The sequence below is a fragment of the Nonomuraea sp. NPDC049607 genome (assembly GCF_040675375.1).
In the GTDB taxonomy this organism is placed as follows: Bacteria; Actinomycetota; Actinomycetes; order Streptosporangiales; family Streptosporangiaceae; genus Nonomuraea.
Genome location: NZ_JBFAOV010000006.1, coordinates 279,650 through 388,638, shown reverse-complemented (window position 1 = coordinate 388,638; position 108,989 = coordinate 279,650). Strand labels below are relative to the sequence as shown.

General features: G+C 72.2%; 122 protein-coding genes and 3 pseudogenes (2 of these 125 running past the window's edge). 72 read left to right on the top strand and 53 right to left on the bottom strand.

Annotated features, from left to right (window positions below; all coding sequences use genetic code 11):
- Window positions 1-433, bottom strand: the 5' portion of a protein-coding gene (locus tag AB0J97_RS15790) for a PPOX class F420-dependent oxidoreductase (protein ID WP_364088765.1). 5 nt of this gene lie to the left of the window's left edge; only the first 433 of its 438 coding nucleotides appear in the window; it begins with the start codon at window positions 431-433; its stop codon lies off the left edge, out of view.
- 219 nt (window positions 434-652) lie between these two features.
- Here AB0J97_RS15790 and AB0J97_RS15785 point away from each other — a divergent pair, with 219 nt between their 5' ends.
- On the top strand, window positions 653-793 hold the full coding sequence (locus AB0J97_RS15785) for a hypothetical protein (protein ID WP_364088762.1): 141 nt from the start codon (window positions 653-655) through the stop codon (window positions 791-793).
- Between the two features lie 200 nt (window positions 794-993).
- On the opposite strand, the gene AB0J97_RS15780 is transcribed toward AB0J97_RS15785, so the two are convergent.
- Complete coding sequence (locus AB0J97_RS15780) at window positions 994-2,397, bottom strand: MFS transporter (protein WP_364088760.1); 1,404 nt, start codon at window positions 2,395-2,397, stop codon at window positions 994-996.
- 49 nt (window positions 2,398-2,446) lie between these two features.
- Here AB0J97_RS15780 and AB0J97_RS15775 point away from each other — a divergent pair, with 49 nt between their 5' ends.
- From AB0J97_RS15775 to AB0J97_RS15765, 3 genes are all read left to right on the top strand, one after another.
- Window positions 2,447-2,944: a MarR family winged helix-turn-helix transcriptional regulator gene (locus AB0J97_RS15775; RefSeq protein WP_364088757.1), complete on the top strand. Its 498-nt coding sequence runs from the start codon at window positions 2,447-2,449 to the stop codon at window positions 2,942-2,944.
- A gap of 228 nt (window positions 2,945-3,172) precedes the next feature.
- On the top strand, window positions 3,173-3,586 hold the full coding sequence (locus AB0J97_RS15770) for a hypothetical protein (protein WP_364088754.1): 414 nt from the start codon (window positions 3,173-3,175) through the stop codon (window positions 3,584-3,586).
- 309 nt (window positions 3,587-3,895) lie between these two features.
- A complete protein-coding gene (locus AB0J97_RS15765; RefSeq protein WP_364088751.1) occupies window positions 3,896-4,966 on the top strand; it encodes a recombinase family protein in 1,071 nt (356 codons plus the stop codon).
- On the opposite strand, the gene AB0J97_RS15760 is transcribed toward AB0J97_RS15765, so the two are convergent.
- From AB0J97_RS15760 to AB0J97_RS15750, 3 genes are all read right to left on the bottom strand, one after another.
- Window positions 4,963-5,358 carry a DUF4158 domain-containing protein gene (locus tag AB0J97_RS15760; RefSeq protein WP_364088748.1) on the bottom strand — a complete coding sequence of 132 codons (396 nt, stop codon included), beginning with the start codon at window positions 5,356-5,358 and terminating at the stop codon, window positions 4,963-4,965. The genes AB0J97_RS15765 and AB0J97_RS15760 overlap by 4 nt on opposite strands.
- A gap of 96 nt (window positions 5,359-5,454) precedes the next feature.
- The gene (locus AB0J97_RS15755) at window positions 5,455-6,081 is read right to left on the bottom strand and encodes a hypothetical protein (RefSeq protein ID WP_364088745.1); all 627 of its coding nucleotides are present in this window, start codon (window positions 6,079-6,081) and stop codon (window positions 5,455-5,457) included.
- Window positions 6,071-6,640 carry a TetR/AcrR family transcriptional regulator gene (locus tag AB0J97_RS15750; protein ID WP_364088742.1) on the bottom strand — a complete coding sequence of 190 codons (570 nt, stop codon included), beginning with the start codon at window positions 6,638-6,640 and terminating at the stop codon, window positions 6,071-6,073. Before AB0J97_RS15750 ends, AB0J97_RS15755 begins: the two co-directional genes overlap by 11 nt.
- A gap of 155 nt (window positions 6,641-6,795) precedes the next feature.
- Between AB0J97_RS15750 and AB0J97_RS15745 the strand changes: the two are divergent.
- A pseudogene (locus tag AB0J97_RS15745) lies at window positions 6,796-6,987 on the top strand (heat-shock protein HtpX); the annotation flags it as partial.
- Window positions 6,988-7,232: 245 nt separating this feature from the next.
- Here the strand turns inward: AB0J97_RS15745 and AB0J97_RS15740 are convergent.
- The 4 genes from AB0J97_RS15740 to AB0J97_RS15725 all read right to left on the bottom strand — a co-directional run bounded on the left by AB0J97_RS15740 (window position 7,233) and on the right by AB0J97_RS15725 (window position 9,890).
- Window positions 7,233-7,796 carry a recombinase family protein gene (locus tag AB0J97_RS15740; RefSeq protein ID WP_364088739.1) on the bottom strand — a complete coding sequence of 188 codons (564 nt, stop codon included), beginning with the start codon at window positions 7,794-7,796 and terminating at the stop codon, window positions 7,233-7,235.
- A gap of 67 nt (window positions 7,797-7,863) precedes the next feature.
- Window positions 7,864-8,085: a hypothetical protein gene (locus AB0J97_RS15735; RefSeq protein WP_364088737.1), complete on the bottom strand. Its 222-nt coding sequence runs from the start codon at window positions 8,083-8,085 to the stop codon at window positions 7,864-7,866.
- 47 nt (window positions 8,086-8,132) lie between these two features.
- Window positions 8,133-9,227 (bottom strand): tyrosine-type recombinase/integrase, encoded by a 1,095-nt coding sequence (locus tag AB0J97_RS15730; RefSeq protein WP_364088734.1) that lies wholly within the window; start codon window positions 9,225-9,227, stop codon window positions 8,133-8,135.
- A gap of 453 nt (window positions 9,228-9,680) precedes the next feature.
- Complete coding sequence (locus AB0J97_RS15725) at window positions 9,681-9,890, bottom strand: hypothetical protein (protein ID WP_364088731.1); 210 nt, start codon at window positions 9,888-9,890, stop codon at window positions 9,681-9,683.
- 110 nt (window positions 9,891-10,000) lie between these two features.
- On the opposite strand from AB0J97_RS15725, the gene AB0J97_RS15720 reads away from it, so the two are divergent.
- Window positions 10,001-10,582 carry a hypothetical protein gene (locus AB0J97_RS15720; protein ID WP_364088728.1) on the top strand — a complete coding sequence of 194 codons (582 nt, stop codon included), beginning with the start codon at window positions 10,001-10,003 and terminating at the stop codon, window positions 10,580-10,582.
- 217 nt (window positions 10,583-10,799) lie between these two features.
- Window positions 10,800-12,620 (top strand): M4 family metallopeptidase, encoded by a 1,821-nt coding sequence (locus tag AB0J97_RS15715; RefSeq protein WP_364088725.1) that lies wholly within the window; start codon window positions 10,800-10,802, stop codon window positions 12,618-12,620.
- 102 nt (window positions 12,621-12,722) lie between these two features.
- Here the strand turns inward: AB0J97_RS15715 and AB0J97_RS15710 are convergent, their stop codons facing one another.
- A complete protein-coding gene (locus AB0J97_RS15710) occupies window positions 12,723-12,920 on the bottom strand; it encodes a hypothetical protein (RefSeq protein ID WP_364088722.1) in 198 nt (65 codons plus the stop codon).
- Window positions 12,921-13,039: 119 nt separating this feature from the next.
- On the bottom strand, window positions 13,040-15,112 hold the full coding sequence (gene ligA / locus AB0J97_RS15705) for an NAD-dependent DNA ligase LigA (protein ID WP_364088719.1): 2,073 nt from the start codon (window positions 15,110-15,112) through the stop codon (window positions 13,040-13,042).
- A 158-nt stretch (window positions 15,113-15,270) separates the two neighbouring features.
- Here ligA and AB0J97_RS15700 point away from each other — a divergent pair, with 158 nt between their 5' ends.
- Window positions 15,271-15,387, top strand: a complete 117-nt coding sequence (locus tag AB0J97_RS15700; RefSeq protein WP_357699642.1) for an alpha/beta hydrolase — start codon at window positions 15,271-15,273, stop codon at window positions 15,385-15,387.
- A gap of 25 nt (window positions 15,388-15,412) precedes the next feature.
- Here AB0J97_RS15700 and AB0J97_RS15695 read toward each other — a convergent pair whose 3' ends face one another.
- From AB0J97_RS15695 to AB0J97_RS15685, 3 genes are all read right to left on the bottom strand, one after another.
- Window positions 15,413-16,309 carry a hypothetical protein gene (locus AB0J97_RS15695; protein WP_357699644.1) on the bottom strand — a complete coding sequence of 299 codons (897 nt, stop codon included), beginning with the start codon at window positions 16,307-16,309 and terminating at the stop codon, window positions 15,413-15,415.
- 202 nt (window positions 16,310-16,511) lie between these two features.
- Complete coding sequence (locus AB0J97_RS15690) at window positions 16,512-17,435, bottom strand: endonuclease/exonuclease/phosphatase family protein (RefSeq protein WP_364088715.1); 924 nt, start codon at window positions 17,433-17,435, stop codon at window positions 16,512-16,514.
- A gap of 79 nt (window positions 17,436-17,514) precedes the next feature.
- Complete coding sequence (locus tag AB0J97_RS15685) at window positions 17,515-18,090, bottom strand: TetR family transcriptional regulator (RefSeq protein WP_364088710.1); 576 nt, start codon at window positions 18,088-18,090, stop codon at window positions 17,515-17,517.
- Between the two features lie 63 nt (window positions 18,091-18,153).
- Here AB0J97_RS15685 and AB0J97_RS15680 point away from each other — a divergent pair, with 63 nt between their 5' ends.
- Together AB0J97_RS15680 and AB0J97_RS15675 are read left to right on the top strand one after the other, a co-directional pair.
- On the top strand, window positions 18,154-19,128 hold the full coding sequence (locus tag AB0J97_RS15680; RefSeq protein WP_364088707.1) for an SDR family NAD(P)-dependent oxidoreductase: 975 nt from the start codon (window positions 18,154-18,156) through the stop codon (window positions 19,126-19,128).
- 139 nt (window positions 19,129-19,267) lie between these two features.
- The gene (locus tag AB0J97_RS15675) at window positions 19,268-19,666 is read left to right on the top strand and encodes an ATP-binding protein (protein WP_364088704.1); all 399 of its coding nucleotides are present in this window, start codon (window positions 19,268-19,270) and stop codon (window positions 19,664-19,666) included.
- Window positions 19,667-19,684: 18 nt separating this feature from the next.
- On the opposite strand, the gene AB0J97_RS15670 is transcribed toward AB0J97_RS15675, so the two are convergent.
- Entirely contained in the window at window positions 19,685-20,050 is a 366-nt protein-coding gene (locus AB0J97_RS15670; RefSeq protein ID WP_364088701.1) for a nuclear transport factor 2 family protein, read from the bottom strand.
- 70 nt (window positions 20,051-20,120) lie between these two features.
- On the opposite strand from AB0J97_RS15670, the gene AB0J97_RS15665 reads away from it, so the two are divergent.
- From AB0J97_RS15665 to AB0J97_RS15580, 18 genes and pseudogenes are all read left to right on the top strand, one after another.
- The gene (locus AB0J97_RS15665) at window positions 20,121-21,008 is read left to right on the top strand and encodes a LysR family transcriptional regulator (RefSeq protein WP_357699656.1); all 888 of its coding nucleotides are present in this window, start codon (window positions 20,121-20,123) and stop codon (window positions 21,006-21,008) included.
- A 52-nt stretch (window positions 21,009-21,060) separates the two neighbouring features.
- A pseudogene (locus tag AB0J97_RS15660) lies at window positions 21,061-21,231 on the top strand (ClpX C4-type zinc finger protein); the annotation flags it as partial.
- 317 nt (window positions 21,232-21,548) lie between these two features.
- Window positions 21,549-22,187, top strand: coding sequence for a TetR family transcriptional regulator (locus AB0J97_RS15655; protein ID WP_357699658.1), 639 nt, complete (start codon window positions 21,549-21,551; stop codon window positions 22,185-22,187).
- A gap of 12 nt (window positions 22,188-22,199) precedes the next feature.
- Window positions 22,200-22,484: a DUF6204 family protein gene (locus AB0J97_RS15650; protein WP_357699660.1), complete on the top strand. Its 285-nt coding sequence runs from the start codon at window positions 22,200-22,202 to the stop codon at window positions 22,482-22,484.
- 37 nt (window positions 22,485-22,521) lie between these two features.
- Window positions 22,522-23,082: an XRE family transcriptional regulator gene (locus AB0J97_RS15645; protein ID WP_364088695.1), complete on the top strand. Its 561-nt coding sequence runs from the start codon at window positions 22,522-22,524 to the stop codon at window positions 23,080-23,082.
- Between the two features lie 19 nt (window positions 23,083-23,101).
- On the top strand, window positions 23,102-23,632 hold the full coding sequence (locus tag AB0J97_RS15640) for a GNAT family N-acetyltransferase (RefSeq protein ID WP_364088692.1): 531 nt from the start codon (window positions 23,102-23,104) through the stop codon (window positions 23,630-23,632).
- A gap of 55 nt (window positions 23,633-23,687) precedes the next feature.
- A complete protein-coding gene (locus AB0J97_RS15635; RefSeq protein ID WP_364088689.1) occupies window positions 23,688-24,986 on the top strand; it encodes an alpha-amylase family protein in 1,299 nt (432 codons plus the stop codon).
- Window positions 24,987-25,155: 169 nt separating this feature from the next.
- The gene (locus tag AB0J97_RS15630; RefSeq protein WP_364088686.1) at window positions 25,156-25,794 is read left to right on the top strand and encodes a DNA/RNA non-specific endonuclease; all 639 of its coding nucleotides are present in this window, start codon (window positions 25,156-25,158) and stop codon (window positions 25,792-25,794) included.
- Between the two features lie 61 nt (window positions 25,795-25,855).
- Window positions 25,856-26,449 carry a biotin transporter BioY gene (locus AB0J97_RS15625; RefSeq protein WP_357699670.1) on the top strand — a complete coding sequence of 198 codons (594 nt, stop codon included), beginning with the start codon at window positions 25,856-25,858 and terminating at the stop codon, window positions 26,447-26,449.
- Window positions 26,449-27,801, top strand: coding sequence for an AMP-binding protein (locus AB0J97_RS15620; RefSeq protein WP_364088681.1), 1,353 nt, complete (start codon window positions 26,449-26,451; stop codon window positions 27,799-27,801). Before AB0J97_RS15625 ends, AB0J97_RS15620 begins: the two co-directional genes overlap by 1 nt.
- Window position 27,802: 1 nt before the next feature.
- Window positions 27,803-28,939 (top strand): thiolase family protein, encoded by a 1,137-nt coding sequence (locus tag AB0J97_RS15615; RefSeq protein ID WP_364088678.1) that lies wholly within the window; start codon window positions 27,803-27,805, stop codon window positions 28,937-28,939.
- Window positions 28,936-29,610: an ABC transporter ATP-binding protein gene (locus tag AB0J97_RS15610; RefSeq protein ID WP_364088675.1), complete on the top strand. Its 675-nt coding sequence runs from the start codon at window positions 28,936-28,938 to the stop codon at window positions 29,608-29,610. Before AB0J97_RS15615 ends, AB0J97_RS15610 begins: the two co-directional genes overlap by 4 nt.
- The gene (locus AB0J97_RS15605) at window positions 29,607-30,212 is read left to right on the top strand and encodes an energy-coupling factor transporter transmembrane protein EcfT (RefSeq protein WP_364088672.1); all 606 of its coding nucleotides are present in this window, start codon (window positions 29,607-29,609) and stop codon (window positions 30,210-30,212) included. The genes AB0J97_RS15610 and AB0J97_RS15605 overlap by 4 nt, the downstream gene beginning before the upstream one ends.
- Window positions 30,213-30,346: 134 nt before the next feature.
- The gene (locus AB0J97_RS15600) at window positions 30,347-32,605 is read left to right on the top strand and encodes an exo-alpha-sialidase (RefSeq protein ID WP_364088669.1); all 2,259 of its coding nucleotides are present in this window, start codon (window positions 30,347-30,349) and stop codon (window positions 32,603-32,605) included.
- Window positions 32,606-32,691: 86 nt separating this feature from the next.
- Entirely contained in the window at window positions 32,692-34,731 is a 2,040-nt protein-coding gene (locus tag AB0J97_RS15595) for a prolyl oligopeptidase family serine peptidase (RefSeq protein ID WP_364088666.1), read from the top strand.
- Between the two features lie 32 nt (window positions 34,732-34,763).
- Window positions 34,764-35,102, top strand: a complete 339-nt coding sequence (locus AB0J97_RS15590) for a metalloregulator ArsR/SmtB family transcription factor (protein ID WP_357699687.1) — start codon at window positions 34,764-34,766, stop codon at window positions 35,100-35,102.
- Window positions 35,089-35,706: an SRPBCC family protein gene (locus tag AB0J97_RS15585; protein WP_357699689.1), complete on the top strand. Its 618-nt coding sequence runs from the start codon at window positions 35,089-35,091 to the stop codon at window positions 35,704-35,706. The genes AB0J97_RS15590 and AB0J97_RS15585 overlap by 14 nt, the downstream gene beginning before the upstream one ends.
- The gene (locus tag AB0J97_RS15580; protein WP_364088662.1) at window positions 35,703-36,101 is read left to right on the top strand and encodes a VOC family protein; all 399 of its coding nucleotides are present in this window, start codon (window positions 35,703-35,705) and stop codon (window positions 36,099-36,101) included. The genes AB0J97_RS15585 and AB0J97_RS15580 overlap by 4 nt, the downstream gene beginning before the upstream one ends.
- On the opposite strand, the gene AB0J97_RS15575 is transcribed toward AB0J97_RS15580, so the two are convergent.
- Window positions 36,088-36,312 carry a hypothetical protein gene (locus tag AB0J97_RS15575; RefSeq protein ID WP_364088660.1) on the bottom strand — a complete coding sequence of 75 codons (225 nt, stop codon included), beginning with the start codon at window positions 36,310-36,312 and terminating at the stop codon, window positions 36,088-36,090. The two genes, AB0J97_RS15580 and AB0J97_RS15575, sit on opposite strands and share 14 nt — an antisense overlap.
- A gap of 11 nt (window positions 36,313-36,323) precedes the next feature.
- Between AB0J97_RS15575 and AB0J97_RS15570 the strand changes: the two genes are divergently transcribed.
- Window positions 36,324-36,470: a hypothetical protein gene (locus AB0J97_RS15570; RefSeq protein WP_364088658.1), complete on the top strand. Its 147-nt coding sequence runs from the start codon at window positions 36,324-36,326 to the stop codon at window positions 36,468-36,470.
- Between the two features lie 54 nt (window positions 36,471-36,524).
- Window positions 36,525-37,163, top strand: coding sequence for an SDR family oxidoreductase (locus AB0J97_RS15565; RefSeq protein ID WP_364088656.1), 639 nt, complete (start codon window positions 36,525-36,527; stop codon window positions 37,161-37,163).
- A 7-nt stretch (window positions 37,164-37,170) separates the two neighbouring features.
- On the opposite strand, the gene AB0J97_RS15560 is transcribed toward AB0J97_RS15565, so the two are convergent.
- Window positions 37,171-37,761: a TetR/AcrR family transcriptional regulator gene (locus tag AB0J97_RS15560; protein ID WP_357699698.1), complete on the bottom strand. Its 591-nt coding sequence runs from the start codon at window positions 37,759-37,761 to the stop codon at window positions 37,171-37,173.
- A 43-nt stretch (window positions 37,762-37,804) separates the two neighbouring features.
- Between AB0J97_RS15560 and AB0J97_RS15555 the strand changes: the two genes are divergently transcribed.
- Window positions 37,805-38,752, top strand: a complete 948-nt coding sequence (locus AB0J97_RS15555) for a GNAT family protein (protein ID WP_364088653.1) — start codon at window positions 37,805-37,807, stop codon at window positions 38,750-38,752.
- A gap of 7 nt (window positions 38,753-38,759) precedes the next feature.
- Here the strand turns inward: AB0J97_RS15555 and AB0J97_RS15550 are convergent, their stop codons facing one another.
- On the bottom strand, window positions 38,760-39,257 hold the full coding sequence (locus AB0J97_RS15550; RefSeq protein WP_364088651.1) for an FBP domain-containing protein: 498 nt from the start codon (window positions 39,255-39,257) through the stop codon (window positions 38,760-38,762).
- A gap of 69 nt (window positions 39,258-39,326) precedes the next feature.
- On the opposite strand from AB0J97_RS15550, the gene AB0J97_RS15545 reads away from it, so the two are divergent.
- Window positions 39,327-39,896 carry a WHG domain-containing protein gene (locus AB0J97_RS15545; protein WP_357699704.1) on the top strand — a complete coding sequence of 190 codons (570 nt, stop codon included), beginning with the start codon at window positions 39,327-39,329 and terminating at the stop codon, window positions 39,894-39,896.
- A 21-nt stretch (window positions 39,897-39,917) separates the two neighbouring features.
- Here the strand turns inward: AB0J97_RS15545 and AB0J97_RS15540 are convergent, their stop codons facing one another.
- On the bottom strand, window positions 39,918-40,424 hold the full coding sequence (locus AB0J97_RS15540) for a ricin-type beta-trefoil lectin domain protein (protein ID WP_357699706.1): 507 nt from the start codon (window positions 40,422-40,424) through the stop codon (window positions 39,918-39,920).
- A 107-nt stretch (window positions 40,425-40,531) separates the two neighbouring features.
- Here AB0J97_RS15540 and AB0J97_RS15535 point away from each other — a divergent pair, with 107 nt between their 5' ends.
- Window positions 40,532-42,016: a pyridoxal-dependent decarboxylase gene (locus AB0J97_RS15535; protein ID WP_364088649.1), complete on the top strand. Its 1,485-nt coding sequence runs from the start codon at window positions 40,532-40,534 to the stop codon at window positions 42,014-42,016.
- A 90-nt stretch (window positions 42,017-42,106) separates the two neighbouring features.
- Here AB0J97_RS15535 and AB0J97_RS15530 read toward each other — a convergent pair whose 3' ends face one another.
- The gene (locus AB0J97_RS15530; protein ID WP_364088647.1) at window positions 42,107-43,246 is read right to left on the bottom strand and encodes an SWIM zinc finger family protein; all 1,140 of its coding nucleotides are present in this window, start codon (window positions 43,244-43,246) and stop codon (window positions 42,107-42,109) included.
- Window positions 43,243-45,894 (bottom strand): DEAD/DEAH box helicase, encoded by a 2,652-nt coding sequence (locus tag AB0J97_RS15525; RefSeq protein WP_364088645.1) that lies wholly within the window; start codon window positions 45,892-45,894, stop codon window positions 43,243-43,245. Before AB0J97_RS15525 ends, AB0J97_RS15530 begins: the two co-directional genes overlap by 4 nt.
- A 174-nt stretch (window positions 45,895-46,068) precedes the next feature.
- Between AB0J97_RS15525 and AB0J97_RS15520 the strand changes: the two genes are divergently transcribed.
- Genes AB0J97_RS15520 through AB0J97_RS15505 form a run of 4 tightly spaced genes read left to right on the top strand, consistent with a single transcriptional unit; the run spans window position 46,069 to window position 49,316 of the window.
- A complete protein-coding gene (locus tag AB0J97_RS15520; protein WP_357699714.1) occupies window positions 46,069-46,686 on the top strand; it encodes a DedA family protein in 618 nt (205 codons plus the stop codon).
- Window positions 46,670-47,770 (top strand): histidine kinase, encoded by a 1,101-nt coding sequence (locus AB0J97_RS15515; RefSeq protein WP_364088643.1) that lies wholly within the window; start codon window positions 46,670-46,672, stop codon window positions 47,768-47,770. Before AB0J97_RS15520 ends, AB0J97_RS15515 begins: the two co-directional genes overlap by 17 nt.
- Entirely contained in the window at window positions 47,761-48,405 is a 645-nt protein-coding gene (locus AB0J97_RS15510) for a response regulator transcription factor (RefSeq protein ID WP_357699718.1), read from the top strand. The genes AB0J97_RS15515 and AB0J97_RS15510 overlap by 10 nt, the downstream gene beginning before the upstream one ends.
- Window positions 48,406-48,416: 11 nt before the next feature.
- Window positions 48,417-49,316, top strand: coding sequence for a GNAT family N-acetyltransferase (locus tag AB0J97_RS15505; protein WP_364088640.1), 900 nt, complete (start codon window positions 48,417-48,419; stop codon window positions 49,314-49,316).
- A gap of 5 nt (window positions 49,317-49,321) precedes the next feature.
- Here the strand turns inward: AB0J97_RS15505 and AB0J97_RS15500 are convergent, their stop codons facing one another.
- Window positions 49,322-50,236 carry a chlorophyllase gene (locus AB0J97_RS15500; RefSeq protein WP_364088638.1) on the bottom strand — a complete coding sequence of 305 codons (915 nt, stop codon included), beginning with the start codon at window positions 50,234-50,236 and terminating at the stop codon, window positions 49,322-49,324.
- A gap of 154 nt (window positions 50,237-50,390) precedes the next feature.
- Here AB0J97_RS15500 and AB0J97_RS15495 point away from each other — a divergent pair, with 154 nt between their 5' ends.
- A complete protein-coding gene (locus AB0J97_RS15495) occupies window positions 50,391-50,951 on the top strand; it encodes a helix-turn-helix domain-containing protein (protein ID WP_364088636.1) in 561 nt (186 codons plus the stop codon).
- A 92-nt stretch (window positions 50,952-51,043) separates the two neighbouring features.
- Window positions 51,044-51,652 (top strand): dihydrofolate reductase family protein, encoded by a 609-nt coding sequence (locus AB0J97_RS15490; protein ID WP_364088633.1) that lies wholly within the window; start codon window positions 51,044-51,046, stop codon window positions 51,650-51,652.
- 123 nt (window positions 51,653-51,775) lie between these two features.
- Here AB0J97_RS15490 and AB0J97_RS15485 read toward each other — a convergent pair whose 3' ends face one another.
- Window positions 51,776-52,474: a TetR/AcrR family transcriptional regulator gene (locus AB0J97_RS15485; protein WP_364088631.1), complete on the bottom strand. Its 699-nt coding sequence runs from the start codon at window positions 52,472-52,474 to the stop codon at window positions 51,776-51,778.
- Window positions 52,475-52,614: 140 nt separating this feature from the next.
- Here AB0J97_RS15485 and AB0J97_RS15480 point away from each other — a divergent pair, with 140 nt between their 5' ends.
- The 3 genes from AB0J97_RS15480 (at window position 52,615) to AB0J97_RS15470 (ending at window position 54,625) form a co-directional block, all read left to right on the top strand.
- A complete protein-coding gene (locus AB0J97_RS15480; RefSeq protein WP_364088629.1) occupies window positions 52,615-52,962 on the top strand; it encodes a hypothetical protein in 348 nt (115 codons plus the stop codon).
- Between the two features lie 44 nt (window positions 52,963-53,006).
- Window positions 53,007-53,606, top strand: a complete 600-nt coding sequence (locus tag AB0J97_RS15475) for an SRPBCC family protein (protein ID WP_364088627.1) — start codon at window positions 53,007-53,009, stop codon at window positions 53,604-53,606.
- Window positions 53,607-53,728: 122 nt separating this feature from the next.
- Window positions 53,729-54,625: an RNA polymerase sigma-70 factor gene (locus AB0J97_RS15470; protein ID WP_364088626.1), complete on the top strand. Its 897-nt coding sequence runs from the start codon at window positions 53,729-53,731 to the stop codon at window positions 54,623-54,625.
- A 60-nt stretch (window positions 54,626-54,685) separates the two neighbouring features.
- Here AB0J97_RS15470 and AB0J97_RS15465 read toward each other — a convergent pair whose 3' ends face one another.
- Window positions 54,686-55,510: an alpha/beta fold hydrolase gene (locus AB0J97_RS15465; RefSeq protein WP_364088623.1), complete on the bottom strand. Its 825-nt coding sequence runs from the start codon at window positions 55,508-55,510 to the stop codon at window positions 54,686-54,688.
- Between the two features lie 81 nt (window positions 55,511-55,591).
- Between AB0J97_RS15465 and AB0J97_RS15460 the strand changes: the two genes are divergently transcribed.
- From AB0J97_RS15460 to AB0J97_RS15450, 3 genes are all read left to right on the top strand, one after another.
- Window positions 55,592-56,182: a TetR/AcrR family transcriptional regulator gene (locus AB0J97_RS15460; RefSeq protein ID WP_364088621.1), complete on the top strand. Its 591-nt coding sequence runs from the start codon at window positions 55,592-55,594 to the stop codon at window positions 56,180-56,182.
- 694 nt (window positions 56,183-56,876) lie between these two features.
- The gene (locus AB0J97_RS15455) at window positions 56,877-57,413 is read left to right on the top strand and encodes a dihydrofolate reductase family protein (protein ID WP_357699739.1); all 537 of its coding nucleotides are present in this window, start codon (window positions 56,877-56,879) and stop codon (window positions 57,411-57,413) included.
- 1 nt (window position 57,414) lies between these two features.
- Window positions 57,415-57,816 carry a hypothetical protein gene (locus tag AB0J97_RS15450; protein ID WP_364088619.1) on the top strand — a complete coding sequence of 134 codons (402 nt, stop codon included), beginning with the start codon at window positions 57,415-57,417 and terminating at the stop codon, window positions 57,814-57,816.
- 131 nt (window positions 57,817-57,947) lie between these two features.
- Here the strand turns inward: AB0J97_RS15450 and AB0J97_RS15445 are convergent, their stop codons facing one another.
- Window positions 57,948-58,415: a GNAT family protein gene (locus AB0J97_RS15445; protein WP_357699743.1), complete on the bottom strand. Its 468-nt coding sequence runs from the start codon at window positions 58,413-58,415 to the stop codon at window positions 57,948-57,950.
- Window positions 58,416-58,613: 198 nt separating this feature from the next.
- Between AB0J97_RS15445 and AB0J97_RS15440 the strand changes: the two genes are divergently transcribed.
- The gene (locus AB0J97_RS15440) at window positions 58,614-58,898 is read left to right on the top strand and encodes a hypothetical protein (RefSeq protein ID WP_357699745.1); all 285 of its coding nucleotides are present in this window, start codon (window positions 58,614-58,616) and stop codon (window positions 58,896-58,898) included.
- A 65-nt stretch (window positions 58,899-58,963) separates the two neighbouring features.
- On the opposite strand, the gene AB0J97_RS15435 is transcribed toward AB0J97_RS15440, so the two are convergent.
- Both AB0J97_RS15435 and AB0J97_RS15430 read right to left on the bottom strand, forming a co-directional pair.
- The gene (locus tag AB0J97_RS15435; RefSeq protein ID WP_364088616.1) at window positions 58,964-59,926 is read right to left on the bottom strand and encodes a DUF6596 domain-containing protein; all 963 of its coding nucleotides are present in this window, start codon (window positions 59,924-59,926) and stop codon (window positions 58,964-58,966) included.
- A 138-nt stretch (window positions 59,927-60,064) separates the two neighbouring features.
- Window positions 60,065-60,394, bottom strand: a complete 330-nt coding sequence (locus tag AB0J97_RS15430; RefSeq protein WP_364088614.1) for a YciI family protein — start codon at window positions 60,392-60,394, stop codon at window positions 60,065-60,067.
- A 34-nt stretch (window positions 60,395-60,428) separates the two neighbouring features.
- Between AB0J97_RS15430 and AB0J97_RS15425 the strand changes: the two genes are divergently transcribed.
- On the top strand, window positions 60,429-60,860 hold the full coding sequence (locus tag AB0J97_RS15425) for an SRPBCC family protein (RefSeq protein ID WP_364088613.1): 432 nt from the start codon (window positions 60,429-60,431) through the stop codon (window positions 60,858-60,860).
- Here the strand turns inward: AB0J97_RS15425 and AB0J97_RS15420 are convergent.
- Both AB0J97_RS15420 and AB0J97_RS15415 read right to left on the bottom strand, forming a co-directional pair.
- Complete coding sequence (locus tag AB0J97_RS15420; RefSeq protein WP_364088610.1) at window positions 60,857-61,552, bottom strand: response regulator transcription factor; 696 nt, start codon at window positions 61,550-61,552, stop codon at window positions 60,857-60,859. The genes AB0J97_RS15425 and AB0J97_RS15420 overlap by 4 nt on opposite strands.
- A complete protein-coding gene (locus AB0J97_RS15415; protein ID WP_364088609.1) occupies window positions 61,533-62,810 on the bottom strand; it encodes a histidine kinase in 1,278 nt (425 codons plus the stop codon). Before AB0J97_RS15415 ends, AB0J97_RS15420 begins: the two co-directional genes overlap by 20 nt.
- Before the next feature lie 102 nt (window positions 62,811-62,912).
- On the opposite strand from AB0J97_RS15415, the gene AB0J97_RS15410 reads away from it, so the two are divergent.
- Window positions 62,913-63,896, top strand: a complete 984-nt coding sequence (locus tag AB0J97_RS15410) for a hypothetical protein (RefSeq protein WP_364088608.1) — start codon at window positions 62,913-62,915, stop codon at window positions 63,894-63,896.
- Window positions 63,897-63,907: 11 nt separating this feature from the next.
- On the opposite strand, the gene AB0J97_RS15405 is transcribed toward AB0J97_RS15410, so the two are convergent.
- A complete protein-coding gene (locus AB0J97_RS15405; protein WP_364088606.1) occupies window positions 63,908-64,609 on the bottom strand; it encodes a hypothetical protein in 702 nt (233 codons plus the stop codon).
- A 70-nt stretch (window positions 64,610-64,679) separates the two neighbouring features.
- Between AB0J97_RS15405 and AB0J97_RS15400 the strand changes: the two genes are divergently transcribed.
- Entirely contained in the window at window positions 64,680-65,543 is an 864-nt protein-coding gene (locus AB0J97_RS15400; RefSeq protein ID WP_364088604.1) for a LysR family transcriptional regulator, read from the top strand.
- Between the two features lie 33 nt (window positions 65,544-65,576).
- Here the strand turns inward: AB0J97_RS15400 and AB0J97_RS15395 are convergent, their stop codons facing one another.
- The 5 genes from AB0J97_RS15395 to AB0J97_RS15375 all read right to left on the bottom strand — a co-directional run bounded on the left by AB0J97_RS15395 (window position 65,577) and on the right by AB0J97_RS15375 (window position 72,216).
- Complete coding sequence (locus AB0J97_RS15395) at window positions 65,577-66,908, bottom strand: serine hydrolase domain-containing protein (protein ID WP_357699763.1); 1,332 nt, start codon at window positions 66,906-66,908, stop codon at window positions 65,577-65,579.
- 89 nt (window positions 66,909-66,997) lie between these two features.
- Complete coding sequence (locus tag AB0J97_RS15390; RefSeq protein ID WP_364088601.1) at window positions 66,998-68,029, bottom strand: PHB depolymerase family esterase; 1,032 nt, start codon at window positions 68,027-68,029, stop codon at window positions 66,998-67,000.
- Window positions 68,030-68,157: 128 nt separating this feature from the next.
- Window positions 68,158-68,466, bottom strand: a complete 309-nt coding sequence (locus AB0J97_RS15385; protein ID WP_357699767.1) for a MiAMP1 family antimicrobial peptide — start codon at window positions 68,464-68,466, stop codon at window positions 68,158-68,160.
- A 234-nt stretch (window positions 68,467-68,700) separates the two neighbouring features.
- Window positions 68,701-69,891: an Ig-like domain-containing protein gene (locus tag AB0J97_RS15380; protein WP_364088599.1), complete on the bottom strand. Its 1,191-nt coding sequence runs from the start codon at window positions 69,889-69,891 to the stop codon at window positions 68,701-68,703.
- A 156-nt stretch (window positions 69,892-70,047) separates the two neighbouring features.
- Window positions 70,048-72,216, bottom strand: coding sequence for an ATP-dependent RecD-like DNA helicase (locus tag AB0J97_RS15375; protein WP_364088597.1), 2,169 nt, complete (start codon window positions 72,214-72,216; stop codon window positions 70,048-70,050).
- 304 nt (window positions 72,217-72,520) lie between these two features.
- Here AB0J97_RS15375 and AB0J97_RS15370 point away from each other — a divergent pair, with 304 nt between their 5' ends.
- Window positions 72,521-73,018, top strand: coding sequence for a GNAT family N-acetyltransferase (locus AB0J97_RS15370; RefSeq protein ID WP_357699773.1), 498 nt, complete (start codon window positions 72,521-72,523; stop codon window positions 73,016-73,018).
- A 36-nt stretch (window positions 73,019-73,054) separates the two neighbouring features.
- Here the strand turns inward: AB0J97_RS15370 and AB0J97_RS15365 are convergent, their stop codons facing one another.
- A complete protein-coding gene (locus AB0J97_RS15365; RefSeq protein WP_364088594.1) occupies window positions 73,055-74,008 on the bottom strand; it encodes a radical SAM protein in 954 nt (317 codons plus the stop codon).
- A 95-nt stretch (window positions 74,009-74,103) separates the two neighbouring features.
- On the opposite strand from AB0J97_RS15365, the gene AB0J97_RS15360 reads away from it, so the two are divergent.
- The 3 genes from AB0J97_RS15360 to AB0J97_RS15350 all read left to right on the top strand — a co-directional run bounded on the left by AB0J97_RS15360 (window position 74,104) and on the right by AB0J97_RS15350 (window position 75,343).
- On the top strand, window positions 74,104-74,427 hold the full coding sequence (locus tag AB0J97_RS15360) for a multidrug efflux SMR transporter (protein WP_357699777.1): 324 nt from the start codon (window positions 74,104-74,106) through the stop codon (window positions 74,425-74,427).
- 68 nt (window positions 74,428-74,495) lie between these two features.
- Window positions 74,496-75,050: a GNAT family N-acetyltransferase gene (locus tag AB0J97_RS15355; RefSeq protein WP_364088592.1), complete on the top strand. Its 555-nt coding sequence runs from the start codon at window positions 74,496-74,498 to the stop codon at window positions 75,048-75,050.
- Complete coding sequence (locus AB0J97_RS15350) at window positions 75,047-75,343, top strand: DUF952 domain-containing protein (protein ID WP_357699781.1); 297 nt, start codon at window positions 75,047-75,049, stop codon at window positions 75,341-75,343. Before AB0J97_RS15355 ends, AB0J97_RS15350 begins: the two co-directional genes overlap by 4 nt.
- Here the strand turns inward: AB0J97_RS15350 and AB0J97_RS15345 are convergent.
- Window positions 75,331-75,675 carry an STAS domain-containing protein gene (locus AB0J97_RS15345; RefSeq protein ID WP_357699783.1) on the bottom strand — a complete coding sequence of 115 codons (345 nt, stop codon included), beginning with the start codon at window positions 75,673-75,675 and terminating at the stop codon, window positions 75,331-75,333. The two genes, AB0J97_RS15350 and AB0J97_RS15345, sit on opposite strands and share 13 nt — an antisense overlap.
- 304 nt (window positions 75,676-75,979) lie before the next feature.
- Window positions 75,980-76,273, bottom strand: a complete 294-nt coding sequence (locus tag AB0J97_RS15340; protein WP_364088589.1) for a hypothetical protein — start codon at window positions 76,271-76,273, stop codon at window positions 75,980-75,982.
- A gap of 410 nt (window positions 76,274-76,683) precedes the next feature.
- Between AB0J97_RS15340 and AB0J97_RS15335 the strand changes: the two genes are divergently transcribed.
- A complete protein-coding gene (locus AB0J97_RS15335; RefSeq protein ID WP_364088587.1) occupies window positions 76,684-76,914 on the top strand; it encodes a hypothetical protein in 231 nt (76 codons plus the stop codon).
- Window positions 76,915-76,961: 47 nt separating this feature from the next.
- On the opposite strand, the gene AB0J97_RS15330 is transcribed toward AB0J97_RS15335, so the two are convergent.
- Window positions 76,962-77,336 carry a nuclear transport factor 2 family protein gene (locus tag AB0J97_RS15330; protein WP_364088585.1) on the bottom strand — a complete coding sequence of 125 codons (375 nt, stop codon included), beginning with the start codon at window positions 77,334-77,336 and terminating at the stop codon, window positions 76,962-76,964.
- Window positions 77,337-77,619: 283 nt separating this feature from the next.
- Between AB0J97_RS15330 and AB0J97_RS15325 the strand changes: the two genes are divergently transcribed.
- From AB0J97_RS15325 to AB0J97_RS15310, 4 genes are all read left to right on the top strand, one after another.
- A complete protein-coding gene (locus AB0J97_RS15325) occupies window positions 77,620-79,320 on the top strand; it encodes an enoyl-CoA hydratase-related protein (protein ID WP_364088583.1) in 1,701 nt (566 codons plus the stop codon).
- Window positions 79,321-79,354: 34 nt separating this feature from the next.
- Window positions 79,355-80,866 (top strand): UDP-N-acetylglucosamine 1-carboxyvinyltransferase, encoded by a 1,512-nt coding sequence (locus AB0J97_RS15320; RefSeq protein WP_357699793.1) that lies wholly within the window; start codon window positions 79,355-79,357, stop codon window positions 80,864-80,866.
- Between the two features lie 82 nt (window positions 80,867-80,948).
- Complete coding sequence (locus tag AB0J97_RS15315) at window positions 80,949-82,001, top strand: tyrosine-type recombinase/integrase (RefSeq protein WP_364088580.1); 1,053 nt, start codon at window positions 80,949-80,951, stop codon at window positions 81,999-82,001.
- Between the two features lie 100 nt (window positions 82,002-82,101).
- Window positions 82,102-82,620 carry a dienelactone hydrolase family protein gene (locus AB0J97_RS15310; RefSeq protein WP_364088578.1) on the top strand — a complete coding sequence of 173 codons (519 nt, stop codon included), beginning with the start codon at window positions 82,102-82,104 and terminating at the stop codon, window positions 82,618-82,620.
- A gap of 4 nt (window positions 82,621-82,624) precedes the next feature.
- Here the strand turns inward: AB0J97_RS15310 and AB0J97_RS15305 are convergent, their stop codons facing one another.
- Both AB0J97_RS15305 and AB0J97_RS15300 read right to left on the bottom strand, forming a co-directional pair.
- The gene (locus tag AB0J97_RS15305; protein ID WP_357699799.1) at window positions 82,625-82,876 is read right to left on the bottom strand and encodes a helix-turn-helix transcriptional regulator; all 252 of its coding nucleotides are present in this window, start codon (window positions 82,874-82,876) and stop codon (window positions 82,625-82,627) included.
- 63 nt (window positions 82,877-82,939) lie between these two features.
- Window positions 82,940-84,151 carry a lipase gene (locus AB0J97_RS15300; protein WP_364088576.1) on the bottom strand — a complete coding sequence of 404 codons (1,212 nt, stop codon included), beginning with the start codon at window positions 84,149-84,151 and terminating at the stop codon, window positions 82,940-82,942.
- Between the two features lie 176 nt (window positions 84,152-84,327).
- On the opposite strand from AB0J97_RS15300, the gene AB0J97_RS15295 reads away from it, so the two are divergent.
- Together AB0J97_RS15295 and AB0J97_RS15290 are read left to right on the top strand one after the other, a co-directional pair.
- Window positions 84,328-85,467 carry a histidine kinase gene (locus AB0J97_RS15295; RefSeq protein WP_364088574.1) on the top strand — a complete coding sequence of 380 codons (1,140 nt, stop codon included), beginning with the start codon at window positions 84,328-84,330 and terminating at the stop codon, window positions 85,465-85,467.
- A complete protein-coding gene (locus AB0J97_RS15290; protein WP_357699805.1) occupies window positions 85,464-86,126 on the top strand; it encodes a response regulator transcription factor in 663 nt (220 codons plus the stop codon). Before AB0J97_RS15295 ends, AB0J97_RS15290 begins: the two co-directional genes overlap by 4 nt.
- Here the strand turns inward: AB0J97_RS15290 and AB0J97_RS15285 are convergent.
- Window positions 86,093-87,007, bottom strand: a complete 915-nt coding sequence (locus AB0J97_RS15285) for an alpha/beta hydrolase (RefSeq protein ID WP_364088572.1) — start codon at window positions 87,005-87,007, stop codon at window positions 86,093-86,095. The two genes, AB0J97_RS15290 and AB0J97_RS15285, sit on opposite strands and share 34 nt — an antisense overlap.
- Window positions 87,000-87,794 carry a MerR family transcriptional regulator gene (locus AB0J97_RS15280; protein WP_364088570.1) on the bottom strand — a complete coding sequence of 265 codons (795 nt, stop codon included), beginning with the start codon at window positions 87,792-87,794 and terminating at the stop codon, window positions 87,000-87,002. Before AB0J97_RS15280 ends, AB0J97_RS15285 begins: the two co-directional genes overlap by 8 nt.
- Window positions 87,795-87,824: 30 nt before the next feature.
- On the opposite strand from AB0J97_RS15280, the gene AB0J97_RS15275 reads away from it, so the two are divergent.
- Window positions 87,825-88,586 carry a MerR family transcriptional regulator gene (locus AB0J97_RS15275; RefSeq protein WP_364088568.1) on the top strand — a complete coding sequence of 254 codons (762 nt, stop codon included), beginning with the start codon at window positions 87,825-87,827 and terminating at the stop codon, window positions 88,584-88,586.
- 191 nt (window positions 88,587-88,777) lie between these two features.
- Here AB0J97_RS15275 and AB0J97_RS15270 read toward each other — a convergent pair whose 3' ends face one another.
- On the bottom strand, window positions 88,778-89,818 hold the full coding sequence (locus tag AB0J97_RS15270; RefSeq protein ID WP_357700089.1) for a DUF4037 domain-containing protein: 1,041 nt from the start codon (window positions 89,816-89,818) through the stop codon (window positions 88,778-88,780).
- Between the two features lie 102 nt (window positions 89,819-89,920).
- On the opposite strand from AB0J97_RS15270, the gene AB0J97_RS15265 reads away from it, so the two are divergent.
- Entirely contained in the window at window positions 89,921-90,517 is a 597-nt protein-coding gene (locus AB0J97_RS15265; protein ID WP_364088566.1) for a dihydrofolate reductase family protein, read from the top strand.
- Here AB0J97_RS15265 and AB0J97_RS15260 read toward each other — a convergent pair.
- Both AB0J97_RS15260 and purB read right to left on the bottom strand, forming a co-directional pair.
- Window positions 90,499-91,272, bottom strand: a complete 774-nt coding sequence (locus AB0J97_RS15260) for a GNAT family N-acetyltransferase (protein WP_364088564.1) — start codon at window positions 91,270-91,272, stop codon at window positions 90,499-90,501. The two genes, AB0J97_RS15265 and AB0J97_RS15260, sit on opposite strands and share 19 nt — an antisense overlap.
- Window positions 91,269-92,699, bottom strand: a complete 1,431-nt coding sequence (gene purB, locus AB0J97_RS15255) for an adenylosuccinate lyase (protein WP_364088562.1) — start codon at window positions 92,697-92,699, stop codon at window positions 91,269-91,271. The genes AB0J97_RS15260 and purB overlap by 4 nt, the downstream gene beginning before the upstream one ends.
- A gap of 229 nt (window positions 92,700-92,928) precedes the next feature.
- Between purB and AB0J97_RS15250 the strand changes: the two genes are divergently transcribed.
- On the top strand, window positions 92,929-93,123 hold the full coding sequence (locus AB0J97_RS15250; RefSeq protein ID WP_357699819.1) for a CsbD family protein: 195 nt from the start codon (window positions 92,929-92,931) through the stop codon (window positions 93,121-93,123).
- 218 nt (window positions 93,124-93,341) lie between these two features.
- On the opposite strand, the gene AB0J97_RS15245 is transcribed toward AB0J97_RS15250, so the two are convergent.
- Entirely contained in the window at window positions 93,342-93,770 is a 429-nt protein-coding gene (locus AB0J97_RS15245; protein ID WP_364088559.1) for a hypothetical protein, read from the bottom strand.
- 278 nt (window positions 93,771-94,048) lie between these two features.
- On the opposite strand from AB0J97_RS15245, the gene AB0J97_RS15240 reads away from it, so the two are divergent.
- The 8 genes and pseudogenes from AB0J97_RS15240 to AB0J97_RS15205 all read left to right on the top strand — a co-directional run bounded on the left by AB0J97_RS15240 (window position 94,049) and on the right by AB0J97_RS15205 (window position 103,965).
- Window positions 94,049-94,207: a hypothetical protein gene (locus AB0J97_RS15240; protein WP_364088557.1), complete on the top strand. Its 159-nt coding sequence runs from the start codon at window positions 94,049-94,051 to the stop codon at window positions 94,205-94,207.
- A gap of 653 nt (window positions 94,208-94,860) precedes the next feature.
- Window positions 94,861-96,531: a TROVE domain-containing protein gene (locus tag AB0J97_RS15235; protein ID WP_364088555.1), complete on the top strand. Its 1,671-nt coding sequence runs from the start codon at window positions 94,861-94,863 to the stop codon at window positions 96,529-96,531.
- 855 nt (window positions 96,532-97,386) lie between these two features.
- Window positions 97,387-97,923: a pentapeptide repeat-containing protein gene (locus AB0J97_RS15230; protein ID WP_364088553.1), complete on the top strand. Its 537-nt coding sequence runs from the start codon at window positions 97,387-97,389 to the stop codon at window positions 97,921-97,923.
- 228 nt (window positions 97,924-98,151) lie between these two features.
- Complete coding sequence (locus AB0J97_RS15225) at window positions 98,152-100,236, top strand: prolyl oligopeptidase family serine peptidase (RefSeq protein WP_364088551.1); 2,085 nt, start codon at window positions 98,152-98,154, stop codon at window positions 100,234-100,236.
- 612 nt (window positions 100,237-100,848) lie between these two features.
- The gene (locus tag AB0J97_RS15220) at window positions 100,849-101,421 is read left to right on the top strand and encodes a hypothetical protein (protein WP_364088549.1); all 573 of its coding nucleotides are present in this window, start codon (window positions 100,849-100,851) and stop codon (window positions 101,419-101,421) included.
- Window positions 101,422-101,545: 124 nt separating this feature from the next.
- A pseudogene (gene rsgA, locus AB0J97_RS15215) lies at window positions 101,546-102,163 on the top strand (GTPase RsgA); the annotation flags it as partial.
- A 294-nt stretch (window positions 102,164-102,457) separates the two neighbouring features.
- Window positions 102,458-102,721, top strand: coding sequence for a hypothetical protein (locus tag AB0J97_RS15210; RefSeq protein WP_364088547.1), 264 nt, complete (start codon window positions 102,458-102,460; stop codon window positions 102,719-102,721).
- 8 nt (window positions 102,722-102,729) lie between these two features.
- On the top strand, window positions 102,730-103,965 hold the full coding sequence (locus tag AB0J97_RS15205; protein WP_364088545.1) for a M28 family peptidase: 1,236 nt from the start codon (window positions 102,730-102,732) through the stop codon (window positions 103,963-103,965).
- 410 nt (window positions 103,966-104,375) lie between these two features.
- On the opposite strand, the gene AB0J97_RS15200 is transcribed toward AB0J97_RS15205, so the two are convergent.
- The 6 genes from AB0J97_RS15200 to AB0J97_RS15175 form a co-directional block, all read right to left on the bottom strand.
- On the bottom strand, window positions 104,376-104,780 hold the full coding sequence (locus AB0J97_RS15200; RefSeq protein ID WP_364088811.1) for an arsenate reductase ArsC: 405 nt from the start codon (window positions 104,778-104,780) through the stop codon (window positions 104,376-104,378).
- 16 nt (window positions 104,781-104,796) lie between these two features.
- On the bottom strand, window positions 104,797-105,912 hold the full coding sequence (gene arsB, locus AB0J97_RS15195; RefSeq protein WP_364088543.1) for an ACR3 family arsenite efflux transporter: 1,116 nt from the start codon (window positions 105,910-105,912) through the stop codon (window positions 104,797-104,799).
- 12 nt (window positions 105,913-105,924) lie between these two features.
- Window positions 105,925-106,266 (bottom strand): metalloregulator ArsR/SmtB family transcription factor, encoded by a 342-nt coding sequence (locus AB0J97_RS15190; RefSeq protein WP_357997322.1) that lies wholly within the window; start codon window positions 106,264-106,266, stop codon window positions 105,925-105,927.
- Between the two features lie 92 nt (window positions 106,267-106,358).
- Entirely contained in the window at window positions 106,359-107,012 is a 654-nt protein-coding gene (locus AB0J97_RS15185) for an arsenate reductase ArsC (protein WP_364088540.1), read from the bottom strand.
- A 128-nt stretch (window positions 107,013-107,140) separates the two neighbouring features.
- Complete coding sequence (locus AB0J97_RS15180; RefSeq protein ID WP_364088538.1) at window positions 107,141-108,370, bottom strand: GNAT family N-acetyltransferase; 1,230 nt, start codon at window positions 108,368-108,370, stop codon at window positions 107,141-107,143.
- A gap of 12 nt (window positions 108,371-108,382) precedes the next feature.
- Window positions 108,383-108,862, bottom strand: coding sequence for a metalloregulator ArsR/SmtB family transcription factor (locus AB0J97_RS15175; RefSeq protein ID WP_364088536.1), 480 nt, complete (start codon window positions 108,860-108,862; stop codon window positions 108,383-108,385).
- Between AB0J97_RS15175 and AB0J97_RS15170 the strand changes: the two genes are divergently transcribed.
- Window positions 108,823-108,989: the beginning of a CAP domain-containing protein gene (locus tag AB0J97_RS15170; RefSeq protein WP_364088533.1), read on the top strand. Its footprint extends 562 nt past the window's final position; 167 of the gene's 729 nt are visible here — the first part of the coding sequence; the start codon lies at window positions 108,823-108,825; the stop codon falls past the right edge of the window. The two genes, AB0J97_RS15175 and AB0J97_RS15170, sit on opposite strands and share 40 nt — an antisense overlap.

Sequence of the window (108,989 nt, the reverse complement as noted above, 5' to 3'; positions counted from 1 at the left end):
TGTTGCGGGAGTTGTAGCCCTGAAGGTGGGAGCCGCTTTCGAAGGATGGTTCGCTGATCGGCTCCAGGTTCCAAGCGATCACACGGTGCGGTCGGATGCACAGGGTCTCGTGGTCGAATGCCGGGTGGAGCGGCGGGTCCAGGAAGAGGATCTCAGCGTGGCCGCGCAGTTCGATGCCGCGGCCGGTCTGACCGATGGCGTTGGGCGTCGCTGACTGGTCGTCGATGACGAGGGAGACCCGGGGATCGGCCAGGACATTCTTGTACTTGCGGCTCTTGGTCAGCTCCGGGCCGCCGATCCGGACGGTCTCGTTCTCGGGGTCGAACCAGATCGCGACCGGCTGAATCTGGGGGGACCTGTCTGGGGCGAGGGTCGCCAGGCGGCCGAGTCCTTGGTTTGACAGGTACGCGCGCTCTCCGCCCGTGAAAATCATGGGATCAGTTTGCGACCTCAACCACGCTTGAGGTCAAGCGCTTCGGCCGAGCACGACGTCCGAGGGCGTTCGCGGCCAGAGAGTCGCCCGGTTGGATCTGCGAGATCTTGATCCCCGCCAAGAACACCTCGAAGTGCTGGGGGTGGATGCTGGAGGGTTCCGGGGCCGGTTGGGACGGTCCCGGACGCCCTACTTCGTGAGCACACGGGGCAGGTGCGCGTGGCGGTGGTGGACGTCGACGGCCTGGCCGTGCTCGCGCAGTCGGGCGGCCAGGATCTCGACCAGGCCGGCCGCGCGGTGCTTGCCGCCGGCGATGCTGCGCGGCCCGCTCAGTTGCGCGAGCTGGGGCTGACCCCCTGAGCGTCCCTGGTCCGCACCACAAGCAGGTGTAGGCGGTGACGGCCTACGCACGGCACGGGCCGTCACCATGTCCTCAAAAGCAACGGTGCAGTTCAATGACGCGTGGGGGCGATAAAGCGAGTCGCCTGGCGCACGTTCTCCTGAAGGTGTCCGGCTTCCCGGTTGCCGTGCTCGGGTGAGAGCGCGCGGCCGTGTGCTGCTCAGGCACGGGTGGCCGAGTCGTCCTTGGCGCGGGGTGCGGCGGCCAGGGCAGCGGCCAGGCATATCGCGGCTGCGGCGAGGGCGATGATCACGCCGGTTCGGGTGCCGGATGCGGTGAGCAGGAGCCAGCCGAAGACGGCAGCGCCGAGCGAGCCACCGAGCTGCCGGGCGAAGGTGAGGGCGCCCATGGTAGAGCCGATCTGGTGCGGCTGGGCGCGTCCCTGGGCGATCAAAGTGTAGGCCTGCATGGACAGGCCCAGGGCGCTGCCGGCCAGCGCCATGCCCGCGATCGCCAGCGGGATGCTGACCAGGCGCGGCGCGTCGTGGAGGGCCGGGAGCACGGCCAGAGCGGCCATGCCGGCGATCCCCAGGACAAGCGCGATACGGCCCCAGCGCCACAGGGCCGGGTAGCGGCGGGCCAGGATGGAGAACATGGTGGTGGCCGCTAGCTGACCAGTGGTCAGCGCTAGCAAGAGCAGCCCCGTCTCGCCACTGCCGGCGCCGGTCCCCTCCTTGATGGCCAGCGGGATGAAGGCGAACGTGCCGAACAGCGCGATGCCGGCCAGGCCTGTTGAGGCGATGCTGCGAGCCACCGCGCGATCGCCGAACAGGGCGGGTGGAATCAGGGGCTCGGCAGCGCGGCGCTCGGTCTTGGCGAAGAGCAGTGCGCAGACGGCCACGGCGGCGAGCACGGCCGCCGTGCCCCACGGGTTGCGGGCCAGCGACTGCATGGAACCGAGCGTGACCACGCTGCCGCCGATCACCGTGATCAAGGCGGCGCCCCGCGTGTCGAACGAGCTGCGGTTACGGTCCTGCGGCCGGCCGGGCAGCCCGCGCTGCGACAGCGCCGCTGCCGCAGCGCACAGCGGGAGATTGACCAGAAAAATCCAGCGCCAGCCGGGCCCGGCAGCCAGCAGACCGCCCAGCGGGGGTCCGGCCAGCGAGGAGAGCGCGAAGACGCCGGTGAGATGGCCCTGGCGTCGAACCAGTTCCTCGCGGGTGAACATCTGCGCCAGGGCGCTGATCGCGGTGACCACCAGTCCGCCCCCGCCGATGCCCTGGATGGCCCTCGCCGCGATCAGGACGGGCATGGACGGTGCCAGCGCGCAGGCCAGTGAGCCTGCGGCGAAGGCTATGAGAGTGCCGTTGAAGACGGTTCGCCTGCCCAGCAGGTCGCCCAGTTTCCCGTGGATGGGCGTGGAGACCGTGACGGCGAGCAGGTAGACGGCGGTGATCGCGGCGATGGCTCCGCCAGCTTGCAGGTCGGCCGAGATGGCAGGCAGCGCGGCGACCACGATATTCGTGTCGAGCTGGGCCATCAGCATGCCCATGAGCAGGGCGGCGAAGGCGAGTGGTGTCGCCCGTGGCGGCCCGGCGGCGACGGGGGGAGTAGATGTGTGCATATCGCACACGCTAGAATGCTTGCGAAACGCACGCAAATCTGGAGGGTCCATGCTTCCCGAACTCAAGAGACAGCACAGCCACGAGGTCGAGGACCCGGCGCGAGCCCATCTCGCCGGAGCGGGCCCCGCCCTCTTTCGACTGGTCCGCTTCTGGTCCCGCCGCTGGGTGACGGCCGCGGCCGTCGAACTCACCGGCGACATGGCCAAGGTGCAGGACATCCTCGTCCTAGAGGCGATCGACGCCGCCTCGGCGCGACTCGGAGAGGTCTCGGTCACCGACGTCGCCCACGAACTCGGCCTCGACCGCTCCGGTGCCAGCCGCATGATCAGCGAGGCCGTCAAGCACGGCTACGTCACCCGCGAAGCCTCCGAACAAGACGCCCGCCGCGCGACGCTGATGGTCACCCCCGCCGGAGCGGACATCCTGACCGGCGCGCACGCCTTCCAGGAAGAAGTCTTCGCCCGCCTCACGGCATCATGGCGCCCCGAGGACGCCGCCGGCCTCGCCGAGCACCTTCGCCGACTGGCTGCCGAAGTCGCGCCATAAGGGGGACGGAGCAAACCCACAGAGCCACTATCCAGGCCGGGGCAGTCGGCCATCGTCATCCTGCGCCAGGAGGCCGAAGCGATACCCCGCCCCCGTGCGGTGTGACACAGAACTTGCATTATCTGTCACATAGGCGGCCATCGGGCCGCGTCCGCCCAGCTCGGCGTTCGCCGCCACCGCGGCGACTCGGCTACGTCATGTGTCACATCGCCTGCCTGGAGGACTTTCGTGTCCGTCGTGTCCTTCCCCGGCTCGCCGGCCCCGGCCGACGGCCCCTCGCCCGCAACGCCGATGACGGCCGCGGCCGCCGCCACCTGGAACCGGCACCTGTCCGCGCTGGTCTCCTTCACCACCTGGGCCCAGCGCCAGGACCTGCTGGCCACCAACCCGGCCCGGCGCCTGGAACGCCGCAAGAGCGCCCGCCGCGGCGACCGCGCCCTCCCGGCCGCCCGGCTGGACAAGCTGTTCACCGACCCCGCGCACGCCCTGCGCGAACGGGTGCTGTGGAGGCTCCCGTACGACACGGCCGCCCGCGCCGAGGAAATCCTCACCCTGAACATCGAGGACCTCGACCTGGAGTTCCGCCGCGCCCGCGTCATCTCCAAGGGCGGCGCCATCGAATACGGCCCGGAACTCCTATAGCTCCGCCAAGCCGCCACTCAGTTGATCAGTGGGTACGCCGACGGGGTGCCAGGACCTCGGTGACCTTGGCGATGGCTTCGGCGCCGGGTTTGACGTAGCGCATGGCGGCGGGCTCCCCGCTCGGGTTCACGCCACCAGCCCCAAAGTAACTCTGAGTAATTATGGCTACTGTTCGTGTTCTCAGAAATGAGGAGTTCTGACAGACCTCGCCCCGTCGCCCGGAGCTGTCCGGTTTGTCCCTGGCCGCCGTTCTCACAACCTCTCGCAAAACCGTTTTCTCACAACAGCGTTCGCGACAGGCTTTGCGACATGAGCGATCTTGCCGACCCGGCCGCCGCGGTCGAGGCGTTCGACTGTCCCACGTGCCAGGCACCGGCGGGCAGCGCCTGCCGGACCCGGGGTGGGAAGGTCGCACCGAAGTACCACACGCCGCGCTTCATGCCGGCACCCCAGCTACGGGCCGAGTTGGAGGTGCGCACGCCCGTCGATCGCGGTCCGGGCCGGGCCTGGAGCGCGAGCTCGGCACGCGAGGCCGCCCTCGCAGACGCCGGGGCCAGACCAACCCGGGTCGGCTACGCCCGCTGCTCCCCTGAACAGCAGGAGCTGCAGAGCCAGCTCGACGCCCTGGCGGCAGCGGGCTGCGAGCCGGTCTTCTCGGAGAAGATCAGCACCCGCATCAAGGTGCGGCCGGAGTTCACCAAGGCGATGGACTTCGCCCGCACCATCAAGGCGGCCGTCCCGCACCAGCGGGTGATTTTCACGGTGCACGAGATGAAGCGCCTGGGCCGCGGCGCGGCCGAGCTGCTGACCATCGCCGACGAGCTGCGCCGGGCCGATATCGGCCTGGAGCTGCTGACCGGCCCGCTGCAGGGGGTGCACGACCCGAGGGGCCACGGGGCCGCGCTGTTCGCGTTCTTCGCCGGGATGGCCGAGTCCGAACGCGAGTACATCCGGGAGAAGTCGCTGGAGGGCCAGGCCTCGGCGCGCGAGCGCGGCCGCCACGGCGGCCGTCCCAGGGTGTTCGACGACGACATGGCCGCCTACGCCCGCAGCCTGCGCGCCCGGGGCGTGCCGGTGCCGGAGATCGCGGCCAAGCTGGTCATCCCCGCGGGCAAGAACAAGGGCCGGCACCCGTCACTGGCCAGCGTCTATCGGGTGCTGGCGGACGTGCACGGCATGGCGCCGGAGGAAGCGAAAGCCGTACCAGTCACTGGCAGCCCGGCGCAGGTGGCGGAACGCCTCCACGCCTACTCGGAGGCCGGTGCCGACATGGTTGGGCTCAGCCTCGACGGCGGGGACTGGACTCGGCAGGCAGAAGCACTCGCAGAGGCCAGAGCGCAGCTGAGCCATGTCCGGGCGGCTGAATCAGACCACCCTTAAGCCACAGTTCGGGTCGTCGACATCCAACACCGTCCCGGCCGAAGGCTTCGCCACGCCCACCAGGCCATTCCCTTCAACCGATCACGAACGAACACGCGATGCCGGCTGGCCGTCATAGGCGCGGCCCGCTGCAGCTCAACCTCATCGGCCAGCTTCAGCGCCCCACGGATGTGTGCGACCACGATTGGCGGGACATCCGCGATCTTCGGGAAGTACCCCAGCCGCTGGTAGGACTTCAGCCACACCGCCAGCGCCAGCAGATGATGCTCATCCTGAGTACGGCCCCGCGCCCATTCCACCTCTGCATCGGTTGGCGTGAACACCTCGGCCAGCTCACGCGCCGACACCACCCGCCCAAACCGCGGATATGCGGTCCGATCGATCGAGGTCACGCACAACCCCCGAGACCGTCACCAACACGACGACGACCACCTTAACGATCAGCCTTCAGCCCGCGGTGTCTTTCTGCCGTATTCCGGCTGCCCCCCTCAAGGAGGAGGCGCTGCGGCTGATCCCGATGCAGTGACCGGCGCGGATCGCATGGGCGCCTCCGGCACCAGATAGCACACCAGGAGCTTGAGGAAGAAGAAGACGGTGAACCAGTCTAGGGTCTCCGGAACCGGCAGGGCCGTCAGGTTGACCAGCACCGCGGCCATATAGGCGGCCATGGCAGCGGGCCGCTTGGCCTCCAGCCGGACCATCTCGATGAGCAGAGCGCCCGCCAGCAGAAGGACGGAATTGGTCAGAAACCACCCCCATGCGGCGTCCAGCACCACGAACGCCATGGCCGCCAGGTAGACGAGGTGTGCGGCGACGAACCCGAGCCGCGCGCGCGAGGGTTTGTGGTGGTACCACCTCTTGGCCGCGTTGGTCGCGTTGGTCATCACGCCGCCCACGAGATCGAGCCCGATGAGCACTGTGACGAGCCATTGCGGCCAGCCACCCTGGATCGGCGCCAGGAGCAGGTGCCAGCCGAGCAGCGCCATGCACGCGAGCGAGCCGGCGATCTCCATCCGCTGCTCCGCCCGGCTCTTGCCCGGCCCCATGAACCGCTCGAACGCACCCCTCCATCCCGGCGGCGTGGCGGGGATGGTCCAGTCGATCTCAGCTCTCATCGGGCTTGCTCCACATCCCTCGCACCAGGCTCCAGATCACATCCGGTACGGCGGAGCCCTGGCGTAGCCTTGCGGCAGCCCAGACGTCGGCGGCGCGCAGGACGGCGGCGGTGGCGACGAGCATGAGCTCGCGATCCACGTCGGACCTGATCACGCCGAGGGCTCGCCCGTTGTCGAGCACGGGGGCCAGCCAGGGCGCGGGGTCCTGGGCCGTGCTCGCGTCGAGCAGCGCCAGGTCATCGGGATGGGCCAGCCCGTGCGCGGTCAGCCGGCCGGAGGCCGCCTGCAACCGCTCCCAGAACTGCTCGGCTGAGCCGGCGTCCGGCCAGTCCCCGAGCGCCTGGGATATCCGCGCGTGCACATCCTCGATCACCCCCGCGAACAGGTCTTCCTTGCCGTCGAAGTACTGGTAGGCCGACGTTTTGGAGATCCCGAGCTCTGCGATGATCTTGTTGTAGGAGGCGCGGTCGGCGCCGTCCCGGGCGAAGTGTTCCCTGGCGACCTGCAGGATCGACTCCCGCCGGTCAGCGGGCAGGCGGTAGAAGCGTGGCAGCGGCATGTACCGATGGTACACCCCAGTGGTAACCCTATGATCAACACAAGCGCCACCGTGCCGACGGCGGCGACCGCGAGGACGGCGAAGGCGATCCGGTAGGGGTACCGCTCGAGCCGTGAAACCAGTCCGGGGTAGGTCTTGGCCAGTTCGTTGGCGTCGACGCGGTCCAAGCCTCCAACGTGGTCATCACCATGGGCTGCGGCGACGCCTGCCGGATCTTCCCCGGCAAGCGGTATGAGGACTGGAAGCTCGACGACCCGGCCGGACGGGGCATCGACGCCGTCCGAGCCATCCGTGACGACATCAGCTCCCGTGTAGAGAAGCTGCTCAGCCCGTTGCTGCCAAGCTGAGCAGCTGCGATGAACGACGGTGGTGGTCGCTCTCGCCGAGAGGGGTGGCCGCTGCCCGCTTCAGGCCGGTACGGACGGGCGGGGAGAGCGTTGGAGAAGACCTACGTACACGATTCCGCTCCTGACGGCACACCGTTACGAGGTGTGGGTCAGCTCCTCATCGGACCTCTTTGACCTGAGGCAACGCCACTACTTTGGGGCTCATCGCACGAACCCGAGCGGAGGGCCCAGTTCCCCGGAGCGGCCTACGACTTCTTGGCGTCGGCGAGGGTCTTATGGACGACGCCGACCGAGACGCCGACGCCGGCGGCGATGGTGCGGATGGATTCACCGCGCTGGCGGCGGGCGAGGATGGTGGCGCGTTTGTCGTCGTCGACCACGGGTCGGCGGCCGCCGACCCGTCCGCGGCGGCGGGCCGCCTCCAGGCCGTCCTTGGTCTTGCGGACGATGTCGCGGCGCCGGTCCTCCGACAGGGCCAGGGCCAGGTCGAGGATCAGGGAGCGCTCGGTGTGCTCGCCGGCCGCGATGCCCTCCAGTACCTTGACCGCGATGCCGCGCTGGAACAGGTCGTTGAGGACGATGAGCCCTTCCAGGAGGTTGCGGCCGAGCCGGTCGACCTCCTGGACGGTCAGCATGTCCCCGTCGCGCAGGCAGGAGAGCGCCTCCAGCAGTGCGGGCCGGTCGTCGGTGGCGAGCTTGCCGCTGATCTTCTCCTCGAACACCTTCAGGCAGATCGGGTCGAGGGCGTCGTGCTGGCGTTGGGACTTCTGCTTGTCGGTGCTGACTCGGACCAGGCCGATGAGCGCCACGAGGGGCCGCCTTTCGTTCATCAAACGTCGTGCGCGACGACAGCCGGCGACGGTGCACTCGCCGGGCTCACTGCGGCCCCGCAGCGGCGGCCCGGGGCTGGCGATGAAGCTGGCCCGGTCGGGCCGATCGGGCCAGCTTCAGCCAGCGGCTGCCGTGCCCCTTGCACAACTCGTAGTCACCCGCGGGGCGGTCGCAACCGGGCACGGCGCAGAACTCCCAGCCCAGGACCGGGTCGTCGGCTGCTGGGAACAGGATGTCGACGCGGAACTCGGGCCGAACCGCGGCCACCAACTTCTCCAGCAACCCGCGTCCAGCCGGATCCGTCTCGGCGAGAGTCACAGCTGGACCTCCCGCCCGGTGAACCAGCCTGCCGCCTCCAGCGTCTGGCGGGCGTCCTCGACGGTGAGGTGGCCATATGTGTCGACCGTCGTGGTGATCGAGGCGTGCCCGAGCAGCTCCTTCACGCTCTCCATGCCGGCGCCCCGGCGCAGGAGCCAGGTGGCGTAGGTGTGCCGGAATTGGTGGGGCTCGAAGTCGATGCCGGTCCGGCGGCGCAGCCGTATGACCAGGTCATAGACGGCCGGGTAGGTGAGCGGCCGTCCATGCGGTTCGGCCCAGAGGTTGACGAAGACGTAGTCGGAGTCCAGGGCGCCGTACTCATCGTTGAGGTAGCCGGCGTAGAGCCGCATCAGCTCGGCGCCGGCCGGGATCGTTCGCGCCCGATCGCCCTTGGCTCGGGCACGGTTGTCGTTGAGGCGCGGGGTGACGGTCACGGCGCGGCCGGCGATGTCCATGTCCTCGTGCCGCAGGCCCAGGGCCTCGCCGATGCGAACGCCGCAGTCCAGCAGAATCCCGAAGACGAGGCGATCCCGCAGATGATCGCAGGCATCCAGGATGGCCTGGGCCTCGTCAGCGGTCAGCACGTGAGGCCGCGGCCGCGAGGATCTCAGCTTGATGGTCCGCCGCCGCGGGGCCATGTGCTTGGTGACGTGGTGCAGGAACGGCTTGTAGGAGGTTCCTGGCGATCCGCGTCGATGTCCTGACGGAAGGTTGGTGACCAAGAGACCGGCCAGCTCGACGCCGTGCCGGGCGTGGAACTCGCTGGTCAGGGCCGCCAGCTTGCGGTTCACGCTCGCCGCCGAGCAGTGGTGATCAACCGTGGGCAGCACGCTGACCTTGCCATGGCGGGCCTCGGGCGGCAGCCGCAGCCAGGCCACGAACCCCGCCACGTCTTCCAGCGTGGCGGTCTTCCAGTTGAGGTCGTGGCCGGTCAGGTAGACGAACCAGTCCTTCAGATCGTGAGCGTAGGCCTTGACCGTGTTCGGCGACCTCTCGATCGAGGTCAGATAGGCCAGAAACTGCTCCACCGGCTCGACCGGGACGTGCTCGTTCCCGAGCAGAGTCCATGACTCCGCCTCCGAGTCCGGCATGAGTACTCGCTGTACACGCATCGCTTCCCCCGCTTCCGTGCTGGACAGCGGAAGGTAATCGCATCCACCACGGTGATCGGGAAGGAGTTAGCGCAGGTCATACACGTCAGAGACAGACCCTTGAGGGCTCAAGACAACGAAGCCCAGACGTGTCGCGCCCGTCTTGTTTCCGACCAGTTCCCAGTCGCCGTCCAGCAGCGTCCAGGCCGCAATCAGCTCCTCTGGCTCCCACTCTCGACGCATCCCCATCGCTCCCCTCACCCGGCCGACCCCCGAGAACAGGGCAACACGATCGAACGGGGAACGCCCTCTACGTCCCGGTCCACGGGATTCGTGACGATCGCGAACCGCAACTGTGATCTAGCTCATCGCTACTTTGGGGCTGGGGACAGCTTCGGGAGCGGAGGGCCGAGTAGCGCCTGGACATGGCCTGACATTTGAGCATCGGCCTACTCAGCCGAGCAGAAGGTGACCTACACCGTGCCGGGTGCAGGTCACCGACGGCCAGGTGCTGACGAACCGGGTGCAGGTCACCGGCAAGGACGCCGCCGGACAACCCGAACCCGACTGGATGCTGACCGACAACACCGCCACCGCCGACACCCCCCGCCTGTCGCTCGCCGTGGAGGGCACGCCGTCGGCCGGCGCGGGTGAGACGCTCACCTACACCGTCACCTACCGCAACACCGGCTCCGCCCCGGCGACCGGCGTGATCCTCACCCTGGACGCGCCCGACGGCGTCACCTCGCGCGCCCTGCGCCAGGAGGTACACGGTGGCGGCGGGCGCGTCGGGCACCGCGCGGTTCGCCGTCCGCACGAGCCTGCTGACCACGGGCGGGACCACTGTCACGGTCGGGGCCTCGGCCGCGTACGGCGGGGCGGGCGGCTGCGCCTACCCGGCCGCGAACGCCACGGCCGCCAGCACCGTGACCGAGCAGCCGCCCGGCCGCGACCCGCAGATCTCCGCCCTGTGGCTGCTGCGCACCGGCGGCCTGCCGGCCGAACTGCCGGCCCGCGTCCAGGCCACCGACACCTGCTTCGACGGCGCCGACGGCTCGGCCGCCGACGGCGTGCTGACGTCCGGCGAGGTGCGCCGGGTGCTGCTGAATCCGGTGACCCCGCTGCGGGCCGAGCTCCTGACCGTCTACCTCAACCTGGGGGAGCGGCGAGTCAACGCCGCGACCCGCATCGAGTCCCTGATCGCGACCAGGCTGGGCACCGCCACGGTGGCCGCGGCCGCCCGGCACGCCCAGGCGACGCTGGCCCTGCCCGGCACGCCCGCCAACCTGCCCGCCCACGCCACGGCCGAGGCCCTGCTGACCTCGATCAACCTCAACCTCAGCCCACGCTACTGACCCGGTGCGGGGAACGGCGGCCGCGACGGCGTCGCGGCCGCCGTTCCCTGCCGGACGCCCGCCACGTGCCGCCTGCCGGGGCGGCTCGGCCGGCCGCCTGCCCTGTGGCGATAAATACTGACTTTCTGCTGTTTACCACGTTATTGACCTCTTGTGGTTCATCAACTCAAATGCAGGTGACCCCATTCACCGCCCGCCTGCGCAAAGGAGCGACCACGTGAGACGCAACGCCGCGTTAGCCCTGGTCACGAGTGCCGTCTGTGTGCTCGTGGCCACTTCGGTCCCCGTCCCGGCGAACGCCTCCAGGAGCGATCCCGCCGACCTCCTGGTGAAGGCCAGGCCCGCGCTGCTCCACAGCTCACCCAAGGACACCTACGTACGGCAGGGTGTGATCGAGGGGCAGGGCGGCCTGCGCTACACGACCTACACCCGCACGTACGCGGGGCTGCCCGTCTACGGCGGCGACTTCGTCGTGGTCAGCGGCGCCACCGGCGAGGTCCTGAGCACCTCCGTCTCCCAGGACAGCCCCCTGGACGTGGCCACCACGCCCAGGCTCGGCCCCGCCGACGCGGTCCGGGTGGCCCGGAGCCAGCTGCCCCAGGTCTCCTCGATCACCACGCCCCGGCTGCTGGTCATGGCTCAAGGACGCGGCCGGCTGGCCTACGAGGTGGTCGTCCACGGCGCCGCCAACGGCAGGGAGAGCAAGCTGCACGTCTTCGTCGACGCGCTGACCGGCGCGGTCGCCGAGAAGTCCGACGAGGTCCGGGCGGGGGTGGGCAACAGCTACTACAACGGCAACCCGGTCACCATCGGCACCACCGGGTCCGGCGCCACCTTCTCCATGGCGGATCCGGTACGGCGGGGCGTGCGCTGCGGCGGCCAGAACGGCACCGCCTACACCGGGCCCGACGACTTCTGGGGCAACGGCTCCGGCACCAACTTCGAGACCGCCTGTGTCGACGTGCTCTTCGCGATCGACACCGAGTGGGACATGCTGAAGAACTGGCTGGGACGCGTCGGCTTCAACGGCCTCGGCGACGGCTACCCCGCCCGCGTCGGCCTGAACGACGTCAACGCCTATTGGACCGGCTCCTATGCCTCCTTCGGCCACACCTCCGACTACCAGCGCCAGCTCACCTCGATGGACGTCGTGGCGCACGAGTACGGCCACATCGTCTTCGCCACCACGCCCGGCATCGACCTAGGCGACAACGAGAAGGCCATACTCAACGAGTCCACCGGCGACATTCTCGCCGCGCTGACCGAGCAGTACGCCAACGAGCCCGCCGCCTTCGACCCGCCCGACTACATCGTCGGCGAGGAGATCAACATCACGGGAAGCGGCCCGCTCCGCTACATGTACAAGCCGTCGCTGATGCCCGGCGACCCCGACTGCTTCAGCAGCGCGGTGCCGACGATGTTCCCCCAGATCGGGGCCGGGGTCCAGAACCACTGGTTCTACCTCCTGGCCGAGGGCACCAACCCGACCAACGGCCAGCCGCCCAGCCCGACCTGCAACTCCTCCACCATCGTCGGGCTCGGCGCGCGCAAGGCCGGCCAGATCTACATGGGCACGCTGCTGCGCAAGACCACTTCCTGGCCGCACACCGCGGCCCGCCGAGCCTCGATGCAGGCGGCGCTGGACCTGTTCCCCGGGTCGTGCCTGGAGTACAACACGGTCAAGGCCGCGTGGAACGCCGTGCGCGTCCCCGCCCACGGCGGCGAGCCGTACACGTGCGAGTTCTCGGTCGGGGTCGCCCCCGATGCGGTGACCGTACAGCCCGGCCAGCAGGTGAGCGTCACCGTCAACAGCAGCACCGTCTCGCGCGCTCCGCAGCAGATCTCACTGGTCGCCAAGGGGCTTCCGGCAGGTATGACGGCCTCCTTCAGCCCGGCGAGCATCACCACCGGCGCGACGTCCACGCTGACCTTCACGGTCGCCGCGAGCACCGCGCCCGGAACCTACACGATCACGGTGCTGGCCGACGGCGTCGCCGTCGACCACACGGCCACCGTCACCCTGACCGTGATGTCATGAGCCGGTGACCTTGCTGCCAGGGTGCTGCCAGGGTGCCGCCAGGGTGCCGGACACCCTGGCGGCGACGCGCCCGCGTGGGCTGTCGAGGACACGGCGCCTGCGTCAGCAGTTGAGGGCGACGGTGGACCGGGGCCTGCCCGAGCCGGGATCCAGGGCCACGGGGAACGTGCGCCCGTCGCCCACCCGGATCTCGATCGAATTCGGCCCCATCCAGCTGACCGAGTCGAAGTACACCAGGGCGGCGAGGCCCCCCGCGCAGAGCGAGGCGCCCACCAGTACGAGCGAGCGGACAGGCGACATGGGATCCCATCGGTAGAGGTGCCACGAAGGATCATGACAGCCCCGCGACGCCACAACTCCGAGATGCACAGAATCACGACGATTCCCGCACAACCTCAGCGGATGCCCCGCTCCCGCGGCTAAAGCAGGGCGGCGACGAGCTCGGCGAATTCCTCCGGCGTGGCGATGCGTACGCCGAGGCTTTCCGCCTTGACCCGCTTGGAACCCGCCTTCTCGCCTGCCACCAGCAGCGACGTCTTGGCGGACACGCTGGAGGACGCCTTCCCGCCCGCCCGCTCGATGAGTTCGTTGACCTCGTTGCGCGTCAGGGCCGCCAACGGCCCCGACATCGCGCCGGTGACCACCACCGACATCGAGGCCAGCGGCAGCTCGATCGCCACGTGCTCCTCCGACGTCCCCTGGGCGGGCGGCCGAGCGCCGGGCTCGACCATGTTGACACCGGCCTGGACGAGTTTGTCGATGAGGGGGGCGAGCTCGATCAACTCGGCCACCACGACCGGGGCCTTCTCCGGCCCGATGCCCTCCACCTCCTGGATGGCCTCGGCGTCGGCCGCGCGGACGGCGTCCATCGTGGCGAAGTGGCCGGCGATCCGCCGGCTCATCGAGCGGCCCGTGCCCCTCACTCCGAGCGCGGCGAAGGTCCGGCTCAGGGGCTTGGTCTTGGCCTGCTCGATGGCGGCCAGCAGGTTGTCGGTGCTGGTCTCGCCCATGCGCTCCAGGCCGAGCAGCTGCTCACGGGTCAGGTAGAACAGGTCGGCGAAGTCGGCGATCAGACCGGCGTCGAGCATCTGCTTGATACGGTTCTCGGCCAGGCCCTCGATGTCGAGCTGGTCGCGTCCGGCGGCGTAGACGATGGAGGCGATCGCCCGGCAGGCGCGGCCGCGCACGCACCGCCACCGCTCCTGCGAGCTGTCGATGGCGTCGCCGCAGGACGGACAGACCTGCGGGATCGGTATCGGCCGCTCCTCCCCGGTGCGCAGGTGCACCACCGGGGACTCCACACGCGGGATCACGTCGCCCGCCTTGTAGACGACCACGCTGTCGCCCAGCATCAGGCCGCGGCGGGTGATGTCGGCGACGTTGTGGAGGGTGGCGTAGGTGACGACGCTGCCGTCGAGCTCGACCGGCTCCAGCACGGCGCGCGGGGCGATGACGCCGGTGCGGCCGGTGTTCCACTCCACGCCGACCAGCTTGGTGATCTTCTCCGTGGCGGGCAGCTTGTAGGCGATCGCCCAGCGCGGCGCGCGCGAGCTGAACCCGGCCTCGGCCTGGTCGGAGGCCAGGTCACACTTGATCACGATGCCGTCGATGCCGAACGGCAGCCCGGCGCGGGCCGCGGCGATCTCGCCCACGCGCTCCTGCACCCGCTCCAGGCTGTCGGTGACGATGCCGGCGACCGCGGTGACGGCGGTGGTCTGCACGCCCTGCCCGGCCACCCACTCCATGACCTGGCTGTGCGGCAGCTCGCGCAGCCGTGTCGCGAGGTCGGAGTCGTCGCCGGGGGCGGGCAGCGCGCCGTAGCCGAAGAACGTCAGCTCGCACACGTAGGGCCGGTCCTGGGCGCGCAGCGTGCCGGCGGCGGCGCTGCGCGGGTTGGCGAACGTGGTGCCGTCGTGCGCCGAGCGCTTGGCGCACGCCTCCTCGAACTGCGACGTCGTCATCATCACCTCGCCGCGCAGCTCGACGGTGACCGGCTCGGCCAGCCGCTCGGGCAGGCCGACGATGGTGCCGACGGCGTGCGAGACGTCTTCGCCCGCCGTGCCGTCACCCCGGGTGACGAGCTGGGCCAGCCGGCCGCCGCGGTAGCGGGCGGAGATGGCCAGGCCGTCGAGCTTGGGCTCGACGCTCCACGCGGTGACCGGACGGCCGAGCCTGCGCTCGACCGAGGCGGCCCAGTCGGTGAGCTGCTCGGCGCCGAACACGTTGTCGAGGCTGAGCATCGGCACGGTGTGCGGCACGTCGCCCACGACCGCGCCGCCTGCGACCTTGCCCGTCGGCGAGGCCGGCAGCACCTGCTCGGGATGGGCCTCCTCGTAGGCCTGGATGCCGCGCACCAGCCGGTCGTAGGCGTCGTCGTCGAGGGTGGAGGTGCCGTCGGCGTAGTAGGCGGCGGCGGAGTCCACGGCCAGTTGCACGGCCTCGGCGTAGGCCGTCTCGTCGGCGAGTGCGGTGAAGGGAGGGGCGTCGCTCATAGTCACATCCTGCCTGGCCGGACCGACAATCTCCGACCGCGCAGGGCCGCACGGGCGAGCTCGCGCGGGCGCGTCGTCAACTGCCGCGAGCCCCGCGGGGACGGCCAAGGGGTGATCGCCGTGGATCCGCGCGCCATGGGCGGCTCGGCCTGCGGGCGGTGCTGCCGGGCACGGGCACCGACGTCGAGGTGGTGCTCGTGCCCGGCAGCGGCCACTACATCCCCGAGGAGCAGCCCGAGTTCGTCGTCAGGCGGCTGAGCGACTTCTTCGGCTGAGCCGTCCTCGGAGCCGCCGGTGGCGTCAGGCGGGTGGCACCGCGCCGTTCTTGGACATGGGTACGGCGAGCTGCGTGGCGCCGGTGAGCCTCACGTCCTCGGCGGGCAGGTTCGCCAGCACCGGGTTCAGGTGCTTGAGGTTCAGCCCCACGATGGGCGTCGCCGGGCCGGTGACGTCGAACTTCTCCAGGTCGACCCAGCGGACGATGTCGAACACGTCCGACGGGATCTGGTCGCCGCCCTTCTGCACCGGGACGCAGAGCTGACGGGCGGCGCCGACCTGCACGGTCCTGGGCGGGATCTGGTTGACCAGCACCGGGTTGAGCTGGGTCAGGTTGAGCGCCTTGTTCATCAACGGGTTCGGCGTGTGGCCGTAGCACAGCAGGTCGATGTGCGAGACGACGCGCAGCACGTCAGCCGGTGGGACGACGCCGTTCTTGGCCACCGGCACGCACAGCTGCTGGGGCGTGTTCAGGGTGACGTCGAAGCCCGGCAGGCCCTGCAGGACGGGGTTGAGGTGACGCAGCCCCAGCGGCTGGTTGATCTGCGGCCCGGTCACCTGGTAGCAGGACAGGTCGACGTACCGGACGTAGTCGAGCACGGACGCCGGCGGGATGACGTTGTTCTTGGCCACCGGCACGCACACCTGCGTGCGCTGGCCGAGCGTGACCTGCACGGGCGGCTGGTTGGCGAGCACCGGGTTGATGTGCCGCAGCGACAGCGTGACGGCCGGCGGCTGGTACGTCGTGGTCTTGTAGCAGTCCAGGTCGAGGTTCGACACGAACTCCTTGGCCGTCGGCAGTGCCAGGGCCCCTGCGGGGGTCGCGACGAGGAAGGCGGCGGCGAACACCGCGAGACCAGCGGATAAGAGACGTCTTACCGCGGTCGTCGCGTAGCGGTGGGGGGCGGGTCTTGCGTTCATCCATCCTCCTGGGCTGGGCGATCGTGCCTTGACTGTGCGCCCGCGCGCCCTGCCCGACAAGGTGGATGGCCGCTGTTTGACATGCCCTTGTCAGCGGGCCGGAGACGTTCATGTGATCTTCGGGCGGCGGCTCCCGGGACGTCCCGTGAAGGGCGCGTGCACGCCACCCGTCCACCTGCCCGCCTTCGCCGACCGGCCGGGCTCAGGACAGGGTGACGGTCCCGACCAGCACGCGGTGGTCGGAGCACAGGCCGCCGGGGTTGCCCGCGCACGTGGTCGCGGGGGCGAGCGAGTCGGCCGAGTAGGCGCCGCTGATCCTGTCCTCCCTGGCGAAGATCATGTCGAGTTTCGTCCCGGAGGCGCAGGGGCCCTTGCCGTCCGGGGTGCTGACGGTCAGCTCGCCGTAGCCGGGGCAGTTGCCCGCGTCGGCGTCGTCCAGCTCGTGGTAGCGGCCGGTGTTGCCGCGGTTGTTGGCGGTGTCGACGGTGGTGGAGTAGTAGCCGTTCAGCCGGGCGGCGTCGGGCGGGAGGTTGAGGTCGCCCGCGACGACCACGGTGTCGCCGGCCGCGTGATAGGCCTCCAGCTTGGCCAGGACGGCGTTGAGCTGGGCGGCGCGGTAGGCGTCGACGTACGTGGTGTGCGTGACGCAGAACCGGAGGCCGGGACGGGCCTGCATGGGGGCGCAGAGCATCTTCCGCTTCTCGGTCTTGCCGTCGTCGGGCAGGGTGATCCTCTCCGCGGCGCCCAGGGGCTGCTTGCTGAACAGGGCGTTGCCGTACTCGCCGCCGCCGCACGGGCCGCCGGACTGGGCGGGGTACGTGGCGACGAACCGAGCGAAGTTGCTCCGGTCAGCGGGCCAGCCGGCGTCCCGCAGGCCGGTGACCAGCGCCTGGTACTGGCTCGCGCACAGCTCGTTGAACGAGACGAGGGTCGCGCCGCGCGCCACGATCGAGCTCACGGCGGCCCGGACCATGCCGTTGCCGGTCGAGCCGTGGTTCAGGGTGTTGCCGGCCGCGTTCCAGTGCCAGACGACGGCGGGCGTGGCGGCTCGGGCCGCGCCGGGCACGGCCGAGGCCGCCAGAACCGATGAGACGATCACGGCGGCCAGGCGCCTGGGGAACCACACGGGGCACGCTCCCGGAGTCGATGATCAGGAGGGTCCAGCGGACCAGAGCCGGGGCCGTCGCGTCAACCGCCCGCGGGCGTCAGGCGCGCTCGTTCCAGCCGGATTCCAGGAGGTCGAAGACGGCGTCCAGGGCGGCACGGGGGTCGGGCTCGGCGCCGGCCAGCTCGGGGATCTCCAGCACGTAGCGGGCCAGGGCGCGCACGGTCATGTCGGCGGGCTCGCGCCCGGTGGCGGCCGCGATCGCCTCGGCCAGCGGGCCCTCGGCGGCGATCCACAGGCGGCGCGAGTACTCCCGCAGAGCGGGCGTGCCGACGATCAGGTCGCGCTTGCGCCGCTGCTCGGGCGGCAGGTCGCCGGCGAACGGCCCCCGCTCGGCCAGGCAGCGGCGCAGGGCCTCCAGCACGCTCTGCCCCGGGGGCCGCTCGCGGACGGCGTCGGCCAGCCAGACGTGCCGCTCGTCGCCGTCGTCGAAGATCAGCGCGTCCTTCCCGTCGGGCACGTGCGCGAACAGGGTGGCGATGGAGACGTCGGCCTCCTCGGCGATGCGGGCGACGGTGACGCCGTCGTAGCCGTGCTCGGCGAACAGCCGGACGGCGGCCTCGGCCAGGGACTTGCGGGTCTGGGCCTTCTTGCGTTCGCGGCGTCCTGTCGTCATGCTTCCAGCGTAGCGGAAAACTAGAATGATTCTGATTTCATAGTCATTACAGAAGGAGACGACATGTCCTCCCACCCCGCCCCCTGGGACGTCGGACGCCTGCCGGCCGCCCCGGGCAGGCACTTCCTGGTCACCGGCGGCAACGCGGGCATCGGTTACTTCGTGGCCGAGCAACTCGCCGGCACCGGCGCCACCGTGATCCTCGGCAGCCGCGACCCCGCCAAGGCCGAGACGGCCGCGCTCTCCATCCGCGGCCGCGTCCCCGGCGCGCGCGTCCGGCACGTGCCGCTGGACCTGGCCGATCCCGCCTCGGTCGAGGCCGGCGTCCGGGCGCTGCGGCTGGAGAGCCTGGACGCGGTCGTGTGCAACGCCGGCGTGCTGCTCGACCACCCGCCGCGGCGCGAGACGCCGGACGGCCACGAGCTGATGTTCGCCACCAACCACCTCGGGCACTTCGCGCTGGTCGCGCGGCTGGCGCCGCTGCTGGCCGCCGCTCCGGTCGCCCGGGTGGTGACCACGGGCAGCCTCACCGCCCGATCGGAGACCCTGGACCTGGACGACCTCCACAGCGTCGGCGACTACCGGCCCAAGCGCGCCTACGCACGCTCGAAGCTGGCGCAGATGCTCTTCGGCTTCGAGCTGGACCGCCGCCTGCGCGCCGCCGGGGCCACGACGGCGAGCGTGGTCACGCATCCCGGCGGGGCCCTGGACTGCCTGACGCCCTCGCGGCCGGTCCGTCCGCGCACCGCGGGCGAGCGGCTGCGTGGCCTGCCCGCCGGGCTGCTGTTGCAGGGCAAAGAGGCCGCGGCGTGGCCGGCGGTGCGGGCCGTGCTGGATCCGTCCGTGCGCGGGGGGCAGCTCTGGGGGCCCCGGGTGCTGGGGATGCGCGGCCTGCCGGTCCTCGAACCGCTGCGCGGTCAGATGGCCGACGCCGAGCTGGCGGGCCGCCTGTGGGCGGTGAGCGCCGCTCTGACCGGGCTCGACCCGTTCGCGGACGCTTCCGGCGGGCCGCGCCCGGTTTCCCGGCGCGAGCGCTGACGCGACGTCCCGGTGCTACGCTTCGACGACCGTGCCCCGGTGAGGGCTCAACAGCGGCTCAACACAGGCTCAACGCCCCGATTTCCATACTCAGGGCAGTCCCACCCGTTCAAGGGGAGGGCGGCCGGGAGGAGATGCGATGACGGGCATCATGGACAAGGCCGGGCCGGCTCTGGCCGGGGAGCTGGAGAGCGTCTGCGGCCGGTGGTCCGAGCGCACGGGCGTCGCCGTGGAGATCTGGGCGCTGCCCGCCGGTCCCGTTGCGGCGGCGTTGCGGCGGGCCGTGCTGGCCGTCGTGGGCGAGGCGCTGGACAACGTCGAGGCACACAGCGGCGCGAGCACCGCCTCGCTGGCCGTGACCGCCGGGGCGTACGGCCTGCGCCTGACGGTCAGCGACAACGGCCGCGGCTTCGCCTCCACGGCCCCGGGCGGCGGCACGGCCCGCATGCGCGCGGCGTTCGCCGAGCTGGGCGGGCGCCTGTCGGTGCGCGGCGTGCCCGGTGAGGGCACGACCGTCAGCGGCACCGTCCCGGTCTGACCCCACCGTTCCGGGCCCTCACTGTGCCGGGTTGACGAACTCGGGCTGGTCGAGGACGCGCAGCCAGCTTCCGTCGGGCTGGCGGCGTACGACCTGGGCGCGGGCGCCCGAGCCGTCCTTGGGCGGGGTGGAGGTGAGGGCGAGGTCCCCGCTGACCAGCGTCGGCAGCGGCTGCTCCGGCTCGAAGTGCGGCCGGCCCGCCAGCACCTTCTCCCACAGGGCCTGGATGGCGGCCCGCCCGACGGTCTGGCTGCCGGGCGGGTAGGCCAGCACGGCGTCCTCCTCGTAGAGCGCGGCGACGCCGGCCGCGTCGCCGGCGTTGGACCGTTCGACGAACAGGCGGGTGATGTCCTCGGGGCGCATGGCCTTCTCGTATGTGGTCATGGTTCCAGCCTGCCGCCCTCCTTTCCAGAAGTCCAACAGATGGTTCTGATGGCTTCTAGAATCTGTGGTTATGGAACTGAGGCAGCTGGAGTACTTCGTCGCGGTGGCCGAGGAGCGGAGCTTCACCCGAGCGGCCGAACGGGTGCACATCAGCCAGTCGGGCGTCAGTGCCCAGATCCGGCAGCTCGAACGCGAGCTCGGGGCCGAGCTGTTCGACCGTTCGGCCCGGGTGGCCACGCTCACCGTCGCGGGCAAGGCGGCGCTCGAACACGCCCGCGCGGCGCTGGCCGCCGCGGGGGCGGTGGGCCAGGCGGTGGGCGAGGTGACCGACCTGATCCGCGGCACGCTGACGGTCGGCATGGTGCTCGGCTGCACGGTCACGCCGCTGTTCGACGCGCTGGCCGCCTTCCACCGGGCGCATCCGGGCGTCGAACTGTCCCTGCTGGAGGACAACTCCGACAAGCTCGTCGAAGGGGTCCGCGGTGGTGCGCTCGACCTGGCGCTCATCGGCACCGCGAACGCCGTCCCCGAGGGGCTGGAGGCGTTGACGGTCGTCAGCGAGCGGCTGGTCGCGGCGGTCCCGCCCGGACATCGGCTGGCCGCCCGGCCGCGGATCGCCCTGGACGACCTCGCCGACCACTCCATCGTGTGCATGCCGCGCGGCACGGGGCTGCGCGCGGTGTTCGACGAGGCGTGCGCGGCGCGGGGGCTGCGGCCGCGGATCGCGCTGCAGGCCGGCGCCGCCGACGCCATCGCCGACCTGGCCGTGCGCGGCCTCGGGGTGGCGATACTCAGCGAGTCGATGGCCGAGCGCCACCGCGACCGGCTCACCGCGCTGCTCCTGGACGACGTGCCGGCGCCCGCGCTGCTCGCCCTGGTCTGGCGGGAGGGCGGCGGCCCGGCGGTGCGGGCGCTGCTGCCCCACGCCCGCCGCGCGTTCTCCGCCGGACCCCTATAGCTGTCAGCCCACCCTTGACACGGCGGGCCGTCAAGGTCAGGCTGACAGCGTGATGACACGCAGCAAGAGCACCCGAGAGGTGACGCCCGTCGACCAGCTGGCGACGCGGTGTTCGTTCTGCGGCAAGCCGCACGAGGAGGTCAGGAAGCTCGTCGCCGGGCCCGGCGTCTACATCTGCGACGCCTGCATCCAGCTCAGCCAGGACATCGTCACCGGCGAGCTCGACAGGGCCGAGCAGGAGGGCGACCGCGAGCCCCGTGCCCACTGGGGCCCCGATGCGTCCGACCAGTACGTGACCGGCATGTCCGACGAGGACGTGCTGGCCGCGCTGCCGCGCCAGGCGCTCACCGTCGAGCTGGCCGAGCGCGACCTGCGCGCCTGGGTGGGCATCCTGCGCGACCGCAACGTGACGTGGGCCAGGATCGGCGAGGCCCTCGGCATCACGCGCCAGGCGGCGTGGGACCGGTTCGCCGCCGACATCGAGTCCCGGTGACGGCCGGAAAACAGTAATCCACTTCAAATTTGCAGTAGAGTCCTGTCATGACCGAAGGGCTTCGCGAGCGGAAGAAGCGCAAGACCCGCCGGCACCTCGCCGACGTGGCGATCGGCCTGTTCGTGGACCGCGGGTTCGACCAGGTCACGATCGCCGAGATCGCCGCGGCGGCCGAGGTGTCGGTGAACACGCTCTACAACTACTTCACCTCCAAGGAGGACCTCGTGCTGCCGCCCGAGGACGCCTCGCCGCAGCGGCTCGCCGACATCGTGCGCGAGCGGGCGCCGGGCGAGTCGGCGGCGGGGGCGGTGCTGGCCCGGCTGCGCGAGGAGGTGCACGCGCGTGAGCGCAGGCTGGGCCTGACGGCCGGGTTCGGCCAGGTGCTGGAGATGATGCTCGCCGCCCCCACGCTGCGGGCGCGCCTGGAGGAGCTGGGCCGGCAGATGACCGACGCGCTGGCCGAGGCGCTGGCCCAGGAGACGGGGGCCGCGCCGGGCGATCCGCTGCCGCGGGCCGTCGCCTGGCAGATCGGCTGCCTGCACTCGCTGGTGTACGCCGAGGTCGGCAGGCGGGTGTCGGCCGGGCAGCGGCCCGACGACATCGCCGAGGCCGTGCTGGAGCTGCTGGACGTGACCGAGGGGCTGCTCGCCGAGCGGTTCCTGACCTATGCCGTACGGGAGGGCTGAGCGTTGTTCCGGGTGACCATCCGCGGGAAGTTCGACGGACTCGACGAGGAGGGACGGGCCGCGGTGCTGGGGGCGCACGACACGGCGTTCACCGAGGCGGGCACGTTCACCCATGACGGGACCCTGTCGGCGTTCACCTTCCGGTGCCAGGTGGCCGCCGGGCCGGGCGACGGCGAGCACGAGGCGACCGGGCGGGCGGTGGCGGCGCTGGAGGCGTACGGGGTGCCGTACCAGGTGTTGCAGGTCGCGGTGACGGACATGCGGGACATCAAGATCCGCCGCAAGGGCCGCGCCTGACACTACCGTGTCCCTGATCTGGGATATAGTCCCGAATGTGGGACATGATTGGGACGACCGCCTGGCCGCCCGGCTCGCCGAGCTGCGGGTCGAGCGCGACTGGTCGCTCGACGACCTGGCCCGGCGCGCTGGGATCAGTCGTTCGACGCTGTCTCGGCTGGAGCGCGGAGAGATCAGCCCGACCGCCGCCCTGCTCAACAAGCTCTGCGCCGTCTACGGGCGCACGATGTCGCGCCTGCTGGCCGAGGTGGAGTCCGAGCCGGCGCAGGTGGTGCGGGCCGCGGCACAGGCGGTGTGGCGGGACGAGGACTCGGGCTTCGAGCGCCGTTCGGTCTCGCCGCCGCATCCCGGGCTGCGCGGCGAGGTCGTCGAGGGGCGGCTGCGGCCGGGCGCGGACATCGCCTACGACGAGCCGCCGGTTCCCGGGCTCGAACAGCACGTCTGGGTGCTGGAGGGCGTCGTGGAGATCACCGCCGACGGCCTGGCCCACCGGCTGGAGGCGGGCGACTGCCTGCGTTTCCGCCTGTGGGGGCGGTCGCGGTTCCGCTGCCCCGGCCCCTCGCCGGTCCGTTACGCCCTGTTCGTCGTCCTGCCCTGAGCTCGGAAGGAGCCCCCTCGTGCACACCGTCACCCGCATGTCGGCGCAGGAGTTCGCCGCCTGCGTCGAGGAGCTGGCCGCGCTGCTGGCCGACGCCGTGGACGGCGGCGCCTCGGTCGGCTTCCTGAAGCCGTTCGGCCCGGCGCAGGCCGCGGCGTGGTGGCGGGAGCAGGCGGCGGCGGTGGCCGAGGGCGGCATGGCGGTGTGGGCCTGCCGCGACCCGGACGGCTTCCTGGCCGGCACGGTCAGCCTGGTCATGGCCCGCAAGCCCAACTCGCGTCACCGCGCCGAGCTCGTCAAGCTGCTGGTGCACCGCCAGGCGCGCGGGCGCGGCCTGTCCCGCCTGCTGCTGGCCGCCGCCGAGGAGGGCGCCGTCGCGGCCGGGGCCGGGCTGCTGGTGCTCGACACCGAGACCGGCAGCACCGCCGAGCACCTCTACCTCACCGGCGGCTGGACCCGGTACGGCGTCGTGCCCGCCTACGCCGGCGCCCCCGACGGCACCCTGCTCGACTGCAGCTTCTTCTACAAGCGCCTCACCACCCCCGCCTGAGCCCGTCGAGGGGCCGCGCCTAGAATGGGCTTCGGATCTTCGTCGGGGGGTTGACGTGCCGTCCTGGGCAGAGCAGGCGATCTTCTGGCACGTCTATCCGCTGGGCTTCCTGGGCGCCGAGCGCGCGGCCGTGCCGCGGGTCACCCATCGGCTCGGGGGCCTGGTGCCGTGGCTGGACCACGCCGCCGCCCTGGGCGCCGACGGGCTGCAGCTCGGCCCGATCTTCGCCGCCGAGACCCACGGCTACGACACCCTCGACCATTTCCGCGTCGATCCGCGCCTGGGCGACGACGGCGACTTCGACGCGCTGGTGTCGGCCGCGCACGACCGCGGCCTGCGGGTGCTCCTCGACGGCGTCTTCAACCATGTGGGCCAGGGATTCCCGCGCTTCCAGGAGGCCCTGCGCGAGGGGCCGGACTCGCCGGCCGCGCGCTGGTTCCGGCTGCGCTGGCCCGCCGGCGGCGGCGCTCCCGCGCACGACGACTTCGAGGGGCACCAGTCGCTCGTCGCGCTGAACCACGCCGAGCCGGCGGTGGCCGAGCACGTCGCGGCGGTGATGGCCCACTGGCTCGACCGCGGCGCCGACGGCTGGCGGCTGGACGCCGCCTACGCCGTGCCGCCGTCGTTCTGGGCGCGGGTGCTGCCGCGGGTGCGCCGCGGGCGGCCGCAGGCGTACGTGGTGGGGGAGGTCATCCACGGCGACTACGCCGCGTTCGTGGCCGAGACCGGCATGGACGCCGTCACCCAGTACGAGCTGTGGAAGGCGATCTGGAGCTCGCTCAACGACCGCAACGCCTTCGAGCTGGCCTGGGCGCTCAAGCGGCACGCCGCCTTCGCCGAGTCCTTCACGCCGATGACGTTCGTGGGCAACCACGACGTCACCCGCCTGGCCAGCCGCCTGACCGACGAACGCCACCTGCCCCACGCCCTGGCCGTGCTGATGACGGTCGCCGGCACGCCGTCGCTGTACGCCGGCGACGAGTACGCCCTGCGCGGCGTCAAGGAGGAGCGCGAGGGCGGCGACGACGCCGTACGCCCGGCCTTTCCCGCCTCCCCGCGCGAGATGCCGCCGGACGGCCTGCCGGTCCTCGGCCTGCACCGGCGGATCGTCGCCGTGCGCCGCCGCCATCCGTGGTTGTCGCGCGCCCGCACCACCGACCTGACCCTGTCCAACCAGCTCTACGCCTACGAGAGCCGCTCCGGCGGCCACGCGCTGGCGGTCGCGCTGAGCACCGCCGACGAGCCGTCGCAGGTCACGCTGCCCTTCCCCGGAAGCATCGCCGCCGGGGACGGCGAGCTGGACGGCGCGCTGCTGACCCTGCCCCCGCACGGCTGGGCCGTCGTCGAACCCTGAACAGGGCGACCTACCTGCAATCACTACGAAAAGTAGCGTTCTAGCAACGTTCCGCTACTAACTTCTCCGGGCATGAATCTCGCGACAAAGCCGACGTGGTCGCCGATAGCGCGAAGCAACCCGTCAAAGCGGGCCCGTCGTGCGTTCCCCGCGAGAGGAAACCCTTCTCATGCCCCTGACCCGACTTCCCCCTGTCCTGTGCGCCGCCGCCCTGGCGCTGGCCACCCTGACCGGCCCCGCGCAGGCGGCCGACACCGACACCGCCTCCTGCGTCCGGCAACTGGCCAAGAACCACACCTACAAGGACGGCCCCCGCACCTACACCACCGACGGCGCCGGACGGCCCGCCCAGGCCCTGGCCCCGCAACTGGCCAGGAAGGCGGCCGCGCGCAGCGGGTGCGAGGCCACCGTCGGCAACTGGGGCGGCAGCGGCGACTGGCAGGGCGGCCATCTCATCGCCTCCTCCTTCTCCGGCTCCAGCATGCGCTACAACCTGGTCCCGATGCGCGGCAGGCAGATCAACCAGGGCCTGATGCTGCGCGTCGAGAACGGCGCCCGCGCCTGCCTGGCGGCCAAGGGCGGCGCGGTGGCCGACTACCGGGTCCAGGTGCACTATCCCGACGGCACGACGGTGATCCCCGACCGCATCCACGTCTCGATGGCCGCGAAGATCGGCGGGGTGTCCCGGCAGGTCAACGTGACCTTCCCGAACGCCACCCTGTCGGCCGGCGACCTGGACTCCTGGCACACGAAGATCGGCAACGCGTTCCGGGCGGCGCACTGCATGAGCGGCTCTGACAAGGCGTAGCCACCGGCGTTGTGGGAACCCTGCATGCGGGATCGACCCGTTCTGGTGTGGGATCGTCCTCATGACGAACGCAGGAAGACAGCGACGGTTCCCCACCGGCGACCTGGCCAGGATCGCGGTGTTCGCCGCGCTGATCGCGGTGCTGGGCGCGCCGGGCGCGGTCAACGTCTTCGGCAACGGGGTGCCGATCACGCTGCAGACGCTGGGCGTCATGCTGGCCGGGGCCGTGCTCGGGGGCTGGCGGGCGGCGCTGGCGGTGGTCGTGCTGCTGGTCCTGGTCGCGGCCGGGCTGCCGCTGCTGGCGGGCGGGCGCGGCGGGCTGGGCGTGTTCACCGCCGCCTCCGCCGGGTTCCTGATCGGCTGGGTTCCCGGGGCCGCGGTCACCGGGCTGCTGGTGGAGCGGGCGGGCCGGACGCCGGGTCTCCTGCGGCTGCTTGTGGCCTGCGCGGTGGGCGGGATCGGGGTGGTCTACCTGGTCGGGGTGCCGGTGCAGGCGCTGGTGACCGGGCTGCCGCTGACCAAGGTGATGGGCCTGACCGCCCTCTTCCTGCCGGGTGACGCGCTCAAGGCGGTGGTGGCCGCGCTGGTGGCCCGGGGCACGCAACGCGCCTATCCCGACGCCGTTCCCGCCGTGCACCGCGAGCGGGTGCGCTGATGCCCGTCGCCGAGCACATCCTGCGGCACGCTGCCGAGAGCCCGTCGCGGGTCGCGCTGCGCGGTCCGCGCGGCAGCCTGACCTACGCCGAGCTGGCCGAGCGCGTCCAGGGCGGCGCGCGGCATCTGCGGGGGCGGCTTCAAGGGCGGGGCGCGCTGGTCGCCATCGCCCTGGAGGACCCCGTCGAGCTGCTGGCCGCCGTGCTGGCGGCCGATCTGGCGGGCGTGACGCCGCTGGTGGGCGACCCGGGCTGGAGCCCGGAGCGGTGGGCGCGCGTGGCGGCGGCGGCCGGGGCCGACCTGCGGGTCGGCGAGCCGCTGCCGTGCGTTCCGGGCGCGCCGCCGGCGCCCGATCCCCGTCCCGATGACCGGGCGTGGGCGTGCTTCACCTCCGGCAGCACGGGCCGGCCGCGCGCGGTCGTCCGCACCCGCGCCTCCTGGACGCGTTCCTTCCCGCACCTGTGCGAGCTGACCGGGATCGGCCCGGCCGACGTCGTCCTGGTGCCCGGCCCGCTGGTCTCCTCCCTGTACGCCTTCGCGGCCGTGCACACGCTGGCCGTCGGCGCGACCGCCCTGGTGCCGGGCGGGCGGCCGGCGTCGGCGGAGCTGCGGGCGGCGACCGCGATCCACCTGGTGCCGCACCGGCTGCCCGAGGTGCTGGAGCAGGCTCCCGGCCTGCGTACGGCCGTCGTCGGCGGCGCGGCCCTGAGCCCACGGGCGCGGGACCTGGCCGGGCGGGCGGGGGTGCGCGTGGTGTCCTACTACGGCGCGACCGAGCTGTCGTTCGTGGCCTTCGACGCCGACGGGGGCGGGATGCGTCCCTTTCCGGGCGTCGAGATCGAGGTCAGGGCCGAGCCTGGGCGCGCGCTGGGCGAGGTGTGGGCGCGTTCGCCGTGGCTGGCCGAAGGCTATCTGGGCGGCGCGAAGGGTCCGCTGCGCCGCGACGGCCAGGGCTGGATGACGGTGGGCGACCTGGCCGAGCCGTACCGGGCGGGGCAGGTGCTGCGGGTGCGCGGGCGCGGCGACGGCGCGATCCAGACCGGCGGCGCGACTGTCGTCCCCGAGGACGTCGAGGCGGTGCTGCGGAAGGTGCCGGGCGTGGGGGACATCGTGGTGATCGGCTCGCCGCACCCGTCGCTCGGCTCGGTGGTGACCGCGGTGGTCGAGGGCGCCTGCCCGCCGCCGCGCGCGCTGCTGGAGGCCGTCGCCCGCGGCGGGCTGGACGTGGCGCAGCGGCCCCGCCGCTGGTACGCCGTCCCCGCGCTGCCGCGCACCGGGTCGGGCAAGCCCGCGCGCGGCCTGGTGGCCGACCGGCTGGCCGGCGGCGACCCCGAGATCCGGCGGCTGGTCTGACGTGGGCGGACGACCCGTCGTCGTGGCGGCCTGCCGTACGCCGATCGGCACGGCCGGGCACGCCTTCAAGGACGTGACCGTCGACCGGCTGGCCGCCCCCGTGATCCAGGCCGTGACCCAGGCCGTGACCGGTGAGGCCGGCCGACCGGTGGACGACGTCGTGCTCGGCAACTGCATGGGCCCCGGCGGCAACGTGGCCCGGGTGTCGGCGCTGGCGGCCGGGCTCGGCCACGGCGTGCCCGGCCTGACGGTCGACCGGCAGTGCGGCAGCGGGCTGGCGGCGATCCTGGTGGCCGGGCAGGCGGTGGCCGCGGGCGAGATGGACCTGGTGATCGCCGGGGGAGCCGAGAGCGCCTCGACCGCGCCGCTGCGTACGCCGCGCGGCGCCGACCGCCCCTACGAGCGGGCGCCCTTCGCCCCCGACGGTCATCCCGACCCCGACATGGGCCCGGCCGCCGACGCCCTGGCGGCCGCGTACGGCATCAGCCGCGACCGCCAGGACGACTACGCCCGCCTCAGCCACGCCAAGGCGCTGGCCGCCCGCGCCGCGGGCGCCTTCGACCAGGAGATCGTGCCGATCGGCGGGCGGGCGGAGGACCAGCGGCCCAGGGTGCTGCGGGCGGCCTCGCTGGCCCGGCTGCCTGCGGCGTTCGTGCCGGGCGGTACAGTGACGGCCGGTAATTCCTCCCCGGTCAGCGACGGCGCGGCCGCCGTGGCGCTGGTTCCCGAGCGGGCCGGCCTGCCGGGGTTGCGGCTGGTGGCCGGGTCCGTCGTCGGGTGTGATCCGGCGCTGCCCGGGTGGGGTCCGGTGCCCGCGGTCCGCCGGGTGCTGGCACGTGCGGGAGTGGACATGGGACGGGTGGCGGCGGTGGAGATCGTGGAGGCGTTCGCGGCGCAGGTGCTGGCCGTCACCGACGCGCTCGGCCTCGACCCGCTGGAGGCCGACCGTGAGCGGGTGTGCGCCGGCGGGGGCGCGCTGGCGCTCGGCCATCCGTGGGGCGCGACCGGCGCGGTGGTGGTGACCAGGCTCTTCTCCAGGCTGGTGCGCGCCGGGGCGCCGGCGGGCACGCTGGGGCTGGCGGCCGCGGCGGTGGGTGGCGGGCTGGGCGTGGCCGCGCTGTTCGAGGTGGTCGCGTGATCGAGTTCGCCGACGTGCACGTCCGGCTGGGCGGGCGTGACGTGCTGCGCGGCGTCACCGCCAGCCTGAGCGAGCGCCGGGTGGGCGTGGTGGGCGCGAACGGCTCGGGCAAGAGCACACTGGCCCGGCTGATCAACGGCCTGGCGGTGCCCACCTCGGGCGAGGTCACCGTGCTCGGCCTGGACACCCGTCGTCAGGCCGCGCGGATCAGGCGGCGGGTGGGGTTCCTGTTCACCGACCCCGACGCGCAGATCGTCATGCCGACCGTGGCCGAGGACGTCGCCTTCTCCCTGCGCCGCAAGGGCCTGCCGCGCGAGGAGGTCGAGCGCCGCGTGCACGACGTGCTGGCCCGGCACGGCCTGGGCGGGCACGCCGACCATCCCGCACACCAGTTGTCCGGCGGCCAGAAGCAGTTGCTGGCCCTGTGCGCGGTCATGGTGCTCGAACCCGACATCCTGGTCATGGACGAGCCCACGACGCTGCTCGACCTGCGCCATTCGCGGCAGGTGGCCGAGCTGTTGCGGGAGATGCCGCAGCAGGTGGTGGCGGTCACGCATGATCTGCCGCTGCTGGCCGGGTTCGACCGGGTGCTGGTGCTGGACGAGGGCCTGGTGGTCGCCGACGGCTCACCGGCCGAGGCGATCGGCCACTACACCGAGCTGATGGCGTGAACGGGCTCACCGGCGCGTACGTGCCGGGCGGTTCGTGGCTGCACCGGCTGCCGGCCTCGGTCAAGCTGGCGGGGCTGGCGTTGTCGTGCACGGCGCTGGTGCTGCTGCGCCCGCCTGTGGCGCTGGCGGGGGCGGCGGTCGTGGCGGCGGCACTGTACGCGTCGGCGCGGGTGGGGGGCCGGGCGGCGTGGGCGCAGGTCAGGCCGGTGCGCTGGTTCGCGGTGGTGCTGTTCGTCGTGCAGCTGGTGTTCGCGGACCTGGACGCGGCGGTGTCCTCGACGTTGCGGGTGGTGCTGGCCGTGGCGCTGGCGGGGCTGGTGACGCTGACCACGCGGACGGCCGACATGCTGGCGACGCTGGAGCGCGGCCTGTCGCCGGTCCGGTTGGTGGGGCTGGACCCGTTCCGGCTGTCGTTGCTGCTCTCGCTCACCGTGCGCAGCGTGCCGGTGGTGGCGTCGCTGGCGACGCGGGTGCGGGAGGCGCAGCGGGCGCGGGGGGTGGAGCGCAGCGTGCGGGCGTTCGCGGTGCCGCTGGTGGTGGGCGCGCTGCGGCACGCGGACGCGCTGGGCGAGGCCCTGTCGGCCCGTGGCCTCGACGACTGAGCCCGCACTTCATCACAAAGCGAACATAAGGCAGTTACAACTTACACCTGCACTTTTGGGCAAATATAGCCTTCTTGCGTAAATAAACGACAAAGCGGACGTCGATCGTTCGTTGCGCAAGGAGTCCTTCCCCCGTGCTGCCCACAAGAGCACTGCTCGCCGCCTGCCTGCTGGCCCCCCTTCCCGCCGTCCTGCCGGGCACGGCGCACGCGGCCGCGTACTGCTCGCTCCCCGACACCCCCGCCCTCACCGCCCAGGAGTCGGGGCCGCGTGAGGGCTACCTGGCCGGATCGGGCAGCGACGCCTTCGTGGACTGGATCTACCCCAGCCCGCGCCCGGCGGCCAAGGAGCCGACGGCGGCCCAGCGCCGCGACTACGCCGGCTTCCCCAACCTCACCGCCGTCGACGTCGTCAGGCCCGACGGCACGCCCGGCCAGAAGCTGATCGCCACCTGGTCCACCAACGTGGACGCGGTCATGGCCCAGACCAGCGGCATGGCCGTCTCCGACGACGGCGGCCTGACCTTCGGCCCGCCGCGCGCCACCCCGCTGCGCGAGGCCCCGGTGCAGCTGCACGACGGCCGCCTGTTCGGCACCGCCTACTACCTGACGAAGGTCGACGCCCGCACCAACGAGCTGGACGTCCACACCTCCACCGACCTCGGCCAGACCTGGGACACCGCCAGGGCCACCTTCACCAGCCCCGACGAGCTGGTCGGCGGCGGCGTGGCGCACGGCGTGCCGGTGCAGCTCGCCGACGGGACCGTCCTGGTGACCGTCTACGCCCGTTACACCGTCACCGGCGGCAAGAACCAGGCCGAGCTGTACGCCAGTGCCGACGGCGGCAGCACCTTCGCCCGCCGCGGCGTCATCGCCCGCCCGGCCGGGGAGACGACCTACAACGAGACGGCCGTCGAGCAGACCGCCGACGGCAGCCTGCTGGCCGTCATGCGCAAGGACGGCGGCACCTACTCCACGCTGGCCTGGAGCCGCTCCACCGACGAGGGCCGCACCTGGTCGGCGGTGCGTGACCTGCAGCTTTCCGGGCAGAGCTGCACGGTGCGCGGCGTGGCCCCGCGCCTGCTGCTCATGCCCAACGGCGTGCTGGTGCTCAGCGCGGGCCGTCCGGACAACTGGCTGGCGATCTCCTCCGACGGCCGCGGCGACTCCTGGACGCAGCAGCGCGTGACGTACCACAACCGCGACGGCGTCTACGACACGCACGGCTTGTCCGGTTACACGGCGCTGGCCGCCGTCGGCACGAACCGGCTGGTGCAGGTCTTCGACAACTGCAAGCTGCCCGGCGTCAACGCCGGCGGGACGCTGAACGAGACCGCCTGCCCGGCGAGCGGCACGTTCGAGAACGGCGGCTGGTACGGCGTCAGGCGCCGCCACCTGGACGTCCTGGCGCCCGGCGCGGGCCGGATCGACCTGGCCGCCAAGCAGCGTGCCGGCGAGCTGACCGTCGAGACGAACATGACCTGGGCCGGCGCGAACCGGCCGCGGGTGCGTCCCGACGGCGCCTTCGACGGCAGCACCGCCTATTGGTCGAGCGCCGTCTCCCAGGGGCCCGGCGAGTACGTCGTGCACCTGGACCGCGAGCAGACCTTCAACCGGATCGGCCTCAGCCTGCGCCCGGGGCATCCGGCCTCCGCCCGCGTCTACGTCTCCAAGGACGGCGCCGACTGGGGCCCCGCGGTGGCCACGGTCAGCGGGCGCACCGACTACGCGCTGCGCTACCAGCCGGTCAACGCCGCCGGCCGGCACGTCAAGGTCGTCGTGGACGCCACGCAGGGCTGCGACGCCGAGATCGGCCAGAGCTGCGCGATGCTGAACGAGGTCGAGCTGTACTCCACGACCGACACCTTCGACAACGACCCGATCTGGCTGCGTCCGCGCGGCTACCAGAGCCTGTCGGCGGCGTGGGTGTCGCCGTACGAGGTGGGCGCCGACCGCGCACTGACCCTGTCCGACAAGTCCACCACCCTCATGGCCAAGGCCGCCCGCACCACGACCGCGAGCGCCCGCAAGACCCTGGAGTTCCGCTACCGGCCGGTCAGCGTGACCAACTCCTTCCTGTTCACGGTGACCAGCGGGACGACCTCGGCCTACCACCTGAGCATCAGCAGGGCCGGCGCGGTCAGCCGCTACGACGCCGCCACCAAGAAGTGGACGACGCTGGCCCCCGCCGGGACGGTCGGCGAGGGCTGGACCAGGATCCGCCTGGAGGCCACCACGTCCGCCGCCACCCTGTACGCCGGTGACCGCCAGATCGCCACGCTGCCCCGCACCGCCGCCGTGACCTCGATGGACGGCTACGCCTTCAGCAGCGCGGGCACCGCCCCCACCGGCGACGAGGCGCTGTTCGACGACGTGCGCTTCGAGGATCGCTGACCTCGCGTGGCGGCGCGGGAGCGTGCCCGCGCCGCCACCCTGGCCTGCCTTGCGCCGCCTCGACGGGCCGTGTCTATGATCGCGCCATGCCTCCCCTGACGCTTCCCCGCCAGCACGCCCGGACGGCCCGCTTCACCTACGGCGTCCCGCGGAACTTCACGATCTCCCCGGACGGCGCGCGCGTGATCTTCCTGCGGTCCTCCTCGGGCGAGGACCCGGTGCACCGGCTGTGGTCGTTCAGCGTGGCCACGGGGGAGGAGCGCCTGCTGGCCGACCCGGGCACGCCGACGCCCGGCGCGCGGCCGTCGGAGGCCGAGCGGGCCCGCAGGGAACGCACCCGCGAGCAGGCCTCCGGCATCGTGGCCTACGCCACCGACGCGGCCGTCACCAAGGCCGTCTACGCGGCCGAGGGCGCGCTGCACACCGTCGACCTGCTGACCGGCGAGGTGACGGCGCTCGGCCTGAGCGGTTCCGACCCGCGGCTCGACCCGACCGGCGAGCACGTCGCGTTCGTCTCCGGCGGCGCGCTGCACGTCGGCGAGCGGCCGCTGCTGGTCCCCGACGGCACCGACGTGACGTGGGGGCTGCCCGAGCACGTGGCCGGCGAGTCGATGGGCCGCCACCGCGGCTACTGGTGGGCGCCCGACGGGAGCCGGCTGCTGGCCGCCCGGGTGGACAACGCGGCGGTGCAGAAGTGGTGCCTGGCCGAGCCGGCCGAGCCCGGCAGGCCGCCGCGGACCATGGCCTACCCGCCGGCCGGCACGCCCAACGCCGACGTGTCGTTGTGGCTGGTCACGCTGGAGGGTCGGCGCACCCGGTTGGTGTGGGACCGCGCGGCCTTCGAGTACGTGGCGGCGGTGTCGTGGACCGGTCAGGGCCTGCTGGTGCTGGTGCAGAGCCGTGACCAGCGCACCACCCGCGTCCTGGAGGTCGATCCGGCCACCGGCGCGACCACCCTGGTGCGCGAGGACACCGACGACGCCTGGCTGGAGCTGGTGGGCGGCGTGCCGTCGCGCACGGCCTCGGGCGAGCTGGTCTGGACGGTCGACCGCGACGACACCCGCCGCCTGATGGTGGGCCAGGACGTGGTGACCCCGCCCGGCCTCCAGGTGCTGCAGATCCTGGCCGTCGACGGCGACACCGTGCTCTTCCAGTGCTGCGAGGAGCCGACCGAGCGACACCTGTGCACCTGGTCCAGGGCCGAGGGCCTGGTCAGGGTGACCGCCGAGCCGGGCGTGCACACCGGCACGCGCGCCGGCGGGGCGACGGTCGTGGTGCGCCGCGCCCTGGAGGAGCACGGCGTGCGGGTGAGCGTGGGCGATCGGGTGATCGCCTCCCACGGCGCGGTGCCGGTGCTGCGGCCGCGGGTGGAGCTGGTGTCGCTGGGCAAGCGCGACCTGCGTACGGCGGTGCTGTTCCCGTCCGGGCACGTGCCGGGGTCGGGGCGGCTGCCGGTGCTGCTGTCGCCGTACGCCGGGCCGATGGCCGCGCGGGTGCTGCGCGGCCTGGACGGCTTCGCGATCGAGCAGTGGTTCGCCGAGCAGGGCTTCGCCGTGCTGGTGACCGACGGGCGGGGCACGCCGGGGCGGGGGCCGGCCTGGGAGCGCGCGGTGCGCTTCGACAAGCTGAGCGCCGCGCTGGAGGACCAGGCCGACGCGCTGCTGGCCGCCGGTGCCCGCCATCCCGACCTGGACCTGGGCCGGGTGGCGATCCGCGGCTGGTCCTACGGCGGTTATCTGTCGGCGGCGGCCGTGCTGCGCCATCCCGACGTCTTCCACGTGGCCGTGGCGGGCGCGCCGGTGACCGATGCCCGCCTGTACGACACCCACTGGCAGGAGCGTTACCTGGGCCACCCCGACGAGCATCCCGAGGCCTACGACCGCTGCTCGCTGCTGCCCGACGCGCCCCGGCTGACCCGTCCGCTGATGCTGGTGCACGGGCTGGCCGACGACAACGTCTTCGCCGCCCACACGCTGCGCCTGTCGGCGGCGCTGCTGGCCGCGGGCCGCCCGCACACCGTTCTGCCGCTGAGCGGCGTGACGCACATGACCCCCCAGGAGGACGTGGCCGAGAGCCTGCTGCTGCTGGAGCTGGAGTTCCTGCGCCGCCATCTTCCCCAGGTTTGACTTATATAAGGCTGTCCTGAAACACTGAGGTCGTGCACGCGTTCGACGTCCTCGGGGATCCGGTCCGCCGCCGGATCCTGGAGCTGCTGGCCGGCGGCGAGCAGAGTTCCGGCGAGGTCACCTCAGTCATCCAGCGAGAGTTCGGCATCTCGCAGCCGGCGGTCTCCCAGCATCTGAAGGTGCTGCGCGACAACGGGTTCGCCAGCGTGCGGGCCGAGGGCACGCGACGGCTCTACGCCGTGCAGGCCGCGCCGCTGCGCGAGGTCGACCTCTGGCTCGACCGTTTCCGCGGGTTCTGGGACCAGCGCCTCGACGCGCTGGCCACCGAGCTGGCGCGGGGCAGAAGAAAGAAGCACGATGGACAGCCTTGACGAGATATCCCGGATCAGGCGCGAGCTGAAGGACGGCGAGCGCAAGACCGTGTCACTGACCCGCCGCTACGACGCGGAGGTGGAGGACGTCTGGGACGCCTGCACCGACGGCGAGCGCATCGCCCGCTGGTTCATGCCCGTCTCGGGCGACCTGCGGCTGGGGGGCACGTACCAGCTGGAGGGCAACGCGGGCGGGGAGATCCTCGACTGCGAGCCGCCCTCCTACCTCAGGGTGAGCTGGCTGTTCGGGCCCGACCCCGGCTTCTCCGAGGTCGAGGTGCGCCTGTCGCCCGAGGGCGGGGGCACCCTGTTCGAGCTGCGCCACACCGCCGAGGTGCCGCCGGAGATGTGGGGCCGGTACGGGCCCGGGGCGGTGGGCGTGGGCTGGGACCTCGCGCTTCTGGGCCTGGGCCTGCACCTCTCGGGTGCGCCGCTGCCCGACAAGGCCGGTTTCGAGCTGACCGGCGAGGGCCGGAGCTACATCACGGCCAGCAGCAGGGCGTGGGGCGAGGCGTTCGAGCAGGCGGGGGCCTCGCCCGAGTCCGCCGCCACCGCGGTCGCCGCCACCACCGACTTCTACCTACCGACGGAGGACCAGTCATGAGCCAGAAGACCACGACGTTCCTGATGTTCCAGAACCGCGACGCCGAGGAGGCGATGAACTTCTACGTGTCGCTGTTCGAGGACTCCAAGGTGGTGGCCGTCTCCCACTACGGCCCCGGCGGGCCGGGGCCCGAGGGCACCGTCATGCATGCCACGTTCACCCTGGCCGGCCAGGAGTACATGTGCATCGACAGCAGTGAGCAGCACGCGTTCGGCTTCACCCCCTCGATGTCGATCTGGGTCGCGTGCGACACCGAGGAGGAGATCGACCGGCTGTACGCGGCGCTGCTGGAGGGCGGCCAGCCGTTGATGCCGATCGGCTCGTACGGCTTCAGCACCAAGTTCGGCTGGGTCAACGACCGCTTCGGCGTGTCCTGGCAGCTCAACCTGGCCTGACGGCCGCGACGGGGGTGTCGAGGAATGGGCCGCCGGCCAGGTCGCCCGCGGTGACCAGGACGTGGTCCACGGGGCCGGCCTCGTCCAGCACGCGTCGCAGGTCGTGTTCGTCGCTGCCGTCCGCGGCGATGCCCGTCACGGTGCCTATCGCGGCGGCGGAGGTGCGGACTCGGTCCACGGCGGCGGCCAGGCGGTCGCGGTCGCGGGCCACCAGCGGGTCTGGTGGCGTGGAACTTCGCGGCCCCGCAGATGCGCCGGCTCATCCTCGACGAGCCCGATCCCGGCCGGGCGCCGGCCCGCCGCCGCGCGGCGGTCGTGGAGGCGGCGCGCGCCCTGGCGGCGGCCCACGTCCCCGTCCCCGCCGGCTGAGGGGGGCGAGTAGGGTGAGTAAGTGTTCACCCACCCTCTCGCGAAGGGCACGACATGAGGCTCGTCATCTTCGGCGCGACCGGCCGCACCGGGCTCGAACTCGTCCGTCAGGCGCTCGACCTGGGCCACGAGGTCACCGCCGTCGTCCGTGATCCCGCCCGGCTGCCGGACGGGCTGCGCGGCCGCGTCGAGACCGTGACCGCCGACCTGGCCGACCCGCAGGCCATCGCCCCGGCGATCAAGGGCCGGGACGCCGTCCTGATCGCGCTCGGCCCGCGCGGGCGCGGCCCGACCACCGTGCACTCGTCGAGCATGCGCTCGATCACCCAGGCGATGGCGCGCGTCTCGGTCCGGCGGGTGCTGCTGGTGAGCGCCGCGGGCCTGGTCGCCGACGCCGGTGACGGCGCGGTCACCCGGTACGTGCTCAAGCCCCTCATCCTGCAGCCGCTGCTCAAGAACTCCTACACCGACCTGGCCGAGTCCGAGCGCCTGCTGCGCGCCTCGGGCCTGGACTGGACGATCGTGCGCCCGTCGCGCCTGCTCGACGGCGGGCTCACCGGCCGTTACCGCACGGCCCGGGATCTCAACCTGCGCGGGGGCCGCTCCACCACCCGCGCCGACCTGGCCGACTGTATGCTGAAGCTGGCCGCCGACCCGACCTCGGCGGGGCACGTGGTGTCGGTGGCCACGTAGCAGGGCTTCAGGCCGCGATCGAGGCCAGGAAGTCGTCGAGCAGGGCCGTCTGGGTCTCTTCGGGGAAGCGTCCGGGGTCGAACAGCGCCTGGACGACGAGCCCGTGGACGAAGGCCACGGCACTGGCCGCCAGCCGTTCGGGGTCGGCCGCCGGAGGCAGTTCGCCGAGGTCGCGGGCGGCCTCCAGATGGGCGCGCAGCGCCGATCGCAGCCGGGTGTAGCGGGCGGCCTGGCCGGCGCCGAGGTCGTCGTCGGCCAGGGCCAGGTCCCATGAGCTGACCCAGATGCGGTTGCGGGCGACGTCGGCGGGGGCCAGCGGCAGGATGTCGAGCAGCGCGGCCCGCAGGGCGGCCAGGCCGGCGGCGGGGGCCCGGCGCCGGGGGCGGCCGGCCGTGCGCCGCTCCAGCAGGTCGAGCGCGTGCCCGACCAGGGCCCGCTTGGTGGGGAAGTAGTGCATGAGCAGGCCGGTCGAGACGCCCATGGCGGCGGCGACGGCGCGCAGGGTGAGCCCGCCGAACCCCTTGTCGGCCAGCACCTGCCAGACCGCCTGTGAGACGTCCTCGCGGCGGGCTTCACGGTCTCCGGCTGCGGGTGGCATGCTGCTACCTTACATACCGAACGCTCGTTACGTACCTTGGACGGTGTCCGTGTTCACACTGCCGCTCGGCGACGACGCCGAGCTCCGCCCGCTGGAGCCCTGGCAGGCCCAGGAGTTCCTGGACCACATCGACCGCGCCCGCCCCTTGGTGGACCCGTGGATCCCGTGGGCCGAGCGCAGCACCGACCTGGCCTCGGCCACGGCCGTCCTGCAGCGCTATGCCGACGACCAGGCCGGCGACGGCGCCCGCATCTACGGGATCTGGCTGGCCGGCACGCTGGTCGGCGGCGTCATGTTCACCCGGTTCGACGCGGTCTCGGGGGTGTGCGAGATCGGCTGCTGGCTGGAGGCGGCCGGGACGGGCCGTGGGCTGGTGACCCGGGCCTGCCGGCTGCTGATCGACTGGGCGTTCGCCGAGCGCGGCATGGCGCGCGTGGAATGGTGGGTCTCGCCGGGCAACACGCGCAGCGTCGAGGTGGCGCGCCGGCTCGGGATGACCCGCGACGGCGTGCTGCGCAAGCGTTTCCCGTACCGGGGCGAGCGGCAGGACAGCGAGGTCTGGTCGCTGCTGGCCGACGACGGGCCGCCCTGCGGCGTCAAGGCCGAGCTCGACGGGCTGATGGCGGCGTTCATGGGCGCCTTCACCAACACCGGCGGACGCCGCCCCGACGTCGGCGTCGTGCGCGACCTGTTCGTCCCGCAGGCGCTGATCGTCAACAACACCGGGCCCGAGCCCGTGGTCCACGACCTGGACGGCTTCGTCGAGCCCCGGCAGCGCATCCTCACTGACGGGACGCTGACCGAGTTCCGCGAGTGGGAGGTCGCCGAGCGCACCGAGATCTTCGGGTCGGTGGCGCACCGGTTCAGCGACTACCGCAAGTCCGGCGTCCGGGACGGCGTGCCGTTCGAGGGCGGGGGTCGCAAGACCACCCAGTTCGTCCGGACGCCCGCCGGGTGGCGGATGAGCTCGATGGCCTGGGACGACGAATAAGGCCGGGTCAGGCGGCCACCTTGTCCAGGAAGGAACGCACGTTGGCGTGCGTGCGGGCGATCTTCTCCGCCGGCGTCAGCGACTCGTCCACGACGCCGGCGCCCGCGGCCTGCTTCCTGCCACGCAGGTAGAGGGGGCAGGCCAGGTCGGCGCACAGGTACTGGCCGACGGTGTTGCCCTGGCGGCCGGGCTCGCCGGTGCGGCGGGCGGTCATCAGGGCGACGCCGCCGCTGGTGTGGGTGGTCAGGCAGAAGGAGCACATGCTGCGCGAGGTGAAGGCCCGCGGGGCGCCGGAGGTCACGCGCAGGGCGACGCCCACGATGGCCTCGTCGCGTTCGGCGACCAGGTAGGCGCGCTCGGGGGCGCCGGGATCTCGCCAGCCGAGGAAGTCGAGGTCGTCCCAGGGCAGGTCGGCCAGTTCCCTGGGCAGGCCGACGCGTTTGGCCTCGCCTTTGGTGCAGTTGATGAACGACGTGCGGATGTCGGGTTCGGTCAGCGGTCTCATGGTTGTGGAGGCTAGCCGTTCTTAACGGTAGTATGCAAATACTTAAAGCCTTTAAGGAGGGGTGCCGTCGTGGCCCGCGCCGGAGTGACCGTCGACCGTCTGACCAGGGCGGCCGCGGACCTGGCCGACGAGGTCGGCTTCCAGAACGTGACCGTCTCCGCGCTCGCCCGCGGCTTCGGCGTCAAGCCCGCCGCCCTGTACGCGCACGTCAAGGACCTCCAGGAGCTGCGGCTCAGGGTGGCGGAGCTGGCCTTGGGCGAGATGGCCGACCGGGCCGCCGCCGCGCTGGCCGGCCGGTCGGGCAAGGAGGCGCTGGTGCCCTTCGCCAACGCCTACCGCGGCTACGCCAAGGAACATCCGGGCCGGTACGCCGCCACCCAGCTGGAGCTCGACTCCGAGTCGCTGGACGTCAGCGCGGGCCGCCGCCACGCGGAGCTGACGCGGGCCGTCCTGCGCGCCTACGGCCTGTCCGAGCCCGACCAGACCGACGCGCTGCGCATGATGAGCAGCACGCTGCACGGTTACGTGACGCTGGAGACGGCCGGCGGGTTCCGCCGTCATCCCCGCGACGTGGAGTCCTCCTGGTCCAGGACGCTGGACGCCCTGGACGCCGTCCTGCGGAACTGGCCCCCGGCCTGAGGACCGGCCTGAGGACCGGGCTCAGACGGCCGCCCACAGCTGGGCCTTGTTGGTCAGCCCCGGCGAGCACGGGAAGATCTTGACGAAGGTGTCCAGGGTGTCCAGGCAGCTTCCCGACGCCAGGGCCGAGCGGATCTGGTTGAACCCCGAGCCCTTGACGAACGGCACCCCGCCCAGCGTGAACCATCTGACGGCGGGGTCGGACTCGCCGCAGGCCCGTTCCACCACCTGCGCGCCGAACCCGGCCGATTCGGCCGCCACGCACATCCGGGTCAGCGGGTTGCGCAGCAGGAACGCGTCCCCGGCCAGCGGGAGGATCTCCCACTGCTGCTCGTTGACGCTGTGGCAGGTGAAGCGCTGCAGCCGGGCACCGGGGACGAAGATGTCGTCCTCGGTCCGGATGTCGAGGCATTTGCTCTGTTCGGCCTCCTTGACGTGGACGGGCGTCGCGGCGTGGGCGGTGGCGGGGATCAGGCCGAGGGCGAGCGCGGCGCCCAGCGCGTACCCGATCCGGCGCAGGTGTCTCATGGGGGTCTCCTTCTGGTCGTTGCGAGTGTCCATCTGTCTGGGCGTTCCATGGCGTTCCATCGGGGTGCGTGTTGGCCGCGGGGCCGCCGGTGCCGCACAGTGGCCGGGTGAGCGATGTGACGACGGATCAGGCCCTGTCCGGCGGCGTGGGCGGGGCGGCCGCGCTGGAGCCGCTGCTGCGTGACGTGCTGGCCGCCCTGGCCGAGGGCGCGCGACGGCGGGCCGGTCCGCTGCCCGCCGGCACGCCCGGTGAGCTGGCGGTCGAGGTGGCGCGGGCGTTCGCGTCGGAGGGCGGCGGCCTGACGGCGCTGACCGAGCTGCTGGCCTACGGGAGCGCCGATCCGGCCGATCCGTTCTGCGCGGCGCATCTGCACTGTCCGCCGCTGGCCGTGGCGGTGGCGGCCGATCTGGCGGTCTCGGCGCTCAACCCGTCGCTGGACTCCTGGGACCAGGCGCCGGCCGCGACCGCGCTGGAGACGTCGCTGCTGGCCGAGCTGGCCGATCTGGTGGGGTTCGGGTCGGCGGCGGCCGGCGTGCTGACCTCGGGCGGCACCGAGTCCAACCTGATGGGCCTGATGCTGGCCAGGGACGCGGTGGTGGGCCGGGCGGCGGGCGACAGGGTCGAGCTGGCGGGCCTGCCGGGGCGGGGGCCCGCCGGCTCGGCCCGGCCGCGAGTCTTCGCCTCCGAGGCGGCGCACTTCTCCGTCCGGCGGGCCGCGGCGCTGCTCGGGCTCGGGGAGGAGGCGGTGGTGGCCGTCCCGGCCGACCGGGAGCTGCGGATGGACGCCGGCGCGCTGGCGGGGGCGCTGGGGGCGAGCGTGCGGCGTGGGGAGCTGCCGGTGGCGGTGGTGGCCACGGCGGGCACGACGGACACCGGGGCGATCGACCCGTTGCGGGCGTGCGCGGCGCTGGCCGCCGAGCACGGCGCCTGGCTGCACGTCGATGCCGCCTACGGTGGTGGCGCGCTGCTGTCGGACCGGCTCGCGCCGCTCCTGGACGGTCTCGCGCTGGCCGACTCGGTGTCGCTGGACTGGCACAAGCTCGGCTGGCAGCCGGCCGCGGCGGGGGTCTTCCTGGTGCGCCGGGCCGAGACGTACGCGTCGCTGGCCCGGCGGGCGGCCTACCTCAACCCCGCCGACGACGAGGAGGCCGGTTACCCGAGCCTGCTGGGGTACTCGCTGCGCACCACGCGGCGGGCCGACGCGTTCAAGATCGTGGTGACGTTGCGCACGCTGGGCCGGGCGGGGCTGGGCCGCCTGGTGGAGGCCTGCCATGACCTGGCCCGGCACGGCGCGGCGGCGGTGCGCGCCCATCGGCGGCTGGAGCTGCACGCCGATCCGGTGCTGACCGCGTTCCTGTTCCGGTACGTGCCGGCCGATCCGGCGCGCTCGGACGAGGTGAACGCGGGGTTGCGGCGCAGGCTGCTGCGGGAGGGGCGGGCGGTGGTGGGGCGTACCGAGCTGCCGGGGTCGGGGCCGGGGCGGGTGCGGCTCAAGCTGACCCTGCTCAACCCGTACGCCACGCCGGCCGACCTCGACCGGCTGGTGGCGACGGTGGCGGCGGCGGGCGAGGCCGAGGAGCTCGCCCCCTGACCGGCCCCACCCCGGCCCGCCATCCCGGAGCCTTCAGCATCGCGGCCCCACCCCGACGCCCCGTCTGTTCGGGGCGCCGGCGCGGCGGGGTCAGAGGAGGAGGGTGGAGGGGTCGCGTTCCGGGGGGCCCGCGGGCCACCAGTGGCCGTCGTGGCGGGTGAAGGGGTACCAGCGGCCGTCGCGGCCGTAGCGGACCTGGCGGGGGCCGAGGGTCCAGCGGTTGCGCCAGGTCTCCAGGCCGGGCGGGGGTTCGCCGTCCCAGCCGGACTCCAGCAGCGCCTGCGCTCTGGCCAGGTCCTGGCGGGGCGGCGTCCAGGGGGTTTCGAGGGCGTCGAGGCCGGGGGCGCCGCCGTAGCGCCAGGCCTGGACGGCGGGTTCCAGGCCGAGGTCGAGGTCGTGCTCGGCGGCCAGGCGGACGCGGTCCTGGTGTTCGGTCAGCGGTTCCAGGCGGCCGCGCTGCAGGATCTGGCGGGCGCGGCCGGCGGCGGAGGCGGCCAGCACGGCCAGGGCGGCCACGTCCACGCCGGGTGCGGGGTCCAGGGCCAGGGGGGTGAAGGCGGTCTCGTGCGGCGGGGGTTCGGGAAGCGGCGGCCGGCCGACCGCGAACGCCTGCGCCGCGGGCACGCCACCGGCCGCGGAAGTGGTCCCCGCGCCGGCGGCGGGGGGCTGGGCCGGGGGCAGGTGGCGGGTCTGCAGGGCCTCGATCAGGTCCCGCTCGCCGCGTCCGCGCAGCAGCAGCAGGACGAACGGGTCGCCGTCCAGCAGCCAGGACGCCTGGTAGCACAGGGCGGCGGCGTGCTTGCACGGGTGTCCCCAGTCGGGGCAGGAGCATTCGGGTTCCAGGTCGCCGACGGTGGGCAGCAGCGGCACGGCGGCGTCCTCGGCGGCCTCGACCAGGTCGTGCGGGACGTCGCGGTCGAGCAGGGCGGCGATGTGCCCGGCCTTGGCGGCGACCTGGTCCAGGAAGCGTTCCCAGGCGGCGTCGGTGAGCTGTTCGACGCGGACGACGGTGTCGTACTCGTGCTCGGTGACGGCGGCGAGCCTGCCGGGGCTGACGGTGATCGGGCCGACCTGGCCGGTCTTGGCGTAGGCGCGGCCCTTGCGCAGCAGGGTCTGGTCGAGCGAGGTGTCCTCCAGGGCCTTGATCCACGCCTGGCCCCACCAGGTGGTGGCGAAGCGGGCGCCGGCGCGTTGCGGGGGGAAGGCGGCGAATCCGCGTACGGCGGTCATCTGAGCTCCACGAGTGCGGCGAGTTCGGCGTCGGTCAGCTCGGTGAAGGCGGCCTCGCCGGAGGCCAGGACGGCGTCGGCGAGCGAGCGCTTGGCGCTCAGCATGGCGGCGATGCGGTCCTCGATCGTGCCTTCGGCGATGAGGCGGTGCACCTGGACGGGCCGGGTCTGGCCGATGCGGTAGGCGCGGTCGGTGGCCTGGTCCTCCACGGCGGGGTTCCACCAGCGGTCGTAGTGGATGACGTGGTCGGCGCGGGTGAGGTTGAGGCCGGTGCCGGCGGCCTTGAGGGAGAGCAGGAAGACGGGGGCGTGGCCGTCCTGGAAGCGGGCGACCATCTCCTCGCGGCGGGCGACCGGGGTGCCGCCGTGCAGGAGCTGGGTGCCGACGCCGCGGCCGGTCAGGTGTTTGTCCAGGAGCCGGGCCATGGCGACGTACTGGGTGAAGACCAGCACGGCGCCGTCCTCGGCGAGGATCGTGTCGACGAGCTCGTCGAGGAGTTCGAGCTTGCCGGAGCGGCCGGTCAGCCGGGGGGACGATTCGTGCAGGTAGTGGGCGGGGTGGTTGCAGATCTGCTTGAGCCCGGTCAGCAGTTTGACGATCAGGCCGCGTCGGGCCATGCCCTTGGCGTTCTCGATCTGGGTCATGCTCTCGCGGACGACGGCCTCGTACAGGGCGGCCTGTTCGGTGGTGAGGGGGACGGGCCGGTCGGTCTCGGTCTTGGGCGGCAGTTCGGGGGCGATGCCGGGGTCGCTCTTGCGGCGGCGCAGCAGGAACGGGCCGACGAGCCTGGCCAGCCGGGCGGCGGTGTCGGCGTCGCCGGACTCGACCGGTTTGGCCCAGCGGGCCCTGAAGCGGGTCAGGGGGCCGAGCAGGCCGGGGGTGGTCCAGTCGAGGACGGCCCACAGTTCGGACAGGTTGTTCTCCACGGGCGTGCCGGTGAGGGCGACGCGGGCGGCGGCGGGGATCTCGCGCAGCGCCTTGGCGGTGCCGGAGGCGGGGTTCTTGACGTGTTGGGCCTCGTCGGCGACCAGCAGGCCCCAGGGGTGGGCGCCGAGGGTGGCGGCGTCCAGGCGCATGGTGCCGTACGTGGTGAGCACGAACCCGTCGTCGGCCAGGGTGCGGGCGGCGCCGTGGTAGCGGCGGACCGGGACGCCGGGGGCGAACCTGGTGATCTCGCGTTCCCAGTTGCCCAGCAGCGAGGCCGGGCAGACGACGAGGGTGGGGCCGGTGCCGGCGCGGTGCAGGTGGAGCGCGATCAGGGTGATGGTCTTGCCCAGGCCCATGTCGTCGGCCAGGCAGCCGCCCAGGCCGAGCGAGGTCATCCTGGCCAGCCAGCGCAGCCCTTGGAGCTGGTAGTCGCGCAGGGTGGCGGCCAGGCCGGGCGGCGGGTCGACGGGGTCGGGGTCGGTGAGCCGGTCGCGCAGGTCGGCGAGCCAGGCGGTGGGCTCGACGGGGATCTGTTCCGGTTCGCCTTCGGCGTCGATCTCGACCGTGCCGGTGAGCGCGGCGCCGAGCGCCTGGAGGCCGGTGAGGGGTTTGAGGTCGCGCAGGCGGGCCTTGCGGGCCAGGCCGGGTTCGATGAGCACCCATTGGTCGCGCAGCCGTACGACGGGCCGGTGGGACTCGGCCAGCAGGTCCATCTCGGCGGCGCTCAGCGGGGCGCCGCCGAGGGCGAGCCGCCAGTTGAAGCTGGTCAGGTGGTGGCCGCCCAGGAAGGAGGGCAGGTCGGAGGGCGCGCTGTCGCGTTCGCCGACGACGGCGTGGGCGCTCAGGCCGCGGACGAGGGAGCGCGGCCAGTGGACCTCGACGCCGGCGGCGGTGAGCCGGTCGGTCGCGCCGGTCAGCAGGTCCTCCACGTCGCCGTCGGTGAGGGCGAGCTCGTCGGGGACGGCGTGGTCGAGCAGCCGTTCCAGGCGGGGCCAGGCGCGGGCGGCGCGGCGCAGGGCGAGGGTGACCTCGATCCTGGCGCCGGGGCCGAACCCGGGGTCGTGTCCTTGCCACAGGTCGGCGGCGTCCACGACGAGCGAGGGGTCGGCCAGGCCGTGCACCTGGACGACGGCCCGGAAGTCGGCCTGGGCCAGGTCGTCGGTCTCCAGCCGGAGCGAGAGCCGGACGCCGGAGTCGAGCCCCGCCGAGACCTCCTGGGCCCAGGGCCGCAGGTGGGGCACCTTGACGGGTTTGACGGCGGCGAAGGCGGTGGTGCCGGTGGCGCGTACGGCTCCGGGCGAGCGGGGCATGGCGTCGGCCACGGCGTCGAGGAAGGCGCGCACGAGCGGCTCGGCGTCGGGCAGCAGCAGGTCGCCCACGGGGAGGGCGCGGGCGGCGGCGGGCATGGCCTCGGCCAGTTCGCGCACCCGGCGGGCGTCGGCGGCGTCGAGGGGGCCGGCGCGCCAGGAGTCGTAACCGTTGGGTGAGACGGCGGGCAGGATGCGGCCGCGGGTGACGAGCTGGAGGGCGACCAGCGCGACGGCGCCCCAGAAGCGGGTGGCCGGGTGCGCGGCGGCGTCGGCGCGCGCCCTGGCCAGCACGGCGACGGCGTCGGCGACGGGGATCTCGGTGACGGCGCGCTCGCGGGGGCGGGGCGAGCCGTCACCGTCCTGTTCGATCACCGTGGCCGTGCCGTCGCCTTCGTCGTCGAGGAAGACCAAATGACCGGACCTGGGGGGATCGCCGGGTCGGAAGATCGCTGGGTGTCGTGCCAGATCCGGAAGAGGACTCATAGACCGTACAGTGTACGGTACGTGGGGGTGTGGTTTACCACAGAGCACATCCGGCAGTCCGCCTCATTACCGGTCTACCCGATCATTCGTAGCCTGGGGGACATGACGGATTGGTTGATTGCGTTGATGGAGAACCTCGGCGCCTTCGGGGCCGGGCTGGCGATCATGCTGGAGAACCTGTTCCCGCCGCTGCCCAGCGAGGTCATCCTGCCCTTGTCCGGCTTCACCGCCGCCAGGGGCGAGCTGGCCCTGCTGGAGGTGCTGGTGTGGACGACGCTCGGCTCCGTCGCCGGGGCGCTGGCGCTGTACGGGGTGGGCGCGATGCTCGGCCGCGAGCGCACGCTGGCCATCGCCGCCAAGCTGCCGCTGGTCAAGGTGTCCGACATCGAGAAGACCGAGGCGTGGTTCCTGCGGCACGGCCGCAAGAGCGTCTTCTTCGGGCGGATGATCCCCGTCTTCCGCAGCCTGATCTCGGTGCCGGCGGGTGTGGAACGTATGCCGCTGGTGACGTTCACGCTGCTCACGACGGCCGGCAGCGCCATCTGGAACACCATCTTCGTGCTTGCGGGATACTTTCTCGGCGAGAACTGGTCGCTGGTGGAGGCGTACGTGGGCATCGGCACCAACGTGGTGATCGGCCTGGTGGCGCTGGCGATCGTGGTCTTCGTCACGGTACGGCTGACGGAACGGCGCAAAGGACGGCATGCGAACCGCCGCTGAAGGGCTGAAGGTGCTGGGCGCGGTGTTCCTGGGCGGGCTCACCGCGCCGGCCGGCGCGCTGTTCCTGCTGCTCACCCTGCCCGTGCTGGGCCGGCCGCGGGTGCGGGAGCGGGCGGCGCGGCTGGCCGCGTTCGAGGCGCGCCGCCTGCGCCTGGACACCGCCGCGCTCGACGCCCTGTCCGGGTGGGACACGCGGCCGGCGCGCTACCTGGCCGCCAGGATCCCGGCCGGGGTGCTGGGCGGGCTGGTGGTGACGCTGCTGGTCCTCGGCGCGCGCGCCGGGGTGCTGCTGCTGGGGGCCTGGGCCCGGGGCGAGCCCTACGACGGGATGACGCCGACGCCGCCGCTGGTGCTCTACTTCGTGGTCGGCGGGTGCGTGCTGCTGTTCATCGCCCTGTCGGGGCTGGCGGGGGTGCACGCGCTGGAGCGGCGGCTGGCCGGGCGCATGCTGGGGCCCGACCGTACCGAGGCGCTGGAGCGCAGGATCGCCGAGCTGGCCGAGAGCCGGGCCGGGATCGTGGCCGCGGTCGACTCCGAGCGCCGCCGGATCGAGCGTGACCTGCACGACGGGCTCCAGCAGCGCCTGGTGGCGTTGTCGATGCTCATCGGGCGGTCCCGGCGGGGGCGCCCGGAGCTGCTGGGGCAGGCGCACGAGCAGGCCCAGCAGGCGCTGGCCGAACTGCGCGAGGTGGCCTGGCGGGTCTATCCCAGCGGGCTGGACTCCCTCGGGCTGGGCGAGGCGCTGGCCGGGGTGGCCGAGCGCGCGGGCGTGCCGGTCACGGTGGTGTGCGAGCTGCCGCTGCGGCCGCCGATGGCGGTGGAGACGGCGGCGTACTTCGTGGTGAGCGAGGCGGTGACCAACGCCGCCAAGCACGCGGCCGCCACGCTGGTGACGGTCGAGGTCAGGCAGGAGGACGACAGGGTGCTCGTACGGGTGGGCGACGACGGGACGGGCGGCGCGCGGCCCTCGGGGGGCGGCCTTTCCGGGCTGGCCAGGCGGGTGGCGGCGCTCGACGGCGCCTTCGAGGTGGTCAGCCCGCCCGGCGGCCCGACGACGGTGTCGGCGGTGCTGCCGTGCGGGTGATCCTGGCCGAGGACTCCACGCTGCTGCGCGAGGGCCTGGTACGCCTGCTGGGCGAGGAGGGCCACCAGGTGCCGGCCGCCGTGAGCGACGGCGAGGCCCTGGTGGCGGCGGTGGCCGAGCACGCCCCGGACGTCGTGGTGGTCGACGTGCGCATGCCGCCGACCCACACCGACGAGGGGCTGCGGGCGGCGCTGGAGATCCGTCGGCGCTGGCCGCACGTCAAGGTTCTGGTGCTGTCGCAGTACGTGGAGAAGCGGTACGCCACCGAGCTGATGAGCGCCGACGTCGAAGGCGTGGGCTACCTGCTGAAGGACCGGGTGGCGCAGGTCGGCGACTTCCTGGACGCGCTGGAGCGGGTGGCGGCCGGTGGCGCGGCCTTCGATCCGGAGGTGGTGCGGCAGCTGCTGGCCCGTACCACGCAGGTCGATCCGCTGGCCCGGCTGACCGCGCGGGAGCGGGAGGTGCTGGAGCGCATGGCCCAGGGCATGACCAACGCCTCGATCGCCGCGCAGTTGCACGTCTCGCAGAGCGCGGTGGAAAAGCACGTCAACTCGCTGTTCGACAAGCTGGGCCTGTCGCACGCCAGCGGGTACAGCCGCCGGGTGCTGGCCGTCCTGCACTTCCTGAAGTCCTGAAGGGGTCCGTTGTGCGCGTGCGTGTCTTCCGTCATGAGGATCTGCCGTCCCTGCGGTCGGTCATGGCGGGGTGGATCGGCCAGGCCGGGCGGTGCGGTTACGACCACGTCGGCGAGCTGCCGCACCGCGTCTATGACAATCTGCGCGACCGCCGTCCGGCCGCCGAGCTGGTACGGCTGTGGGAGGACGGCGACGGCCTGGCCGGGATCGCGATCCTGCTGCGGTTCGGCTGCGCCTTCGACGTCTTCGCCGCGCCGCGGCTGCGTGGCGGGCCGCGGGAGCTGGACATGCTGGAGGAGGCGGCCGGGGCGACCGCGCGGATGATGGACCCGGGTGAGCCGTACGTGCTGACCGACGTCTTCGACTGCGACGCCGCGCGGATCGGCCTGCTGGGACGGGCCGGTTTCGAGCGGTTCCGGGTGTGGGACCACGTCAACGAGCGCGATCTGCGCGACCCGGTGCCCGAGCCGGGCGTGCCGGCCGGGTTCGTGGTGCGGCACGCCGTCGCCGAGGACGCCCATGGGCTGGCCGAGGCGCGCAACGCGGCGTTCGGCGACGACTGGACCGGGCCGCTCTACCGCGCGGCGGTGATGGAGCGGCCCGGCTACGACCCGGCCGACGAGATCGTGGTCCAGGCGCCGGACGGGCGGATCGCGGCCTTCGCGGTCGGCTGGATCGACGAGCGCAACGCGATCGGTCATTTCGAGCCGGTCGGCACCCATCCGGCGTTCCGGCGGCGGGGCCTGGCGCGGGCGGCGATGCTGCACGCGATGCGCCGCATGCGGGCGCTGGGCGTGGGGGTGGTGACGGTGAACCACGACGCGACCAACGTGGCCGCCCGCGAGCTCTACTGTTCGCTGGGTTTCGTCCGGCGGCACGAGACGTTCGGCTTCCGCCGCCCGGTGGGCTGAGCGGCCTACTTGCTCCGGATCTGGCCCAGGGGGTGGGGGGCGGCTCGCAGGGCGGCGCGGGCGTCGGGCCAGGCGGTGTCGCGGGGGTCGAGGGCGGTGCGCAGGTAGGCCGTGGTCAGCCGCTGCAGCAGGGCCAGGCGTTCGGGGCTCTCGTCGGTGGTCTCGGCGACTTGGTGTCCGGCGACGCCGCCGAGGGTGTGCTCGGCGCCGAACAGGGTCAGCAGGCTCTTGTCGCCGGGGCTGAGGTGGTAGCCGTCGGTGAACCAGTCCGGCCCTCGCGTCGACAGCGGGGAGTCGTCCTTGTCGCCGGCGACCAGCAGGGCGGGGGTGGTCATGCCGTCGAAGGCGGGGTTCATGAAGGGGAAGTGCTCGGCGGCGAACGGTGACAGGTCACGGCCGCCCAGGCCGGGGAGGGCGAGCAGCACGCCTGCCTTGACGCGGGGGTCGGACAGGTCCTGTCCTGGCGTGCCGTCGGCGTCCAGGACGCGGGCGCCGAGGAGCATGCCGGCGCTCTGGGCTCCCCAGGAGTGGCCGGCGACGGCCAGGCGGTCGTGGTCCAGGCGTCCGGCCAGGCCGGGGAGGGCGGCTTCCAGGACGTCCCGGTCGTCGATGACGCGCCTGAGGTCCTCGACCCTGACGCGCCAGATCGTGGGGGTGCGGGGGTCGTCGGCGGGCAGGGCGAGGGTGCGGGAGTCGAGGTGGGTGGGTTGCACGACGGCGAAGCCGTGGGCGGCCCAGAAGTCGGCCAGAGGGGCGTAGCCGTCCATGGACCAGCCGTGGCCGTGGGACAGGACGATGACGGGCAGGCGGTCGCCGGTGGCGGGGGCCGAGACGCGGACCTGGAGGTCCTCGCCCCGTCCGGGTGCGGGCAGGACGACCGGCCTGACCGAGACGACCGGGGTGCTGGGCGATGTGGGCATGGGTGTGCCTTCCGGGTGGGTGGTGGCAGGTGGGCAGGGCGGAGGGCAGGGCTTTGCCGCCGGCGCTCCGCTCTGACATCATGAGCAAGCGGGACCGTGTCCCGTTTTTGACGATACGGGACCGTGTCCCGTTTAGCAATCCGGAGGGAACGGCGTGGACCACTCGCGTCCGAAACGGGCTGATGCCCGGCGTAACGAGGAGAACCTGCTCCGCGCGGCCGCCGCGGTGTTCCTCACCTCGGGCGTGGAGGCGCCGATCCGTGACATCGCGGCCGAGGCCGGGGTCGGGACCGCCACGATCTACCGCCATTTCCCGACCCGGGCCGACCTGGTCATCGCCGTCTACCGTCACCAGGTCGAGTCCTGCGCCGAGGCCGGTCCGGCGCTGCTGGCCGCCGCCGCGAGCCCGTACGCGGCGCTGGGGCAGTGGATCGACCTGTTCGTCGACTTCCTGGTCACCAAGCACGGGCTGGCCGCGGTGCTGCAGCCGGACAACACCGGCTTCCAGACGTTGCACGCCTACTTCCTGGACCGGCTGGTGCCGGTGTGCGCGCGCCTGCTGGAGGCCGCGGCGGCCGCCGGTGAGATCCGCGCCGGCCTGGACGCCTTCGAGCTCATGCGCGGGGTGGGGAACCTGTGCATCGGGGCCGGCGCCGACCCCCGCTACGACGCCCGCCGCCTGGTCGGGTTCCTCGTGGCGGGGCTGGGCCGGTGAAAGGGTGACCGTAGGAGATCTGTAAAGCCGAACTTCGGGCACAACGCGACACGGCGTGGCCGGACGGCCCCGCCCCCGCATGGAGGGTCATCATGAGGACGATCAGCGCAAACCTGTTCATCTCGCTCGACGGTGTCATCCAGGACCCGGCCGACTGGCACTTCCCGTACTTCGACGATGAGATGGGCGCGGCGGTGACGTCGCAGATGGCCGACACGATGCTGCTGGGCCGCAAGACCTACGACAGCTTCGCCGGGGCGTGGCCGCAGCGCGAGGAGGCGGGCGGCGAGGACGCCGATTTCGCCAGGACGATCGGCGACGCGCGCAAGATCGTGGTGTCCCGTCAGCCGCTGGAGTTCACCTGGCGCAACTCCGAGCTGCTGCAGGGCGACCTGGTCAAGGCCGTGACCGCGCTGAAGTCCGAGCCGGGCGGCCGGATCGCGATGAGTGGCTCGGTCTCGGTGGTCCGCCGGCTCCTGGCCGCCGGGCTGCTGGACGAGCTGCACCTGCTCGTGCACCCGATCGCGGTGCGCAAGGGCGAGCGGCTGTTCGACGAGGGGGACACCCCGATCCCGCTGGAGCTGGTCAGCTCCCAGACGTTCACCACGGGCGTGTTGTACCTGGTCTACCGTCCCGCCGAGGCCGTGGGCGAGGGCTCCTACGACGACGCCAAGGCCCATCTGCCCCAGGACGTCCGGTAACGCTCGGTAACGCGCGTCGCGCAGGTCCGGTCCCGCCTCGCGCGGGGCCGGGCCTGTGGCGCGTCTCGGGCGGGATCGGGCCGGGCCGCTCCAGCCCGGGCCGGGTCTGTGGTGTGTGCCGGGTCAGCGTGCCAGCAGGTCGTCCACTTCGGCGGCGAAGAGCAGGGCGGGGTCGAAGCCCATGCCGGTGAAGTGGCCGGCCAGTTCCAGGGACAGCACGCCGTGGACCCGGGTCCAGAAGCTGAGCGCCTGGTGCAGGACGGCGGGCGGGGCGGGGTGGCCGGCGGCCCAGTCGCCATGGTCGGCCAGGTGGCGTTCAAGCAGGCTGGCGGGCTGCTCGGGCTGCTCGGGCGGGGTGGCCGAGCCGGCGTCGAGCAGGAGCGTCATGATCTGGGATGAGATGGCGGTGATGTCGTCGGGGGCGTGGTAGCCGGGGACGGGGGTGCCGTAGATGAGCAGGTACCGCTGGGGGTCACGCAGAGCCCAGCTGCGTACGGCGTGAGCAAGCACGGCCAGGCCACCCCCTTCCTCGCTGCTTGTCCCGCCGTTTTTCCCGGCGGCTTCTTCGGCGGCTGTTCGGAGGGTGTCGGCGAGGCTGCGGTAGGCGTCGCGGATGAGTTCGGTGATCAGCTCGTCGCGGTTGGCGTAGTAGCGGTAGAGCGCGGGGCCGCTCATGCCCATCTGTTTGGCGATCGCGTTGAGGGACAGCGCGGAGGCTCCGGTGGTGGCGATCTGCCGCCAGGCGTGTTCCTTGATCTCTGCGCGGACCTGGGCGCGGTAGCGCTCGCGCGGGGTCGCCGTGCCGGTGTCCGCCATGGTCATACCGCCTTCCGCTACACCTCAGAAATTTAGTTAGAGGCTATCACGAACGTTGTTGACACTCCGCTCGCCGCACGGTTATAACTTCTAACGAACGCACGAGCTTCTAGCCGCTCGTGGCCGTCCAGGTGAAGGGGAACGTCATGACCAGCACGTACCAGCCGCCCGCCCGTACCGGTCGCGGCACGCCGGTGGCGGTGAGCGTCGCCGCCTGGGCGGTCCCCGTCATGGTCGTCGGCCAGTTCGCGCTGCTGGCGGCCGTTCCGGTCGCGGTCGTGCTGGTCGGCGCCCTGCGTCACGCCCGGGACCGGGCGGTGCGATGGGCGGCCGTGCTGGTCGCCCTCACCTACGCGGCGCCGCTGGCCGTGTGGCTGGTCCGGTCCGACGCGGCGCCGAGCCTGTCGAAGGACCTGCACCCCGCCTTCGCCGTGCTGATCGTCGCCGCCTGCGCCGCCCTGGTCGCGGCCGTCCTGCGGGCCGGCCGCCGCTGAGGCGTCCCCTTCGATCTCGATCCCTCAACGAGAGGAACACCACCATGTTCAGCAACGTCCGCATCGCCTCGTTCCTGATCCCGCTGGCCGTCGTCGGCGTCCTGGCGGGCAACGTCCCGGCCGCCCAGGCCACCACTCACGAGTCCCGGTGCCGCGGGGAGGGCGTGGACGCCTCGGCCCGCATCCGCTACCACGCCGACATCGTGATCAAGGCTCCGCTGAGCAGGATCTTCCGGCTGCAGACCCGGGTGGAGGGGTGGCCCGACTGGCAGAAGCCCGTCCTGTCCAGCAAGCGCCTCGACCAGGGCCCGCTGCGCGCCGGGTCGTCGTGGCGCTGGACCACCCCGGCTCCGGCCACCGCCACGACCCCGGCCACCACCATGCACATCACCTCCACCTTGCGCCGCCTCAAGAGCGAGGACTGCCTGCTGTGGAGCGGCCCGGCGGTCGGCGAGGGCGTGCGTATCGACCAGGGCGTGCACCTGTGGACGTTCACCCGGGTCAAGGGCGGTGTGCGCGTGCACACCGAGGAGACCTGGACCGGCGCCCAGGTCGAGGCCGACGTGGCCACCTCCACCAAGCTCCTCGGCGCGGGGCTGGAGGCGTGGCTGCGCGACCTGAAGACCGCCGCCGAGTCCCGCTGACCGCCCGCGCCCTGTGACGCACGCCCTGTGACGCACGCCACCGTCGCCGGATGTCACAGGGCGGCGGCGGCCGGCGTCCTGTGCGTGTGGCAGGGTCGAGAACCGACAGGCAGGAGCAGATTGTGAGCCAGAGCGCCGAACCGGCGGACCCGTCCGACAGCGCGACCCGGACGTTCGTCGCCCATCGCAACCTGCTGTTCACCGTCGCCTACGAGATGCTGGGCTCGGCCGCCGACGCCGAGGACATCCTGCAGGAGACCTGGTTGCGGTGGGCGTCGATCGAGCTGGAGGGCGTGCGTGACCGGCGCGCGTTCCTGGTCCGCATGGTCACCCGGAAGGCCCTGACCCGGCTGCGCACCCTGCGCCGGCGTAAGGAGTCCTACGTCGGCCCGTGGCTGCCCGAGCCGCTGCTGACCTCGCCGGACGTGGCCGAGGACGTCGAGCTGGCCGAGAGCGTCTCGATGGCCATGCTGCTGGTGCTGGAGACGCTCCATCCCACCGAGCGCGCGGTGTTCGTGCTGCGGGAGGTGTTCGGCCTGGACTACGACGAGATCGCCGAGGCCGTCGCCAAGACCCCGGCGGCGGTGCGGCAGATCGCCCACCGCGCCCGGGGTCATGTGGCCGCGCGCCGTCCCCGCGCGAGCGTCTCGGCCGAGCAGGCCCGCCAGGCGCTGACGGCCTTCCAGGGCGCGATCGAGACCGGCGACCTGCGGGGCCTGCTCGACCTGCTGGCGCCGGACGTCGTCCTGCTCACCGACGGCGGCGGCGTGGTGCGGGCCGCGCTCGCGCCGGTCGAGGGCGCGCTCACGGTGGCCGGGGTGCTGTCCAGGATCGCCGGCGCGGCCCGTCTGCGCCCGGCCCAGGTCAACGGGCATCCGGCGTTGATCGTCGAGATCGACGGCGAGGTCGACTCCGTCCTGGCCATCCGCCTGGACGACGGTCTCATCAGCGGCCTGTACGCCGTGCGCAACCCCGGCAAGTTGTCGCGGGTCGAACACGAAACCGTCGTGACCCGCTGACACGACGCGCCGACATCGACATCCGGGTGCGGCAGGCGCCCGGTCGCCGATCATGTCCCGTCACAGGACGCGGTCCAGGAAGGCGAGGATCGTGCGGGCCAGGGTGACGCGGTGGTCCGACAGGGCGTGGTCGGTGGGGAAGAGGTGGTGTTCGAGGCGTTCGACGGGTTGTGCCTGGTAGGCGGCGACGAGGGGATCGTGGTGCACCTCGTTCGGGGTGACGGCGTCGTGGCCGGTGCCGATGAGGAGCACGGGGCGGCCGGCCAGCCGTGGTGCGAGCCGGGCCAGTTGCCAGGCGTCGCCGGCCGCCTCCATCTCGCCGACCAGCCCCTGCCCGCTGGTGCCGCGCAGGGGAGCCAGCTCGCCGTCGAACGCCTTGACGTACCGGGCGCGAACCTCGGCGTCGTCCCGGCACAGCGCGGCGGCCGCGCCGAGGTCGAACGCGGCGGCGGAGGCGACGGCGGCCACGGACGGATGGGCCGCCGCCGTCATCAACGCCGCGAACCCGCCCATGCTGTGACCGGCCAGCGCCAGACGCCGCAGGTCGAGCCGATGAGCCTCGGCGAGGCCGGGCAGCCCGGCGACGACGGCGGCCGCGTCCTCCAGCACGTGCCCCCAGGACCACGAACCGCCGACACCCCACGATCCCCGGTAGTGGAACACCAGGCCGGCGTACCCGGCGCGACGCAGTGCCTGGGCGAGGTCGAAGTTGCGTTCGTTGCCGGGGAATCCGTGCAGCAGCACGACGGTGGGGTGCGGGCCGCGTCCGGCGGGCACGTGCAGCACGCCGAGCAGGCGCTCGCCTCCGCTGTCGAACGTCACCTCCGGCGTGGTGGCCGGGAATTCGGGGTCACGCGGCGGGTCAGCGGCAAGCGGATCAAACATGGGCGAACTCCCGGAGATCGAACCGATCGGTACGAGCCGAGACGTTAGCATCGGATCGAACCGACCGGTACTATCTGTGCCATGCCCGTGGCCAAAGGCTCCACGATCGACCCCGCCCGCACCCGCGCCGCCATCCTGGGCGCCGCCACCGAGCTGCTGTACGAGCACGGCCTCGACGGCATCGGCGTCGCCGGACTGTGCTCCGGCATCGGCATCTCCAAGGAGACCCTCTACCGCCACTTCGGCACCAAGGACGGCCTGGTCGAAGCCGTGCTGCGGGAGCGCAGCGACCGGGTCGCACGCCGGCTGGCCTCCTGCGCCCAAGCCGCGGGCGACGATCCGCGCGCCCAGCTGGCCGCGGTGTTCGACGCTCTGCGGCAGTGGTACGACGACCCGGTCTTCCGCGGCTGCGCCCTGCTGAACGCCGCCGCCCAGCACCACACCGATCCCGTACGGGCCATCACCGCCCGCCACCTGGACCGTTACCTTGAGCTGCTGACCGGCATCGCCGAACGCGCCGGGGCCGCCGATCCGCGACTTCTGGGACGGCAGCTGCTGATGCTGGTCGAGGGCGCTACCGTCGTGGCAGCCCACCACGACAGCACCGACGCCGCCGACCAGGCCCGCCAAGCCGCCTTGACCTTGCTCTCCGCCGCCACACCCCACACCTAGCAACCCCCGCCCCCGGCCCGCACGCCTCTCCCTGTCGCGCTCCGCCCTGTCGCGCTCCGCCCTGTCGCGCTCCGCCCTGTCGCGCTCCGCCCTGTCGCGCTCCGCCCTGTCGCGCTCTGCCCCGCCCTGCCCTGCCCCGCCTAGCTGCGCTTCGCCTGGCTGCGACCGGCCGCGCCCAGGGCCGCCCCGCGCAGTCCCGAACTCAGCCGACCGTCCTTAGTGCGCGATGGGGGCCGTTCCGTAACAACCGGCGGCGGGGGCCCTCCGCCCGCGTTCGAAAGCCGTTCTGCGCGCCCGACAATCCGCACCCACGCGGGGGCTCCCGCGTGCTCACCATCCCGCCCGTCTTCCTCTCGCCGCACCCCCCTGCCCGTCTTCACCACCCCACCCGAACGCCACCCCCGCCTTCGCCTCTCGCCGCCCGCCCAGGGCCCCGCCCGCGCGGAGGCTTTCGGGTGTCGCCGTCCGGCCCGAGGCCGCGCCGCCGTCGCCTTTCGCGGTCCCGCCCCCAAGCCCGCGCCGTCGCCGCGTTTCACGGCCCGCTCCCGTGGCCGCTGCGCCGTTGAGCAGCGCGTATCCCATACCATCGGCCACCTCCACACCCCCGAATCTCGGACAAGCGAAGTCGTCTTGACAACTTCATTTGTCGGTGGGAAGGTTGAGCCACCTCAAGGACTCAAGGAGAGCGACAATCATGAGAAAGATCACCGCGGGCCTGTTCATCTCCCTCGACGGCGTCGTCGAGGCCCCCGACACCTGGCACTTCCCGTACTTCAACGACGAGATGGGCCAGTCGGTCGGCGAGCAGATGCAGGCCGCCGACGCCATGCTGCTGGGCCGGAACACCTACGAGGAGTTCGCCGCCTACTGGCCGAACCAGGACCCCGAGAAGGAGCCGATGGCCGAGGCGATGAACTCGCAGACCAAGTACGTCGTCTCCACCACACTGACCTCGCCGTCCTGGCAGAACACCGAGGTCGTCAGCCTGGCCGACCTGGCGGCGCTGCGGGAGCGCCCCGGTGGGAACATCTCCGTCGTGGGCAGCGGCACCCTGGTCGTCTCGCTGCTGCGCGAGGGCCTGCTCGACGAGCTCAACCTGCTGCTCCACCCGATCGTCGTCGGCTCGGGCAAGCGGCTGTTCGACGACGCGCGCGAGCAGATCCCGCTCCGCCTGACCACCTCCACCACCTTCAGCACCGGCGTGCTGAACCTGATCTACACGAAGGCATGACATGACCGCCAAGACCGTCGCCGACAAGCTGCTCATCAAACCGCGAAGCAGCGTGTGGGTCTCCGACCCCGCCCACCGGCCGCTCCTGGGGCCGCTGCCGGAGGGCGCCCAGGAGGCCGAAGCCGTCAAGGACGCGGACGTCGCGTTGATCTTCGCCTCCGACGCCGCCGCGGCCCACCGCATCCTGGACGAGCACCGCGACGAGCTCACCACCCCGCCCGTGGTCTGGGTGGCCTACCCCAAGGGCAACAAGTCCGACATCAACCGCGACACGCTGTGGCCCATCGTCGGCGAGTACGGGCTGCGTCCCAACGGCCAGGTCGCGGTGGACGAGGTGTGGTCGGCGCTGCGCTTCCGCGCCCTGAAGGAGGGCGAGCCCCCGTTCACCGGCGGCCGCGGCTGACCCCGCAACCCCGTCGGACGCCCCCGCCAAACCCAGCCCCCCAGGCGAAACCCGCACCCCGGGAAGCCCGCGCCCTGGCCGGAAGCCGGTCGGCGACGGCCCGCCCGGTAAAGGCCCACCTCCACCCGAAATCAGGCGGGCAGGTCGTCGCCCAGCACCATCAGCAGATGCTCGTCGTCGCCGTGCAAGACCGTGCCCGCGTGCCGGAACCCGTGACGTTCCAGCAACCGCACCGAACCGGTGTTGCCCGCGAAGGGGTCGGCGTGCAGGGGCCTGGTCCTCTCCTCCGCCAGGAACAGCCCCAGCGCCGTGGTGCCGACGCCGTGGCCCCAGTGGGAGCGGCCCAGCCAGTAGCCGACGAACCGCCGCCTGCCCTCCCACCAGGACACGATGTTCCCGGCCACCTCCCCGTCGACCGTGACCGCGCGCACCAGGACGGTGGGATCGCCGAGCACCCGGGTGGCCCAGTGGGTCATGAAGGCCGCCCGCTCGCGCGGGACGAACCTGGACCGCCGGACGGCCTCCTCGTCGTGCTCCTGCTCCAGGAACACCTCCAGATCGGCCTCCTGGACGGGCCGCAGCCGCACGTCATCGCTCATGCCCGCCGAGTGTGCCACCCGGCACCGACAGTTCTCCGGCGGCACGCGCGCAAGGCGACCGTTTCCATCACCCAACGTGATCGCCGCCCCGGCCTTGAGCTGCGGACGAGGGATTTTACCCGGCCATCGAGCTTCACGGAGAGTGACATGGGGTAGTCACGGTGCAGAGTCGCCCGCTCGGGCAGGGAGGAGGAGCGCATGACAGGCAGAGCCGTCAGCGAGCCGGGGGCCGTCGTCGAGGTGCCGGCGGCCACGCTCGCAGGCGGCGGTGTCGCGGCCCAGGTCGCGACGGGCCCGGGCACGTTCCCGGGCAGGGCCGCGGGCCGCTGCGGCCATCACGGTCGCCCCGACGTTCACCCCCATGACGCGGGGCAGGCCGCTGTGCGCAGCAGGGCCGCGTACCGCCGGGCCGGGCACGCCAGGCCGTACCTCACCGCGTACGGTCTGGCCGGCCACGGCGGGAGTTCCTTGCCCGGGTCGTGATCCCGAGGCCGGTCCCGCCGCCGATGCTGACTTCCCCAGTCCTCAGCCCCGGCGGCGGGACCTTCTCATGCATCCGCCCGTGTCACCTCCGCCAGCCGCCTGGCCAGGTAGCGGCGCTCGGCCTCGGCGGGGGCCAGGCCGAGCGCCCGCCGGTAGGCGGTGGCGGCCTCGTCCCGGTGTTGCAGGCGGCGCAGCAGGTCGGCCCGGGTGGCGTGCAGCAGGTGGTAGTCGCCGAGCGCGCCGGTGGCGGCCAGGCGGTCCACCAGCGCGAGCCCCGCCGCGGGGCCGTCCGCCATGGCGACGGCCATGGCGACGGCCACGGCGACGGCCACGGCGCGGTTGAGCTCGACCACGGGGGAGGGCAGCAGCGTGGCCAGCCGCCCGTACAGGACGGCGATCTGCGGCCAGTCGGTCGCGGCGGGCTCGGCCGCGGTGGCGTGGCAGGCGGCGATGGCGGCCTGCACCTGGTACGGCCCGGCCGCCCGCCGGGCCAGTGCCGTCTCCAGCACGAGCAGGCCCTCCTCGATCTCGGCGCGGTTCCACAGCGTGCGGTCCTGCTCCTCCAGCGGCACCAGCGTGCCGTCGCCGGAGGTCCTGGCGGGGCGGCGGGCGTGGTGCAGCAGCATGAGGGCCAGCAGGCCGCCGGTCTCGGGCTCGCCGGGCAGCAGGCCGGCCAGCAGCCGGGCCAGCCGGATCGCCTCCTCACCCGGCCCGCGCGGCCCGACACCGGAGCGCCCCTCGCTCTCGTCCCATGCGGACTGGCCGGAGTAGCCCTCGTTGAACAGCAGGTACAGAACGCCCAGCACGGCCTGGAGACGTTCGGGCAGCAGGTGCGGCGGCGGCACGCGGAAGGGGATGCCGGCCTGGCGGATCCTGCGTTTGGCGCGGACCAGGCGCTGCGACATCGTCGCCTCCGGCACCAGGAACGCCCGCGCGATCTCGGCGGTGCCCAGCCCGGCCAGCGTCCGCAGGATGAGGGCGACCTGCGCGGGCAGCGGCAGCGCCGGATGGCAGCAGCAGGTGAACATCGTCGCGCGGCCAGCGTTCCAGGGCGGCGGCGAAGGCGTCCTGGGCGCACTCCTCGGCCAGGTCCCAGTCGCCGGTGAGCCGGATGAGGGCGGCCACGACCGTGCCCCATTCGGCGCGGAAGACCGCCTCCAGGTCGTTCACGGCTCCAGGACGGGCCTGATCTCGATCGAGCCGTAGCGGGCCACCGGGTGGGCGGCGGCGATCTCGACCGCCTCCCGCATGCCCTCGCACTCGATCAGGGTGAACCCGCCGATCTGGTCCTTGGTCTCGGCGAACGGCCCGTCGGTGAGCAGCACGTCGCCCGCGCGCACGCGCACGGTGGTGGCCTCGGCGGCCGGTCGCAGCCCGATGCCGCCCCGGACGACGTCGCGCCCCGCCATCTCCGCGCTCCAGCCGCCGCACCCGTGCAGCGCGATCTCCTCCGGCACGTCGGATTCGTCCAGCCCGATCATGAGCACGTACTTCATGTCCCCGAGGATGGCCAGCACGAGGAGGCGGGCGATGAGACCGGTGTACGCGGGTGCGGCCGTGCAGGTCGCGGCGCCGCCGCAGGAGGTGTTCGCGCTGATCACCGACTGGCCGCGGCATCGCGAATGGATGTTCATGACGTCGGCGCGGCAGGTGGGCGAGCGCCGGGTGGAGGCCTACACCGGGGTGCGGCCGGTGGGGTTCCTGGACACGATGACGATCCTGGTGTGGGAGCCGCCGTCGTACGTGCTGATGGAGCACACCGGGCGGCTGGTGCGCGGCCGGGGCGCGATCCGGGTGCGGCCGTGGCGGGGCGGCAGCCGGGTGATCTGGGCCGAGGAGCTGCTGCTGCCGCTGGGCCCGGCCGGACGGGCGTTGTGGCCGGTGACGCGGCCGATCGTGACGGCCCTGGCCCGGCATTCGCTGCTCCGGCTGGCACGCCTGCTGCCGCCCGGCCCGGACTAGGTGGCGTCGTGGACGACCAGGGCCAGCTGCACCCGGTTGTCCAGGCCCGCCTTGGTCAGGATGCGGGAGATGTACCCCTTGACGGTGCCCACGCTCATGTGCAGCTCGCCGGCGATGACCGCGTTGGGCTTGCCCTGCCCGACCGCGAGCGCCACCTGCCGCTCGCGTGCGCTGAGGGCCGACAGCACGCGGCGGGCCTCGGCGCGCCGCCGGTCGTCCTCCTCGGGCATCAGGTGGGCGATCAGGCTGCGGGTGACGCTGGGCGACAGGCTGGGCTCGCCGGCCATCACCCGCCTGATCGCCTCGACGATGCCCTCGGGAGGGGTGTCCTTGAGCAGGAAGCCGCCGGCTCCGGCGCGCAGCGCCCGCAGGACGTGCTCGTCGGCGTCGAAGGTGGTCAGGATGATGACGTGCGGGGCGCCGGTGCGGGCGCGCAGACGCCGGGTGGCCTCGATGCCGTCGAGGCCGGCCATGCGGATGTCCATCAGCACCACGTCGGGGGCGTGCTCGCCGACGGCGGCCTGGACGTGGGCGCCGTCGGCCACGGCGCCGACCACGCGCAGGTCGGGGGCGCCCTTGAGCATCAGCGTCAGCCCGGTGCGGACGAGCGCGTCGTCGTCGACGATCAGCACCCGGATCGGGCCGGGCACACTCGGCGGCTCACTCGGCGGCTCACTCGGCGGCTGGCTCACGGGGCCATGGTAGCCGTGCGGCCAGCCGGAACCCGCCGTCCGCGGCCGGTCCCCGTTCCAGCCGGCCGCCGGCCAGGGTGACGCGTTCCTCCAGTCCGGCCAGCCCAGCTCCGGCGCCGGTGGCGGCCAGCGCCGGAGCCGGCCCGGCGGGCGCGGGGTTGCGCACCTCGACGGTCAGCTCCCGGCCGGCGGCGCCGCCGACCTCGACGGTGACGGGACGGCCGGGGGCGTGCTTGCGGGCGTTGGTCAGACCCTCCTGCACGACGCGGTAGGCGGTGCGCCGGGTCGTCTCGGGCACGTCGGCGAAGCGTACGCCGTCCTGGCGCAGGTCCACGCGCATCCCGGCCCGCCGTGATTCCTCCACCAGCGGCGCCAGGGCCGCAGGCGCCGGCGGCGTGGACGGGCTCTGCCGCAGCACCCCGATGACGCCGCGCAGCTCCTGCAACGCCTGGTGGGCGCTGGAGCGGATGACCTCGGCCGCCTCGGCGACCTCACCGGGGGTGGCGGCGGCGTTGAAGCCCAGCGCCCCGGCGTGCACGGCCAGCAGCGACAGTCGGTGGGCCAGCACGTCGTGCATCTCGCGGGCGATGTCCAGGCGTTCGGCACGGCGGGCCTCCTCGGCGCGGCGCCGCTGGTCGGCCTCGGCGCGGCGGGCGCGTTCGGCCAGCGAGGCCAGCAGTTGCCGCCGCGTCCTGGCCAGGATGCCCCAGCCGGTGACCGCCCCGCCGAACAGCACGGCGACCAGCGCCCACACCGGGTACGGCGCCAGCCCCGGCGGCCGCAGCGCGAACCTGGCCAGCGAGGCGGCCACCCACGCCAGCCCGACCGCGACGGCGGCGGGCGGGCGCCGGTGGAGCGCGACCAGGAGCGTGGCGATCCCGGCCGCCACCGACGCGGCGGCCGCCGGCACCGACAGCGCGACGGCGACCAGCCCGGCGGCCACCGGACTGCGGCGGCACCACCACAGCGCCGCGCACGCCGCCGCCCCGCCCGCCACATCCGCCCACAGGTACCAGCCGGGCGTGCCGGGGGTCAGGTCTCCCCCCACCACCGAGACGGCCGCGGCCAGGGCGAGCACGATCCCGCCCGCGGCCGCCGCCCCCTCCCGCCACGACCACCCGCCGACCTGCCCCACCAGCGCCCGTCTCCCCGCCGCCTGCCCGGCCTGATCCTCGCCGCCCGTCTGCGGGCCGCCCGCCCCGAACACCATGGCCGATCGTAGCCCGCGCCCGCCGAGCCGGCCGGCAACCCCGGTCACCGGCCATGACAACCAAAGTCACCTCCGGCTCACGACCGCGGTGGCCACGGACCGGCCGCAAGGCAGCAGCGCCGAGCCCCCGCCGCGGGCGAGCGTGAGGTCATGGTCTCCCTTCGGGCACGCGGCCGGTGGGCCGCGCTTGTGCTGGCCGGGCTCACCCCGGTCCTCGCCGAGCTCACGCTCGGCAATCCGCCGCTGCGCCAGGCGTGGCTGCTGCTGGTGTGGACGCCCATCTACGGCGCCGGCACCCTGCTGATCCGCGACCTGGTACGCCGGGCCGGCCGCGGATGGGGGTCGGTGCTGCTGCTGGGGGCGGCGTACGGGATCGTGGAGGAGGGGCTGGCGCTGCAGGCCCTGACCAGCCCCACCCTGTACGGCGCCGCGGGCTGGGCGCCGCGCGTCCTGGGCCTCAACAGCGCCTACGCCGAGCTCAACATCCCCTACCACGCGGTGTTCAGCGTGGCGCTGCCGATCCTGCTGGCCGACCTGCTGTTCCCGTCGCTGCGCGAGCGCCCCTACCTGGGACGGGCCGGGCTGGCGGCGACGGGCGTGGTGTTCGTCCTGGGCGGGCTGCTGCTGCGCTGGACGGCCACCTTCATGGACCCCGGTTACCTGGCGCCGTGGCCGATGACGGCGGGGCTGCTGCTGGCGGTCGCGGCGCTGGCCGTGCTCGCGCTGCGCGTCCTGCCGCCGACCGCACCCCCGCCCGCCGGGGTTGCGGGCGACGTTCCCGCCCCGGCGGTGGTCGCGGCCGGGGCCGCCGTCGTCGCGTTCGGGTACCTGGCGCTGCTGTTCCCCTTCGGCGGCGCCCGCCATCCGGCCTTCACCCAGGGCGGCTGGGTGGTGGCGCCGATGGTGGCCGCCGCGCTCCTGGCGGTGACGGCCGGGCTGCTGCTCCGGCGGTGGGCGGTGGGCGGCGCCTGGCGGGACCGCCACAGCCTGGCCCTGGCCGGTGGCGCGCTGGCCGGGCACACCGCGTTCGGGGTGCTGGCCAACGCCGAGACGGTCGCCGACCGGGCCGGGCTGGCCGTGCTCGGGCTGGCGGTGGCCGCCCTGCCGGCGCTCCTGGCCCGCCGCAGCCGCTGACCCGGCTGCGCTCAGGAGACGGGCACCGGCGGGTGGGCGTGGCGGCGTACGGCGGCGGCGAACGCGCCGATCAGCGGGTGCGGCCGCCGCCCGTCGCCGGCCAGCTCCGGCTGGAACAGCGTGCCGACGAAGAACGGGTGCCCGGGCAGCTCGGCCACCCGCACCATGCCGTCCTCGGCGTGGCCGGAGAAGACGAGCCCGTGCTCGGCCAGCGTCCGGCGGTAGGCGTCGTTGAGGCCGTAGGAGCAGCTGTATGCCTCCACGACGGAGGTGGCCCCCATGATCTGCTCGACCCGCGAGCCGGGGGTCAGGCGCACCAGGCCCTCGTGCCCGACCAGCGAGCACGACAGCGGCTCCACCAGGAACGCCTGCGCGGCGCCGGGGGTGTTCTCGGCGTGGGCGACGTCCAGCCCGCACACGTTGCGGCCGTACTCCAGCAGCATGTGCTGGAAACCGCCGCACGTGCCCAGGAACGGGATGCCCAGCTCCCGGGCGGTGCGGGCGGCGTTGACCGCGCCGGCCTCGCTGACGTACGGGCTGCCGGGCACGACCCAGATGCCGTCGAAGCCGCCGAGGTCGTCGGCCTCGGTGCTGGGGATCCAGTACGGGTCCAGGGCGATGCCGTCACGTTCACGCAGCGCCTCGATCAGCCGGGGGATGCGGACGTGCGAACGGACACTGGGAGAACGGTCTCCCACCAGGGCGATTCTCATGCCCCCATCGTGGCCCCCACCCCCGCTTAAGCGCCAACGATGATGTCTGCACCTGCTATAAGCACTACTGATGGACCCGAATCTGTTGCGCACCTTCGTGACCGTGGCCCGCCACCGGTCCTTCTCGGCCGCCGCCCACGAGCTCGGCTACACCCAGTCGGCGATCTCCCAGCAGGTCGCGGCGCTGGAGGCCGACCTGGGCCTGCCGCTGCTGAACCGCCGCCCGGTGGAGCCCACCGCGGCCGGCGAACGGCTGCTGGAGCACGCGGCGCCGCTGCTGCTGCGCCTGCGGGCGGCACGCGCCGACGTGTTGCGGGCGGCCGCCCAGCCGGCCCACCGCCTGCGCCTGGCCGCCACCCCGCTGGCCGTCAACGCCGTGCTGGCCGAACGGCTGGCCGCCGCGCGCGCGGCCCAGCCGCGCCTGCACGTGGTGGTGCGCACCTGCGGCCGGGAACACCTGGCCGAGCTGCTGGCCGAGGGCGAGGCCGACCTGGGGCTGGCTGATGGCATCGCCGCCCCCAGCGACCCGCTGCGCCTGCCGGAGTCGGGGCCGATGACCACGGTGGGGGTCGGCGAGGAGGACCTGGTGGTGGCGCTGCCGCCGGGCCATCCGCTGGCGGGCAGGCGGGCCCTGCGCCTGGCCGACCTCGTCGACGCCCGCTGGCTGCAGACGCCGCTGTGCCCGTTGCCGCGCCTGCGCGACCTGGCCGGTGACGGCTTCGCCGCCGCGATGGTCTACGAGGGCGACGACGTGCACACCGTGCTCAACCTGGTGGCCGCCGGGCACGGGCTGACGCTGCTGCCGGCCTCGGCCGGGCCGGGGGTGCCGCTGGTGGCGCCACGCCTGGTGCACCGGGTGGAACTGCTGCACGGCACGCTACCGCCCGGCCCGGCCACCGCCCTGGCCCGGACGCTGGCCGGCCCGCCGGGCTGACGCCCTCCCCGACGGGCAGACGAGCCGAAGGGCTCAGGCGTGCCAGCCGGTCACGCCACCCGGCACCGGCGCGGCCGGGTCGTAGGGTTCGCGGGTGAAGACGAACGTGTTGAGGTCGAGGTGGTCGGCGGCCACGCGCAGCGTCTCACCGGCGTAGTAGCCGTCCAGCCCCAGCCACGTCCCGTCGTCCTGGGGCACGAAGCGGGAGGCGCGCCCGCTGCCGTCGACGGGCGCCAGCGACAACCCACGCCCGGGCAGCAGCCGCAGCGCGTACGGCTTGGGCCCCCAGTGCCACAGCCCGGTCAGCGCCAGCAGGGCGGGGTCGGCGGGGGCGGGCTGCCACTCCTCGGGCAGGCGCGGCTCGTGCTCGTCGAGGATGTCGAGCAGGTCGGTGGGCAGGGTGTAGCTCATGCCGCTGGTGGTGTTGGCCATGAACAGCACGCCCACGCCTTGCGCCGGGTCGGCCCACACGGTGGCCAGGAACCCGGGCATGGACCCGGTGTGCCCGGCCAGGCGGCGCCCGCCGGCGCGGGCCAGTTGCAGGCCGAGCCCGTAGCCGGCGGTCCAGGAGTCGCCGTCGGCGACGCCGGCCGGTTCGCGCATCTCGGCCAGCGTGTCGGGCGACAGCACGCCGCCGGTGTCGCCGCCGACGAAGGCGGCCCAGCGGGCCAGGTCGTGCGGGGTGGACCACAGCTGCCCGGCCGGCCCCATGGCCACCGCGTCGTGCTCGGGCTCGGTCAGCACGACGTCGGCCCACGGGTGGACGGCGTAGCCGGTGGCGTGCGGGGCGCGGGGACGGGCGGTGGTGGCGTTCATCTCCAGCGGCGCCAGCACCTCCTGCCGCACGGCCTGCTGCCAGCCGGTGCCGCGCAGCCGGGCCACCAGCTCGCCCAGCAGCGCGAACCCGACGTTGGAGTAGTGGTAGAGGCGGCCGGCCCGGTGCTTGACCTGGTCGGGGCCCACCTGCTTGAGCAGGTCGGGCACGTCGAGGCCGGGGGTGCGCTCCCACCATTCGGTCGGCGGCTCGGCGGTCAGGCCGGAGGTGTGCGACAGCAGCTGGGCGATGGTGGCCTGCCCGGCGGCGGTGCCGGGCACGTGGCGCTCCAGCGGGTCGGTCAGCGCGATCTTGCCCTCGTCGCGCAGCCGCATGACGGCCACGGCCACGATCGACTTGGTGATCGACCCCAGCCGGTACTGGGTGGCCTGGGTCGGCGGTCCGTCGCCGACGCGGCCCCGGCCGCCGAACCACACCGTCCGCCCGTCGCGGACGATCGCCGCCGTCAGCGACGGCACCCTGCACTCGGCCTGCTCGACGGCCAGCCTGCGCAAAAGCGCACGGGCCGTCACCTGTCCCACCTGACTCATGGCGACAGACTAGCGGCGTCGACCCTCCACCCGGTGCGCACCCGTCGGCTCACCCCCGTGGCCCTTTCCCCGGGGCGGCCGGTGGGCGGTCAGTGGGCGGGGGCGCGGTCGAAGGTGTCGAGGATGAGCCGGCTGGCGTCCAGGTCGCGGGCGGTGTGGCCGAGCCGGGGCACCTCGATGGGGCCGGGCCAGGTGTGGCCGCCGCCCTCGACCGTGTACAGGCGCAGCGTGGCCCCCCGAGGGCAGGACGCCCACACGCGCAGCCGGACGCGGGGCTGAGGGCTGGTGGTGGCGGGGGGCGAGCAGTGCTGGGCGGCGGCCCAGGCGTCCATGGTCTGCTCCACGGGGGGCAGCACGACGAGCGCGGCCAGGTTCCTGAGCTCGCCGCCGGTCTCGGGGTGGCCGCCGCCATAGGGGACCAGGCGGTCGGCGGTGCCGTGGAAGGCGACCATCGTGGTGGGGGCGGGGGTGCGGCAGGGCTGGGCGATGGGGATGCCGGCCACGGCGGCCACCCCGCTCAGGCGGCCGTCCAGGGCGCAGACCAGGGAGGCGGCCAGGCCCGCGCCGTAGGACAGGCCGGCGGCGAACTCACGGCCGGGGTGGACGCACTGGCGGCCTTCGACCTCGTCGAGCAGGGCGGCCAGGTAGGCGGCGTCGTCGGGGCCGGCGGTGTGCGGCAGGGTCCAGGCCAGCCGTCCGGGGGCCGATCGGGGGGTGATGACGATGTAGCCGCGTTCGGGGCCGATCCGGGGCAGGCGGCTGTAGGCGGCCTGTTCGGCGGCGTCGGAGCCCAGGCCGTGCAGGTTGAGCAGCACGGGGTGGGGGCCGGGGGAGTCGGGGACGGCCAGCAGGTAGCGGCGGGTCAGGCCGGCGAAGGTGAGCTGGTGGGAGCCGGAGGTGAGCCGGTGCGCAGAGGCGGCGCACCCACGGCTCACCGTGGCCCTCAACCGCTCCCGCGCTCGGCCTTGTGCCTGGGCCGGCGCGGATGCCCGGCCCGGCAGCGAGGTGGAGGCCGGGAACGGCGGCCGGCCGGTGCCCGGCCGGGAGGGGGTCGCGCAGCCGGACGGCAGCACGCCCAGCAGGAGCATCAGCAAGGCCGTGGCGGCGGCGCTCCTGCCCATCTCGCCCCCTTGCGCGTGCCGATGGTCCTACCGCCAGTCTGCCTTGCGCCGCAGGCCGGTACGCGCGCGCCCCGAGGCCGGCCGCCCCCGGGGTGCCTGAGGGGACGGCCGGCCTCGCGGGGGGCTGGTCAGCACACGATGAAGATGCTCTTCCAGCCGACGGGGGTGCGCTGCTCGGCGTTGCGGTTGGAGGCCAGCTCGAAGTGCATCACGCCGGTGGCGTTGGGCTGGTTGTACATGCGGCCGCTCTGGCCGTCGCCGTACCACTTGTAGGAGCCGTGGTAGGGGATGTTGGACACGCCGCAGGCGTCCAGGACGACCGAGCGGCCGGTGAAGCCGCGGCCTTCGTAGGCGACGTATTGGGAGGCGTACGCGGCGCCGGCCGAGGCCAGGACGAGACCGGCCGTGATCGCGGGGACGAGAAGGATCTTCTTCAACGTGTTCTCCTTCGGGGTTCCTGACGAATGCCTACGGCCAGTCATCGTATGGCAACCCTCCGTGCACGTCGAGGCGTTTTCGCTGATGGCGACGGCAAAGGCCGGCCCTGCACGGTTCGGCGGACCGCAAAACAACAGCCGCTCAGCGCCGCGAATGGTTCGGCGGCGATGAGCGGCTGGAAGACGTCCCGGAGCCGGGGGAGCGAGGGGGAGCCGGCGGGAACGGGGGAGCGGTCAGGCCTTGGCGTTCAGGGCGCTGCCCTTCTTCCACTGCGAGAAGGGCATCTGCCAAAAGCCCCAGCCGTTGTTCCACTCCAGCTTGCGGTCGGTGCCGGAGATGTCGACGACGTCGCCGCGCTGGAAGTTGTCGTAGAACCACTTGGCCTGGTCGGGGCGGGAGTTGATGCAGCCGTGGCTGACGTTGCGCGTGCCCTGGGCCCAGACGTTGTCCTTGGCGTGGACGTACTCGCCGGAGTTGGAGATACGCACGGCGTGGTCGATCATCACGTCGTAGTAGCCGGGGTCGCCCTTCTTGCGGCCGGGGGAGATCATGCGCACCGGGTTGCCGCGTTCCATGGTCAGGTGGACGCCGGAGGTCGTGGTGTACTCGCGCGTGGTGGCCATGCCGGCGCTGATGCGCATGGTCTGCACGCGCTTGCCGTCCTTGTAGACGTACATCATGTGGGTCTTGGTGTCGACCTTGCTGATGACCTTGGCGCCGATCTTCAGGTTGGCGGTGTAGTCCTTCACGCCGTACAGGCCCTCGCCGGCCTTGACGCCGGTGATGCGGGCGTTGAGGGTGACCTTCTGGTGGGCGGGCCAGTACTTGGCGGTGCGGTAGATGACGGTGGTGTCGTTGATCCACCGCCAGGCGCCGGTGACGGGCTTCTCCGCCTCCACCTCAAGGGCGCGCTCGATGGCCGCCTTGCCCGTGACGGGCTGGTTGAAGGTGACGATGATCGGCGCGCCGACGCCGAGGGTCTCGCCCTTGGCGTTGGGGGTGACGTCGGCGACCTGCAGCTCCCGCGCGGGCTTGACCGTGGTGAAGGTGCTGGTGGCGTCGGTCGCGCCGGCCTTGGCCGAGACGTTGTAGTTGGTGGAGGGCTTCAACGGCGTCCGCGAGACCCACTTGGTCTTGTCGGCGTTGAACCTGCCCTCGACCGTGTGGCCGCCGCCCTCGACGGTCACCTGCTCCAGCGCGCCGCCGGCGGAGGTGACCACGACCTTCTTGTCGGGGCTGACCTTGGCACTGCCTTCGGCGGGGCTGATGGTGACGGTGGGCGCCTGCGGGGTGGCCACCGTGGTGGCATCGGGCGCCTCCGGCCCGCGCGAGGCGGCGTTGCCGCTCGAGCAGGCCGTCAAGGCCGCCACCGCCAGCAGCGCGAGGCCGGCGGCAGACTTCGTCCATGCGGGCGCAACGTTCAAGACTGTCCTCTCCCCCAGGGCGGCAAACCCACCCCAAAGACTTTAATGCTCCTGCATGTATGACGCAGAATCATTTAGGAGAGTTCGGTCACATTTGCATCACTAATTGCTGTCAACCCCAGGTCAACCGGGGTCAACGCGCCGATCAACACGGCGTCAGGGCCGCTCCAGCCGATGGGTCAGGCTCGTGTGCCGCCGCCCGGCCCCCTTGGTCCGTACGGCCTGGGCCAGCGCCCGCCGCGACCCCACGATCACCACCAGCCTCTTGGCCCGGGTGATCGCGGTGTACAGCAGGTTGCGCTGCAACATCATCCACGCGCTGGTGGCCAGCGGAATCACCACCGCCGGATACTCACTGCCCTGACTGCGGTGGATGGAGACGGCATAGGCGTGAGCCAGCTCGTCCAGCTCGTCAAAGGCGTAGTCGACCTCTTCGTCCTCGTCCGTACGCACGGTGAGACTGTGGTCGTCGGGACGGATGCCGGTGACGATCCCCACCGTCCCGTTGAACACCCCCGCCGCACCCTTGTCATAGTTGTTGCGCAACTGGGTGACCTTGTCACCCACCCGGAAGACCCGCCCCCCGTAACGCCGCTCGGGCATGCCCTCCCGCGCCGGCGTCAACGCCTCCTGCAACGCCATGTTGAGCGCGCCCGCCCCCGCCGCACCACGATGCATCGGCGCCAGCACCTGCACCTCACGCCGGGCGTCCAGCCCGAACCTGGCCGGGATCCGCCGCGCCACGACATCCACCGTCATCGCCGCGATCTCCTCCGGCTCCTCACACGGAAACAGAAAGAAGTCCGACATACCGGCCAGCACCGGATGATGCCCGGTGTTCACCCGGTGAGCGTTGGTGACCACCCCCGACTCCTGCGCCTGACGGAAAATCTGCGTCAACCGCACCCGGGGCACGTCCGCGGCCGCCAGCAGATCCTTCAGCACCTCCCCGGCCCCCACCGACGGAAGCTGGTCCACATCACCCACCAGCAACAGATGCGTGCCCGGCGCCACGGCCTTGAGCAGCTTGTTGGCCAGCAGCAGATCCAGCATCGACGCCTCGTCCACCACCACCAGGTCCGCATCCAGCGGATTGTCACGGTCGAACGTGGCCTCCCCACCCGGCCGCAACTGCAACAACCGGTGAACAGTGGTGGCCTCGTGCCCGGTCAGCTCCGACAACCTCTTGGCCGCCCGGCCCGTCGGCGCCGCCAGGATCACCCTGGCCCGCCTGGCCCTGGCCAGCGTCACGATCGACCGCACGGTGAAACTCTTGCCGCAACCCGGCCCGCCGGTCAGCACCGCCACCTTGCACGTCAGCGCCAGCCGCACCGCCTGACGCTGCTCCGGCGCCAGCTCCGCACCCGTCTGGGCGGCCAGCCACCGCTCGGCCCGCTCCCAGTCGACCTCGGCGAAGGCCCGCAACCGGTCATGACCACTGTGCAGCAACGACAACAACCCCCCGGCCAGCGACACCTCGGCCCGATGGAAGGGCGGCAGATACACCGCCGGCACACTGTTGTCCCCGGCCGGCACCTGCTCACGCACCACCCCCTCCTCGGCCGCCAGCTCCTCCATGCACCGCGCGGCCAGCTCCGCCGGCACCTCCAGGATCTTCACCGCGTCGGCGACCAGATTGGGCGAGGGCAGGTAACAGTGGCCGTCATCGGCCGCCTGCGACAACGTGTACCGCAGCCCCGCCTTGACCCGCTCAGGACTGTCGTGCGGGATGCCCACGGCCTGAGCAATGGTGTCGGCCGTCTTGAACCCGATACCCCACACCTCATCGGCCAGCCGGTACGGCTGCTCACGCACCACCGAGATCGACGACTCACCGTACTGCTTGAAGATCCGCACCGCGATCGAGGTGGACACCCCCACCCCCTGCAAAAAGATCATCACCTCCTTGATGACCTTCTGCTCCTCCCACGCGGCCGCGATCATCTTCGTCCGCTTGGGACCCAGCCCCGGCACCTCCACCAGCCGCTGCGGCTCCTGCTCGATCACCTCCAGCGTCCCGGTACCGAAATGATCGACGATCCGCTCGGCCATCTTCGGCCCGATCCCCTTGATCAGCCCCGACCCCAGATAACGCCGGATACCCTGCACCGTGGCCGGCAACACCGTCGTGTAGGACCACACCTCGAACTGCCGTCCGTACCGAGGATGAGACGTCCAGCGCCCCCGCAACCTCAGCGACTCCCCGACCTGCGCCCCCAGCAGCGGCCCCACCACCGTCAACAGCTCCGCCCCCGACCGCTCGGTGGCCACCCGCGCGATCGTGTACCCCGTCTCCTCACTGGCGAACGTGATGCGTTCCAGCACGGCGGAAAGCTCGGTACCGACGACACCAGACGCACTCTCGCCCACCGCTCGCCCCTCCCACCGATACACCTGCGGTGCCAGGGTAGAGGAATCACCACTTATGAGAACCGTGACCACCCGCCGCCCCCCAGCCGCCGATCTCAAGGCGACCGCGAGACAGGGGAGAGGGGGCGACGACAGGCACACCCGGGGCGCCGGTGATCGAGGCCGGGGGAGTGCACCCTGAGGGCATCGATACGCAGTCAGGACTCGGCGACCACCCCGTCAGCACCCACCCCCGACGGCACCCCTTACAGTGACACCGGTGAAGATCAGACAAGGCCGCCCCGGCGACGACGCGCTCCTCCTGACCATGTTCGACAGCGCCGTGCAATGGCTCGTCAGCCAGGGACGCACCGGCCAATGGGGCACCCGCCCCTTCACCGGCGACCCCCGCCGCACCCAGCAGGCCACCGACTGGCTCGCCGGCGGCGGCATGCGCATCGCCGAACTCGACGGCGAGCCGGCCGGCTGCATCGTCGTCGGCGACGCCCTGCCCTACGTCACCCCCGCCACCGAACCCGAGCTCTACGTCCAGGTCCTCGTCATCGACCAGCGCCACTCCGGCCGAGCCGTCGGACGGCACCTGCTGCAATGGGCCTTCCAGGAAGCCCGCGACCGCGGCCTCGGACTCGTCCGCGTCGACTGCTACGCCGGCGACGACGGCCGCCTCGTCTCCTATTACGAAAGCTGCGGATTCACCCGCGAGGCACCCTTCACCGTGGGGGAGTGGCCCGGCATGATCCTCCACCACCGCCCCTGAACCCCGCCCAACCCGAGCCCACCCCGGGCCAGGGCCTCACACCAGCGCCAGCTGCGCCGCCCGCGGCCCCCGCCCCACCGGCTCCGGCGCACCGCACCGCATCCCATAAACCCGGCACAACTGCGCGATCTGCCCCGTGATGCGCTGCTCATAGCCCGGGGAGGGGAGACCCGCCCGATCGTAGAGCTCCTCATAACGCTCCACCAGGTGCGGATGCGCCCCGGCCAACCACCGCAAATACCACTGCCGCGTCCCCGGCGGCAACCGCAACACCACCGGCTCCACCGCCACCGCCCCCGCACCCGCGATCCGCCGCACCGTCGCCGTCAACTGGTCAGCGGCATCACTCAGCAACGGCAACACCGGCCCCATCAGCACCCGGCACTCCACCCCGGCCTCCACCAGCGCCGACACCAACTCCAACCGAGCCTGCGCCCCCACCGCCCCCGGCTCCACCGCACGCCTGATCCGCTCGTCCACGAACGCGATCGACACCGCCACCCGCGCACCGGCCCCCGCCAGCACGGCCGCGTCCCGCAACACCAACCCACTCCTGGTGTACACCGTGAACGGCACCCCCGCCGCCCCCAGCGCCCCCACCACCCCCGGCATCAACCGGTACCTCTCCTCAGCGGCCTGATAACAGTCGCCACCCACCCCCACCGCCAGCGGCTCACCCGCCCACCGCTCCAGCTCCGACCGCAACCGCTCCACCACGTTCGCCCGGACCACGATCCGCGTGTCGAAATCAGCCCCCGCGTCCAACCCCCACCTGCGATGACCGTCGCGCGCCCCGCACCCCAGACACGCATGCGCACAACCCCGATAAGGCGAGACCGCCCACCGCTCGGCGATGCCCGCACTCCCCGGCACCCGCTCGATCACCGTACGGGCCTGCGTCTCATAGAAACCGTCACGCACCACCGCACGCCGCTCGATCAGCGGCCGGTCGTCGACGGCCTCGACAAGCGCCAGCGCATCCCAACCCACCCGACCAGTGGAACACGCATTCGACTGCCTTTTCAAGCGGAACCCCCCCACTAAACTGGCACACCCGTCCCACTTACCCGCCCCCGAGGAACCCCATGGCCTGGATCCTGCTCGCCTTCGCCATCGCCTCCGAAGTCCTGGCCACCACCGCACTCAAACTCAGCAACGGCCTCACCCACATCGGCTGGACCATCGCCGTCGCCACCGGCTACATCACCTCCTTCGTCCTGCTCGCCCGCGCACTCAAACTCCAACTCGACATGGGCACCGCCTACGCCGTCTGGTCCGGCGCCGGCACCGCCGCCATCGCCCTCATCGGCGCCACCCTCATGGGCGAAACCCTCACCCCCCTCAAAATCGGCGGCATCCTCCTCATCATCGGCGGCGTCATCGTCCTCAACCTCGCCGGCAGCCACTGACAAGCAGGCAACCAGGCCACCCAGAAAACGCGTTGAACACCCCCCACCCCCTCCCTACACTGCCCCCCGTGCTCACACCCGAATACCCCATCACCACCCCCCGCCTCCACCTACGCCCCTTCACCCCCGACGACCTCGACGCCCTCCACGCCTACGAATCCCGCCCCGACGTCGCCCGCTACCTCTACTGGGAACCCCGCGACCGCCACACCACCGCCACCTTCCTCGACAAGAAGATCACCCGCCACAGCCTCCACGACGAAGGCGACGCCCTCGACCTCGCCATCACCCTGCGCACCACCGGCCAGCTCATCGGCAACACCCTGCTCATCTGGACCAGCAGACAACACCGCCAAGGCGAGATCGGCTACGTCCTGCACCCCGACCACCACGGCCACGGCTACGCCCCCGAAGCCGCCCGCCACATGCTCGACCTCGGCTTCACCCACCTCGGCCTCCACCGCATCACCGGCCGCCTCGACGCCCGCAACAAACCCTCCGCCCGCGTCCTGGAAAAACTCGGCATGCGCCACGAAGCCACCCTCGTCGACAATGAGATCGTCAAAGGCGAATGGACCAGCGAAACCATCTACGCCATGCTCGAAACCGAATGGACCCCATGACCGTCCACCACCTCGCCCTGCAAACCGACTGGGAACACGCCCAGCAAGCGGGGGAGTACCGCATCTCCACCCTCGGCCACACCCTCGACGACATCGGCTTCATCCACCTCAGCCGCGACCACACCCAGCTGCGCACCGTCCACGACACCTACTACACCGCCGTCACCCAGCCGCTCCTCGTCCTCGACATCGACCCCACCGGCCTGGACATCCGCACCGAGAACGGCTACCCCCACCTGTACGGCCCCCTCCCGCTCACCGCCGTCACCGCCACCCACCCCTACACCCCCTGACCGCCCGTCCACCCCATCGACCGGAACAACCGCAACACATGCGGCGGCGTCCCCACCACCTGCGTACGCCCCGCCCGGCACGACAGCACCAGCAGCCGCGCCCCCTCCACCCCCAGGAAAGCCAGCCCGCTCACGTCCACCACCAGCGACTCGTCGATCCGCCGCGCCCGCTCCAGCGCCTCGGCCAGCGCCGCCTGGTTGGTCGCGTCCACCTCGCCCACCAGCGAGATGATCGACGGCCCGGGCATCGGGCAGCACGTGATGCGCAACTGGTGGTCGACGTAGAGGAGTTGGGGGAGGGACGCGCACCCGAGGGGGTCCGGGGTATTCACGACAAAGCCGCCATTCCCGGGCTCTCACACGCCCGGCTTCGCAAACAGGGGAGTGGACCGTGGACCGTGCGGCCGGTGAGCCCCACCGAGGCCGCCACCCCCCAAGGACCAGGGCAGCCCCACCGAGGCCGGAGGGGTTTCACGCCCCCCATTCACACACCCGCACCCCGACAGCATAGAGCAGCCGTCCGACCGCCGTGCGTAATCACCGGGATCTCCAGAACGGGACGACCAGCGCTTTTAAGGACGATTTACCCAAACCAAACAGAATCCACGTTCTGTACGGTATGAGCAGTTTGTCCAGCTAGAGGCGGTTCACGAAGCGGGAGGCGGCCCGCTGGCTCATGCCGGTCTCGCCGCGCACCAGGAAGACGGCTTCCTGGATCTGGCCGACCGCCTTCAACTCGCGGGCCTGGTCGACCAGGTCGACACTGGGGTTGGGGCGATTTCGGGGGCTCTTGGTGAGCCGGACGGCCAAGATGATCAGCCAGATGACGGCGGCGACGATGACGGCGGTGAGTGCGACGAGGCCGGCCGTCGAGGCCACCAGGGCCGTCGGCGCCGTGAGGATCAGGCTGGACGTCGTCAGGCTGGACATGGCAGGAATCTGCCCGGCGTGTGACCGTTCATGCGGGGTGTTTTTGCCGGGTCGTGGCGTGTGGCTGGTTGCTCGATAATGAACATTATGTCAAGTAGATCGGATGGAGGGCCTCCTCCGCCTTCCGGTCACGGCCCGGGGGCGGCCTCGGGCCGGCGGGCGTTGCTCGTGGGGAAGCTGTGAAGTTTTTTCTGCCGTTCCCGCCCCCGTCGTGATCTTGGCGGCCGGATTGGGGTGCGGCGTGATCTGGGGTTTCGTGGGTCCGGCGGTGCTCCCCTGGGTGCTGACGGGGTGTTTGACGCTGTGTTGATTCGCTGTCTTTGTCATGGTGGGTGGATTTAGGGTAGAGCTCCTGCCTATTCGCTCAGCGAGAGGAGCAGCACGTGGGGACCGAATCGGTTTTATGTCCGGTGTGTCAGGGGGTTCTGCCCGCTTCGGGCAGGGAGGCGTACACCCCGCTGCGGGGCCGGTTGATCGTGACGAACGGGTACTGCGCGGGCGGGCACGCCGAGGGGCGTGCCGAGGCGGCGCAGGTCGAGCAGGTGGAGCAGGTGGAGCAGACGCGGCAGGTGGCGCGTCCGATGCCGGCCCAGCCTGTGGTGCAGGGTGTGGTGGCGCCGGTGCCGATGGGGCGGCGCTGAGTTTCGGCTGAGTCTCCGCCGTGTCCCCACCGCGTCTCGGCCGTGTCTCATCGGTGGCCGGGGGTGGTGTGCCAGTAGTCGCGGGTCTGTACGGCCAGCCCGTCGGGGTTGAAGCGGGCGAAGACGCAGCCCGCGAGGGTGACGGGGTGGCCGTTGTCGAGGGCGTGGACCCGGTATTCGATGGCGGCCTGGTCGCCGTCGACGATGGGGGTGGTGAAGGTGACGTGGGGGTCGCTTTCGCCGGTGAAGGATTGCCGGATGTAGTCGGCGATGGCGTGTTTTCCGTGGTGGGGTGGGCGGAAGGGCATGCTGGTGTGGGTGGCGTCGTCGCTGTAGAGGGCGATGATGGCGGTGGTGTCGTGGTGGGTCCAGCCGTGTTGCCAGGTGTCGGCGAAGTGCTGGGCGGCTGTCTGGGTGTCCATGGGGACCATTGTGGGCGGGTTGGGGTTCCTGGTCGGGGTTGAGGTGGTCTCCCCCGCCGGGATTTTCCGGGCATATCAGGGCAATATGGCTGCTCAGCGCAGGTGTCTGTGGTGATTTGTCAGCATCGGTGGAAGATTCGTGTCAACATCTAGAGATGTCTGGGCCTCATGGGACTGCCGTTGACGGCGGTACTGGTGGTGTTCCTCCGGTCGCGATCGGTTGACACCCCCGCTCCCCCTTTGCCCGCTGCCCCTTTGACGTCTCCGCGAAGGAAGTTCCGCGTTGCGTATCCTGCTCCTTTGTTCCTCGTTCAACGGCCTGACCCAGCGTGCCTGGCTGGAGCTGCGGCGGGCCGGCCATGACGTGAGCGTCGAGCTGGCGGTCTCGGAGCAGGCGATGGTGGAGGCGGCCGAGCTGGCCAAGCCGGATCTGGTCATCTGCCCGTTCCTGAAGGAGCGGGTGCCGCAGGCGTTGTGGCGCGGGCACCGTACGGTGATCATCCATCCGGGGCCGCCCGGTGACCGCGGGCCCTCCTCGCTGGACTGGGCGATCGCCGAAGGCGAGCGCGAGTGGGGGGTGACGGCGCTGCAGGCGGTGGAGGAGATGGACGCGGGCCCCATCTGGGGGTGGCGGACGTTCCCGATGCCGCCGGAGCCGCCGCGCAAGTCGGCGCTGTACAACGGGCCGGTGGCCGACGCGGCGGTGGAGCTGGTGGCGGAGGTGGCGGTCAAGGCGGCCGACCCGTTGTTCGCGCCGGTGCCGCTGGACTACCGCTCCCCCGAGGTGACGGGACGGTTGCGGCGTGCGATGCGGCATGCCGACCGGGAGTTCTCCTGGGAGCAGCCGGCCGAGGAGATCGTGCGGGTGGTGCGGGCGGCCGACGGTTCGCCGGGCGGGCGGGCGCGGTTGTGCGAGCTGCCGGTGCGGGTGTTCGACGTGCACCGGGGTCCCGATCTGGCGGGTGCGCCGGGGGCGGTGGCGGCGCGGCGTGAGGGGGCGGTGCTGGTGCACGCCGGTTCCGGGACGGTGTGGGTGGGTCATCTGCGCCTGGAGGAGGGCGGGGTGAAGCTGCCGGCGTCGATGGTGCTGGGTGAGCGGCTGACGGGGGTGGGTGAGCGGGCCGGTTACCGGGAGATCGCCTATGAGCGGGGCGAGGACGTGGGGGTGGTGAGTTTCGACTTCTACAACGGCGCCATGTCGACCGATCAGTGCCGGCGGCTGGCGGCGGCGTTGCGGTACGCGGCGGCGCAGGACACGCGGGTGCTGGTGGTGCGCGGTGGTGAGGTGTTCTCCAACGGCATCCATCTGAACGTGATCGAGGCGGCGCGTCATCCGGAGCTGGAGGCGTGGATGAACATCAACGCGATCAACGCGGTGTGCCGGGAGATCGTGGCGTGCACCTCGCAGCTGGTGGTGACGTCGATCGCGGGGAACGCGGGGGCGGGCGGGGTGATGATGGGCCTGGGGGCCGACCGGGTGATCGTGCGGGAGCCGGTGGTGCTCAATCCGCATTACCGGACGATGGGGTTGTTCGGCAGTGAGTTCTGGACGTACGTGCTGCCGCGGCGGGTGGGGGCCGAGCGGGCGCTGGAGCTGACCGGGCGGGCGTTGCCGGTGGGGGCGTCGGAGGCGGTGGAGCTGGGGCTGGCCGACCGGGCGGTGGGCGGGTCGCGGCAGGAGTTCGAGCGGCGGGTGCTGGATTACGCTCATCGGCTGGCCCAGGACCCCTCCTATGAGGGGTTGCTGGCGGCGCGGCGGCAGGTGCGGGAGGCCGATGACCGGCGTAAGCCGCTGGACGCCTATCGGGCCGAGGAGCTGGCGGAGATGAGCCGGGACATGTTCGACGATCGTCACGGGTTCCGGGCGGCGCGGCGGGCGTTCGTGGGGAAGGTGAAGGCGTCGGCCACTCCCCCGCATCTGGCGGGTGTTCGGGAGTTGTCCGGCGCGTCGGACCCCTCGGTCCCGTTCGCATCTCATATGTGAGATATGGTCTCGTGTTGTGGCAGATGATTATCTTGTGCGGATCGGCAGGCTCATCCGGGACGCGCGTCAGCATCGCGGTTGGACGCAGCTTCAGCTGGCCGACGCGCTGGCGACGAGTCAGAGCGCGGTCAACCGGATCGAGCGCGGCAACCAGAACATCAGTCTTGAGATGATCGCCCGGATCGGGGAGGCGCTCGACAGCGAGATCGTGTCCCTGGGGTATGCCGGTCCGATGCATCTGCGGGTGGTGGGCGGGCGGCGGCTGTCGGGCAGCATCGACGTCAAGACGTCCAAGAACGCGTGCGTGGCGTTGCTGTGCGCGTCGTTGCTGAACAACGGCCGGACGATCTTGCGTAAGGTGGCGCGGATCGAGGAGGTCTACCGGATCCTGGAGGTGCTGGCCTCGATCGGGGTGCGGGCGCGGTGGATCAACGAGGGCAACGACCTGGAGATCGTGCCGCCGGCCCGGCTGGAGCTGGAGGCGATGGACACCGAGGCGGCCCGCCGTACCCGTAGCGTGATCATGTTCCTGGGTCCGCTGATGCACCGTACGGGCCAGTTCCAGATCCCGTACGCGGGCGGCTGCGACCTGGGTACGCGTACGGTGCAGCCGCACATGTCGGCGCTGAAGCACTTCGGGCTGGACATCACCGCGACGGGCGGTTTCTACCACGCCAAGGTCGACGGCGGGGCGGCTCCGGCGCGGCCGATCGTGCTGACCGAGCGCGGCGACACCGTGACGGAGAACGCGCTGCTGGCCGCGGCCCGTCATCCGGGGGTGACGGTGATCCGCAACGCCTCCTCCAACTACATGGTGCAGGACCTGTGCTTCTTCCTGGAGCAGCTGGGCGTGCGGGTGGAGGGCATCGGCACCACGACGCTGACGGTGCACGGGCTGGCCTCCATCGAGCGGGACGTCGACTACTCCCCTTCGGAGGACCCGGTCGAGGCGATGAGCCTGCTGGCGGCGGCGGTGGTGACCAGTTCGGAGCTGACGATCTGCCGGGTGCCGGTGGAGTTCCTGGAGATCGAGCTGGCGGTCCTGGAGGAGATGGGGCTCGACTGCGACCGGACGGGTGAGTACTGGGCGGCCAACGGGCGTACCCGGCTGGTGGACCTGACGGTGCGGCCCTCCAAGCTGGCCTCCCCCATCGACAAGATCCATCCGATGCCGTTCCCGGGGCTGAACATCGACAACGTGCCGTTCTTCGCCGCGATCGCGGCCGCGGCGCAGGGGTCGACGCTGATCCACGACTGGGTCTATGACAACCGGGCCATCTACCTGACGGAGCTGACCCGGCTGGGCGCCTCGGTCAAGCTGCTGGACCCGCACCGGGTGCTGGTGGAGGGGCCCACGCGCTGGCGCAGCGCGGAGATGATGTGCCCGCCGGCGCTGCGTCCGGCGGTGGTGGTGCTGCTGGCGATGATGGCGGCCGAGGGCACGTCGGTGCTGCGCAACGTGTACGTGATCAACCGCGGCTACGAGGACCTGGCCGAGCGGCTGAACGCGCTGGGGGCCCGCATCGAGACCTTCCGCGACATCTGATTTTCGTCGGTGGCGGCCGCTACCGTCTCCTCTGCAGGCAACATCATCTGCATGCGTCGCCGAGATGTGAGGAGGGGAGCCGGTGCGGCCCGCGGAGCTCGACAGGTTGACGGTGGGACAGGCGGCTGACCGCTACGTGGAGCTGGTGGTGGCCAAGACGTCCACGGGGGCGCTGTCCCCGGCCACGGCCGAGGTCTACGCGCGTGACGTGGCCACGCTGGTGGCGCTGGCCGGCGCGGAGGTGGTGCTGGACGACCTGACCGGCGAGGACGTCGATGCGATCTTGCTGGCGTTCGCACGCAAGCCCGACGCGCGGCAGGCGGCGGCCCCCGGGCCAGGGTCGGGGCCGGGTCCGGGGTCGGGGCAGTCGCCGTCCTCGCAGGCGCGGTTCCGGCGGTCGATCTCGGCGTTGTTCAAGCACGCCACGCTGGCCGGGTGGGTGCAGATCAACCCGATGACGGCGGCCACGGTGACGGCCAAGCAGCGGGGCGGGCTGCGTCCGGAGCGGCGGGCGCTGACGCGGGAGCAGGCCCAGGGGCTGATCGGGGCGGCCCGGCAGTTGCGGGAGGCGCCCGAGCAGGACGGCAAGCGGCGCGACCAGCGCACGCAGCTGCGTGACGCGGTGATCGTGCTGCTGCTGTCGACGGTGGGGCCGCGGGTGTCGGAGCTGGTGCGCGCCAACGTGGAGGACTTCTACACCAACGACGGGGTGCGCTACTGGCGGATCTTCGGCAAGGGCGGCCGTACGCGTGACGTGCCGCTGCCCGACGACGTGGCCGAGGTGTTGCAGGCCTATCTGGCGCGTGGCCGGGGGCAGGTGGCCGGCGCCGACGGTGACAAGGCGCTGCTGCTGTCGTGGCGGGGGCGGCGGCTGGCGCGGGGTGACGTGCAGGCGGTGATCGACCGGGTGCAGCGGCACGTCGATCCCGACCAGCGGCGTTCGGTGACCCCGCACGGGCTGCGGCACACCACGGCCACCCATCTGCTGGCCGACGCCGTCGACATGGACGCGGTGCGGCGGGTGCTGGGGCACAGCGACCTGTCGACGCTGGGGCGCTACCGCGACGAGCTGCCCGGGGAGCTGGAGGTGGCCATGCGGTCGCATCCGCTGCTGCGTGACAAACCCTCCCGATGAGCAGTCACCGGCCTTGCACGGGCCGGTGATCGGGCCGGTGATGGCGGCCACCGGTCCGGTGATTGGCCGGGAGGCGGGCGGGGCTGGTTGGCTCGGCGGCGTGAACGCACAGATCACCACCGGATGGGTGGACATCGCAGGCATGACGGCCTACACGGCCCTGCCCGTGGGAACGCGGCGGCCTGTGGGCGTGCTGGTCGCCGGTGAGATCTTCGGGGTGAGCCGGTACGCCCGGCGGATGCCCGACCGGCTGGCCGGGCTCGGACACGTCGTGTGCTCGGTGGCGGGCGAGCTGGGGTTGTCGGCGGCGGTGGCGCTCTACCCGGGCTGGCTGACGGGCACCGACCTGCCGCTCAGCCGGCCGGAACCGACACTGGAGCCGGCCGCGCGGGCGCCGGGACGGCTGGTGGTGCTGCTCGGCGCCGACGACCCCATCATCGACACACGCCAGCAGGAGGCGATCGGCGAGCGGCTGGAGACGGTGGTGTATCCGGGCGCCGGCCACGGGTTCGCCGCCGACGAGCGCGACAGCTTCCACCCAGCCTCGGCGCGCGAGGCCTGGCGGCTGATCGAGGAGGTGCTGGACCAGGTGCGCCGCTCACTGCAGACGGCCGGCTGACCTTTCAGGTGCGGGCGGGGGTGGCGCGCACGGCCAGACGGTCGAGGGAGATGCCCAGCACGTCGGCCAGCGAGGCGATGGTGAAGAACGCCGGCGTGGCGATGCGCCCGGTCTCGATCTTGCGGAGGGTCTCGGCGGACATGCCGGCGGCGGCGGCGATCTCGACGATGCTGCGCTCGCCTCGGGCCTGACGCAGCATGTGGCCGAGCTGCTCGCCGCGCAGCCGCTCCTCGGGGGTCAGCGGGGATCGCACCATGCCCCCAGCCTACACCCCCGGGATACTTATACCGGTATTGTTATCGCCCCCGCGGGGGTCGGGTCAGGGGATGCGGGACACCTCCGGGAAACCACCACCCGACCCCTCGAACAGGCGCGTCGCCTTCCCCCGCAGGTGCAGATCGAAGAACGCCCCGACATAGGCGCGCTGAGCCGCCACCGACCGTCGCGCATCGATCGTCCCGACGAAATCGGCCACCGCCACCCCGCCCTTGGGCAGCGCCGCGGCGACCTGCGGCAGCAGCGCCTGCAGGTCGGTGAACGAACCGTGCGCGGCGCCCTTGAACCGCAGCTCCCGCTTCCACCCGGTCGAGGCCCGCCAGAACGACCTCCAGCTCGGCTCGCTCTCCCGCGTGTGCGCCTCGGCCGCCAGCTGCAGGAACGGCCTGGCCACCCCGGTGACGGCCACAGGCCCCACATAACCGCCGTCCAGATTGACCCCCGCCACCACCCGCCGGTCGTCGTGGACGAGCTGGGCCGCCACCGACCCGCCCAGCGACTGCCCCAGCGCCCCCACCCGCGACAGATCCGGCGCACCCCGCAACCCGGCGGGCAACGCCACACCCCCGATCGCCTCCCCCCGCCCCAGAGCGGCGACCCGATCCAGCACGAACCGCATGTCGGCCAGCCGCGCCCGCGCATGCCGCTCCAGCAACCCGGCGATGACCCGCGGCGTCAGCCTGGCCGGCAACGGCAACGCCCGCACCACCCGCCCACCGGGGAACTCCACCTGATCGGCCTCAAAGGTGTGATCCACCGTGACGACGAGATAGCCACGCGAAGCCAGATCCTGCACCAGCGCCGTGCCCAGCGTGCGCGGCCCGCCGTCCCCCGAACCGAACAGCACCACGGGCAGCCTGCCTCCGCCGCGCTCCACCGGCGCGCCGGAACGCGCCGCGGTGACGGTGGCGGCCCAGTCGACCGCCCCCTTGGCGATCCCCATGGGCGGCGCGGAACGACGATCCCAGTCGGCGGCGGCCAGCGGCGCCATGTGCGGGGCCGGTGGCAGCGCGCTGCGCGCGGCCGGGTACCACAAACTGACCATCAGCTCCCGATACCGCTTCGACCTCACCAGCGGGTCGGGACGCGACCGGTCGACCAGGCGCACGGCCACCGTCCCCACCGGGAGAGGACCAGCGGGCGCGGGCAGGGTGAGCGTGACCGCGGGCCGCCCTTGCTGCTCCTGCACGGCGGTGGCGGGCGCGAGGGCCAGGGCGGCGACGGCCAGATGAGCCGCGTACGTCATCACGGACATGCCGGTTCTCCTCCAACGGAACGACAACGGGGATGTGCGCCGACACTGGCAGCCGCGCCCGCCGACCGGCCAGCGGCCACAGGCTGACCTGCGGGTACGACTTTCGGATGAGAGCCCCCGATGTTCATCCCCGAGGAGGATGGGGGGCGCCACGGCCCGGCCTCTAGGGTGGGCGCATGAACCCGGCCGCCCGCCTGACCACGACGATCCGCTCGGTGCCGCCCACGGCCGCCGACGCACTGCTGGCCGCCGTCATCTTCACCGTCACACTGGGCCCCGGACGGGTGACCGAAGGCGGCCCGCACACGCTCGCGCTCCAGGTCGCCCTGGTGGCGCCACTGGTATGGCGGCGGCGCGCCCCGCTACTCGTCCTGTGCGCCACCGGCGGCGCGGCCGCCCTCCAATGGGTTGCCGGCGTGCAACTCCCCGCCGACGCCGCCCTGCTGGTCGCGCTCTACACGGTCGCCGCCCACCGCCCCTGGCGGGCCGCGCTGGCCGCCACGCTCGCACTGGAGACCGGCGTCGTGCTGGCCGCCACCCGCTGGGCGCCACCGGGACAGACGCCGTTCACGGTGGCCGCGCTCAGCGCGATGTCGGCCGCCGCCCTGGCCGCCGGCCTGTGGACGCGGGCACGGCAGACCCACCTCACCTTCCTCGAACGCGACCGCGACCAGCGGGCCCGCCTGGCGGTCGCCGAGGAACGCGCCCGGATGACCCGCGACATGCACGACATCGTCACCCACAACCTGTCGGTCATGGTGGCCCTGGCCGACAGCGCCGCCTACGTCCACGACCGGGCACCCCGCCAGGCCGCCGCCGCCATGACCCAGATCGCCGACACCGGCCGCCAGGCACTGCGCGACATGCGCCGCTCCCTCGGCGCCGACCAGGGGGCCGACCAGGAGGAGGCCGCCCTCCACCCGGCGCCCGGCGTCGCCCAGCTCCACCCCCTGGCCGACCGCATGCGCGCCGCCGGCCTGCCGACCCGCCTCCACATCACCGGGAACCCCGCCGACGTCCCCGCCGCGGCCCAGCTCACCCTCTACCGGCTGGCCCAGGAGGCGCTGACGAACACGCTGCGGCACGCCCCCGGCGCCCAGGCCCACGTCCAGGTACGCCTCACCCCCGCGCGGGCCGACATCGAGGTCACCGACGACGGCCGCCACCCCACCACCCCCCAACCCGCCGGGAGAGGACTGGCCGGGATGCGCGAACGCGTCACCGCCTACGACGGCACCCTGCACGCCGGCCCCGCCCCCGGCGGCGGCTGGCAGATCACCGCCACCCTCGACCTGACCGGCCCGGACACACCATGACCATCCGGCTGCTGATCGCCGACGACGAAGCACTCCTGCGCATGGCCTTCCGCATGATCCTGGACGCCGAACCCGACCTCCACGTCGCCGGCGAGGCCACCGACGGCGACCAGGCCACCCGCCTGGCCCGGCACCTGCGCCCCGACGTCGTCCTCATGGACGTCCGCATGCCCGGCCTCGACGGCATCCAGGCCACCCGGCAGATCGCCCGCGACTGCCCCACCTCCCGCGTGCTCATCCTGACCACCTTCGACCTCGACGAGTACGCCTTCGCCGGACTCAAAGCCGGCGCCGCCGGATTCCTGCCCAAGAACACCCCGCCCGCCGACCTGCTCAGCGCCATCCGCAACGTCGCCGCCGGCGAAGCCGTCCTGTCGCCACGCGTCACCCGCCGCCTGCTGGAGAAATTCGCCCCCCAGCTCACCCCAGACCCCCGCGAACAGGACCGGCGGCTGCGACAGCTCACCGCCCGCGAACACGACGTCCTCGTCCAGGTGGCACGCGGACTGTCCAACGCCGAAGTAGCCGCCTCACTGCACCTGGCCGAAGCCACCGTCAAGACCCACCTCAGCCGCGTCCTGCTCAAACTCGGGCTGCGCCACCGCGCCCAGGTCGTGGTCTTCGCCTACGAGAGCGGACTCGTCCGCCCCTCCTCCTGACCCCGCTCCGCCCGCTCCACCAACGCGGCGATCCGCGCGCTCACCAGCGGCCACACCCCCGGCGGGAACCCATGCCCCATGCCGTCCACCAGCAGGAACTCCGCCCCCGCGATCGCCTGCGCCGTGGCCCGCCCACCGGCCGGATCGGCGACGGCATCGGCCGCGCCATGGATCACCAACGCCGGCACCGCCACCCCGCCCAACCCCTCCCGCCGGTCACCCGACCCGATCACCGAGGCCGCCTGCCGCAACATGCCCGCCAGCGACCAGCCCCGATCCCACACCCGCCCCGCCAACGCCCGAACCGCCTCCACATCGGCCGCCACACCACCGGTCACGGCCCCGGCCACCATCCGCTCCCCATACAACTCCCGCGTCGTCGGCGGCGGCCCGGCAACAGGCGGCGGAACCCCCGGACGCGGCGGCGGCGTCATCCGGTCACCGGCGGTGGACATGATCGACGTCAGCGACCTGACCCGGCCCGGATGCCCGATCGCCACCGCCTGAGCGATCATCCCGCCCAGCGAGGCGCCCACCAGATGCACGCCGTCCAGCCCCAGAACATCCAGCAAGCCCACCGTGTCGGCCACCAGATCGTCCAGCGTGTACGCCAGCGACGACAGATCACCCGCCAGCGCCGCCCCGAAATCCGGCTCCCCCGCACCGTCGAACGGCGTCGAGCCCCCGCAGTCACGACCGTCGAAACGGATCACCTGCAGGCCATGCCCCACCAGCGCCGCACACAACCCGTCAGGCCAGCTGATCAACTGCCCGCCCGCCCCCATGATCAGCAACACGGGCGGCGCGGCCCGATCCCCCAGCCGCTCGTACACGATCTCCACCCGGGAAGGCCCCACCCCGAACGCCCGCTCCTCACCCATCCGCTCCCCCCTCCTCCCGCACCGGAACCAGCAGATCCGTCACCAGCTCCTCAACCGGCGTGCACGCCGGATCCGACACGTACACCTCCCGCAAAGGCCCGCTCACCGCCAGCCCCCGCTCGGCACACCACGCCAGAACGGCATGCACCGTCAACGAGATCTGGTCATAAGGCCCCACATGAGTGGCACGCGCGAACACCCCACCCGGCAACACCCCCACCTCGGCCCCGCCACCGGGCTCCGCGTCACCTTCCAGAATCAACCCCACCCGGACCTGCACCACCTCGCCCACATCCACCGGGAACAACCCCACCAACCGAACCGGCCCCCGCACCCCCTCAAGCAACCGCGCCACCGCCGCGGACGTAGCCCGCCCCACATCCTCCAACCCCGCCGCCCGCTCACCCACGAACGCCGCCCGCCACCCCGGCTCCCGCACCAACCCCACCTCAGGCGCCGGCAACCCCTCAGCCAGCACCCGCTCCAACGACGCCAACGTCCGCCGCCGCCGCGCCAACTCCGCCTCCAACGACACCCGGACCGACTCCAGCGCCCCCGTCTCCCCCGACAACACCCGCCCCACCACCGGCAACGGCACATCCAACGACCGCAACAACCCGATCGACAACGCCTCCCGCGCCTGCCCAGCCCGGTAATACCGATAACCCGTCCCCGCATCCACATACGCCGGACGCAACAACCCCAGCTCGTCGTAATGCCGCAACTGCTTCACACTCAACCGACCAAGCCGCGCGAACTGCCCAATCGACAGCAACTCCTCATCCACCAGCACACACCCTCACGTAACGTCAGACCCATGACCCTGTCCATCGGCCAAGTCGCCAAACTGGCCGGCATCACCGTACGAACCCTCCACCACTACGACGAGATCGCCCTCCTCACCCCCAGCCAACGCACCACCGCCGGCTACCGCCGCTACACCGACCACGACCTCCTCCGCCTCCAGCAAATCCTCCTCTACCGCGAACTCGGCTTCCCCCTCGAAGAGATCACCGACATCCTCGACCACCCCCACACCGACGAACTCACCCACCTCCACCGCCAACACGAACTCCTCACCCGCAAAGCCCAACGCCTCCACCACGTCATCACCAACGTCGAACGCGCCATCCACGCCCACACCCAGCGCATCACCCTCACCCCCCAAGAGCGCTTCGACATCTTCGGCGACTTCCACCCCGAAGACCACCAACCCGAAGTCCAACGCCGCTGGGGCCACACCGACACCTACGCCGAAAGCCGCCGCCGCGCCGCCACCCACACCAAAACCGACTGGCTCCACCTCACCACCGAAGCCGCCGCCATCGACGACGACCTGCGGGCCGCCCACACCCGCGGCCACGCCCCCGACAGCCCCCACGTCATGGACATCGCCGAACGGCACCGCGCCCACATCACCCGCTGGTTCTACGACTGCACCCCCGAACACCACCGGCGCCTCGGCGACCTCTACGCCACCGACCCCCGCTTCACCGCCCACTACGACCGCCTCGCCCCCGGCCTGGCCGCCTACTACCGCCAAGCCATCCACGCCAACAGCGCCCGGCAGCAGAAGTAGACAGGCCCGCGTGACCCCGCCGTTCGCCGGCCCGGGGAACGCTCAACCACCAGGACTGCCAGCACAACAACGAGAACCCCGCGACGGACACCCCACAGACTGAGGAGCGCCGCCCTCCTGACCTCGACGATGGGCTTGTGCTGCTTACCTTATGATCTTGTGCGAACCCATCGGCTTTACAATGTAGATTCCTAAGCTCCGAGATCCAGAGCCGCGGCCGTGAGCGCCCGCGCCCGGCGCGGTGAGGTCACCAGCTCCACCGTGTCCGACAACTGATCGATGCACCCCGCCACCGGCAACCCCCTGATCACCGGGTCCGTCACCGACTCCATCAGCGCCCGCGCGAACCGCTCCCCGCCGATCACCTGGAACGGCCGGTCGAAGAACCCCCGCACCCCCTCCTCCAGCCGTCCGGTCAGCGCCATGCGGTTCTGCAGCGCGGCCAGCCGTCCGTAGGCCGCCGTCAGGCCCTGCTCGCGCTCCCGGAACGAGCGCGCCGCCATCGCCGCCTCCAGCGCCTCGCCCAGCTCGGCCGAGCCCGGCAACCGCGCCAGCGCGCTGCCCAGCCATTTGGCGTACGGCGGATAGCGGCGCCGCAGCAGCAACGCCAGCCGCATCACCTCCCGCGCCAGCCGCGCCCCCACCACGGCGGAACCGAGCTCGTCCCCGACCTCCGCGCACCGCCCCGGGAACGGCTCCTCCTGGCCGATGCGCTGCCACTGACAGGCCAGGACGTAGCGCCACACGTCCTGCGGATACCAGCGCAACGCCTGCCGGACCGCCTCCAGCCCCTCGCCCGGCAGACCGTCGCAGAACACCTCGCCCCCCGTCACCTCGGCCAGGCTCTGCCACGGCACGGACAACCAGTCCAGCAGCGACACCCCCTGGCGCGGGTCGAACCCGAGCCGTCCCACCAGCCACTCCCCCAGCTCGGCGACCACGACGCCCGGCTGGCGGACCCCGTGATACTCGAAGACCGTGTCAAAACCGCCGAACCGGTCGGGCAGCCCCGCCGTGACACGCTCGCGTACCGGCTCCACCTGGCCGGCGGGCACGAACAGCAGGACCCGCGGCCCCCAGTCATGGTCGGCCGAGCGGGCCGTGTCGAACTCGAGCACCTCCGACCCCGGGCCGATCAGCGCGGCGCTGTGCCGCACCCCGGGCAGCAGCGGCGCCACGACCTCGCCGTAGAAGGCGCGAGAAAGCTCAATACCAGGCACAAAGTTGGACATCACGCCGTCAACTCTGCACGAGCACCGCCCGAACCTCACCCGGTTTTCCCGCCGCCGGTGACAGCGTGGTCCGCGACCGGACACGCCAGGGGGAGGGACCCGTTGAGCAAGGTCGTCGCCGACATCTCCGTATCGCTGGACGGCTACGTCACCGGCCCCGACCCCGGCCTGGAGCACGGCCTCGGCACCGGCGGCGAACTCCTGCACGCCTGGGCCCGCCAGCCCACCGACGTCGACGCGCGCGTCCTGGGCGGCGCTGTCCGCGACACCGGAGCGGTCATCATGGGACGGCGCACCTTCGACGTGGTCGACGGCCCCTACGGCTGGGGCGACCCGCTCGCCTACGGTTCGGCCCGCGACCAGCCGCAGGCGCCGCCCGTGTTCGTCGTCACCCACGTCCCGCCCTCGGCGGTACGCCGGCCCGAACTGTTCACCTTCGTCACCGACGGCCCCGCCGCGGCCGTCGAGCAGGCCCGCCCCGTGGCGGGGGACGGCGACATCGTCATCATGGGCGGCGCCGACCTGATCGGCCAGGCCGCCGACGAGGGGCTGCTCGACGAGTTGCGCCTGCACCTGGTGCCGTTGCTGCTGGGCGCCGGCACCCGTCTGTTCGCCCGGGTACGTCCGCGCCAGTGGGAGCCGGTCGAGACGCACTTCTCCCCGCTGGCCACCCACCTGACCTATCGCGCCATCATCTGAACCCCGGCGGGATCGGGGCCGGTCACCTGGCAGGCCAGCACCGGCCTGCGGCGGTACCCGATCCGCTCGTACACCTTGATCGCCGCGGTGTTGACGTCGTCCACCATCAGGGCCGCGCGTCCGTGCGTGGCCACGAGCTGGGACGACACCCACCCGCACACCCGCTCGGCCAGCCCCCGCCCGCGGAAGCGGGCGGCCGTGGCGACCCCGGCCAGCAGCCCCACCGACGGCGCGGACCACGCGTCGGCCGCCACCGCCGCCAGCTCGTGCCCCACGCGCACACCGGCCCACCGCCGCACGCCGGGCGCACCCGGCACCGCGTACGACGTGGGTGCGTCACCGGCCAGCAGGGCCGCGACCTCCTGGTCGGCCTCACCATCGAGCCAGCCGACCTCCGGCGGCGGCGCGGCGGGCGCGGCCTTGAGGCTCATCCAGGAGAACGCGCCGCTCTCCCGCACGCCCTCCAGCCCCGCCGCCACCCGCCGCATCAGCTCGCGCTCGCCCAGCGGCCGGAAGGTGGGGCCCAGCTCGGCCAGCGCGTGCCGGACCAGTTCGACGGCGTCGTCCGGATCGTCCGGGTCGCCCCACACCGCCAGCCGGTCGTGCAGGGAGATGCGCGGCGCGCCGGCCACCACCGCGTTCCCCAGCGCCCAGGCGCGGGCCTGGCCGCGCAGGTCCTGGGCGGTCCACATGACCAGGTCGTCGTCGCCGCACGCGGCGCGCAGCACGTCCAGGTCGCGCAGCCGGTGGATCACAAGATCTCGCCGGGCCGGTACGCGGCGGCCTCCGGGTGCTCGGTCACGACCTGGGACACCAGCCGCACCAGCTCCTCGACCTGCGAGGCGGCCGCGCCGGTGAAGGACACCCGGTCGGCCAGCAGCGCCTCCAGCTCGCCGCGGTCCAGCGGGAAGCGCTCGTCGCCGCCCAGCAGGTCCAGCAGCTCGTTGGACGCGCCCCGCGACCGCATCGCCAGCGCCGCGGCCACCGCGTGCTCCTTGATCAGCTCGTGGGCCTGCTCGCGCCCCACGCCGGCGCGGACGGCGGCCATCAGCATCTTGGTCGTGCCCAGGAAGGGCAGGTAGCGGCCCAGCTCGGCCGAGATCACCGCCGGGAACGCGCCGAACTCCTCCAGCACGGTCAGCATCGTCTCCACCAGCCCGTCGAAGGCGAAGAACGCGTCCGGCAGCGCGACCCGGCGCACCACCGAGCACGACACGTCGCCCTCGTTCCACTGGTCGCCGGCCAGCTCGCCCACCATGGAGGCGTAGCCGCGCAGCACCACGGTCAGGCCGTTGACGCGCTCGCAGGAGCGGGTGTTCATCTTGTGGGGCATCGCCGAGGAGCCGACCTGCCCCTCCTTGAACCCCTCGGTGACCAGCTCGTGCCCGGCCATCAGCCGGATCGTCTTGGCCAGCGAGGACGGCGCGGCGGCCAGCTGCACCAGCGCCGAGACCACCTCGAAGTCCAGGGAACGCGGGTAGACCTGGCCGACGCTGGTCAGCCGCCGCGAGAACCCCAGGTGGGCGGTGACCTTGTCCTCCAGCTCGGCCAGCCTGTCCTGCCGGCCGCCCAGCAGGTCGAGCATGTCCTGGGAGGTGCCGACGGGGCCCTTGACGCCGCGCAGCGGGTAGCGCGCGATCAGCTCCTCCAGCCGGTGGTAGGCCACCAGCAGCTCGTCGGCGGCCGAGGCGAACCGCTTGCCCAGCGTCGTGGCCTGCGCCGCCACGTTGTGGGAACGTCCGGCCATGACCGTGGCCGTGTGCTCCCCGGCCAGCGAGGCCAGGCGGGCCAGCAGCGCCACGACGCGGTCGCGTACCAGCAGCAGGCTGTCGCGGATCTGCAGCTGCTCGACGTTCTCGGTCAGGTCGCGCGAGGTCATGCCCTTGTGCACCTGCTCGTGCCCGGCCAGCGCGTTGAACTCCTCGATGCGCGCCTTGACGTCGTGGCGGGTGACGCGCTCGCGCGCCGCGATGGACTCCAGGTCGACCTGCTCGACGACCTTCTCGTAGTCGGCTATCGCGCCGTCGGGCACCGCCACCCCGAGCTCGGCCTGCGCCCGCAGCACCGCCAGCCACAACCGCCGCTCAGCGATGATCTTGTACTCGGGAGACCACAGGCGGGCCAGCCCGGGTGAGGCGTAGCGGGCGGCCAGGACGTTCGGGATGCGCGGCTTGGAAGTCACGTTGGACAAGTGTATTCACACCCCGTTACCGGCACCGCATCCAGTCCGCACGGCCCGTCCCGCGCCTGCGGTCACCGCGGGGGTCACCGGTTCCCATGCGGCCCCGCCGGCCTCGCGAACGGCCCCTGACCAGCACCGTCCTGCATACGGCCGGACCGGAACCATGTTTCCTCCTGTCCTGGCCGGTAAGTACAGGAGGTCGCGAGGAAACGACCAGAAAGGCATGAACATGAGCACCGACGACAAGATCCGCAACAAGGCCCAGGAGCTCAAGGGACGCGCCAAGAAGAACGTCGGCGACGCCACCGACAACGAACGGCTCCAGGCCGAAGGCCGCGCCGACCAGACCAAGGGCGGCCTGAAGCAGGCGGGCGAGAAGGCGAAGGACGCCGGCAAGAAGGTCAGGGACGCCTTCAAGAAGTGACCGCACGCTCCTGGCTGTGAACCGCGCCGGCCACCCGCCGCCGCCTGGGACGGACAGACACCGAACCCGCCGTGCCGCGATCGGCTGCCGCAGATCGGCTCGATGTTGCCGATCCGCAGCAGCCGACAGGCCGCACGGCGGGTCACGCCGACTCCGCACCGCCTCCGCCCGCCTTCCGGCCTACGAGACCGTCGCCGGACGCCGGCTGTCGCACTCCGCTAGCTGTTGCACTCCCTGGACAGGACCTTGCCGGTCTTGGCGTCCGTGCAGGTCTTGCAGGTACGGTTCGGGCTCGCCGGGAGCGGTTCCTTGGTGGTCGTGCACTCGCGCTCGGTGGACTGCTCCTGCTTCTGGGTCTTCTGCTCGCAGTACTGCTTCTTGAACCCGCCGCCCTTCATGTCACGGCAGTAGTAGCACCTCTTGTTGCCCTCCTCCAGCCACTTGCACTTCGGAGCGCGACCGGTGGCACTGGCGGCGGCACTGGCAGCGGCACTGGCAGCGGCACAGTCGGCGAGCGCGACGGACGTGGTGGGCGTGGTGGGCATGGTGGCGCCGGTGTGGGCTTGGGCCCCCAGCGCCTGCGAGGCCATCGAAGGGGCGAGGGCGGCAGCGACAAGGGCGCTGACAGCGCATGCTTCCTTGAACACGTTTCCTCCCGCAGAACATCTTCCTCTGGCCCCTCCATCGTGGCCCGCCATTGTGGGGACGCGTCAATACACAAGCCCGGAATTTATTCTCCGCCGCCGAACGCATGTCTTCACCCTAAACGCTGAATCGCATTTCTCGTACGCCGCCGAAGCCGTCATCAGAAGCCTTCTTTGCTTTTCCTGGCCGCTTTATCTCGTCGCTCTGCCGTACGCTTCACACGTGTTTCCCGGCCCTGACATGAGCCAGGCTCACTTACGCCTTCTCGTCCGGACAGCCGATGGGCTGGTCCGACCTCACCGGATGCTCCGACATCCCCGTCAACGGCACCCCAGGGGCAGTTGGCGGCGCACAGGTGACCACCCGCGCCGTCATCCACGAGAGCCTCGCCCGCTTCAGGACGCTGTTCGACCAGAGCGTCACCTTCAACGACGCGTAACATCCCGCAGCCTTTCTGCACCGGCACGACGACCAGCCGCGCGAGATGTTCTCCGTGCCGTCCGGCAGGTGGTGGTGATCGCCAGAAAATGGATCGAAGTCCGACGACTGATCCGCTAGCGTCTGTTTCGCAAGTCCCCCTCAGATCCGTCGGGTCTGGTGAGGGCACGGGTCGAAGTTCGTCGGTTACCACTTCTAATGGGGCGGTCGCAGGTTCGAGTCCTGCCCGGGGCCAACGCTCCGGTAGCTCAGTCGGCAGAGCACCTGAACGCCGGTGAACGTCCCACATCCGTGTCCTCTCCAGGCCTCGCCGGTCCGTCAAGTCAGCATGGCCCGGTGGCACGGGTCGAATCCGGTCGGTTACCACAGGGTTCGATTCCTTCCGGCCCCTCCTCATGGGGCCGGCCGCCCAGATCGGCTGGGCACCCGGGCGGAAACCCCACATCCGTGCCGTCGGCCGGCTGGCGACGGAATGACGGCGGGTCGACGTCGTTCGGTCATCTCCGGCACCGGCGGTCGCGGGGTTCGAGTCCCCGCTGCGCGAGAACTCGCGCAGCGGTGGAGCTCCGGTCCTGACCCGGTCGACGCACCCATGTCCGCCGTTCCATCACATCCGCCGCCTGGCGGGTCGAACACCCTTGTGGAGGCACATCCATGACCCGCAACCGTGACCCTCTGGCCGGCGTCTCCGCCATCGCGACGCCGCAGACCCGGCCCATCCCCGGTCGCCCCGACCAGGTTCGGAACGCGGCAGGCGGCCACGTCTTCGCCAAGGACGTGTGGCGCAAGCTGGAGGACTTCCTGATCCTCGGCACCACCGGCGGCACCTACTACGTGGGCGCGGACAAGCTGACCGCCGACAACGCCGGCGTGTTGTTCCAGGCGATCGCCGAGGACGGCCCCCGCGTGGTCGAGCTGCTGACCGCGATCTCCACGGCGCGTCCGCCCCGAGCGCCGAAGCAGCGTCCGGCCCTGTTCGCGCTGGCCGCCTGCTACGCCAAGGGCGACGCCGACACCCGCCAGGCCGCCAAGGTGGCCCTTGCCAAGGTCGCTCGCACGACTGACCATCTGGCCCAGTTCTTCGGCTACTACAAGAACCTGGGCGGTAAGGCGACCGCCCGCGGTGTCGCGCCGACGGCGGGCCGTTCGCTGCGGACCGCGCTGGGCTCGTGGTTCCTGAACGGGACCGCCGACGACGTGGCCTTCAAGGCGTGCAAGGCCCGTCAGCGCAGGACCCCGCAAGGTGAGGCGTTCGACCTGCGCGACGTTCTCCGCATCGCCCACCCGGCAGCGGACGGAGAGCAGCGCAGGACCCTGTTCGGGTGGATCGCCGGCAACGTGGGCGACGAGCGGGCGCGCGAGGCGCTGCCCGCGGTGGACCGGTTCCTGACCGCGAAGGCCGTCACGAGTCCGTCCGAGGCGGTACGGGTCGTGACCGCGGAGAAGGTGCCATGGGAGTTCCTGCCCGACGCCATGCTGCGCGAGCCCGCCGTGTGGGAGGCCCTGATCGAGACGGTCGGCATGACGGCGCTCATCCGTAACCTGGCACGGATGACCCGCCTGGGCACGCTCACGCCGACCGCGGCGGCGACGTCGCGTGCGGTGCTGCGGCTCACCGACCGCCAGGCGGTCCTGCGGGCCCGCATCCACCCCATGGACGCCTGGCTCGCCCTGCGCGTCTACGCCTCCGGGCAGGCTCAGCCGAACCCGCGCACGGGCCGCCAGACCTGGCATCCCGTCCCGGCCATCCTGGACGCGCTGGAGGAGACGTACGAGGCGGCGTTCGGCACGGTCGAACCGTCCGGGAGGCGACTGCTGGTCGCGGTGGACTCCTCCGGCTCGATGAGCTGGGGCGGCGGCGTCCGGCTGGGCGGTTCGCCGATCGGGTCGCCGTACGAGGTCGGCAACGCCATGGCGGTCATGCTCGCCCGCATCGAGCGCGGCAACGTGCACGTCATCGACGTCGACACCGGCGTCCACGCCTCGAAGGTGACCCCTCGCACCAACCTGCGTGAGATCGCCTCATGGCAGCCGTCCGGCGGTGGCACCGACCTATCCCTGCCGTTCCGGTGGGCGCGCGAGCAGCGCATGCGGACGGACGGGATCGTCGTCTTCACCGACAACGAGACGTGGGCGGGCCGGGCTCACCCGTCGCAGGAACTGGACGCCTACCGCCGTACCGTGGCCCCGGGGGCCCGCGTGATCGTGGCCGCGATGACCGCGGCGGGTTACTCGATCGGCGACCCCCAGGACGACGGTGTGCTCAACGTGGCAGGCCTGGACGCCTCACTGCCACTGATCGTCAACGGCTTCCTCCGAGGCTGACCGAGTTCTGGCTCCTCCCCAGGGTCCGGCAGCGCCTGCACGAGGTGCTGCCGGACCGGTGCCGAGCGGCGCACGCCCTGAACTTCTCCCGCCGGAAAGGGCGAACTACGGCAAGCCGCAGCTCCGCTGCCTTTCATGGTGGACATGATCTTCGCAGGCGCAGGGAACGCCGGCGGCCAAGAGCGGCACGTGCACGCGGGAGAATCTCATGTCGGTTAATTCGATCTCGCTGGACGACCTGCCGGCCCGTCAGGAACAAGCGGCTCTGCTGTCCACAGTCGAAGCCATATCGGACAAGCCGGGCCACATCAAGGTGACGCCCTACATGCGCGACGCCGGCTGCCTCTGCTCCCACGCCGTCGCACTGCCGCGCGAGGAGATCGCGTCCATCACCATCACAGATCAAACGCACGACTGCTGCGGCAAGACCTTGACCGTTGTGCCGGTGATCCGAGCGACCTCATCGGGGGAGGCTCACGCACATTGCACACCTCCTTCATGGGGGTCACGATCCCGTCACTCCATACCTGCGCATGCCGTGGAAAGCGCCGGACGTCCAGGACCGGTCCCAGCAGGTCCGCGCCGCCCAGCGCGCTGCCCGTACCCCGGCTTCGGGCCGTGCTCAGGCGCGGGCGGGCAGGGACCCCAACGAGGAACGACAGGTCCGGCTCACCGCCCAGCGTTTCCTCACCGACCACCTACGCTGCTACCGGCGCCCCTGGTGGCAGCGCCGCACCGCCGTCAACCCGCACTACTGGCCCGGCATCAGCCTCGATCTCACCGGTGCCGTGCTCATCTCCTTCAAGTTGACCTCCTGCCGGATGCACCGGGCGCACTTCAGCGAGGCGCTCTTCCTTGGGGACGCCGACTTCAGGGGGGGCGACCTTCACCGGCGATGCCTGGTTCAGCGGGGCGACCTTCACCGGCACCGTCGCGTTCAACACCACGACCTTCACGCGCTCGGCCGACTTCAAGGAGGCACGGTTCACCGGTGTCCACGTCTTCTTCAACGGAGCGACCTTCACCGGCGAGGCCACGTTCAACGGAGCGATCTTCGCGAGCCATACCGACTTCGACGGGGCGATCTTCGCCACCTACAGCCGCTTCAATGGGACCGCCTTCACTCGTGGTGCCACGTTCAGTCGGGTGAGCTTCGCTGACAACCCCGGGTTCAACCACACCCGGAACTCGCGCATCTACGTAGCGAATGCGCGGATTGGCAGGCAAGAGTGGGCAACAGCCTCGAACGTGGTGACCGGCCCCGCCGGTGAAGTACTGAAGCCCACCCATCCGCCCGCCGAGAAGGCCCCGCGCTCCCGGAGCCACGGCGAGGGGCAAAGTAACTCGCCGGCAACTTGGCCGGCTCGTGACGCCCTCTCCACAGCCGCCTGACGACCTGCCGTCCGCCGCCCGGGCCCGCGGCCGGATCGGGGGCCGGCCCACCGTGGTCAGGCCTGAACTCCTGCGGGCGGCCCGGGACCCGCTGCCCGACCCTGAGCGCTCCATCACCTCGATCGCGCGCCTGCTCGGCGTGAGCCCCGGCACGCTCTGCAACCACCAGCCGACCGGCGGCGCTGGATCCGATAAGCCGCTGGATCTCCGGCATATGATCATGCGCCTATGAGCGACATCACCGAACCCGCGATCGCCCGGGTGGACGTCGTGCGCGAGACCCTCCACGGCCTCACACTCGAAGACCCCTACCGGTGGATGGAAACCGAAGGCGAGGAGTTCCACCACTGGCTGGACGGCCAGGCCAGGCACGCCCGCGAGCACCTGGACGCCCTGCCGCACCGCGCCGGCCTGCTGACCCGGATCCGCGAACTGGACAGCGCGCTCACGCGGTACTTCGGCCTGGTGATGGCAGCCGACAAGGTCTTCGCCCTGGTACGCGAGCCGGACGCCCGCGTACCGGTGCTGACGGTGACCGAGGCCGACGGAGCGAGCAGGGTCCTGTTCGACCCCGGCACGGTGCCCGGCGACGGGCATCACACCATCGACTGGTACGTGCCCTCCCCCGACGGCCGCCACGTCGCCTGCGCCGTCTCCGACTCCGGGTCGGAGGACAGCTCCATCCACGTGATCGACGCCGACTCGGGGGTTCTCCGGGAGACGATCCCGCCCACGACCCGTTTCGCCTTCCTGAGCTGGCTGGAGGACGGCCGGTCGTTCGTCTACCACCGCTACGCGGAACAGCACCGCTTGGACAGCCGCTCCTTCCTGCATCGGCTGGGCGCCGACCCGGCGCAGGACACGGTGGTGTTGGCCCGCGGCCTCAACCCCCACGTCGAGCTGACCCCGCGGGACCGGCCTTTCCTGGTGGTGCCGCCGCACGGCGAGTGGATGCTGGCGATCGTCTCCCACAGCGCGCTCAGCCCCTGGCCCTGGACCAGCGAGCAGCTGAGCGACTGCACGGTGTACGTGGCGCCGCGCGCCGGGCTGGCCGACCCGGCCGCCTGCCCGTGGCGGAAGGTCGCGGGCGCAGCCGACGGCGTAACCGCCTTCGCCACCAGCCACGACACCCTCTACCTGGTCTCCCATCGGGACGCACCGCGCTCCCGCGTGCTGGCCGTTCCGCTTGCCGCACCCGATCTGTCCCGAGCCCGAGTGGTCGTACCCGCAGGTGAGCGGGTGGTGGAGTCGGTGCGGGTGGTGGGCGACCGGCTGCTGGTGCGCGATCTCGACGGCGGCGTCAGCCGGGTACGGCACGTACCCCTGTCCGGCGGCGAACCCGCCGACCTCCCGATGCCGGTCGACGGCGCCATCGTGGAGTGGACCACCCACCCGACGCGGCCCGAAGCCCTGCTGCTGGTGGCCGGCTGGACCCACGCGCCGCGGCTCTACCGCTACGACGGCCGGTCACTCCAGGACACCGGGCTGGCGCCCCGCTCACCGGTGCACTTCGGCGACGTGCACGTCCGTACTCTGCACGTGCCCGCGAGGGACGGGACGCCGATCCCGCTCACCGTCATCCACCACAAAGACCTGAAGCTGGACGGCGACCACCCGGCCGTGCTCACCGGCCACGGCTCCGGCGGGCTCATCGACCTGCCGGAGTTCCGTCCCGAGATGCTCGCCTGGTACGAGCGTGGCGGCGTCTACGCCGTCGCGCACCTGCGCGGTGGCGGCGCCTACGGCCGCGAGTGGCACGAGGCCGGGCGCGGCGAGCGCAAGGAGGCCACCATCACGGACTTCATCGACTGCGCCGAGCATCTCATCGCCCTCGGCTACACCCGTCCGGGTCGGCTGGCCGGCGAGGGCATCAGCGCCGGCGGCATCCCCACCGGCGGCGCGTTGGTGCGGCGCCCCGATCTGTGGGCGGCCATGGCGATGCGGGTGCCGACGGTGAACGCCACCCGCAACGAGTTCACCGAGAGCGGGCCGATCAACGTGCCCGAGTTCGGCAGCGTCACCACTGAGGAGGGCCTGCGTGCCCTCCTGATCATCGATGCCTACCTGCGGGTCCGGGACGGCGTGCCGTACCCGGCGGTGCTGCTGACCACCGGCCTGCGCGACGCGCGGGTGCCGCCGTGGCAGCCGGCGAAGCTGGCCGCCCGCCTGCAGGCGGCCACCGCCTCCGGCCGGCCGGTGCTGATGCGCGTCGAGGAGCACGGCGGGCACGGCGCCGGCTCGAACCGAGACCAGGAGCAGGCCCTGCTCGCCGATGTGCTGGCCTTCATCCTGCACGCGTCCGACGGGTCATGACGACGACAGACATGTCAGGTACGGCACGCGCACGCCCCCTCAGCCACGTCGCGGCCCGGTCGATCCCGGGTTGTGTGTGACGCTCAACCTCCATCCCGACCGCCCGGTGGGCGAGTCGGCGATCCTCGACAGGCCGGCAAGGACGGCGTCTACCAGTCCCGGTTCGTCACTGAGACCGGCAACGGCGGCCTGACCGCCCATCCCGGCGGGGACAGGCGTCTGACGTGGCGTGGTGCCCTGCCGGCTGTCGCAGCCGGACGGCAGGTCGTCGAGGGGAAGGCCCTGAGATGCGGTGAGGACGGGCCGCCTGGGCGAAACCTGGCGCGGGTGCACAGAGGGCAGGGTCGGACGGTCGCGTCCGGGTCCAGTTCATGCAAGTCCGGAGCCCGCTCGCCTCACCTGGGACCGTTTGCCCAAATATGAGCGCCAGCCCCTATTTGTCGCCGAATATCTGAAATGATTGCTTTTTTATTTGCCTTTCGATACTCCTTACCTTCCACAGAAAACTCGCGCGCTTTATCGCTACATCGAAGGGGGTACCTCAAACGCGCAACCATTTAGGGCCAGCTCTTGGCCCCTTTCGTTCGAATCCGGCATCTACAGGGGAAACACGTGGCTCAACACCAGAGCGGGCGCGCTTCGCACCCACTCAGCATCACACGTACGCTGGCGTTCGCCGTTGCCGCTACGGCGACCAGCGCACTCACGGCTCTTTCCATTCCAGCGCCGGCCTCTGCCGACGTCCAGACGACATCGGTCGTCAGCGGTCACGGCCTCGCGGATGCCAAGGTCGCGAAAGCAAACCATCGCTCCTTCCCCCTCGGGGTGGACGACGACAACGCTGTCGCGATCGACTCGGCCTTCCAGGGGGACCCGGAGGACGAGGAGAGGCCCCCGACCAAGTTCGTGGGGGTCGTTCGGGAGGACAAGGTACTGATCAGGGATCCGCGGTCGACCCCACGGTGGCACGACCTGTCCTCGCGGCTGCCCAGGAACTTCGGCCGCCTGGTCGACATCACTCTGGCTGCGCCCGACGAGGGGACGACAGTGCACGTCACCGTGCTCAACGCACACTCCCGCATTGCGCAGAGCACGTGCGTCGTCTTCCCGCCTCCGGGCACCATGACGACGCGGCCCTGGCCTGCCAACTGCAGCCCCTTCGTCGACATCACGCCGCCCGCCTGAGCCGACCGGATCTGATCCGCTGACGCCACTTGCCGTGCCCTGGAACGTCCGGGGCACGGCATTCACGTTTACCTCTGTGGTGGCGGGCGTGCACGGCGTGCCGGGCCGCCTGGGCCTGTAGACGATGCGGCGGGCGGCCTGCTCGATCTTCTCAGGCGCCCTGTTGACAGAGCGGTTTGCACGGCCCCGAGGGACACGGAACGCGCCCCGGGCCGGAACGCCTTCCGCCGCCGGCGGGCCGCTCTGCGACATCTGCACTCGGGATCCTGGACGCGGAGCAGACCCGCGGCGAACCCCTGATCCACGACCTGACGAAGGATCACCCCGGCGCCGCATGAGGTCGGCGCCGGGGCGATCCTGTCAGGAGGTGGGGGTGAGGACCCTGGCTCGTGCTTGGGCGGCGACGGCCTGCGCCGCATCCGGCGTCGACACGGTCGTCATCGCCCTGTCCCTGGCCACGCCCCTGGACGCGGCCAAACTAGAACGGCTGCTCGCCCTGGCCTGGGAGAGCGGAGCACAGCCGTTGATCGTCTTGACCAAGGCGGACCTGGCCGCCGATCCCGAGGGTGTCCAAGCCGAGGCCGGCGCGCTGGCACCCGGTGTGGACATCCTGGTCACCAGCGTCGCCACTGGTCACAACATCGACGTACTGGCCGCGATGATGCACGGCACCACCGTGCTGCTCGGCCCCTCGGGCGCGGGCAAGTCCACCCTCGGCAACACGCTGCTCGGCGAGGAACTGCTGGCCACCGGAACGGTACGAGAGCAGGACGGCAAGGGCCGCTGCACCTGCTCGGCTACGGCGACTGGACCGGCCCCGCCTCGGCCACCCTCATCGGCGCCGGCCGCACCGCCCGGCAACTGGCCGCAGAGGTCATCGCCCAGCTTAGGCGCACGCACTTCGGTGTCATTCACCGTTGATTCGACCTTCGTCTATCTTGACGTACATCTAAGCAGCGTGAGATCGTGGCTCCTGATTCGACATACATCTAAGTGTTGATGGTCTCGACCTCACACAGGCAGAAGGGCAACCCCCATGACGACGAACCAGACCAGCGGCGGCTTCATCGGCGACCTGGCAGAGGCCTTCGTCCCGCCCGCCGCCGGCGGCTGCTGCGGAGCTCCTGCCTCCCCCTCCGTGGCCAGTGACACGGCCCAGCAGGCAGATGCAGCCGCCACCGCCTGCTGCGGCAGCACGTCCGCCGCGCAGCAGGCCGCCCAGGCGGGCTGCTGCGGTCAGGCGCCGGCGTCGGCCGCCATCCCGGCCGTAGAGGCAGCCTCCACCGGCTGCTGCGGATGACCTCCACCATGCCGGACCTCCCTCAGGCGCCCGGCCTGGCCGCCGTCGTGGAGCGGGTGTCGGCGGCGCGGATGCAGGCCACGGTGCACGAGCTGGCCCGCGATCACTACGCCGGGCGGCGCGTGGGCACACCCGGGGGCCACGCCGCCGCCGACTGGCTCGCCGAGCGGCTGCGCGAGCTGGGCGCCGAGGTCGAACTCGACTCCTTCCCCGTCGCCGACGTGCGGGAGCTGTATGCCCCCCCGGTGCTCGAATGGAGCGCAGGCGGCCAGGCGCTGCGCCTGGAGCATCGCCGGGACTTCGTCGAGCACCTCGCCTCGGCTGAGTTGCCGGACCCGCACACCGCGCCGCTGGCCGCCGCCTCCGAGGCCGACCTGCGCGGCCGATGGGTGCTGGCCGAGGCCGGAGACTGGGCGCGGGCGTGCGAACGAGCCGAGGCCCACGGCGCGGCCGGAGTGCTGACCGCGCGCGGCACCGACGCCGAGGGGTGGATGCCCAAGATGATCGCCGGACCGGCTCCCCGCGCCGTCCCGATCATCGCCCTGCGCATCGACCTGCACGCCCGTCTGGCCGACGCCCTGGCCGTCGGCCCGGTGCAGGTGACCGGGTCGATGCCGCTCCGGCAGATCTCCACGGACGGCCACAACGTCCACGCCCGCTTCCCTGCCTTCTCCCACGCCAGGGGCGCGGGGACCGGGCCGCGGGTACTGCTGACCGCGCACTACGACGGCGTCGGCGATGACCCCGACCAGCGCATGCCCGCAGCCGCCGACAACGCCTCCGGCGTGGCCGCCGTCCTGGAGGCCGCCCGCGTCCTGACAGCAGACCCGGCCATCCAGGCCGAGCTGTCGGTGGCCTTCCTGGACGCCGAGGAGAGCGGGGCATGGGGATCGGCCCACCACGCGCCCGCCCTGCCGCCCGACACGCTGGTGATCAACCTCGACGGCGCCGCACACCTGCATCAGGCCGCCTCCGTCGAGGCCGGCGGTCCCGCCCACGCCCTGCTGGCCGCTCTCGATCAGGCAGCCCGCCTGGCCGGCGTGCCGCTGCGAGCGGGCGCGATGGCGTCTGACAATCGCCGCTACGCCGCCGCCGGGCTGGCCGCGATCGGCATCGGCATGGGCATGCCTGGCTACCAGACCCCCGCCGAAACCCCCGACCGCGTCGAGGCAGACACCCTCGTGGCGGCCGCGCGACTGCTGGTCGCCTCGGTCGGACTGCTGGCCGTCCAGGCCTCGGTCTGATCAGCTCCCGATGGCCTACCCAGGCGGAGGTTGTGGTGCTCAGGTGCCGCCGGCCGATGATCGGGCGGCGGCTTGCTGGGTGAAGTGCTCAGCCAGGGCGGTCATCTTGCCCAGATAGCGGGCGGCCAGTTGCAGGTGGGTGTAGGCCGTGTCCTCATCGACGGCTTGCCCGCGCGGGTGGCCGGCCTCGTTGCGGTGGCTGGCAGCCGGTGGCTGCCCGGATGGCCTGGGGCAGGTAGGCGTCGTGGAAGCGGGTGTCAGCGCGCGGGGTGGCCATCAGTCTGAGGACCTGGCTACGGATCTGCATCCCGACACAGTAGCCAGCCGATTGCCGTCCGTACCGGCCTGAAGCGGGCAGTGGCCACCCTCTCTCGGCGAGAGCGGCCACCACCGTCGTTCATCTCGGCTGCTCAGCTTGGCAGCAACTCGCTGAGCAGCTTCTCCACTCGTAGGCGGATGTCGTCCCGGATGGCTCGGACGGCGTCGATGCCCTGCCCAGCCGGGTCGTCGAGCTGCCAGTCCTCATACCGCTTGCCGGGGAAGATCGGGCAGGCGTCCCCGCAGCCCATCGTGATGACCACGTCGGAGGCTTGGACTGCGTCGACGGACAGGACCTTGGGACGGGCGGTGGTGATGTCGATGCCGACCTCGGCCATGGCCTCCGCAGCGACCGGGGCGACCTGGTCGGCGGGCGCGGAGCCGGCCGAGCGGACCTCGACGCGGTCGCCTGCGAGGTGGGTGAGCCATCCTGCGGCCATCTGGGAGCGTCCGGCGTTGTGCACGCAGACGAACAGGACTGACGGCTTACCGGTGATGCTCTCGGGGGCGTGCTCAGGCACGGGCGGGCTCCTCGGCGGTGGGGCGGAACAGGCGGCGGCCGGCCAGGCTGACGTAGACCAGGGCGACCAGGACGGGCACCTCGATGAGCGGGCCGACCACGCCGGCCAGGGCCTGGCCGGAGGTGACGCCGAAGACGCCGACCGCCACGGCGATGGCCAGCTCGAAGTTGTTCCCGGCGGCGGTGAAGGCCAGCGTGGTCGAGCGCTCGTAGCCCAGGCCGATCAGCTTGCCGGCCAGGAACGACCCGCCCCACATGAGGGCGAAGTAGGCCAGCAGCGGCAGCGCGATCCGGGCGACGTCGCCGGGCCGGGAGGTGATCGTGTCGCCTTGCAGGGCGAACAGGATGACGATGGTGAACAGCAGCCCGTACAGGGCCAGCGGGCCGACGCGTGGCAGGAAGCGGCTTTCGTACCAGTCCCGGCCGCGGGCGCGTTCGCCGAGCTTGCGGGAGGCGTAGCCGGCGACCAGTGGGATGCCGAGGAAGATGAGCACGTACTGGGCGATGTCGAAGGCCGAGACCTCCAGCGCGGACTGAGCGAGGCCGAGCCAGCTGGGCAGCACCTGCAGGTAGAACCAGCCCAGTGCGCCGAAGGCGACCACCTGGAAGACCGAGTTGAGTGCCACCAGGACGGCGGCGGCCTCGCGGTCGCCGCAGGCCAGGTCGTTCCAGATGAGGACCATGGCGATGCACCGGGCGAGCCCGACGATGATCAGGCCGGTGCGGTACTCGGGCAGGTCGGGCAGGAAGGTCCAGGCCAGCGCGAACATGACGGCCGGGCCGAGCAGCCAGTTCAGGACCAGGGAGGTCAGCAGCAGGCGGCGGTCGCCGGTGACGGTGCCCAGGCGGTCGTAGCGGACCTTGGCCAGCACCGGGTACATCATCAGCAGCAGCCCGAGGGCGATCGGCAGCGAGATCTCGCCGACCTTCACCGCTTCCAGCGCGGTGTTCAGCCCCGGCACGAGCCGTCCGAGCAGCAGCCCGGCGGCCATGGCCGCGATGATCCACACAGGCAGGAACCGGTCGAGCGTGGACAGGCCGGCGATGACACCCTGCGCGGGCGCGGCGGCCGCTGGCGCCGATGACGCCGGAGTGGGGGAAGAGGACATCAGGCTTGCTCCTCAGACGGTGGCGGGCACGTCGAGCAGGGCCGACAGCTCACCCAGCGTCTCGGGCACCAGCCGGTAGTACACCCAGGAGGCACGCCGCTCCGAGGTCAGCAGCCCGACCTCCTTGAGCACCTTCAGGTGGTGGCTGATGGTCGGCTGGGACAGCTCGAACGCGCCGGTGATGTCGCACACGCACACCTCACCGCCGGCGCGGCTGGCCACGATCGACAGGATGCGCAGACGCACCGGATCGCCCAGCGCCTTGAACACCCGCGCCACCCCGGCCGCCTGCTCGGCGTCCAGCGGCTCGCGGGCCAGCGGCGGGCTGCACTCCAGGATCTCCAGCAGTTCCATCCACTACCCTTCCGTATAGACATTCATCGAAATAGGTACCTGTCTATATTGACATCTGCCGATGTGTGCTCCGCACGCGAGGGCGGCAGGCATCAGAGGGCGGGGATCTCCAGGTCGGCCAGCAGGGTGCGGACCCGGCGCTCGATGTCGTCGCGGATGGGGCGGATCTGCTCGACCGCCTTGCCGTCGGGGTCGTCCAGGTCCCAGTTCAGGTAGCGCTTGCTCGGGTAGACCGGGCAGGCGTCGCCGCAGCCCATGGTGACCACCACGTCGGCGGCCTGGACGATCTCGCTCGTCCACGGCTTGGGGAACTCGCCGGTGATGTCGATGCCGCGCTCGTGCATCACCTCCACGACGGCCGCATTGATCAGCTCGCCGGGCTCGGTGCCGCCGGACCAGCCGAGCGCGCGCTGCCCGGCCAGGTGGGTGAAGAAGCCGAGCGCCATCTGCGAGCGGCCGGCGTTGTGCACGCACAGGAACAGCACGATCGGCACGCCGGCGTCGTCCTTGCCCTCGACGCGGGCCAGCGCGCGCAGCTGCTGGCGGGCGAACCGCTCGGCCAGCAGTGGCAGGTAGTTGGCGATGACGGCGCGGCCGGCGAACTGGTCGTAGCTGGTGTGCAGGAACCGCTCGATGGTCTCGGTGCCGAAGGTGCCGGTGAACTCCTCGGCGAGGGTGCGGGCTGCGGTGAGCAGGGCGTGCTGCTGATCGATGGTCAGACCGGCGTGACGGTAGGTGCTGTCCATGAAGGGCTCCGGCGGCGTCGCTCATATCGACGGCTGTCGATTTCGATGTACGTCGATATTGGCAGCCGTCGATGTCGTGAGGGTGAACGCCGGGCCAACAGCGAGTCCTTGCGAGCCCTTGCGGGCTCTCAGGCGCCGACCAGAGTGCTGCGGCGTTCGATCATCAGCACGTCACGCCACACTCCGTGGTGGCGGCCGACGCGCTCGCGGGTGCCCACGACGCGGAAGCCGAGCGCCTGGTGCAGGCTCAGGCTGGCGGCGTTCTCGGCGAAGACGCCGGACTGGATCGTCCAGACGCCGACGTCCTCGGCGGCGGCGATGAACGCCGCCAGCAGCGCCCGGCCGATGCCGTGGGCCTGGCATCCGGGGTGGACGTAGATGCTGTGCTCGACCACACCCGCATACACCGGACGGGACGAGACCGCCGAGGCGGCCACCCAGCCGAGCACCTCGCCAGAGTCGGTATCCACCGCCACGTACCGCAGGTGCGACAGCCGGCTCGCGGTGAACCCCTCCCAGCTGGGCGCGGTGGTCTCGAAGCTGGCCTGGCCGGTGTCCAGCCCGGCCTGATAGATGGCCAGCACCTGTTCGGCGTCGCTGTCGCGCATCGGCCGGATCTCCAGGCCAGGCCCGATGGCAGGCTTGACGGCCCGGACGATGGCCGAGTGCACCCCGTCGCCGTGATCGGCGGTCAGCGTGATGGCGATCTGGACGAAGCCGGCCTCGATCAGCAGGTCCCGGTACTCATGCACGGTGAGCGACCCGGCCGCGCAGCCGATGCGCTGCTCGGCCCGCTGACGCGCCTGCTCGTCCAGCACCCGTGCGGTGACGACGTCACTGACGCCGAACCGGCCACCCGGTCGCAGCACCCGGAACGCCTCGGCCAGCACCGCCGCCTTGTCATCGGACAGGTTGATCACACAGTTGGAGATGACCACGTCGACCGTGTGGCCGGGCAGCGGGATCGCTTCGATCGTGCCGTGCAGGAAGCGCACGTTGGACGCGCCCGCCTGTCCGGCGTTGCGCTGGGCCAGGTCCACCATGGCAGAGCTGGCGTCCAGACCGAAGACGGTGCCGTGCGGGCCGACCCGGCGGGCCGACAGCAGCACGTCGATGCCGCCACCGGACCCGAGATCGAGCACCGTCTCACCGGCACGCAGCTCGGCGACGGCGACCGGGTTGCCACATCCCAGGCTGGCCCGCACCGCCCCCTCGGGCAGCACGGTCAGGTCGCCGTAGCCCGCCGGACCGAAGCCGCCCTGCTCGAACGCCTCCTGCCGGCAGTCGGCGACCGTCCGCCCGGCGTCCGCGGCACAGGCCAGGGCCGAGTAGCGGTCGATGATCTCGTCGTGCGCCATGGCGAAGCTCCTTCACTCGCAGGTGGGCGCGGCCGGCACGGGCTTGCCCATGACCACGTCCGCGGCGGTCGGGAAACAGCTCACGCAGTTCTCGTTGATCCGGTACAGGCTGGAGGTGCCCTGCCGCTCCACCAGCACGAACCGCACCTCGGCCAGGATCTTCAGGTGGTGCGACACCGTGGACTGCCCCACCCCGGACGCGGCCACGATCTCGCCCACGCTCATCGGCGCGCGCCGCCGGGCCAGCAGCGACACGATCTGGATGCGAGTGGCGTCGGCCAGGGCCTTGAACCAGGTGTCAGGCGCAGGGCAGCCAGTGCCAGGTGCCGGGCTGGTCGCCCTTGACGCGAAGGTTCGCGAACAGCCTTTACCCGTCTTGCCCGAAATGCCCCGTTTTGTGTGCTCCCGCTGAGGCAATAGCAGCTGCAGGAACCAACGAGAGGGGAGCGCACATGCGTCACACGATGCACGTGTCACCCGTCTTTGCCGCATCAGGCGCGCTGCTTTTGGCCCTGGCCGCGGCTACTCCACCACAGGTCACAGCCGAAACCGCGGCAACTAAGTTCGGCAGGGCCTGCGACAATGCCTACCTCGTCTTCAAGCCGAGGTCGGCGTATCC

Excerpts from the sequence above, each read along its gene's own strand:
- AB0J97_RS15780 (WP_364088760.1), bottom strand. The coding sequence starts at position 2,397 with ATGCACACATCTACTCCCCCCGTCGCCGCCGGGCCGCCACGGGCGACA.
- AB0J97_RS15775 (WP_364088757.1), top strand. The coding sequence starts at position 2,447 with ATGCTTCCCGAACTCAAGAGACAGCACAGCCACGAGGTCGAGGACCCG.
- AB0J97_RS15765 (WP_364088751.1), top strand. The coding sequence starts at position 3,896 with ATGAGCGATCTTGCCGACCCGGCCGCCGCGGTCGAGGCGTTCGACTGT.
- AB0J97_RS15755 (WP_364088745.1), bottom strand. The coding sequence starts at position 6,081 with ATGAGAGCTGAGATCGACTGGACCATCCCCGCCACGCCGCCGGGATGG.
- AB0J97_RS15750 (WP_364088742.1), bottom strand. The coding sequence starts at position 6,640 with ATGCCGCTGCCACGCTTCTACCGCCTGCCCGCTGACCGGCGGGAGTCG.
- AB0J97_RS15730 (WP_364088734.1), bottom strand. The coding sequence starts at position 9,227 with ATGCCGGACTCGGAGGCGGAGTCATGGACTCTGCTCGGGAACGAGCAC.
- AB0J97_RS15710 (WP_364088722.1), bottom strand. The coding sequence starts at position 12,920 with ATGTCGCCTGTCCGCTCGCTCGTACTGGTGGGCGCCTCGCTCTGCGCG.
- ligA (WP_364088719.1), bottom strand. The coding sequence starts at position 15,112 with ATGAGCGACGCCCCTCCCTTCACCGCACTCGCCGACGAGACGGCCTAC.
- AB0J97_RS15695 (WP_357699644.1), bottom strand. The coding sequence starts at position 16,309 with ATGAACGCAAGACCCGCCCCCCACCGCTACGCGACGACCGCGGTAAGA.
- AB0J97_RS15685 (WP_364088710.1), bottom strand. The coding sequence starts at position 18,090 with ATGACGACAGGACGCCGCGAACGCAAGAAGGCCCAGACCCGCAAGTCC.
- AB0J97_RS15680 (WP_364088707.1), top strand. The coding sequence starts at position 18,154 with ATGTCCTCCCACCCCGCCCCCTGGGACGTCGGACGCCTGCCGGCCGCC.
- AB0J97_RS15675 (WP_364088704.1), top strand. The coding sequence starts at position 19,268 with ATGACGGGCATCATGGACAAGGCCGGGCCGGCTCTGGCCGGGGAGCTG.
- AB0J97_RS15670 (WP_364088701.1), bottom strand. The coding sequence starts at position 20,050 with ATGACCACATACGAGAAGGCCATGCGCCCCGAGGACATCACCCGCCTG.
- AB0J97_RS15665 (WP_357699656.1), top strand. The coding sequence starts at position 20,121 with ATGGAACTGAGGCAGCTGGAGTACTTCGTCGCGGTGGCCGAGGAGCGG.
- AB0J97_RS15655 (WP_357699658.1), top strand. The coding sequence starts at position 21,549 with ATGACCGAAGGGCTTCGCGAGCGGAAGAAGCGCAAGACCCGCCGGCAC.
- AB0J97_RS15630 (WP_364088686.1), top strand. The coding sequence starts at position 25,156 with ATGCCCCTGACCCGACTTCCCCCTGTCCTGTGCGCCGCCGCCCTGGCG.
- AB0J97_RS15625 (WP_357699670.1), top strand. The coding sequence starts at position 25,856 with ATGACGAACGCAGGAAGACAGCGACGGTTCCCCACCGGCGACCTGGCC.
- AB0J97_RS15620 (WP_364088681.1), top strand. The coding sequence starts at position 26,449 with ATGCCCGTCGCCGAGCACATCCTGCGGCACGCTGCCGAGAGCCCGTCG.
- AB0J97_RS15595 (WP_364088666.1), top strand. The coding sequence starts at position 32,692 with ATGCCTCCCCTGACGCTTCCCCGCCAGCACGCCCGGACGGCCCGCTTC.
- AB0J97_RS15585 (WP_357699689.1), top strand. The coding sequence starts at position 35,089 with ATGGACAGCCTTGACGAGATATCCCGGATCAGGCGCGAGCTGAAGGAC.
- AB0J97_RS15580 (WP_364088662.1), top strand. The coding sequence starts at position 35,703 with ATGAGCCAGAAGACCACGACGTTCCTGATGTTCCAGAACCGCGACGCC.
- AB0J97_RS15565 (WP_364088656.1), top strand. The coding sequence starts at position 36,525 with ATGAGGCTCGTCATCTTCGGCGCGACCGGCCGCACCGGGCTCGAACTC.
- AB0J97_RS15560 (WP_357699698.1), bottom strand. The coding sequence starts at position 37,761 with ATGCCACCCGCAGCCGGAGACCGTGAAGCCCGCCGCGAGGACGTCTCA.
- AB0J97_RS15550 (WP_364088651.1), bottom strand. The coding sequence starts at position 39,257 with ATGAGACCGCTGACCGAACCCGACATCCGCACGTCGTTCATCAACTGC.
- AB0J97_RS15540 (WP_357699706.1), bottom strand. The coding sequence starts at position 40,424 with ATGAGACACCTGCGCCGGATCGGGTACGCGCTGGGCGCCGCGCTCGCC.
- AB0J97_RS15530 (WP_364088647.1), bottom strand. The coding sequence starts at position 43,246 with ATGACCGCCGTACGCGGATTCGCCGCCTTCCCCCCGCAACGCGCCGGC.
- AB0J97_RS15520 (WP_357699714.1), top strand. The coding sequence starts at position 46,069 with ATGACGGATTGGTTGATTGCGTTGATGGAGAACCTCGGCGCCTTCGGG.
- AB0J97_RS15515 (WP_364088643.1), top strand. The coding sequence starts at position 46,670 with ATGCGAACCGCCGCTGAAGGGCTGAAGGTGCTGGGCGCGGTGTTCCTG.
- AB0J97_RS15500 (WP_364088638.1), bottom strand. The coding sequence starts at position 50,236 with ATGCCCACATCGCCCAGCACCCCGGTCGTCTCGGTCAGGCCGGTCGTC.
- AB0J97_RS15490 (WP_364088633.1), top strand. The coding sequence starts at position 51,044 with ATGAGGACGATCAGCGCAAACCTGTTCATCTCGCTCGACGGTGTCATC.
- AB0J97_RS15485 (WP_364088631.1), bottom strand. The coding sequence starts at position 52,474 with ATGACCATGGCGGACACCGGCACGGCGACCCCGCGCGAGCGCTACCGC.
- AB0J97_RS15480 (WP_364088629.1), top strand. The coding sequence starts at position 52,615 with ATGACCAGCACGTACCAGCCGCCCGCCCGTACCGGTCGCGGCACGCCG.
- AB0J97_RS15475 (WP_364088627.1), top strand. The coding sequence starts at position 53,007 with ATGTTCAGCAACGTCCGCATCGCCTCGTTCCTGATCCCGCTGGCCGTC.
- AB0J97_RS15465 (WP_364088623.1), bottom strand. The coding sequence starts at position 55,510 with ATGTTTGATCCGCTTGCCGCTGACCCGCCGCGTGACCCCGAATTCCCG.
- AB0J97_RS15460 (WP_364088621.1), top strand. The coding sequence starts at position 55,592 with ATGCCCGTGGCCAAAGGCTCCACGATCGACCCCGCCCGCACCCGCGCC.
- AB0J97_RS15455 (WP_357699739.1), top strand. The coding sequence starts at position 56,877 with ATGAGAAAGATCACCGCGGGCCTGTTCATCTCCCTCGACGGCGTCGTC.
- AB0J97_RS15450 (WP_364088619.1), top strand. The coding sequence starts at position 57,415 with ATGACCGCCAAGACCGTCGCCGACAAGCTGCTCATCAAACCGCGAAGC.
- AB0J97_RS15445 (WP_357699743.1), bottom strand. The coding sequence starts at position 58,415 with ATGAGCGATGACGTGCGGCTGCGGCCCGTCCAGGAGGCCGATCTGGAG.
- AB0J97_RS15440 (WP_357699745.1), top strand. The coding sequence starts at position 58,614 with ATGACAGGCAGAGCCGTCAGCGAGCCGGGGGCCGTCGTCGAGGTGCCG.
- AB0J97_RS15435 (WP_364088616.1), bottom strand. The coding sequence starts at position 59,926 with ATGTTCACCTGCTGCTGCCATCCGGCGCTGCCGCTGCCCGCGCAGGTC.
- AB0J97_RS15430 (WP_364088614.1), bottom strand. The coding sequence starts at position 60,394 with ATGAAGTACGTGCTCATGATCGGGCTGGACGAATCCGACGTGCCGGAG.
- AB0J97_RS15425 (WP_364088613.1), top strand. The coding sequence starts at position 60,429 with ATGAGACCGGTGTACGCGGGTGCGGCCGTGCAGGTCGCGGCGCCGCCG.
- AB0J97_RS15410 (WP_364088608.1), top strand. The coding sequence starts at position 62,913 with ATGGTCTCCCTTCGGGCACGCGGCCGGTGGGCCGCGCTTGTGCTGGCC.
- AB0J97_RS15405 (WP_364088606.1), bottom strand. The coding sequence starts at position 64,609 with ATGAGAATCGCCCTGGTGGGAGACCGTTCTCCCAGTGTCCGTTCGCAC.
- AB0J97_RS15400 (WP_364088604.1), top strand. The coding sequence starts at position 64,680 with ATGGACCCGAATCTGTTGCGCACCTTCGTGACCGTGGCCCGCCACCGG.
- AB0J97_RS15395 (WP_357699763.1), bottom strand. The coding sequence starts at position 66,908 with ATGAGTCAGGTGGGACAGGTGACGGCCCGTGCGCTTTTGCGCAGGCTG.
- AB0J97_RS15390 (WP_364088601.1), bottom strand. The coding sequence starts at position 68,029 with ATGGGCAGGAGCGCCGCCGCCACGGCCTTGCTGATGCTCCTGCTGGGC.
- AB0J97_RS15360 (WP_357699777.1), top strand. The coding sequence starts at position 74,104 with ATGGCCTGGATCCTGCTCGCCTTCGCCATCGCCTCCGAAGTCCTGGCC.
- AB0J97_RS15350 (WP_357699781.1), top strand. The coding sequence starts at position 75,047 with ATGACCGTCCACCACCTCGCCCTGCAAACCGACTGGGAACACGCCCAG.
- AB0J97_RS15340 (WP_364088589.1), bottom strand. The coding sequence starts at position 76,273 with ATGTCCAGCCTGACGACGTCCAGCCTGATCCTCACGGCGCCGACGGCC.
- AB0J97_RS15330 (WP_364088585.1), bottom strand. The coding sequence starts at position 77,336 with ATGGACACCCAGACAGCCGCCCAGCACTTCGCCGACACCTGGCAACAC.
- AB0J97_RS15305 (WP_357699799.1), bottom strand. The coding sequence starts at position 82,876 with ATGGTGCGATCCCCGCTGACCCCCGAGGAGCGGCTGCGCGGCGAGCAG.
- AB0J97_RS15300 (WP_364088576.1), bottom strand. The coding sequence starts at position 84,151 with ATGTCCGTGATGACGTACGCGGCTCATCTGGCCGTCGCCGCCCTGGCC.
- AB0J97_RS15295 (WP_364088574.1), top strand. The coding sequence starts at position 84,328 with ATGAACCCGGCCGCCCGCCTGACCACGACGATCCGCTCGGTGCCGCCC.
- AB0J97_RS15290 (WP_357699805.1), top strand. The coding sequence starts at position 85,464 with ATGACCATCCGGCTGCTGATCGCCGACGACGAAGCACTCCTGCGCATG.
- AB0J97_RS15285 (WP_364088572.1), bottom strand. The coding sequence starts at position 87,007 with ATGGGTGAGGAGCGGGCGTTCGGGGTGGGGCCTTCCCGGGTGGAGATC.
- AB0J97_RS15275 (WP_364088568.1), top strand. The coding sequence starts at position 87,825 with ATGACCCTGTCCATCGGCCAAGTCGCCAAACTGGCCGGCATCACCGTA.
- AB0J97_RS15270 (WP_357700089.1), bottom strand. The coding sequence starts at position 89,818 with ATGTCCAACTTTGTGCCTGGTATTGAGCTTTCTCGCGCCTTCTACGGC.
- AB0J97_RS15250 (WP_357699819.1), top strand. The coding sequence starts at position 92,929 with ATGAGCACCGACGACAAGATCCGCAACAAGGCCCAGGAGCTCAAGGGA.
- AB0J97_RS15240 (WP_364088557.1), top strand. The coding sequence starts at position 94,049 with ATGGGCTGGTCCGACCTCACCGGATGCTCCGACATCCCCGTCAACGGC.
- AB0J97_RS15235 (WP_364088555.1), top strand. The coding sequence starts at position 94,861 with ATGACCCGCAACCGTGACCCTCTGGCCGGCGTCTCCGCCATCGCGACG.
- AB0J97_RS15225 (WP_364088551.1), top strand. The coding sequence starts at position 98,152 with ATGAGCGACATCACCGAACCCGCGATCGCCCGGGTGGACGTCGTGCGC.
- AB0J97_RS15210 (WP_364088547.1), top strand. The coding sequence starts at position 102,458 with ATGACGACGAACCAGACCAGCGGCGGCTTCATCGGCGACCTGGCAGAG.
- AB0J97_RS15205 (WP_364088545.1), top strand. The coding sequence starts at position 102,730 with ATGCCGGACCTCCCTCAGGCGCCCGGCCTGGCCGCCGTCGTGGAGCGG.
- arsB (WP_364088543.1), bottom strand. The coding sequence starts at position 105,912 with ATGTCCTCTTCCCCCACTCCGGCGTCATCGGCGCCAGCGGCCGCCGCG.
- AB0J97_RS15190 (WP_357997322.1), bottom strand. The coding sequence starts at position 106,266 with ATGGAACTGCTGGAGATCCTGGAGTGCAGCCCGCCGCTGGCCCGCGAG.
- AB0J97_RS15185 (WP_364088540.1), bottom strand. The coding sequence starts at position 107,012 with ATGGACAGCACCTACCGTCACGCCGGTCTGACCATCGATCAGCAGCAC.
- AB0J97_RS15180 (WP_364088538.1), bottom strand. The coding sequence starts at position 108,370 with ATGGCGCACGACGAGATCATCGACCGCTACTCGGCCCTGGCCTGTGCC.
- AB0J97_RS15175 (WP_364088536.1), bottom strand. The coding sequence starts at position 108,862 with ATGCGGCAAAGACGGGTGACACGTGCATCGTGTGACGCATGTGCGCTC.